Here is a 115,343-nt window from a genome sequence, read left to right on the forward strand (position 1 = left end):
GCAGTTGGTCCGCACCGCGGTGACTAAAGCCGACGGCACGTTCCGGTTTGAAAAGCTGCCCTCAGGACAATACCTTCTCTCGATGATCAGTGTCGGTTTTAAGACGAAAACACTTCCTGTTGATTTTACAGATAATAATAAATCCTCTATAAATCTGGGGAGCATTGACCTGGGCACACAAACTACACAGCTTAAAACGGTGGCTATTACGGCCGACCGGCCTATCATTAAACAGGAGGTTGATAAACTCATCTACGACTTAAAGGCTGACCCTGACAGCAAAAGCAGCAATGTACTGGAGATGATGCGCAAAGTGCCTTTGTTAACAGTAGACGGTGACGATAACATCCTTTTGAAGGGAAATAGCGGCTACCGGATATTTGTTAACGGTAAACCATCAAGTATGATGGAGCGCGATCCGAAGAATATCCTCAAAAGCATGCCTGCATCAACCATTCAAAGCATCGAAGTAATTACCAACCCTTCGTCGAAGTATGATGCCGAGGGAATGGCGGGGATTATTAATATAGTGACCAATAAAAAAATAAGTAACGGGTACAATGGCACGCTAAACCTTAGCCATGTATTCCCGGTAGGCGGCCCACGATTGGGCGGGTCATTTTCGTCTAAACAAGGCAAGCTGGAACTATCAGGCTATTTTGGCGGGAATATCTCCAATTCGCCCGAAGTGCTCAGTTCCATTTCGAGGCTTACTACCGGGAGCAACCCTACGAGCCTTAACCAGAATAACACGGCAAAATGGGATGGAAAAAATGGCTATGCGGAAGTTGGGATCAGTTACGAAATTGATAGTCTTAACCTTATTTCGGGGCAATTCAATATTAACGGAAATAACCAGGACGGCATCAACACGCAAAGTTCTGTTTTGAACGAAGCTGGTAACATGGTTGAAGGGTACGACCTGTACAATAACAATACGGCAGGCGGCAGGGGCCTGAATGTGGGTTTAAATTACCAGCTGGGTTTTAAAAGCAATAAGCAAAGGCTACTCACCTTTTCGTATCAGTACTATACATTCAACAACAGGCAAGATGCGGCGCTGACGGCATCTAACCGCGTGAACTATACTACGCCCGATTACCTGCAACACAATGAAGGTGAATCTTCCGAACAGACTGTCCAGGTAGATTACGTTCAGCCTGTAAAGAAGTTGAATATTGAAATGGGGGTGAAAGCAATTATTCGTGATAACAAAAGTGACTTTCAATACCTCGGATTTAATGCGTCAACCGGTAATTTCGAGGCCGACCCATCGCGAAGCAATAAATTCGATAATAACCAAAATGTACTGGGTGCATACAACAGCTATACCTATACCCTGCAAAACTGGAGCTTTAAGGCAGGCGCCAGGGTAGAGGAGACGCTGATTGATGCTGATTTTATTTCTACCTCATCGCAGCTGAACAAAAATTTCTTTAATATAGTGCCTTCTGTAAGTATTAATAAGCGGTTTAAAAACTCCAGTACGCTGAACTTCGGGTTTTCGCAAAGGATACAGCGCCCGGGCATATACCAGCTAAATCCCTTTGTTGACCGCTCAAACCCAAACTTCGAATCGTCGGGAAACCCCAACCTCAGGCCAGCGGTTTCCAATAGCATTCAATTGGGTTATAGCAGAACGAAAAAGGCATCCTTAAACCTGATGCTTGGCTATAATTATTTTAACGACCTGATCATGCCCGTTGTAATTTTCGACCCGGCCACGAATATTACCCGCAGCACTTTTGATAACACCGGCAAAGCCCGCCTGTTCACCTTTAACGCTAATATCAATTACCCCATCACCAAAAAATGGAGCACATCGTTCAACGGTAGGATTGCGCATGGCCGTGTGCAGGGCATAGTGAATGGCCAGCTGGTGAAAAATCAGGGCTTTATGTATGGCGCATCACTAAACAGCGGTTATAATTTAGAGAAGGGCTGGCGGGTTAGCACCAACGTGTTTCTGAATGGGCCTAACCTTTCTATCCAGGGTACATCGAACCCTTATGCCAGTGTATCCTTTACAGTTAATAAGGATGTAGTGAAGGATAAACTTTCGTTCTCGGCCACGGTGAATAACCCTTTCAGCAAATACAGGAATAACATCAGGAGTTCATTCGGACCCGATTTTACCCAAACAAATATTAACCGCTCCTATTTCCGGGGTTTTACCGCCAGCCTTAATTACCGGTTCGGCAAGCTGAAAGAAGCAGTTAAGAAAAACAAACGGGGTATCAGTAATGACGATGTTCAGGGAGCGCCTTCGGGGAACTAAGAGCATTTAACAAATAACAAACAGGCGGAGGGGACCGCCTGTTTGTTATTAACCTTTTTCGATATTCCAGGCGCGGTTTAGTTATCTAATAACCTGCGCAGATCGCCCGCACTGATCTCCTGTACCGGCCGGAATGTATCCCCGGCCGCATAATGTAACAAGCTGTATCGGAGCTGTCTTGCCGCTGCCCGTTCCGTTAATTGGCTATGAAGATCCATTGTACAAAGAATTAGGCGCCCGGAACCCACCTTGAATTCAACAAGCGTTGCCAGGTTACGGTTCCTGAAAAAGTTATCGATCACCCGGACTATCGGTGTTGCAGGAGCCCCCAATTTATCGAGTAGGAGCGACCGGGAACGGGTCACCAGGTCCCACCATTGCCAATCCGTATAAAAGTCAGTAGGGAAATCAGCCAGCGCGTTATTTTTCTTGTCGATGAGCAGGCCCATACTGCCAGGTTGGTCCGGGAAATGGACCGGGCTCCAGAAAACAGGAGCGAAACGGCCGTCGATACCTTTAACGTTGGCAGTATCCGGATTAAGCAGCACTTTTCGTCCCGCTTGCAGATAACTAAGGGCACTGTCGATGGATGTGGTAAAGATCACGTTACTAAAAGATTCCGGCTTTTTATCTGGGTAAACCCAAATTTTCCAGTGATTAGTATAACCGGTATTGGCTATGCTTACAGTGATCAGTAATTCACAAGCCCGGTCGATTTTGCTGAGATCTATCGAGAAACTTCCCGCAGAAGCATTGCCAATAGCGATAGATTGCCGGCCAAGCGAACCACGGATATTAAAGTGCTTATCTGCTGAAGTTGCCGACCAGAGAACTTCGCCATTTATTCGCCGGTCGCTATAGTTGGCAATTTCGGCAGCGGCATTAAAATGCTCATTATTGCTGTAAGCCGCCTTTTCAAAACGGATCAATGGCACCACCGGGCCGCAGAATTTGCTGAAATCCGTTGGCGAAATCAGTCCTTTACTATCCCAGAAAGCGTTTAAAATCCCAACGAGTGCTGTTCCCTGTCCCGGAAAATCATGAAGGTCAAGCAATTGAAACCCGCCAACACCCTTGGTTTTCAACGCGCGCTCAATTTCTTCTTTGTAAAGCTGAACGGCCAGTGTTCCGCTGGCTTTAAGGTAATCGGGGGCTAATCCAAGCATCCCTTTTTTGCGAAGGTTGTTCCGTACCGCCTCAAAGTTAGATGGCCGCAGAACCCCGGTATACTTTTTTATTTCTTCAAGATCCGGATAAACAGAATACTGGCCCACTTCGTGAATAATAAGGGGCACTCTTGTCCCTTCCAGCGCTTTACTGTAATCTGTCTTAAAATCGGGCGGGTTGGTATTGAAAATGCCCTGTCCCCGTACCCATCCTTTTTCCGTGTATTGGGTAATGAAATAATCATCGGCAGGATCCGGATTTTTGCCATGCCCTTTTTGAAAACTGAAGGTGGTTGTGGTGTATAAATGCCGGTTGTCTTCCTGCTTTAACTTACGCACCAGCTTCTCCAGCCATCCAAAATCGCCCTCCAGCTCATTGCCCATGCTCCAAAAACAAAATGAAGGATGGTTGCCATAATTCCGGATAATATTTTCGGCTTCCTGTTCCAGGTAAATCAATGTTTTTGGGTCTTTGCCCACGGTTAGTGCCCATAGCGGCAGCTCAACATGCAGGTAAAAACCGAGCGAGTCGGCCACCTGAAATGCAGCTTCGGGCGGGCACCATGAATGAAAGCGAAGATGGTTCAGCCCGTAAGCTTTGGCGGTCTTAAACACTTTCAGCCAGCCGGCTGTATTCATTGGCGGATGGCCTTCCAGCGGAAAAATATTGCATTCAAGCGTACCGCGCAGAAAAAGCGGACGACCATTGATCCGAAGCTCGTTCCCGGTCGTGTTAATGTCCCTGAAGCCAAAACTTTGAGTCCTGGCATCCAAAACTCGTCCCTTGCTGTCAATTACTTCCGTGCGAAGGCTGTATAGCCGCGGATGAAATTCGTCCCATGATTGCGCCTCCGGAACCTGGAGGTTAATTTCCTCCTGATTATGTTGAATAACGGTTGGGCTGGTTTGTTTAACGATCTTTTTTCCGGAAAGGAGGGAAGCCCGCAGATAAGTATCGCCCCGATGGGAACCACCCAGAATGATAGCTGCCTTTACGGTGTGATTGGCCAGCGCGGAGTATACCTGTACCTGGTTAATAACTTGTTTGCCTATGTCGATCAGCTGCATCTTTCCGATAACGCCGTTCCAAATGATCTGTGTACCGTCGGTGTAGGCATGAGCAAAGTCATTTACGCTGATATTATGCTGCTTGCGATTGTCTACGCGAATGGTGATCACATGTTTGCCTGCTGCCAGAGGGCCCAATTTGAAAACTTGTGGTGCAATCAGGCTTTCCTGTGTGCCGGCTGGTTTGCCATCTATCCAACAATCGGTTTTCCAGATCACCCTTTCCAGCAACAGTAGGGCATTAGTCATCCGGCTGGTTAAATTAATGCTGCGCTGATACCAAACAGCACCGATATATTTGTGTTTTCTGGACAGGTGCAGCATGATATCCTTGTTCAGCACAGTTGTATCCATCTTTACAGGCGCTCCGATACCGGCGTCATCTAAGGTGCCAGGCAGCCATATGCTGTTAGTAAACTGCTGCCGCTGCCAGTTCTGATCCGAACCTTTGTCGAGCGAATCGAGTCTGTACTGCCATCTGCCGGCAACCGGAATTGGTTTAACCTGCGCCGAAATTGTAGAACTTGCCGCCAATGCCACGAGCAAGAAAAATGTCTTTTTTAAAGAATACTGTATCATTGGTAATAAGCGAAAACCAGGCTGTAAAGTGGTAACAATAACATTAATGTTATTGCAAATTTTGTTCTCATAATTTAGTTATTATGGATGACAAATCTAATGGCAATCGGATAGTTGAGTATAGACGATATGATGTAATACATGGACAATATTCTGATTTGTATTGTGTTTTACTGTCTATTGGGCGATAAAAACCTATGCTTTTTTTGCAATATAAAGCCAAGCGGTGTGTTTTATTCTTTTAGTAAAAAAACGAAAGGCCGAAATTCATGAGTTTGGTTATTATATATGGATAATTTTACTATTTAATTATTGAGTTTGTCAGAGTCTTCCGAATGTGATATTACTCCTGTTATTAAATATTTTTGTGAATACCAATCTTAACAACCAACAATTACTAATTGAAATCAATAAACATCCAATCCTGTCCATATCCTAAAAAAAAATGAATAGGGCGGTATTTAAAAAACAATAATTTAATGGACTTATGAAATTCAGCCGTTCAGAAATTTTACTTTTAATGTCAGTATGCACGAACATGTGTAACCCGAGATAGGATTTAAATAAATCAAATGAACACATATTCAGCAAGTTACAAAAAAGACGGGTTTGAAGGTCAGCGAGCGATCGTGATACCCAAGACTATATTACAGCGGTTTTGTGAGGGAAATGCGGCTATACAAGGAGCATTTATAACGGATATTGGATATTATCCTAAGGCAAAATTCCATCGCAGGGAACGATATACAGGTGCGGGGCAAAATATCCTGATTTATTGCGTTGACGGAAAAGGGATGGTTAAGATAGGCACTCATACTTATGAGATCAAACCCGGAGACTTTTTTGTTATTCCTCATGGCGTTAAGCACTTTTATGAAACAAATGAAAGCAGCCCCTGGACAATTTACTGGTGCCACTTCAAAGGCCCGCAAGCAGATGCTATAACCGGGCAAATTTATGTAAGGGACCAGAGTTTCCGGTACAGCATCGAATTTGACGGTGACCGGATCGCCCTTTTTGACAAGCTTTACCTATTTTTAGAACAGGGTTACAGTACAGAAAATCTCACTTATGTCAATTTACTGCTGCTGCAATATTTAAGTTCTTTTTTGTTTAGGGACAAATATTATAAAACGAATTTAAACACACACTCCCAGCCGCAGGACAGATCTATTTTATTCATGCAGAAGAATCTGGATAAGACCTTAAGTTTAGCTGAGCTCGCGGCCTCGGTAAACCTATCGGTCAGTCATTATTCTGCATTATTTAAGAAAACCACCGGATTTTCGCCTATAGACTATTTTAATCACCTTAAAATACAAAAAGCCTGTCAGTACTTGCAGTTCACGGAATTGAGGATCCGTGAAATAGCTTTTCGCATTGGCATTGACGACCCTCTTTATTTTTCCAGATTGTTTAACAGAACCATGGGATACGGCCCAAAAGAATACCGTAAAAGCCGGTCTCCTTCCATTAAATAAGTGCGTTTCCCCGCTTTGGGCTGTATGTTTAAAAAATTATGCTTTCTTAACAAACTCTGATTTTAATGCCATAGCGCCAAACCCATCGATTTTACAATCAATGTTGTGATCGCTGTCAACCAAACGGATGTTTTTAACCTTGGTCCCTGCTTTAATACTTTGAGAGGAGCCTCGTACCGGCAGGTTTTTTATTGTAACAACAGTATCTCCGTTCTGGAGAATATTTCCGTTGCTATCCTTCACCACAAACAGATCTGAACTTACAGGATTATCTTGCGGATTCCATTCGTGTCCGCATTCCGGACATATGAGCAGGTTATCCATTTCATAAGCATAGGGAGATTTACATATTGGGCAGGAGGCAAGTTCACTCATCTTTTGTAGTATTGATTTTCACCGGCAAAGATAAAATTTAAAAAAGATTTGCATTCGACAATGTTGCATGCATTTTGTCCAGGCAAACAATTGAAGTAAGGAACCGGAAGGCGGACCTGTCATACCATAACCTATCGGAGTAATTTCGGAGAAACCCTGATATGTGAGATGTTATTTACCAGTTTTAGTGTGGCCATAACTGAATAGCTTAACAGGTTTTTCAAGATTTATTATTTAGAATTAGATTAAATAAATACTTTCGTGCAAAATTTAATCTGATGAAATCACATGTACCGTTTCACTTTATTACTACCTGTTTTTTATTGTTATCCTGTTTTGCATCAGCTCAAAATGTAAAAATACAAGGTAGCGTCCGCGACTCCGTATCTGGAGTGGCCTATCCCACAATCAAGTTCAAGACCGGGCAGATAAGTGGTGATGCCAAAGGGCGCTTCACAGCTTTTGTACCGGCAGGACAGCAACTGACAATAGAAATTTCTGCCGTAGGCTATCAGCCCTTATTGGTATCACTCCCCGCTTTAACGCGTGACACGACCATTAACTGGCGCTTACAGCAAGCCAGCCGGGCGCTTGGTGAGGTGGTAATTTCCGCAACCAGAAGACCGGAAAGCCCCAGGAATATTGTATCAACTGTAAGCATCGTTTCAAAAAAGAAACTCGATAATGGGATTGCTGTTAACACGGACCTGACCAGCATCCTGGCAAACGAGGTACCCGGCTTTGCCCCGACAGCACAATCGGGCAGTAATGTTGGTCAAAATTTAAGGGGGCGTCCCATGCTGGTTATGATTGATGGTGTGAGCCAGTCGTCACCACTCAGAAATGCTGAGATGGACCTGCGGTCTATTGACCCGTCTGTATTGCAGCAAATTGAAGTCGTAAAAGGGGCAACGGCCATTTACGGTAATGGTGCCGCCGGCGGTCTGGTTAACTATGTAACATTGGTGCCTGATACTTCGACAAAGTTTGCCGGTAAAACCGACATTTATTTAAACGGCTCGCTGGTGAAAGTACGTAATTCGGTAGGCGGTCGCATCAGTCAGATGTTTTATGGCAAAACAGGGAAATTTGATTATGTAGCAAGCGGCATGGCAGAAGAAACCGGAGAATACAAAGATGCCAGGGGCGATGTGGTTGGGCCCAACTACAGCCTTGGTGAAACAAACACCTATAATGCCTTTGCTAAACTGGGTTATCAGCCAACGCGTAACCAGCGCTTGCAATTGGTATATAACTATTATAGCAGCTTACAAAACAGCAACTTTACGCTGGTGAACGGCAACCTGGCAACAGGTCAGAAAGCTACCGGTGTACTTGGTAAACCGGCGGGAATTCCTACCGGGGCGGCTTACAATCACAACCTGCATTTATCTTACAAGGTTGACAATCTTTTCGCTCATACGAGCCTAAACGCGGACGCTTATTATGAAAAACGCCAGGATGTTTTTTATGTGTCGTTAGGCCGCTTTGATGGCGGAGACGGTCAGTCATTAGCACATAATGATAAAAAAGGCATACGATTATTCCTCCAAACTCCACTGGTCAGCCGTCCGTTGCTGAACGCTAACCTGTCTTATGGTATAGATTTGCTGAAAGACAAAACCTCACAACCGCTGGTAGACGGCCGTGTTTGGGTACCGACCATGGACATGACCAACCTGGCGCCATTTGCGCAAGCTGACCTAATGATCATTCGGGACCTGGTGTTCAAAACAGGGTTCCGGTATGAGCGTGTAAATATTGATGTTGACAATTATCGTACATTACGCATCACCAATGCAAGCGGTGCTACGGTAACTCCATCATTTGATGTAACAGGCGGCGTGTTGAAATATAATACCGCTTTGTTTAATGCCGGTTTAAAGTATAATCGTTTTGAGCTGTTCAGCCCTTATGTAAGTTTCTCCCAGGGTTTTTCTGTAATGGACATCGGTTTGGCTTTACGCGATGCCAGGGTGAACAGTATTAATAAGATCAATACCGATGCTGTTAAAGTGAATAATTATGAGGCGGGCTTTGAAAGCCGTTATCAAAATCTGGTATTTTCAGCTTCAGCCTATCAAAGCACCTCTAAGTTAGGAATTGAGGTATTATATGATCCGGCCACCGGCTTATTTAATACCGCGCGCAGCCCTGAAAAAATTTACGGTTTTGAATTAGCTGCCAGCTACATATTTAGCCGCCGGTTAACTGTAGGCGGTAGTTACAGTTATACAGATGGAAAAAGGGACGTTAATCAAAACGGGAAATACGATGACCCGCAAGATGCCTACCTGAATGGCAGGCGCATTTCTGCTCCTAAGATTACCGGTAATGTTACTTATTCACCAATCCGGGTGGTGGACATAACCCTGAATTATACAGGAATTGGCAACCGCAACCGTTTCGCAAAAAATGCTGCCGGTATCTACAATGGCAATGAAGGAGCTGTAAAAGCCTATAACCTGTTCAACCTGGCCGCCGGGTATAAAGTGAATAAGAATACCCGGTTGAGCCTGGGCATTGAAAACCTGTTTAATGAAGACTATTTTCCGGCACGTGCGCAATGGTTCATGCAACCGGGATTCTATTCAAAAGGCAGAGGCACAGCGTTTAACTTTGGTATATCAGTAGGATATTAAAGACAGGCCGATCAGCACATCCATGGTACAGGCGGTGAGTGCAGCGTAGCCTTGGCAGAAACAAATAGGAGGAGGCACAAGGCATTTTTTCAATACAGGATGTGGAGATTAAACCTAATTCATTTTTAATGCTCCATAAAAGCTTCTGAATTGAAAAGGTATATCCTGAAACAGAAACAACCACATAAACAGAGCAATGCTTTTTATGTGGTTGTTAAATCGGTTGAACTAATGGGGATGTAAATAGATCGTGTTCATAAAAATTAGAAATACCGTAGAGGCAAAGCACAGTTTTTAATTACGGACCACTGCCGATTCTTTAAAAACTTGATATATATGCCTTCAGGAATTGAGCTTCGCCAACTTACGAGGCTTGAAAAAATGATTAAGAGGCCCGGATCCCTCGCCGGTTTTTACATTCTGCCCTTCTTTGATGGCTATGTTAACGTAAACCCCGGCCGAAGCAATGGCTTCGGTTATGGATTGCCCTCGTGCTATATAAGCTGCGATAGCTGAAGCCAGTGTACAACCTGTTCCGTGTGTGTTTAAGGAGTTTATAAAAGGGTAATCGAAAGTTTTTCTTACACCTTGCCGATCAGCATATACGTTGTAGAGTTCAAGCCCATCTAAGTGGCCGCCTTTTACAAGAACGGCCTGGCTACCTAAATCTAACAATGCTTCTGCCGCGTTTATCATATCATCAACATTGCCGGCATGTTTGCCCGTTAGTTGAGTTGTTTCATTCAGGTTTGGCGTGAGCAGGGTTACCATTGGAAAAAGTAGCTCCTTCATGGCAAGCAATGCTTCGTTATTTGCCAGTTGTTTTCCGCTGCTTGAGCTGATAACTGGGTCGAGGATGATGGGTAGCGGTTCGTATTTTTTTAAAGCATCGGCTACCGCCTGCACAGTTTCCGCATTTGGCAGCATCCCGATCTTCACTGCCAAAGGCCGGATATCGCTCATTACTGCGCTGATCTGATTTTGCACCATTGCCGGTGGAATAACGTGAATATCAGTTACTCCCAGGGTGTTTTGCGCGGTAATGGCAGTAATGGCTGAGGTGCCGTAACAACCCAGGGCGGCAAAGGTCTTCAAGTCGGCCTGAATGCCCGCACCGCCGCCGCTATCGGAGCCGGCGATGGTTAATACCGAACAATATTGATAATACTGCAGCATTTCGTTTTAAAAATTAAAGGCGTTAATGCCCCCTTTTAAACTGAAGGCAGCTATCCCCGACAAAGACCTGGTTTGCTGAGCCGCTATTTTACTGCGTTGCCCGGTTTGACAGATAAATATCAGCTTTTTACCGCTTGGAAAAATATTAGCGTGTTCTTCCAATTCATAAAGCGGGATATTTATTCCTCCTATATTTTCATCGTCAAATTCATAGGTTTCACGCACATCAACCAGGTAAATTTCGTGAGGTGTTTCCGCGTGCCATTTTTTAAAGGTGTCGGCGTCGATTTCATTTATAACTTTATCACTTTCAACCGGCTGAGAAATGTTAACCGGGAGTGAAGGCGTTGCGGCAGAAATTTTGAAAACACTGATGCTATTGTCAAGCGCATTCAGGGTTAATAGTTTACCAGATAGTAGCTCCCCAATACCGCAAATCAACTTAATGGCTTCGTTGGCCATATAAGTACCTATCATACCGGGTAACACGCCAATAACACCAATTTCGGCACAGTTGGGCACTTCATTTTCGGGTGGCGCTTCTGGAAATAGGTCACGATAGCCGGTGCCGCCCTGATGATTAAACACCGATACCTGTCCCTCAAATTTAAATATCGATCCGAATACCAGCGGTTTGCCAAGGGTGGCGCAAGTATCATTCACCAGGTAGCGGGTGGTAAAATTATCAGAACCATCTATCACCACATCAAAATTGCTTATCAGTTGTTGCGCATTGGCAGCAATAATCCTTTCGGTATAAGCTATCAGCTCTACAAAAGGATTAAGCTGGTTTAGTTTTTGCTTGGCTATCAAAGCCTTTGGCTGGCCAATATCAGCGGCAGCATATAATATTTGCCGGTGCAGGTTGCTGACATCAACCATGTCATCATCCACAATACCAATGGTGCCTACTCCGGCTGCTACCAGGTACTGCAAAATGGGGCAACCTAATCCGCCGGCACCTATCATCAACACCCGGGCTGCTTTTAGTTTTTCTTGTCCCTGCAGGCCCAGCTCGGGCAATATCATTTGCCGGTTATACCGTTTCAGTTCTTCGCGTTCCAGCATATCCTTAGGTTAAACAGTTGTCCCAATCTTTCCAAACCGCCTCGTAACCCTGTTGGGCAATGATCTCTGCAATTTCCGCAGGACTGCGCTCGTCGGAAATTTCGAACTGCTCCAGCGACTCAGGTTCAACAGCGTATCCGCCCGGGTTGGTTTTTGAGCCCGCGCTTATTGAAGTTATGCCCAGTTTAATGATATTATTACGAAAGTTAGCCGATTCGCGGGTGGATATCGAAAGTTCAACCTCTTCGTTAAACAAACGATAAGCGCAGATCAGTTGTACCAGTTCGCGGTCATTCATTTCCACCTTTGGCTCGAGGCCGCCGCTAAAAGGTCTCAACCTCGGGAACGAAAGGCTGTATTTAGTTTGCCAGTATTTTTTTTCGAGGTAATTAAGGTGCATCGCGGTGAAAAAACAATCAGTGCGCCAGTCTTCCAAACCAATTAAAACGCCCAGTCCCATTTTATGGATCCCGGCCTGGCCCAACCTGTCGGGCGTTTCCACCCGGTATTTAAAGTTTGATTTTTTGCCTTTGGGGTGGTGTTTTTTGTAATCCTCTTTATGATAAGTTTCCTGGTATACCAGCACGGTATTGAGGCCATAAGGCGTTAGCTGCTGATAATCTTCCAGATCCATCGGTTGCACCTCCATCGAGATATGGGCAAAATGAGGCCTGATCAATTCGAGCGCTTTTTTAAAATAATCAACGTGCACATTCACGTTGTCCTCGCCGGTTACCAGTAATACATGCTCATAGCCCATCTCTTTAATAACGGCCACTTCCTGCATAATTTCCATTGGCGAAAGCGTTTTGCGTTTTACCTTGTTGTCGTAACTAAAGCCGCAATAAGTACAGATGTTGCTGCATTCGTTGGATAGATAAAGCGGTACATACATCTGCAGCACCTTGCCAAAACGTTTCAGGGTCAGACGCTGACTGATCTGCGCCATTTGCTCAAGGTAGGGCGCTGCAGCAGGTGATACCAGGGCCTTAAAATCTTCCAATGTTCTTTTATCCGCAGCCAGGGCGCGTTCAACATCCGCGCTGGTTTTGGCGTAGATACTGGCCTTGGTATCATCCCAGTTATAAGTTTCAAAAATATCGTTAAAACTACTCATCTAAAAAAGAAGTTAGTGGACTACTTGCCATAGCATGTGATACCGGTTGTGCCAGTTTGGCCTCAAAAGCCATCCGGCCGGCTTCAACGGCCAGTTTAAATGCTTCGGCCATTTGTACAGGGTTGCTTGATACCGCTATGGCTGTATTTACCAGTACGGCGTCGGCGCCTATTTCAAGCGCTTTGGCGGCATCAGACGGAGCTCCTATACCCGCATCAATAATAACGGGTACACTGCTTTGGCTGATGATGATCTCTAAAAAATCGATGGTTTTAAGTCCCTTATTGCTACCTATGGGCGAGCCTAAAGGCATCACAGCCGCAGTACCGGCTTCTTCAAGCCTTTTGCATAATACGGGGTCGGCATGGATATAGGGCAATACTGTAAAACCCAGTTTCGCCAGTTCTTCGGTAGCTTTTAGGGTTTCTATAGGGTCGGGCATCAGGTATTTGGGATCTGGATGTATCTCCAGCTTTATCCAGTTGGTTTCCAGCGCCTCGCGGGCAAGTTGGGCGGCAAACACAGCCTCCTTAGCATTCCGCACACCTGAGGTATTAGGCAAAAGGTTAATATGCGGATATTTTAAATGCAGCAACAGATCGTCGTTGTCGTTGTTTTTTACATCAACGCGCTTCAGGGCTACAGTTACCAGTTCAGAGCCTGAGGCCAGCAAAGCCTCCTCCATCATGGCAGGCGAGTTAAATTTGCCGGTGCCTGTAAATAAGCGCGACTGAAAAGTTTTATCAGCGATGGTTAACATAGTGTTGATTTTAAGCTTCGTTAAACGAAGGTTGATTTAAATGATGGTATATTTCCGAAACCACTTGCCTGGCGTTAGTGGCGTGGGTGATGGCGCCGGACAGCGCAACACCATATATGCCGCTTTGTATGATCAGCGGTATATCGGCCGGCACAATGCCGCCGATAGCGATTACCGGGATCCTCATATTTGCAAGACGCATCTGATCCATAATATCCTGATAACCGTCCAGTCCCAAAACAGGGCTCAGCTTTTGTTTGGTAGTTGTAAACCGGTAGGGCCCGAGACCGATATAGTCGGCGCCCTCGGCAACGCGCTGTTTTACATGCGCAAATGTATTGGCCGTACCACCGATGATCATATCATGGCCAACAATCTGACGGGCCTGTTGTATGGGCATATCCTGTAAACCCAGGTGCAGCCCATGGGCACCCACCTTTTTTGCAATTTCAGGATGGTCGTTCACTATTAATCTGGCACCGTACCCGTCACAAAGTTTAACGACCTCGATGGCATATTGCAGAATGAGATCTTCCGGTTGATCTTTAACCCTTAGCTGTACCCATTTACAACCGGCATCCAAAGCGGCTTTGATAGCGCCGGCATGTGTGCCGTTTTGCGGCTGTTGAGAGATATAATGCAGTTTATCAATCATGGATTTAATTGTTCGGTTTGTTTTTTAATGCTTATAAAATTGGAAACAGCCTGCTTGGGATCTTGCCAGATAGCACCCAAAACTGCTGCCCCGTCAAAATTCATCTTTTTTAGCAGGTTTAAATTGGATATATCCACGCCGCCAAGCGCTATTATTTTTGGTCCGGACTTATTACGGTCTAAACAAAAACTGGCAGGCAGCATGCTTTGATAACCTGGCTTGGATATGCTATTGAACACCGGGCTTAAAAATGTGTACTCAAAATGTTTTAGTGAGGATGTGGCGCTAACATCATGTATCGAAGTACTCAATCGGTAGCCTTCATTAAGCTGAATGTTTAATTTCAAGTGGTCGCTTTTGATACGATCCTTTTCGGTATAATGTAAACAGCGCATCTCAAAAACTTTGGCCAGCCTATGATGCTGATGACAAACTATAGCATGATGATAAGCCTGGTCAATCTGAGTAATCAGATTGGTACATTGATCGAGATCCCAACCTGGTTTGCGCAGGTGGAAACGCTGCAAACCGGCCCCGAACAAGCGGTTGATTGTTTGTGCTTCATCTATCACAGTATCCGGGGCCGATATCACGATCAGTTCCATTACAGGTATATTTCGCTGCCTTTTTCGGCAAACTCTTTCGATTTTTGTTCCATGCCCCTGGTTAGCGCATCGGCTTCGTTAACACCGTTCTCTTTAGCAAAGTCGCGTACATCCTGGGTTATTTTCATCGAGCAGAAGTTCGGTCCGCACATCGAGCAAAAATGCGCGATCTTGGCTCCCTCGGCAGGCAGGGTTTCATCATGAAATTCCTTAGCCGTATCCGGATCTAACGACAGGTTAAACTGATCTTCCCACCTGAACTCGAACCGTGCTTTGCTCAATGCATTGTCGCGATATTGCGCACCGGGATGACCTTTGGCTAAATCGGCAGCGTGGGCAGCAATTTTGTACGTGATCACGCCGTCTTTAACATCCTTTTTGTTGGGCAAACCCAGGTGTTCTTTAGGGGTCACATAGCACAACATAGCGGTACCGAACCAACCGATCATAGCAGCACCAATAGCCGAAGTGATATGATCATATCCCGGAGCAATATCGGTAGTTAATGGCCCTAAAGTGTAAAAAGGCGCTTCAGAACAATGCTTCAGTTGTTTCTCCATGTTCTCTTTGATGAGGTGCATGGGTACGTGGCCGGGGCCTTCAATAATGGTTTGCACATCGTGCTTCCAGGCTATTTTGGTCAGCTCGCCCAGGGTTTCCAGCTCGCCAAACTGCGCGGCGTCGTTGGCATCGGCAATACAGCCGGGGCGCAAGCCATCGCCTAACGAGAAGGCGACATCATACGCTTTCATGATCTCGCAGATCTCCTCAAAATGCGTGTACAAAAAGTTCTCTTTATGATGGGCCAGGCACCATTTGGCCATGATAGAACCACCGCGCGATACAATGCCGGTAATACGTTTGGCTGTTAAAGGCACATAGCGCAGTAAAACACCCGCATGGATAGTGAAATAATCAACACCCTGCTCGGCCTGTTCTATCAGCGTATCCCGAAACAGTTCCCAGGTAAGGTCCTCGGCTTTGCCGTTCACTTTTTCGAGCGCCTGGTAAATAGGCACGGTACCTATGGGTACTGGTGTGTTGCGGATGATCCATTCGCGGGTTTCGTGAATGTTTTTACCTGTCGACAGGTCCATAATGGTATCGGCGCCCCAGCGGCATGCCCAAACGGCTTTTTCTACTTCTTCTTCAATACTCGAGGTAACTGCCGAGTTGCCGATGTTGGCATTGATCTTAACCAAAAAATTACGGCCAATGATCATCGGTTCACTTTCGGGGTGATTGATATTTGATGGGATAACAGCCCGACCGGCGGCTACCTCTTGTCTTACAAATTCGGGGGTAATGTAACCTTTAGGTGTATTGGCGCCAAAGCTATGGCCCTGATGCTGTTGGCTCATTACATCATATTGCCCGTTCAACTGTTCTTTAAGCAGATCGATGCGTTGGTTTTCGCGTATGGCGATGTACTCCATTTCGGGTGTAACGATGCCCTTTTTTGCGTAGTGCAGTTGCGATACATTCATGCCTGCTTTGGCGCGGAAAGGTTTACTGTGATAGCCAAAACGTAAATGATCAAGCTCTTTACTGTTTAAGCGTTCGCGGCCATATGCTGATGATATGCTATCCAGCAACTCAACATCACCACGCGAAGTGATCCATTTTTCGCGCAGGCGGGGCAAACCTTTTTTAACATCGATGGCTATGTTTGGATCGGTATAAGGGCCGCTGGTATCGTAAACAGTTACCGGGGCGTTGGGCTCGGTTTCGCCAAAACGGCCATGTAGTTGGGTGTCGTTCAGGCTTATTTCGCGCATGGCCACGTCAATATCGTGCAATTGTCCTTTAACGTAAATCTTACGCGACGCCGGAAACGGTGTTTGCGTGATGGCTTGTGCTGTAGGTGTTTTTTCTGTTTTCATAAAAGGCTATTGGGTGTTTATCCTCCCTGGGTGGCTTTAATAATGATGACCTTATCGCCCTGATTGAGCTTGTGGTTTTCCCATTGGGTTTTGGGAACAATGGCTTCGTTGATGGCAATGGCCAGCCCCCGGTCAGGGTGCTGCAAGACATCAGCGAGCAAAGCCTGCACATTGCAGTTATCAGGCACAATAAAATTTTGTTGATTAACGGTTACTTCCATTACGTTGCATTAAAATTTCAACTGTAGGAATGTCCCCGTATTAGGAAAGAAAAAACAACACCAATAGTGTTATCGTCACTTTTCCCTTCGCCAGCATTACCCGGATCAGGTTCAAAGGGTATTATCTCAGTCCGTCAGGACACCCCTAAAGTTGCAGTAAAGCTAAAGGAATAAAATTGATTAATCCAAATCAATTTTATGTTAAGACTATCTGGTTACTACTGATGGTAATTTGTTTTAACGTGTAAGTGTGTTGAATATCAAACGATTGAATGGTGTTAATACTGGCGAAAATAATTTGAAAGCATCAGGCAAATTATCGTCAGCTTAACCCAAAATCTATAAAATAATAGACCACTCTCAACCTGATGTCAAATAATTGTTAATCGGAAAAATCGGCCCGTTCAATAAAAATAAGTGTCTTATCTTAGCTGCAACTGAAGTATGAACACATTAGTTGATTTAGTACAAACCTATGGGCTCTGGCTGGTATTTTTGATCACTCTTTTACAGAGTGTTGGATTGCCGCTGCCTGCATTTGCAGTATTGATTGTTACTACCGCTGTAACACCTGCAACCGAAGCTAATATCATCATACTCATTTTAACCGGATCACTGGGCACCTTAGCAGGCGACCTCATATTATATTTTGCCGGGAAGAGATACGGAACGGGGATCCTTGGGAAATTATGTAAAATTTCCATGTCACCGGATACCTGTGTTCGCAGCACCGGCGATATTTTTGAACGCTACGGCGCCCCGGCGCTAACCATTGTGAAATTTATTCCGGGGCTGTCAACACTCGCACCCGTTGTTGCCGGGGTTTATGCAATGCAGATGGCATTATTTGTATTGTTTTCATCCATCGCAGCACTTGTTTATCTTGGTGCGGCGGTGACACTGGGCGCAATTTTTCGGCATCAGGTTGGCGGTTTGATTTCTGCATTAAGTGATTATGGTAAGATGGGAGGTCTGTTTGTCGTCGTTTTATTTGGCTTATACCTTTTGTTTAAATGGCTTCGTCGCTATCGCCTTATCAGGCAGTTTGAAACGGATAGGGTAACTGTGAATGATTTGATAGAGCTGATTGATAGAGAATCGAACCCTGTGATACTTGATGCACGTCCGATAGATCAGCGCACAAGAAATGGATTTATACCGGGCTCAGTCCCCATAGACGAAAACAGTTTTAATGATATTGCTGACCGATATGCCGGGCATGAGGAAATTGTTATTTACTGTTCGTGCCCGAATGAAATAACCGCTGCAAGATATGCCGAGAAATTGCGCAAAGTTGGCCTGAAGCGAATCCGGCCTTTAGTAGGAGGGATTGATGCATGGGCCCAATCAGGCCAGCAGGTTACATTTCTTTAGACTCCCAACGTCATTGCGAGGTACGAAGCAATCTCCTGCTTTGCAGGGTGGATTTGCACGGCGTCTCTGCCTGTTGGGGATTGCTTCGTAACTCGCAATGACGTCTTTTTTATTTTAAAACAGCTTCTTATTCTCCTTCATTACCCATTCCCTACACGCTGCATTTCATCGGTGGCACCATTGTCGCGCTTGGCCGTTTTGAAGGTTTTGCCGAAACGATAGGTGAAGGCGAGCACCACCACGCGGCTATCGCGCTTAATCTTAAAATACTCGGTGGCGTTGGGGAACTGCGTTAAGCCCTCCATGGCGTTGGTATAGAATATATCGCGCATGCTCAACTTCAGGGTGCCCTTCTTTTTAAGTACTGACATGCCCAGCCCTGCCGAGAGCTGCCCGGTAGGGTATAGCCGTTCCTGCACATCGTTGCGGGCACGGGTAGTGTAAAAGCCCGATACCTCGCCCGTAAAACGCTTGCCCATGGTGAACTGGTTGCTGGCGTTGAGGTTGAGCTGGTTAATATCTGAGGTGTAATGATTGCCGTTAAAACCGCTCAGTTTTTTGTAATTGTACAGCGCCTGTGCTGTAAGCGTCCACCAGTTGGTGGGGGAGGCCGTAATGGCTTCGGATACGCCGATGATATACGTGCGCCCCACGTTGCCCTGTGTATACAGCAAAATGCCCGCAAGGGTAGGGTCGCTCAAAAAGATCTGCGAAAAGTAGTTGTTGATATTACTGTAAGATAGGGTGGTGGTGAGCAGGTTTTTGTATTGATGGCTCAGCTCCAGGTTCCAGCTGTATTGCGGCAAAATATAAGGGTTGCCGGTTTGATAGGTGTACTTGTTAATGATAAAATAGAAGGGGTTAAGCGTTTGGTAAACCGGGCGATCAATGCGGCGGCTTACAGTTAAAGTAAAGCTATTGGCGGTATCGGCCTGGTAACTGAAATAGCCGCTGGGAAAAAAGCTGCCATAGTTGCGTGAAAAGGCCGAATCTTTTTGCAGCACATTACCCAGTTGATGGGCGTGATAATCGGTATGCTCATAACGCAAACCTAACTGGTAGGAAATAGCCTTATGCTTGCGCTCCCATTGCGTGTAAACCGCGTGGATGTTCTCACTGTAAAGGAAATGGTTACTGCGGGTCAGGTCATCAGTCCATTGGCCCGCATTGAGGTTTTGATAACCGGCGGAATTATCAGTACTGCTGTGGGCCGATTTCCAGCCCGCCTGAAATTGGCCATCGCTGTCGGTTTTAAGCGTATAGTCGGCTTTGCCAGTGAATATGTTGATGCCGGTGGGAATGTTGGCGCGGGTTGATTCGTTATAACCGCCGGTGGTTTGCAGGCGGTTATTAAAATTCTGGTCGGTGGTAATGTTGTAGTGCAGCCAGTCGGCATCGGCGCTGATGTCCTGGGTTTTGCTGATGGCATGGCGGAGGCTCAGGCTCACCTGGCCGTTTTTAAACCGGCTGTTGTTGGCGTTATCGGTTGCAATGACAGAATCTGCCGCGCCACTGGAGTTGAGCCAGCGCGCCGAAGCCGTATTGTTGCCCTCGCGGCGGATCATGGTTCCGCCGAGCACAATGCCAACCGTTGTTTTAGGCGAAACTTCATAGTCCAGCCCCGCTTTGGCCGTATTGTTCAGCAGCGTGCCGGTGAAGTGCGATGGCTGGTCCAACGTCGCGGTGGTTGCCCCGTCGGCGCCGGTGTATTTACGCAGCGCGTACAGGTTGGTAAGATACTTCTGCCGGCTGATATTGTAATTAAAGAAAGTGCTGACCCGCCCGGTGCGGTAATTGAGCGTGAGCGTGTTATTGGTTTTGAAGTAAACACCCTGCGCCACCGTGGCCGTAACCGACCCGTTGAAACCCTTTTGCCGGTTCTTTTTGGTTTTAATGTTGATGATCCCCGCATTCCCGCTGGCATCATACCTGGCCGTAGGGTTGGCAATCAGCTCAATTTGCGCTACCTGGGTGGAGCTCATGCTGCTGAGCAGGTTGTTGAGGTCGGCGCCGGAGAGGTAGGTAGGTTTGCCATCTATCATCACCAGCACCCCGGGCTTGCCCTGTAAAGAAATGCCGCCATTACGGTCGACCATTACCCCCGGCGATTTCTCCAATACCTCCAAAACCGTAGCCCCCACATTGGTTACCGAGGCATCAACGTTTACGATCACCTTTCCCTGCTTCACTTCTACCGGCGGCGTTTTGGCGGTGATATTCACCTCCTTCAGTACGGTACTCAAAGGTTGTATGCGGATGGTGTCCTGCTTTATATTCTCCGCAATGGTATAGCTGCGGGTGGTTAGGGGCTGATATCCCGTATAAGTTACCGAGAAGCTGAATGTTCCCTGCGCAATGTTCTGAAACCTGGCCTGGCCGCGGGCGTTAGTTACGATCATACTGGCCTGTTTGTTTGCCTGTATCAGTTTAACGGTGGCACCATCGGCGGGCTGGGCGTTTTCTTTAACAACTATCAGCGTAAACTGCTGTGCAAAGCCGCCCAGGGGTAACAGGGCCAGTAGAAAGAGTAAAAGTGTACGGGTCATTCAGTCAATCCTAATAATCCCGTAAGATAATCAGGTTGAGGCTGATGTTCGCAATTTAAGGTGCGAAAAATGTGGGTGAAAATCACTTTTTTACCTAGTTGTTTCAGCGGATGAATATTTGAAAGTCACGAGTACGCCACATCTAAACCCAACCCTGCATACCCGCGCCAGGTTGGGAAACTATCAACATTAACGCCTTACGCGGTTTAAATTAAAGGCAACCAGGTATTCGTACACCGGCTCGGGGGCGAAACGATCTGACGATTTCACTGTTTGTGCCTTCATCACCTGGTTCAATTGCGTTTTTACCAGGGCAAAAGTCGCTTTTAACAGTTCGGGCAGTACGCTTGTCGCTACTGTGGGATAGTACTGTTTCTCAAAAGCTTTTTTCTCAGCGGCGGTAGCCATTTGTACCTCCCAATGCTCATCGGGTTTAAAACCATTCTCCAAAGCGGTATTACCCAGGTCATAAATATATTCGCTGGCTTTGTAGTGTGCTGTTTGTTTATCGGTCATTCTGATATTTATTGTATGAGGATTTATCTTGTTTATTGTTGCAATGGTTAATTAAGCCTTAGCTCGCTTTAGCGACTTTGACAGCGGTAGGCCCTTTTTGCCCCTGTTCTATTTCAAAGGTAACTTTGTCATTTTCTTTGATGGCAAAAGAAGCCGCGTTGACATGAACAAAAATGCTTTCCTGGGTTTGCAGGTCTTTGATGAAACCGAACCCTTTAGATTCATTAAAGAATGTTACTGTGCCTTTTCTTACAATTTCTACTTCAACTTCCTCCTGTTTTGGCGTACCAATGAGGATGTCCTGCGCCAATACCTTTTTCCGGTTACCGGGGTCCTGGGGCACGGAGGTAATGTTGCCGTTTGCGTCAACATAAGCCAGCATATCTTCAAAGCCCTGTCCTTTAACAGCGTTGGCTTTACGATCTTCGGCCTTTTCTTTTTTGTCCTGTTGTTTTTTGAGCTTTTTCTTTTCGCGCTCTTTCTTGTTAAATGTTTCGGTGGATCTACCCATGTTTTTGATTAAGTGTAACAAAAAAGCATCCCCCCGGGTGGGAGGATGCTTTTAAAATGATGATATAGTGATTAAGCTATTTTTACATTTACTGCATTCGGACCTTTACGGCCTTCTTCAACGTCATAACTAACGGCGCTGTTCTCACGAACATTGTCAATCAGACCTGTTGAATGAACGAAGATTTCGCTGCCACCATTATTAGGTGTGATAAATCCGAAACCTTTGGCTTCATTAAAAAATTTTACTGTTCCTTGTTGCATTATATTGTTATTAATAAGTGTGCAATATAACTATAATTATTGATGTATTTTACTTTTCGTAAAATTATTTAACATTTATTTAATTGATCGATGCGAAAAAGTGCCCGGAGCGCCGTTTAAAGGATATTTTCGGGGCATCTTCGATTTTAAAAAAAAACTTGTTGTGCATTTTGATAAAATAGGGTGCACTACCAGCTTTATGACTGTTTTGTTTCGAGTCCGGTGTTGGTTATCTCTGCAATCTTGAACATTGGTGTACATATATCCTTGTCTCCTTTCACCCGAACGCGGGCACTAGCGAGGGCGCTTGAGGCAGCCGGGGGGGCTTTTAGTTGGGGGGACGTAACTAAATATTTGCATGATATTTAATTGTTACTATAGCTGCCTATATGAATCTATTTATTCCACGTTCTTGTACAAATTTGCTTTGTAGGTTAATCCAATTGGTAAATCAATATCAGCAATTCTTACAAAGTTACCTTCAATATATTGAATAAGATGCTTATTAATAATAATAGAGCGGTGGATGCGGATAAATTCATAGTTTGGAAGTAGTGCTTCGAGTTTGCCCAGAGCCATGTATGAAACATAAGTATGGTTGGGTGTATGCACTTTAACGTAGTCACCTAAACCCTCAATATAAATGATAGATGAAAGGTTGATTTTTACTAACTTTTTATCAATCTTCAAAAAGATATTTGTTATTTCAGCCGTTGGTTGATTGATCCGTTGAGATTCATTTTTATTCAGACCGACCTTTTGAACTGCCTTCAGGAAACGCTCAAACATGACCGGCTTAACCAGATAATCCGTAGCCTCTATTTCAAAAGCTTCAACGGCATATTCGGTGTATGCCGTGATGAAAATAACTTTCGGATGGGCTTTCAAGGATTTTATAAAATTAAGCCCATTGATTCCAGGCATTTCTATGTCAATAAAGATCACATCTACTTGGTGCTGATGCAAGGCAGTAAATGCTTCAACGGCTGTCGGGTAACTTCCTAAACAATCCAAACCAGGCAACTGTTCGATATAGGAAACTATCAGCTGCCTTGCCAGTGGCTCGTCATCAACTACTATGCAATTAATCATTTAAAGGGTTTAATTGAATGGTCAAGCTTACCGTGAAAATTTCTTCTTCCTCAAAAATAATCAGCTCATGCCGGCCAGCGTAAAGCAAGTCGAGTCGTTTTCGCACATTTAGCAGACCGATACCGCCTTGCGATTTGTCATAGTTATCATTAGCAGGAAGCTTGGCATTGGATGTTTGAAAAATCAGTTCGTTTTCATCGACCGCCAAAATCAATTTTACCCAATTGTCCATGATATCCCGATGTAGGGCATGCTTGAAAGTATTCTCGATTAGTGGCATAAACAGCAATGGCTCAATTTTTATATTGTCGATATCACCCTGGACAGCAAAATCAATTATATCAGGCTTGGTATGGCGTAAATTTTCGAGGCTGATATAGCTTTTAATAAAATCTATCTCCTGTTGTAATGATACTCTTTCATGACGAGTGTCATAAAGCACGTAACGCATAATTTCTGAGAGATCTTTAATCATCAATGGCGTTTTAGGAGAATGATGAACACTCAACGAATACATATTATTAAGAGTGTTAAAGAAAAAATGTGGCCGAATCTGTGATTTTAAATGGTTGAGTTCAAGCTTTAATTTTTCGGTCTCCAGCGTACTGACTTTATATTGCTGCTTGAATAGCAGCTTAATAATATATAAAGAAGTAGCTGCTAATATAACGAGAATAGTAATGCCAATATCCGTATTAAAATACCCCTGAGTAAAATCTAAAGGCCGGGCACCACTGATATTGTTCCGGTAAACTTCCGGTATAAAAGGCATGTACATAACCGCTAATATTCCGAATCGCTCATTTAAACCATATAAAACAAAATATATCGGTAATAAAATAATAAACATCCAATAGCGCTTTTTCCCGATTGTAACGGGTAAATACCAGCGATAAAGTAGAATGATAACAGGTAATTGCAAAATATTGATTACAACATAACCAAATGAGTTTGCCAATGTATGTTGAGACCAGGTTGCCAAGCCTACTGCAAATGGGCTCAAAATACTAATCACAAATAAGTAAGATGTTTCGGCAACTAAGCCCTTCTGTTTATAATTAAGCGTAGCAAATGGCATGGCTCAATTTACACTTATTAAATAATAAGCAATAGAATTTTCGATGAACACCTTGTTCTGCATGTTGAACCATTAAAAGACAGGATTCAACAGGCGGGTAAACAAGTTCGTCTAATTTATTTAGCTTACCGCGTTCAAGGAGTCATTTTTGTTTTATATAAACCAATTCCATATAACTTATACTTAATTGTCATTATTATGAAACACTTCCTTTGCGCAAAGCTATCCTGTGTATTATTATTTCTGCTGACAAGCACCGCAGGTTTTGGTCAAACACGGTATGAAAAGATCGCAATTTACGATAAGATATGGGGTTTTTTAAAATATCATCATCCATCAGTAGCTCGCGGGATAGTTGACTGGGATTCTGTTTATGTGCATGATATTGATAAAATGCAAAACGCATCTGTAAGCGAGCTTAACAAGATGCTAATTACTACCATAGACAACCTCGGACCCATCCCCCAAAATAAGCCTCTACCAACTGCCGATACGTTATTTACGCTAAATCATAATTTGGGTTGGATAGCAAATTCGAAATACATCAGTCATCAGCTTCAAAATAAACTAAAAGAAATATACGTCTATCGTAATCAAGGTGCTAATAAATACATAAAACAAAATTATGAAGCGGCTGACTACAGCGGCGAAAAAAAATACCAAAACATGATTCTTCCAAATGAACAGTACCGTTTGTTATTTTTAGCCCGTTTCTGGAATGCCATCAATTACTTTGCACCATATAAATACCTTATTGGCGAGGATTGGAACAATGTCCTTACTCGGTTTATCCCAAAATTGATCAATACAAAAGATATTCTCTCTTATTATAGAGCCATGCTTCAACTTACCGTTGCCCTCAACGATGGTCATGCACAGTTTAGTTTCGAGGATGGGGATAATACATCGATAAATAATCTTGTTTTTGGTAAATACACCGCACCAGTTTATGCAAAAATTGTAGATAACACGGTGATAATAACCAAATTGGTCAACGACACTTTAACACACAAAGCCGGTTTACAGAAGGGAGATATTGTATTAAGTATTGACAATATGCCTGTTGGTGTAAGAATGAAACAATTTAGGGCTTATGTTTCGGGATCGAACAATGCATCACGTAACCATTATTTGTCGTGGGTATTATTCAATACCCCAAAAGCTTACCAAAAACTGAAAATTAAAAGGGGAGTCCGGATAATGGACGTTAAAGTAAAATGTATTTTACCATCACAGCGGGATTGGCGGGACTTAACCGAATATCAATCTAATGCGACCGGATACAAAACAGTTGGAAATTCTATCGCTTATGTATACGCTGCACAAATTTGGAGCGGGAATTTGGATACCATAAAAAATCTGATCAGAAGCAAGAAAGCAGTAATATTTGACGTACGTAATTATCCACAAAATGATGCTTTTTACAATATATTCGGCATGTTTCTGCCAAATCCTAAATCAATAGATTACTCTTTGCTAATGATTCCCGATAACCCAGGTTATTTTACCTGGAAACAGTCCGCTAAAATGGGTGAAATCAATAAAGCACCCTACAGGGGACAAGTGATTGTGTTGGCTGACGAAAGAAACCAAAGCCAGGGGGAGTATTCAGTAATGTGTTTTCAGACCATTCCGGGTGCTGTGACCATTGGCAGCCAAACAGCCGGGGCCGATGGCGTTAAAATTGGCATACCCGTTGGTGGGAAAATGGTTATATCTTATTCCAGCTATGGAGTTTACTACACTAATAAAACGCCAACACAAAGGCGTGGGGTTAAAATTGACATATATGTCAAAAAGACTGTGGAAAGTGTTATGAGGAGTGATGATTTGATTTTGGCTCGAGCCTTGTCATACTTAAAAAGTAAAGGGATCGATTGATAGTGTCCCGATCCTAAAACAGGTTTACAGATTAAAATCCACAAGTACGCCATGCTCTTTGCCGACGCCGCATACTTGAGCCGGTTATAGGCCAATAGCGAGCAAATTAATTATGGTTCAAGCCAGGTGAGCAAGCCATTCGCCCGAACCCTTAAATTAAATGCAAAAAGTCGGGCAACTCCCGACTTTTCGCATTTGATAATATATTTGAATTGAACTTCAGCTCAATGGCCTATTTACGCTTCGACAGCCTGATGACGTTGACAGAGTAAGGCTGAAAGGTGTGTTTGAATGACCGGCCAAGTCCCGTTATGGTCGACGTAACCGGGACGATTTTTGTTGGCTCATCAATGGTATTGGTATCTTCCGGCTTATCGCCCTTTAGTACTACCAGGGTACCATTTGCAGCCACATCTGCGCCTTTTAGGTTGATGGTTATTTCCTGGGCCATATCATCAGTATTCACCACCTTCAGATATATGTTTTTAGCATCCTGGGTACAAACAAAAAATAACGCCGGACGCTCGGCTTTAGGGCGCCGCGCGTTTGCCGGCCAATGGCTTATGCCGGCGGTGTCTTTAACTGCCGGTTTGCGTAAGGGGGCATTTTCGGCTGTTATTGGCACCACCTTAGTGCCAAGGTAGCTGCCGAACATTTTTTGTACATAATAGGATGGGGATCCATAACTTTTAAGGGCAGTATAACCAATCAGATCAGAGTCCCATTGCCAGGCTTTAGGTTGGCCGTTGCCTGCCTGGTTTACATTCACAAATAAGGGTGCATAGCATGACCGCTCCACCAGGTCGCTGTTGCGTTCCATCCCGGTCATCCAGGCGGCATCTCCGAGGGCCGCATTCAGGTTAGTGGTAGGCGCGCCTTCGCGGGTGGCCCATTCGCCTACAAATATTTTAGGGCTGGTTGCACGGTCATAGCTATCGTACTTCGCCGCGTCTTCTTCCATCTGCCAGGCCGATTGGTAATAATGTTCGTCAACCATTTCGGGTTTAACACTGGTTACCTTATCGGGCTTATAACTTTCAATGGTTGAGATGCAGCGTAACTGGGGGTATTTGGCTTTTATAGCAGCCTGAAATTGCTTAAAGCGCCCATCGTAGCTATGCGACCTGTCGAACCAGTCCTCATTGCCTATCTCTATATCTGTGAGTTTAAAAGGGGCGGGATGACCGTCGGCAGCCCGTTTTGCACCCCAGTAAGTTTTGGTATCGCCAATACAATATTCAATTTCATCCAGCGCGTCTTTAACATATGGCTCCAATAAAGGCCCCGCATCTATGTGGTCACCACGTAACGAGTAACCGGCAAAAACTGCTAAAAGCGGTTCCATTTTTAAATCTTCACACCACTCTAAAAATTCCAGCAGGCCCATACCGTCGCTTGCCCGGTACCCCCAGCTGCCTGTATGGCCGGGGCGCTGTTCCAGCGGGCCTAAGGTTGTTTTCCATGGGAAGGCATCACCCAGGTACGGCCCCTCTAAAAAGTTGCCGCCTGGAAAGCGTAGAAAGGTAGGTTTCATATCGGCCATCATCTGCATTAAATCAATGCGATTGCCATTTGGCCTGTTTTTATACGTTGGGGGAAATAAGGAAACGAGGTTAAAATAGTAAGTGCCTGTCCGGGTAGATGAAATCACAAAACGCGCGTCGGCAGTAGGTTTGATATTTGCAGCGGTTGTGATGGTTAACTCATGCTTTTTCCAGTACATGCTTTTTTCGAGGTTGATTGTGCCCCTTGCGTAAGTTGTTTTGCCATCGGTGCTTTCCAAACTAATGTTGATAATACCGGGACCATCTTCAGTAACCGCTGTTGCTGGCGGAGCAGCGTCGGGCCGGTTACCCCGCGGAAAATTGACAGTGCCGGTTTTGATATAAAATGAGCAGCGATAAGTAGTTGACGGTGTAACCGGAATACCCCAAAAGCCACTGTTGGCAATGCCCGCGCGGTTACCGTTTGTCTGGCTAACCGTAAGCTTAAGGCAGGTGGTAAGTGCCGCGTTAATAGCATTGCGCCCCTGATCAAAAGGGACATTGGCCGGATCGGCACCAATTAGCTGTATCGATGCCTTGCTATCGCCATCCTGAACAACACTCCAGCCTTCGGGCTGGTTTGGGTTATCCTTGAAAACCCGGTTACGGATCAGTTCGGCATATAAACCTCCGTCATATGAATGATTGATCTCCTCGGTCATAAGCCCGTAAAGCTTCGGACTTACGTTCACACCTTGGGTAAGATCCAGGTTGAGGCGGGTTTGCGCCTGTAAGCCGCTGAATGCACTTAAACATAAAGCAGATAAGAATAGTAGCTTTTTTGTCATTGTTGGTGTTCCTTAGTTATTCTGAAATGGTGACCAGGTTGCTGCTTCATTGTTTTATTGTGCATTGCTGATGTGGAAAAAATCAAAATCAACATAACCGCCAGATTGCCTGGTTGCATAGTTAAACAGGCCAAAGCGGTATCCCATAAAATGGGGGAGCGTATAAACCATTTGCAGCGGTATGCCAATAGGTTCCCATTTGCGCCCGTCTAGACTATAAAAAAAGTAGGCTTTATCTGCCCGGTTAGTAAAATCGCAGCTTGCTTTAAGGTAAATGGTTGTTTGCTTTAGAGGTATACTGGCCGCTTCAATAGCCGATCCGGATTGCGCGCTGATCATAACTATTTGTTTAGAGCCATGATCTGATTTTACACCAACGAAGCCGTACTTTTTTTGCAGTAAAACCAGCCCTGCAAAGTCTCCATCTTTCATATTGGCGACATCAATTAAAGTTATTCCTGAACATTGGGGGCCAATAGTGCGCTGCGTTAAGGTGTTACGTGCCGATAGTACTGTGCTGTCGAGCCGCCCGGTGGTCAATCTCAGGTAGCCGGCCCGCTTTTTTAACGACCATAACTGATCGTCCGGATTATGGTTCCATTGCCATACCAAAGGCAGCATTGGCTCCCCGTTTTTACGGCTAAATTCATCCGGGGATACAATGCCGGGCATCAGGCTTTTATTCGCGGGTAAATCCAGCGTATCTGGTGCTTTGTGATCAACACCCAAAACAGGCCATCCATCTGTCCAGGTAACCGGTACCAGGTACGGCACCCTGCCAACGGCACCAAAATCACGGAATAAATAGGCATACCAATCGCCTTTCGGGGTATTGATAAGCCCGCCCTGGGCTACACCTTTATCCTGAAGCCCTACCTGGCCTTCGTAAGGGCCGGTCAACTTGTCGGCCCGGTGGATTAAAACGGTACGCATTCCGCCCTTGGGCCAGCTGATATTGAAAAGGTAATATTTCCCCTTAATTTTGAACAGTTGTGAGCCTTCGGCAGGCAAACCAATATTGGGACCGGCAGCAGCGCTTGCATTCTCGATCAGGATTTGCGGTTTTTTATCAGGATTGACGCCAGACAGATCATCATTCAGTTCGGCCAGCATGATCTTGCCGCTTCCGTAAATCATATAAGCTTTGCCGTCCTCATCAAAAAAAAGCGAGTGGTCATGTAATGCCGGTTTAAAGGACATTTCTTTCCATGGGCCTTTTTCAATGTTTTTTGTGCTGTAGATATAGGTTTTATTGGTAGTGCCCGAAAATGTGGAAACGTAAAACGTACCGTTATGATAACGCAAGCTGCTTGCCCATGAGCCCCTGCCATATGCGTTTGCTCCATTTGCCAGGTTAAGGGCATCCCCACCATCAAGCGTATTATACGCGTAACTCACGATATGCCAGTTCACCAAATCTTTTGATTTCATAATTGGCAGCCCCGGATTAAGATGCATTGTGGTGCTGCTCGCATAATAAGTATCGCCAACCCTGATCATCGATACATCCGGAACGTCTGCATATATGATAGGATTTTGTGCTGTTTGCGCGTTTAAAGGCATAATTGCCAGTCGCCATAAAAGGCAGGTAACTGCCAGTTTAAGAAATGCGATATTTTTTGTTTTCATTCATTTTACGTTAAAAGTTAACCACTTCCCAATATGCCTTTTTTCGCTGAAGTTTTTCATCAAACAATAACGGGTAGGCTTTGATAACTTTGCGAGTTGTGCCCTCGGTCGCAGCCGCGCCGCCGGCAATACCGCCACCGCGGAAATCAAGCCAGCTGTACCGGTCTGATACGTTCCAAAAAGTAACCCCGGTTATTACCTTTTTGTATTTCCTGAATATTTCAAAAATGGCCTTATACCTTTCGGTTTGCTGAGCGGCCATAGTTTCCGTATAAGCGGAATCCGTTAGCGTTTGATCGCCTGCTTTACGCGGGCCAGTACGTACCGTAACATCCAGCTCCGTGATCTGCAGCTTTAATCCAAGTGCTGCATACTTATCCATAGCTTCAGTTATTTGTTGCAAACTGGGGTCATTTAATTTCCAGTGGCCCTGCAGGCCTACTCCGGTTACCGGTACACCGGCGTCTTTAAGGTTCCTGAGCAATTTACAAATCTTATCCCGTTTGGATGGAACCTCACTGTTGTAATCGTTGTAAAAAAGCTGGGCCTCCGGGTCGGCTTCATGGGCATATTCAAACGCTTTGGCAATAAAATCCTCGCCGCAGATCTGGTACCATAATGAGTTACGCAGGTAGTTATCGGGTTTATCATCAATGGCTTCGTTAACTACGTCCCACGCGTATATTTTACCCTTAAAATGATTGACTACCGTGGTAATATGATCCTTAAGCCGCTTCAGCAACACATCTTTACTTACCTGTTTGCCCGTGCTGTCTTTAAACATCCATGCAGGAGCCTGCGCATGCCAAAGCAAATTATGGCCCCTGATTTTCATGTGGTGCTCTTGCGCGAATGCTACGATAGCGTCGGCGTTTTTCCAGTTATATTCATTTTCGCGCGGATGAATGGGGCCCATTTTCATGTCGTTTTCCGGTGTTACGCTGTTAAACTCCTTTGCAATCAGTTCTGCTTCAGGTCCGCTAAGTGCAGCCGCGTTTACTGCAACACCGATAGGAAAATACTTTCGGTAATAATCTTTCAATCCCTTATCAGCCTTATGTGATGAGGTTGCAGCCCGGCCATAATCTGCGTTATGGTGTAGGGCCTGTCGGTTCGTAAAGGATGCCAGAGCGACAAATCCAGTTAGTAACAGCGGGAATTTTAATGTTGTAATCGTTTTAAATTTCATGTTGGATCAGTTGCAGGTGTAATTTTAATTTATTTGAAACTTATCCAGTCGATATTAACGCCGGTGCCGCTTTTTAATACTATTACCAGGTTGGCGGTTTTAGATGGGAGAGAAGCGAGGCGGGTTTGTATAACTTGCCAGTCGTTCCCTTCGGCAATGTTTGCCGAAGCCAATATACGTCCGTTAGGATCGCCCAGCCGAACTTCTATAGTCGCTTTGCTTGCTGCATTTGCCAGAATCTGCAATTCTTTAAACTTTTTGCCTTCGAAGTCAACACGATTGTAACGGATCCAACTGCCTGCATTGTTGAACGTAGTCTTCCAGCCGTCAAATCTTTTTGCGGTATCAAGAAAGGAGATTTTAACGGTACTGTCCTTATCGCTGTACCTGTCTATCTGTATTTTTTCTGAGGCTTTGGTGATCCCCACGCCACGCAGGGTCGGAATAACTTTTTTGATCGTTCCGTCGGCGTTAAAAAACAGGCTGTCGCACCTTATCGATCTGTTTTTGTCGAAATTCGGCGATAGGTCGTCGTCGTGATAAAACAAGTACCACTGATTTTTAAACTGGATGATTGATTGGTGATTGGTCCAGCAGCCGGAAGCCGACTCATCCATAATCACGCCTGCAAATTTAAAAGGCCCCATCGGGTTGTTGCCGATAGCATATTCCAATCGCTCAATCTTATTGGCCACATGCGGATAGGTGAGGTAATAAATGCCATTGCGTTCAAACAGGTAAGGGCCTTCTTTCAGCCCTTTATCAGGCAGTTCGGCTAAAATTATTGGTTCTGATGCAAGTTCCAGCATATTTTCTTTAAGTTTTGCAGCATACAGGTTACCCTGTGCCCAATACAAGTAGGCGTGTCCGTCTTTATCAATAAACACATTAGGATCGATGCCATGCACACCTTTTATAGGTTCTGGCTGAGGGGTAAACGGTCCATAAGGTTTATCGGCCACGGCAACACCAATTGTAAAGCCGCGACCGTTTTCGCTGCCTTTCATGGTAGTAGGGAAGTACATATAATATTTGCCGTTGCGGAAAATGCAGTCGGGAGCCCACATGCTGTACGAAGCAGGGTCGGCCCAGGGCACTGTTGTTTGACTGATGATCATGCCGTGATCAGTCCAGTCGGTGAGGTTTGCTGATGAAAAAACGTGGTAATCTTCCATGCAAAACCAACCAGGGCGGCCATGACCGGGTGTTGCCTTAATATCATGCGATGGATAAACGTACACCCTGTCGCCAAAAACGCGGGCCGAGGGATCGGCCGTAAACTGGTCCCTGATTAATGGATTTTGCGCTATGGATCGCCCGGCGAAGCCCAGTACTGATCCGAATAGCAATAGCCAGAACTTAATATTTTTCATGAACGGTATGTCTTTGATCTGATTTTCTTGATCATTAATTATTTAAACAGGATGGGGGCAAATTTGTAAAGATCATTTCGCCAAACAGGCCAGGTATGGCCTCCCGGGTACTCGTAATAAGTATGTTTTATCTTCATCTCGTCCAGCTTGCCCAGCATAACCTGGCAGTTTTTATACGCGATATCCTCCTTGCCGCCCATCGCAATCCAGAATGCTTTTAGGTTGGTGTTGATTTTGGTAGTATTTTTCTTCATAAAATCATACTGTGCATCAGCGATGCTGTTTTGTGCAGGTAAAATCCATCCCGAGCTGAATACGCCAAGGTAACTGAATGTATCAGTATTGTAGATACCTGTATATAGGGTGTTGAGTCCGCCCATGGAAAGCCCGGCAAGGGCACGGCCCTGCGGGGTGCGGTTAACCCGGTAATTCTTTTCTATAAAGGGAATTATACATTGTTTTATTTCATTTGCAAAGGTTTTGAGGCCGGCTTCACCAAAACCTCCGCCGAAATTGGCATCGGGCATTACCACTAACATGGGTTTCGCTTGCCCGGCCGCAATCAGGTTGTCCATAATGATATCGGTTTTGCCTTGGGTTGCCCAGCCGGTTTCGTCCTCGCCGCCGCCATGTAATATATATAGCGCAGGGTATTTAACCTGGCTTGCATCATAACCAGGCGGGGCATAAATAAACAGCCTTCGCCATGATTTGGTGACAGTTGAAAAATAGGTTTTGATGCGGATATCGCCATGCGGAACATTTTTTAGCGCATAATAATCGCCGCCGTCAAATGGTATTTCTATGCCGCTGGCCATGCGCCCCATGCCGTAAAAGGTTTGACTGGAAGGATCGGTTGTAGCAACGCCATCTATAATCAACGAATAATAATGGAAGCCTTCGCCAATTGAATCTGTTGTAGCTGTCCAATAACCGGCTGTGTCTTTTACCATGTCATATTTCTTGCCCAGGTCAACCTGAACTTTTTGAGCATCCGGCGCCTTGACACGGAAAAGCACCCGGTGGTCGGGCTGGATAAAAGGATATTTTGAGCCTCTGATATTGGTAGATGCAGGGCCGCCCGAGATCATCATGTTATATTTATCGATATCCACAGGTTTGAACAGGAACTGCGAGAACAGGTAAAGATCATTTTTCCAAACTTTAAAGTCGTGAATTCCCGGCTCGACATTGAAGATATGCGGCACATTTTTTTGTTCGAGGTAATCGTGGGTACGTTTACTGAACGACATTAACCCGTCGTGATCGCCGCAGGAGATCCAAAGCAGCTTAAGTTTGCTTTTGGCTGCATCGGGATCAGGTAACAGCTCTTCAGGTTTTTTGGTATTGGGCGCTGATGAAAAGCCTCCAACCCAGGCAAATTTATCCAGGTTGCCCAGCCCAAAATTAAGTGACTGACCACCGCCCATTGATAATCCGGCCAGTGCCCGGTGTTCGCGATCGGTATAAACTGGATATTTTTTTTGAATAAATGGGATCAGGTCATCCAGCAAGTCGTGCTCAAAAGTTGCAAACGCGGCAACTTTATCCGGAGCCATTATATTGCCGGTGGCACGGTCGTCTTTCATGGCACGGCCGTTGGGCAACACCACAATCATTGGTTCCAGTTTTTTATCGGCATACAAATTATCCAATATCACCTGGGGCGTGCCTTGGTTAAGCCATTCAAATTCATCGCCGCCAATACCATGCAGCAGGTACAAAACAGGATATGTTTTTTTAGCGGTATAGCCGGGTGGCAGGTAAACTACTGCGCGCCGTTTGGAATCAACTGTTTTTGAGTTGTAGGTAACGGTGTCTAATTTTCCGTGTGCTATACCAGCGCGGTAAGTGTCGAAACCGGCCGGTGAATGTTTAAGAGCTGGCTGTGAAAGGGCCAGCAAGGCAGGCAAAATGCCGATGACGGTGAGGTAGGCTATCTTCTTCATAATTTTGTTGTCAGTTAATCCGCTAAACTGATTGCCTTTCGGATTAAAGACACTAAAGCGGGTTAAATTTTGTTAGTTTTTGCTCGTTTGAGGAATACCCGAAAGTAGGGCAAGCACTTTGCCGCGGTTAACACAAATCATGATAATGATAGCACGAATGTTTAAGACCTGAAAAATGAACCGTCAACCCGGTTTGCGTAAATGAACAGGAAGCCGGAAAATACGCCCGCTATTTTTTTTTTGAATGGTTAATTGTATTGATAGCCAGTTTGTTTTGGATATCTGGAATGCTTGCGGCAGCGGTTGGTTGCGGCTGATTGTAACAATCATATAGCATTTTTTGGAACGAAGCCATGCAGATACATTCGTGGTATCAAAATATTGGATTGTGGTAGCAAACCACTTTCTGTACGGATACTTTCGTACGGTCCGTAATCGGTATTCCGATTAATAAACTTCTTTAATAAATCTTATAAACCATGCAATTGAAAATTTACTTACCGAAGCCGGTCATGATGGTGACGGCATTAATTTTTTGCCTGTCATCCCTCCGGGGCACGGCTCAAAAACTAAAACTAAACAAGTTGGGTTATTTCGAAACACCCGGCGTCAACGTCCTCGTATTCAGTAACCAGTATAATGGGATCTTTCAGGACGAAAAGACAGCAGGTGTTGAGTTGATACACCACGGCGTGCGTACAATTACAGGCGGCGCGGTACGGCTGCAAAACACACCCGAGCAATGGGACCTGGTGCCCACACTGGTTAACCGTAAGGTTGATAGCATCAACCATCAAATTGATGTTACCATGCGTTACGCCGATTATGATTTTGATTCCAGGATCACCGTTACGCCGAAAGGCAATGGCGTTGAATTGAATTTATACCTCGATAAGCCGGTACCGGAAAAGTTAGCAGGCAGGGCAGGTTTCAACCTGGAAATTATACCATCTGCTTACTTTGAGAAAACATTTTTGATTGATGGAAAACCGGGCGAGTTTCCGCTGTACCCGGCAGGTTTAACAAAAATGCTACCTTCAAGCCAAAAAATCCCGCAGTTTGCCGACCACAGCACATTTGACGATCGTGGCCGCAACGAATTTATCGAGCCCGCACCATTGGCTACCGGTAAAACATTGGTGATGGCGCCCGAAGATCCTGAGCGTACCATTAAAATTCAATCGTTTGATGCCGACCTTAAGTTGTTTGACGGCCGAAGCCTTGCGCAAAACGGATGGTTTATTGTGCGCAGTTTATTACCGGCAGGAAAAACGGGCAAAGTATTAACCTGGTATATTGAGCCAAATGCCGTACCTGGTTGGAAGCGTGCGCCCGTAATTGAGTTTTCGCAGGTTGGTTACCGCCCGGAGCAGCAAAAGACCGCCGTAATAGAACTGGATAAAAATGACACGCCATTACAAACCGCCACACTTTTTGAGATAACTCCCGATGGGAAATACGTTGAGCGGCTTAAAGCAGCTGTACAGCACTGGGGACAATTTACCCGTTACAAATATTTGAAGTTCGACTTCAGCAGTGTGAAAAAAGCAGGTTTATATGTGATAGCCTACGGCGACCAAAAAACCAATGCATTCCCCATCAATGCAAATGTTTATGAAAATATAGGGCATCCCACAATGGATGTTTGGTTTCCGGTTCAGATGGATCACATGATGGTTAATGAGGCCTACCGCGTATGGCATGGCGCGCCTTTTCTTGATGATGCCTTGCAGGCACCTCCAAACCACCAGCATTTTGATACGTACCAGATGGGGCCAACTACTGACACAAAATATAAACCGCTTGAGCGCATCCCCGGGCTTAATGTTGGCGGCTGGTTTGATGCCGGCGACTTTGATGTTGAAACGCCATCGCACTGCAGCGTTGTGCTGAATTTTGTTGAAGCCTGGGAGAATTTTAAGATCGATCGCGACGAAACCTATGTGGATTACCCAACCCGGTACGTAGATATACACCGCCCTGACGGTAAGCCTGATCTTTTACAGCAAATTGAACATGGTACGCTTAACCTGGTAGCGCAGGTAGTGAACATTGGCCACCCGGCGCGCGGAATCATAGTGCCTAATTTGCACCAGTACCATCACCTCGGAGACGCCGTTAACGAAACAGATAACCTGCCTTATAACGCCTCGCTGAAGCCCTACCAAACCGACGGTAAATCAAGTGGCACTATGGATGACAGATGGGCGTTCACTACAAGGAATATAGCACTGGATTACCAGGCTACCGCCGCGCTTGCCGCTGCCAGCAGGGCGTTAAAAGGGTACAATGATACGCTCTCTGCTAAAAGTTTGCAAAGTGCATTGAAACTCTGGCACGAAGACGACAGCCTGAAAATGCACATGGACTCGGCCGCCCGGGCACGTAACAGGTTCCTTGCCGGTAACGAAATGCTTGCCGCGCTCCAATTGTATATCACAACCAAAGATCAGCAGTATGCAGATCATTTCAAAAAGCTGATTATGCCGATGCTTGATCGCTTTCCCGGCTTTGTTATGATAAGCGCGCTGCACGCTTACCCTTACATGGATAAAGATTACCAGGATAAAATCGCAGCCTATATGCAAAAGTACAAGGCTTCATGTGATGAGTACGATAAACAGAACCCCTACGGTGTGCCGGTTACTCCGGGAGGCTGGGGCGGTAGTGGGCAGGTTATTAACTACGCCATTACCAACTATTACGCAAATAAGTATTTCCCTAATATAATCGGTCCGGAATATGTTTACAAAGGGCTGAATTATATTTTCGGGTGTCATCCTTATTCCAACCTTTCGTTTGTATCGGCGGTCGGTGTACGTTCAAAAAAAGTAACCTACGGTAATAACCGGGCCGACTTCAGGTTTATTGCCGGTGGCGTAGTGCCCGGTATCCTGCTGCTTAAACCCGATTTTCCGGAGAATAAGGAAGACTGGCCGTTTTTCTGGGGGGAGAATGAAGTTACAATAGCCGGCTGTGCGCAGTACATTGTTTTGTCAGGAGCTGCTAATCAGTTAGGTCAGCATAATTAACAAGTTAAAGGAGCATTACTTCAAATTAAACAATCACTTCCCCGATTTCGAATAGAAGGGATCGGGGAGGTGGATTTAGGTCAACCCGTTTATACAAAGAAGTCCTGCCGGCATTTTGCCGGCAGGACTTCTTTGTATATAACCATGTGAATGTAATTGGTATTTACTCTTTAAATAGCAAAGGCGCAAGTTCGTAAAGACTACGGCGCCAGGTCAGGAACTCATGTGCGGTGTTTTCAGAAATGTAAGATACCGCGTCATATCCCGCACCTTTTAAAGCAACCACGGCATTTTTAACGCCATCGGGCCGTTCCTTGCTGCCGCAGCTTATGAATATCAGTTTAGGTTTGGTTTTGTCTTTAAGCTCATCCGGCGAATAAGTTCCGCCGCTAAGCAGGGCATAATAGGCAAAAAGCTCCGGCTTGTTTAGTGTTATCATATGCGTTTCCATACCGCCCATTGATAATCCCCCCATCGCACGGTGAGCCCTGTCTGCACGTGTGCGGAAGCTTGCATCAACGTAGGGGATAAGCTCGTCAGTTAAAACTGTTTGAAAGTAATCAATCTTAAAACTTTTAAATGCGCCAGGGCCGGGCTTCACGTCGTTGGTCATGCCGTAAGTCATTACAATAATGAATGGCTGTATTTTACCGGTTGCAATTAAGTTATCCATAATCAGGTTGGCATGGCCCTGGTTGCTCCATGCTGTTTCATCTTCGCCCCAACCATGCTGTAGATATAGTACCGGATATTTTTTTGATTTATCCTTTTCGTACCCTGGTGGCGTGTAAACAAAAGCCCTGCGCTGGGTATTGGTGCTTTTTGAAGGAAAAAGGATCTGCTGCACATTGCCATGCGGAACATCTTTAAGCGCATAAAAATCCTGGTCGTGCGCGGGGATCTCAATGCCGCTTTCCCAACGTGTTGATCCATAAAAATTTAATGTGCCCGGATCGTTAAATACCCCGCCATCAATCGTTAAATGGTAGTAGTGAAATCCTTCATCCATCGGTCCTTCTGTAGTGCCGGTCCAGAACCCATCAGCTCCTTTTGTGAGTTTGGTGCCCCCGCGCCCGCCAAGACCAAGGCTAACTTTTATACTGTCGGACTGTGGAGCCTTAATACGAAAGCGCGCGTAGCCTTGCGAGTTTACCTGAGGGTACTCTTGTCCCGGCTGGTTAAAAGTTGATGGTTTGAAATCTTCGGCAATTGAAGCTGTTTGTGCCATGCAGAGACTGGAGGCACATGTAACGGCCAACAAGGCAAGTAAACATTTTGGTTTCATAATAGAATATTGAGGTTTATAAATTGTGGCTAATAGTAAAGTGCCGGGCTGTTTTGATCCGGTGAAATACACGGAATACGATAAATGATTAAATTGTGATTAATTGTTATTGTTACACATATTAAGTAGTTGTTTTGTTTTGACTTTAACCGGAGCCAGTTTTCATTATTTATGAAAAGTTGATCCGGGATGAAATATTTAAAAATAATTTATAATGGCTATCCTGTTGTTTTGAGCGGCTTTTTCTTATTATAAAAGTATTTTTATATTAAAAACAAGGCACGCAGTTTTTAGCATAATTTTACAACATTTGTCGATACCATGTGGAGCGATATCATTGCCGCAAATTCGTCGATATGTACTTTTGTACAATAATTACCGGTTCAATTGAACAAGTGTGTTATTTCTTTGAACAAATGTTTGCCTGTTTCATCATCATAAAATGTAGATTTGGATAATGATGTTTGTTCGAAGACGTCAATCAAACCAATTTTAAAACCATAGTTCATCAACAATTTTTTCCTGCGGATTACCCGCTCCGGAAAAAAGTAACCTGTTTGTTATGATGCATTCTGTACCCGATTTGTGTATTTGCAAAAAGATCAATACAGTGCTGGCAGGCACTGTGCGCGTTATACTCACCTTAGTCGTTTTGGCCAACCTCAGTTTCCTGGCAAATGCTCAAAAGCCTAACCTGAAATTTACCGCATTAACCACCAGGCAGGGGTTAATGGGTAACGCCGTAAATGCCATCGTAAAAGATAATAACGGGATGATGTGGGTTGGCACCTCAGAAAGCTTGAACAGGTATGACGGAAGGAAGTTTAAAGTTTATACATTGGGTGCCAAAAGGCAGGTAGAGCCAGGTTCCTACGAAATAAGCAGTATCAGCATGGACCGTGCCGGTACGCTATGGGTAGGCACTATCGGTTTTGGTTTGTATTATTACGATAAGGCCGCGGATGATTTCAAAAGCTTTAGTTCGCCCTTAAAAGGACAGCGTTTAAGCCAGGGTGTTATTACCGCCGTTTGTGCAAACGATAAAAATGAGATTTGGGTGGGAACGGTAAACGGCCTTGATGTGATCAGTCCCGATCGTATGCATATCAGCCATTTTGAAACCGGGACAGGCAAACCAGGGCTGATACCGGTTAAAAGCATGGGCTATATTTTTGAGGATAGTTACAGCAGGATGTGGGTTTGCACCAATTTAGGTTTGTATTTATATGATGATACGCATAAAGGTTTTAAAGCCTTCCGTCATCAAAAAAACGATACCCGTAGTTTACCCTCGGATGTTGTAATGACAGTTTCGGAGGATAAAGTGGGCAATTTGTGGGTAGGTACAGCTAATGGCTTAAGCCGCCTGGATAAGAATGGTGAACACTTTGTTAATTACTGTTATAATGATAAGGATGAGACGTCGCTATGTGGTGACATTGTTTACAGCATTGCCGCTGATGATAAAGACCACATTTGGGTTGGTACCGAAGGCGGTTTGAATGTTATGGATATCCACACCGGTAAATCCATCCGTTACCGTCATGATCCGCGCGATCCGTATAGTCTGAACAGTAAATCCATCCGCAGCATTTATATCGATTCTAAAGGTATTTATTGGGTGGGTACCTATATGGGTGGTATTAATAAATACGACAAAAACCTAACTTTGTTTAATTATGTGCAACCCACTGAGTTAGACCCTTACGGTTTACGCGCACCAATCGTATCATCTTTCGCGCAAAAAAATGACAATGAACTATACGTGGGAACGGACGGCGGCGGCCTTAGCATTTTCAACAACAAAACCAACCGTTTTACTCATATCGCAATCCAGCCTAAGGAAAAAATAAATTCGGCAGGCCTGCCTGTTCTGGCTATGTTATTAGATCATAAAAAACAACTTTGGATAGGAACATTTGGTCACGGGCTTTTTAAACTCAATACCGTAAACAATGGCTATACGCAATTCACGAGCGGTACCGGAAAGTTAAATATTAGTCAAAATAATATTTTCTGCTTCAAGGAAGACCGCCTTGGTAATGTATGGATAGGAACTAACGGTGCAGGTATCGATATTTTTGACGCGAAGGCTGATAGCTTCCGGCGGTTTAAACCCGCTTTAGTGTCCGTAAAAGGCTATAAAATGCCATCAAATGGTTATATCAGGGCTTTTGAAGAGGATAATGACGGTAATATGTGGATAGGGTCGTACGGTACGGGCATCGCTATTTATAACCCGGCTACCAAAGTGTTCGATACACTTAATCCAATCAACACAGGTTTGCCTATAGCAGAGGTGTTGTCTTTAAAACGCGATACTAACGGCAATATGTGGATAGGTACCAATGGCGATGGCCTTTTCTTTTATGACCATCGGCTTAAAAAAATAACCCCGTTTAAATACAATAGCCAGTTGCTGAACGGTGTAATTTGTAAAATTTTGCAGGATAAAACCAATAATATATGGTTCAGTACAAACCAGGGTATCGGAAGAATTGATCCGGCTGATCAGAAACTTTATGTTTATTGTAACGATAACGGGCTTCAAAACAATGTTTTTTTAAACGGATCGGGTATTATTGCCGCAGATGGCACGCTTTACTTTGGAGGGGTAGACGGGTTCAATTATTTTAAGGGATCAGATGTAAGGCTTAATAAAAACCTGCCGCCGGTTGTATTAACTACCCTGAGTATAGATAATAAACGTATTTCGCCCAACCGGGATAACCCCTTGCCTGTTAACATCAGTGAGGCAAGAGAAATAACCATAAAGTATAAACAAGACATCTCCATAAACTTTGTGGCGCTTAATTATACCCTTCCACAGCAAAATCGATATTCGTACATTTTAGAGGGATTTAGCAATACCTGGAAAAATGCAGGAACATCAACAACGGCCAGTTATACCAACCTTGATCCGGGAGAATACACATTCAGGGTACGGGCATCCAATAATGATGGTAAATGGAATGATACTGGTACATCCTTGAAAATTATAGTGAAGCCGCCATTTTGGATGACCATATATGCTTATGTGCTTTATGTTTTGCTGGCCTTTGGCGTGTTGTTGCTCATCCGCAGGCAGGGTGTTAAAAAGCTTAAAAAGAAATTGCACGATGAGCAGGAACGTAAAGCAGCCGAAGCCCGTCATGAACTGGATGAGATGAAAATTAAGTTTTTAACCAACCTGAGCCATGAATTCCGGACACCGATATCTTTGATAATGGCGCCTGTTGACAAGCTTTTGGAGCAGCCTAACAGCGGACCTGTTACCGAACAATTAGGTGTTATTAAAAGAAACTCGCGCAGGTTGCTTAACCTGGTTAACCAACTGCTCGATTTTAGGAAACTTGAAGAGAATGAGCTTAAGTTGAATTTGGTTGAAGGGGAATTTATTTCTTTTGTTCGCGAAGTAGCAGATTCGTTTTATGATCTGGCCAATAGAAAAAAAATTGTTACAGTATTTAAAACTGCCGGTGAAAGGTTATTTGTAAAATTTGATCATGATAAGGTTGAGCGAATATTATTTAACCTGCTATCCAACGCATTTAAATTTACGATGCCTGGCGGGCAAATTACTGTTGAAGTTACCGCCCCTGTCATATCAGAAGATGGCAATTCATACCAATTGGGTGTTTCGGTTGCGGATACAGGTACCGGTATAGCAGCCGAGGAGGTTAGGCACGTTTTTGACAGGTTTTACCAGGCAGATGCCCAGCCTGCCATACTTAACCAGGGAAGCGGGATTGGCCTATCGATAACACGTGAGCTTGTCCAATTGCATGGCGGCGAGATTGGTGTGAAAAGTGAATTAGGCAAAGGCTCAATTTTCTCCTTATCAATTTTGTTGCCTGTAATTAATCTATCAGAGACAGCAATGCATGGGCAAAATACGCCCGAGGCTGCCCCAATCGTTATCGACGATGACAAGAACAGTAAACCGAAGACGGCGATTGCCACTGGTGTTAACCAGCTGCATGTCCTGGTTATTGAAGATAATGATGAAATGAGGCAATACTTGTCAGAAAGCCTGGCTGCAACTTACAAAGTTTCGGAGGCAGCTAATGGCCGTGAAGGGTGGCATAAAGCACTTGCCGTACATCCCGACCTGATAGTTAGTGATATCAGCATGCCTTATATGGATGGGATCCAGCTAAGTTGTAAACTTAGGGCCGATAAAAGGACCAGCCATATCCCAATTATATTATTAACGGCGATGACCAGCCAGAAGGAGCAACTCGCAGGGCTGGAGTTGGGCGTGAACGATTACCTGACCAAACCTTTCAACTTCGATATCCTGAATATCAAAATTAAAAACCTGCTTCATCTAAATAAGTCGCTTAAAGAAACCTATCAGAAAAAAATAAAAGTTATCCCGGCAGACATGGATATCGAATCCTCGTCAGAAAGGTTCATTAAAGATGTGGTGATGTATATTGAGAAAAACATCAACAACCCTAAATTTTCCGTCGAGGAGATCAGCCATCATTTTAGTATGAGCAGGGGATCATTCTATAGCAAGATCACCGAACTAACCGGCGAGCCACCTGTGGAATTTATCCGCTCCATAAAACTGGACAAAGCAGCCATACTGCTCGAAAAAACCGATCTGACCATTGCCGAGATAGCATACTCCATCGGTTTTTCGACGCCTCATTATTTTACCAAATCATTCAAGGCAAAATATAATGTTCTGCCATCCGAGTACCGGGTGAAAAAAGTAGACGTCAAAAGCGTTGCTTAAGCAAGCTTTCATTTTAGCTGATAGAAAAATATCGATATTACCTCCCGGCATTCCCTGTTGTTTGAACAGGTACAGGATTGGTGATGGCCGGTGCCTTGTAACCCAACAGATTGAGCATTTGTAATCCGTATCGTGTGCCTAAAATTCGATAGCCCTCAGCGGTGAAGTGCAGCTTATCTGATGCAGCCGGGCAGCCGCTTGAATTGATCACATATGCGTTGGGGATAACTTCAGCAAGCTTATCAATTATGTGGTTCATAGCAGCGCACTTGCCGCCCTGGTCTTCATTAACAAGCTGGCCAGCCAGCAAGGGAACTTTTCTGGCCTTCAGGTGAAGATCTTTTAATAGCATATCATAAATGCTTTTCACTTTAAGTGTCCAAAGCGTATCATTTGGGTTAGATTCGCCCTGGTGCAGCAAGATGCCTTTAATCACGCCGGATTTTTGCGCCAGTTTAGCCATCTCCACTAAGTGGCCGTAGGGATTGCCTCCATATTCGTTGATCATATTCACCATCCAGGAAGGTGCGGTGGCTGCATAATCCTTATAACTGTCTTTTTGGAACAATTCAATTTTACAACCAGCTACCGATACGTTCACAATACCAACTGTTACATCGCTGGGCAGGGTTGCTATCAGGGTGCGGCCAAAGTAGTCGGCAGGGGTGAGGCCGGTATTGCAGCGTGCCAACGGTGGCACGGCGGTGTACCAGTTGCCCTTGGCCCGTTTAAGGTTAGGGCAGTCCACGGTTTCCAGTACTTGTAAACGCTGATCAACTATGGTATCCTGTGGCTGTATGCGGGCGTTACCTTCCATATTTGATTGACCGAAGCACAAAAAAATATAAAACTTTTTGTTTTGGGCTGATGCATTACCAACAAATAACAAGACGATTGCCAACAGGGTAAGAGAAAAGATCCTTAGATTCATTTGATGTTCTTTTAGGTTTTGCAGCAATCAAAATTGGCTGCCAGTCTGCTGATAAAAATAGGCCAACCTATAATCATACTATTACAACAATTGTTGAAAGTGCTATAACAATTGTTTAGGGCATTTTGCAATAGTCTACAAAGAACAGCAATAAGTTAGGAATGGGGGAGCGATTGTGCGTTTAGTAAACCAATGTGTTAACCTTTTCAACATGTGTGTCATTTAAAGTTTACCATCCTTAATACATTTGATTGCTTGAGGTGTACTAATCCTGGACTACATAACCTTAACAAAGTTTACTGATATGATCAATAATTATTTGTAGCATTTGCGTTAACGCGCAAATACTTTATCACATACTTACAAGATATAATACCTCACCTTTATTACTTTTCTTTTTTTAAAATTGGTTGTAAGGACAGCGCGAGGCTGTCCTTATTTGTTTCCTGTAAGCAGGTATGCTAAAAATATTTATTATTTCTATAGCTATAAATCAATAAGATTTATTGTTTTAACAATACCTAAATACCGTGTTTCGGGCAAGTTTCGCAATCGATTGTTGTTGGCGGTATTTTTGCCTTCAAATTAACAAACCAGTGCCAGTTTCTGGTAAAGAAAATCACCAGTGTTCAACTCGTTTTGATTTTTGTTTTGTATTTAAATAGCTTAAAATCAATTATTTGTAATTTTTATCGGTCTCAAAAATCTACATTGAGGCACGTCATATATCATGCGGGAAAACTGTTTTAACATGGAAAGAAAACCTTGTTGTAGGGAACTTGCTTAAACAAATGTTGTAAGATTAAGATAAATACTGCGCTACCTACTAAACCGCGAAAGATAATTTTACCCCTGTTATTACAATCTGCTTTTAGCCGGCTGTAACAATAAGTACTGTTGGCATTACAACGTACAGATTACCAATTATAAACATGTTGACCAATAATGGAGCATTCGTGGCATTTGTCGTTTGCTGTCCGGTTCGGCGTGGGATACTGTTTGAAATTGAAAACTAATAACACCTACATATCAATTATCAATCAATTAACTAACAAGAAAAATTATGGAAAGACAAAAAAGAGATTTTCAGATCCTGGATAAGTACGGAACAGCTAACGGATAGGTTTCGTCGTTCATTTAAATCCGGTAGTTACCATTAGGTAAGGCCAGGATAATTTTAGGCATTTACAGCTTAAACGATATCGGTAAATGTTGCCCCGAGAGCAAATCACGTCAACGTTTCCTTAATCGAATCGAAAATTTTAAACCTTAATAACATGAAGTATTCTTTACAAAAAATTTATAATAACAAATGGCGTTACGCTACGCTCATCTTAACCGGATGCGCGCTCGCAATGCCATCGGTGTCAATTGCACATAATCGTGGTTCAGCAGGTTCATTGAATGGCATTACCATTAACAAAAATGGCGCTTTGAAAATGAAGCCTGCATTCAACGTTTCGGGCAAAGTTACTGATGACGATAACCAACCCCTGCCCGGCGTAGCGGTTTCCATAAAAGGCACAACACAAGGCGTAACTACTGATGCCGGCGGTAACTTCAAAATAGCAGTGCCCGGAAATTCAGCCGTGCTCGTTTTCAAATTAATTGGTTTTGCACAGCAAGAGATAACGGTTACCAGCGCTGCCGAGCTAAAGGTGCAAATGAAAAAAGATACCAAGAACCTGGAAGAGGTTGTTGTGGTTGGTTACGGATCGCAAAAACGTGCTAAGGTAACGGGAGCGGTTTCATCGGTTAGCGGCAAAACTCTTGCCTCTCTGCCTGTGGGTGGCATTGAAGCTTTGCAAGGCCGTATAGCTGGTCTTACTGTTACCAATAACGGCGGTCCGGGAACCGGGGCTATTATTTCATTGCGTGGTATTAGCTCTGTGAATTTCGGATCTGATCCTTTATACATCGTTGATGGATATCCGGGCAGCCTCACAGGCGTTGATATTAAGGATATTCAAAGTATCGACGTGTTGAAGGATGCGAGTGCTGCGGCGATCTATGGTTCCAGGGGTACAAATGGTGTTATTATTATAACCACTAAAAAGGGGAGCAACAATAGCCGCACAGAGGTAACTATCGACTCATACTATGGCATACAAAATGTAATCAAAAAGTATGACCTGCTTAATACCCAGCAATACTTGCAATATGAGCGCGCTCTTAACGGTTCAGCCACTCCTGTTATAGCCATACCGCCGCGCCTGCTGCCAGAAAACTTTAACAAACCAATTTATGCGGGTAGTTCCCAAACCTTTGCTCAAACAAATACCAACTGGCAGGACGCGTATTTCAGGAGTAATGCTCCGATTCAGCAGCACAATGTGGCATTGAGCGGCGGCAACGCGGTGACCCGCTTTTATACTTCGGCAAATTACTTCGATCAGCAGGGTATCGCCCAGGGCTTAAGCGCTTACCACAAGGCGATTCGGGTTAACGCCGATCATACGATTGGTAAAATCCTGTCGTTTGGCGAAACATTCAATGCCATCATCAATCATCAGCGTTACGGCGTAGATGCGGGTAACCGTTCTGCCATAACAAATGTGGTGAGGATGCAGCCATATCTGCCAATCTACAATCCAAATAATGCCGGCGGGTTTATGGGGCCGCAAAATAGTTTCGATGGCTCAGACCCAACCAACCCGATTGAAGCGGCCAAACTGATTGATAATACCAATCACGGTTATACAATCCACGGTAATGCGTATGCCACGCTGAAGTTTGCTTCATGGCTTAACTTTAAATCAATTTATGGTATTGATTATGGCAGCAACATGAATAATACTTACACACCTATTTATAATGACGGAGGTACTTCTCAATCGCCAACCGCAGTTATTAATTATACCAGGGGCGCCAGCACCACGCAACTGTACTCGCAGCAGCTTACTTTCGATAAAACGTTCGGCAACAAGCACCATGTTAATGCCGTTTTAGTTTACGAGGCCCAAAGCTCACGCGGCGACAACCAGGTTTCTTCGGGTAACCAAAATACCAATACGGTAAGGACACTAAATGGCGCGACTAATCTTTTCACTAATTATACCTATGGCACTAATCTCCTTGTTTCAGAAGTAGCTCGTTTGGGTTATGATTTTGAAGGCAAATATCTGATATCAGGCTCTATACGCCGCGACGGTTTATCTGTATTTGCGCCGGGGCATAAACATGAAAGTTTCCCTGCCGCGTCATTAGGCTGGAAGGTAGACCAGGAAGATTTCATGAAGTCGCTCAAGTCGGTTTCGTCATTAAAACTGAGGGCGGGTTACGGTGTAACAGGTATCAATGGCACCGTATTGGGCAATTATCCTTATTTGCAACCTATATCATCTAACATAGCTACCTATCCGTTCAACGGTTCACTGGCCGATCTTGGAAATGCTTCGTTTTACAGTGGTTTAAGTAACCTCAATTTGTCATGGGAAACAACTAAACAAACCAACATTGGTTTAGATCTGGGCTTGTTCCAGGATGTCTTTACATTATCTGCCGAGGTTTATACCAGGAAAACCGATAACCTTCTATTAACCGTACCTACCTCGCCCAGCCTTGGTTTTAACGGTACCGGGACTTTAGCTAACGTGGGTTCAATGCGTAACCGCGGTTTTGAAGTTAGTTTAGGTTATCATAAAACACACGGCGAATTTAAATATGATATTACCGGAAATTTTTCCCTGAACAGAAACAAGATTTTAACGCTTAGTACCGCCAATGCTTCCATTACCGCCGGCGGCGATGCGGATTATGGCGGTGGTGATCCTATAACCAAAACAGCAGTTGGGCAGCCGGTGCAATCATTCTTTGGCTATATTGCAGATGGGATATTCCAAAACGCTGGTGAAGTTGCCAATTCAGCAAAGCAAACAAATGCCGCTCCCGGCGATATTAAGTTCAGGGATATAAACCACGATGGTGTTATCACTGATGCCGACCGCACTTTTATTGGTAGCTATCTGCCAAAATTCACCTACTCGTTAAACTACAGCGCTTCCTATAAAAATTTCGACGCGATAGTCTTTTTCCAAGGTGTTTATGGCAACAAGATATTTAATGGCGAAAGGATTATCCTCGAAGGCATGCCAAGGCTTTTCAATGCGGGTACCAATGTGTTAAAGGCATGGACACCTACAAATACCAACACAAATATCCCGCGCGCCATTTCAGGCGATCCGAACGGCAACAAAAGGCCTTCAACCAGGTGGATTGAAAGCGGTTCATACCTGCGGGTTAAAAACATGCAGATAGGCTATAATTTCCCAACTTCATGGTTAAAGTCAAAAACAGACAACGCGTTGAACAGGCTCAGGATTTATGTGGCATCAACCAATCTTTTAACATTTACTAAATATAAAGGTCTTGATCCCGAAATCGGCTCTCGTAATGGTACCCTTACCAACGGTATTGATTACGGCCAGTACCCGCAGCCAAGAACAGTTCAGCTGGGTTTACAGGCGACCTTTTAACGATTAATTTAAAAAGATACAGCAATGAAAACGAAGAAAATATACATATGGTCGGCCCTTACAGCTATTATGGTAACGGCAACGGTTAACTCATGCAAAAAAGGGTCCCTTGACACCAGCGATCCTAACAATGTAACAACGAACCAATATTACAAAACCAGCGATCAGTTAACCAAGGGGGTAAACGCTATTTATGTTGCCATTCATAGCCTGGGGCTGGTATCAAGGGAGTGGTTTTTTATTCACGATCTCAGAAGTGATGAGGTTGCAAGCGGCGGCGGGCAGCTCGAAGCCCCAAGGGGACAGATGCTTAACGGCAATGTTGATCCTGCCAACTCAGTGATGAATTCTGTTTGGAATACCTGGTACACAACTATTTTCAGGGCGAATGTAGTTATTGCGAATGGGCCTAATGTAACTGATAACACGGCCCTACGCGACCGGTTGGTTGGCGAGGCTAAGTTTTTGCGCGCCTGGGCTTATTTCGACCTGGTTTCACAATGGGGAGGGGTGCCTGTTTATACATCGCCTGCTCAGGCAGTTAGCGATTTTCAGCCACGCTCATCCGAAACTGAGGTTTATGCTTTAATTGTTAAAGACCTTCAGGATGCGGCAGCCGTTCTCCCTGAGAAAACCGGTACCGATAAAGGCCGGGCAACCGCTTCTGCGGCAAATGCTATGCTGGGCCGTGTGTTGATGCAAACCGGCGATTATGCCGGTGCTAAAGCTGCGCTTTTAAAAATCCCTACAACTGGAGCAAACGGCTATACCCTTACTGCCAGGTACCTTGACAACTTTGAGGAGGAGACCGAATTCAATAGCGAATCCATCTTCGAGATCGTATTTGTTGACAAAGGTGACGGCGGATTTAACTGGGGCGGTGACAGTCCTACTGAAGCGCAGTCTACCGTACGTAACCAGGAATACAACCCGATAGCATGGAGAAACCTTATTCCATCAAACAAATTGATTAACGAATTTGAGAACACTGCTACCGGCGCGGCCAAATCTGATCCCCGTTTTCACTACACCTGTTATCAATCGGGCGACACTTATAATAAAGGCGCGTCGGTACTTACAGACGGCGACCAGAACGGTAATTCTTCGGTGATGAACGGTGTTACCAAAAAGATTAGTTTCCGTAAGTTCATGATCATTTACAAGGAAGGTTTGCCGGCAGCGGGTTTCCACCCGGGCGGCAATAATCAACGCATTATCCGTTATGGCGAGGTTTTATTGATGCTGGCCGAATGTGAAAATGAGCTGGGTAATACTGCAGCAGCAGTTAACTACCTCAATATGATTCGTGCACGTGCGGATGTTGCTATGCCGCCTTATCCAACAGCGCAATTTCCTGTAGCGTCAAAAGCTGATGTGGTAAAAGCTATCATGCACGAAAAAATGGTGGAAATGGGTTGCGAAGAAATAAGAAATATCGACATCCTTCGCTGGAGGAAAAAGCAATACTTCACCACTGACCCATTCCCATATTTCAGAAAAGGAAGAGATGAGCTATTGCCAATTCCTCAGGCCGAGCTGGATAATAACCCTAAGGTAAACGGACATCAAAATCCCGGTTATTAATAATTATATTGCAGATAACCGTTAAAAGTATCTGTTTCAGTACTTGTTAAAAAAGATAGGCTGTGCATAACAGCCTATCTTTTCCGTGTAAACCAATTTATAGATGAAGAAATTTTACCCTGCTTTACTACTGGTTAGCGTTGTTGTTTTTTCGTGTGCAAAAAAGAAAGCGACACTGTTTGAGTTGATACCCTCATCCCACTCCGGTATCACCTTTAATAATTTAATTACCGAGAACGACTCTATCAATCCGATTGATAATGCCAACGTTTACAACGGCGGCGGAGTTGGTATAGGCGATTTCAATAATGATGGCTTTCAGGATATTTACTTTTCGGGTAATATGGTATCAAACAGGCTGTACCTAAACCGTGGCGACTTCAAGTTCGATGATATCACAGATAAAGCCGGAGTTAATGGTTTAGGAAAATGGGGCAGAGGCGTTGCCGTTATTGATATAAATAACGATGGCTTGCAGGATATTTATGTATGCAATTCGCTGCTACAGGATAGCGTTAAAAGGCAAAATTTGCTTTACATAAACCAGGGGGCAGATAAAGAGGGGATACCGCACTTTAAGGAAGAAGGCAAAGAATACGGCCTAAATATACATGCATACTCTACCATGGCAGCCTTTTTTGATTACAATAACGATGGCAAGCTTGACATGTATCTTACTGTTAACCGCCCCGGCGATGGCTATTACGCGAACCAGTTTCGTCCGATAATTGCGGACGGCAGCGGTAAGAGTACAGGGAGGTTATATGAAAGCAAATGGGATGACCAGCTTAAACACCCGGTGTTTAGCGATGTATCCAAAAAAACCGGTATATCCATTGAAGGCTATGGGCACGCGGCTACTATTGTGGATATAAACAAAGACGGGTGGAAGGACATTTATGTTACCAATGATTTTATATCACCCAATATTCTCTACATCAATAACGGTGATGGTACATTCACCAATAGATCTAAAGAATACTTTAAGCATACTTCGATGAACTCGATGGGGCAGGACATCGAAGATTTAAATAACGACGGTTTGGCCGATGTATTTGAACTGGACATGTCACCACCGGATAATTACCGGAAAAAAATGATGTCGATGCCGGAAAGCTACCAGTCGTACGAGTTATTTAATCATTATGCATACCAATATCAATATGCGCGTAACACCTTACAGATAAACCAGGGGCCGGGATTGGGGCAGAATGATTCTATCAAGAACCCCGTATTCAGTGAAACCGGGTTTTTGAGCGGAGTTACTGAGACCGACTGGAGCTGGACTCCTTTGATAACAGATTTCAACAATGATGGTTACCGCGATATCATTGTAACCAATGGATTTCCGAAGGATGTTACTGATCACGATTTTATAGTTTTCAGAAACAATCCTTATGCTACGGCCTCAAAAAAAGCTGTTATTGATCAGATTCCCACGGTCAAGATCCACAATTATGCTTTTCAAAATAATGACGACCTAAACTTTGGTGATGTTTCCAGCCAATGGGGATTGGATTTACCGACCTTTTCAAACGGCGCTGCTTATGCAGATCTGAACAATGACGGGGCAATGGATATGGTGATCAATAACATCAATGACGAAGCGCTTATCTATAAAAACAATAGCCGGGTACTTACCTCCAAACCATCAAATTACTTGCAGGTAAAATTGAATGGCAACAACTTTAACAGGGATGGCATTGGTGCCTGGGTAGATATCTATTATGCAGGCAAGCAACACCAGGTATACGAGAACAATCCTTATCGTGGATATTTATCTTCTATCCAAAACATCGCGCACTTTGGCCTCGGCAAAGTCAATAAGCTCGATTCTGTAGTAGTGAGATGGCCGAATAATTATAAGCAGGTAATAAAAAATGTAAGCGCTAACCAAACGCTGAAAGTGAATATCAATGATGCGCGTCAGCCTTATAGTTGGGTTATACCCCAAAAAAACAGGGGTGCACTGTTTACAGAAGTTACAGGTACGGCAGGTATTAGTTACAGGCACAAGGATGATGATTTTCCGGATTTTACCATCCAGAAATTATTGCCTCATAAATTTTCGGCGTATGCTCCGGCGCTTGCAGCCGAAGATGTTGATGGCAACGGGCTTGATGATATTGCTATCGGTGGTAACAAGAAATTTCCCGCTCAGGTTTTCCTGCAGCAGGCTAACGGTAAATTTAATCAGCGAAATTTAATTGATGTAAAACCGGACAGTGCAAATTATAAGGATGAAAGTTTATTGTTCTTTGATGCCGATGGCGATGGGAAGCCAGATCTGTATATGGCCAGCGGGGGATATGAAAGCGCGCCGGGTTCAAAAAATTATGCAGACCGCATCTACCTCAACGATGGCCGCGGGCGTTTCAGCGAACAAAAAGGTGCCTTACCCGGTAATTTTACAAGTAAGCTATGTGTCAGAGCGTTCGATTATAATAAGGATGGCAAGCTCGACTTGCTGGTAACCGGTCGGGTTGATCCCTGGCATTATCCCAACCCGGTATCCAGTTTTATTTTACGAAACGACAGTAAACCCGGGAAGCTGCAATTTACAGATGTAACGGCATCAGTTGCCCCTTGCTTAAAAAATCTGGGGCTAACCTGTGATGCCCTGGTTACAGATTATGATAATGACGGTTGGCCGGATCTTGTTATAGCGGGTGAATGGATGCCCATTACGTTTATCAAAAACGTTGGGGGCAAATTCGTTAACTCCACAGCAGCGTCTGGTATTGCTGATAAGATCGGCTGGTGGAATTCCATCGCGGCCGGCGATTTCAGGCATTGCGGTAAGATAGACTATATTGTTGGCAACCTGGGAAAGAATAGTTTTTTCAAAGCCAGCGATAAAGAGCCCGTATATATCACGGCAGGCGATTTTGATAAACGTAAAACCACTGATGCCTTTCCATCCCTATTCCTCCCCGACACTGACGGGGTGAAACGTGAATTTCCATCTTTTGTTCGCGACGATGCTATTAAGCAAATGATCAGTCTCCGAAAAAAGTTTGTTAATTACAGATCCTTTGGCCACGCAACGTTGCAGGATTTGTTATCGCCTGAACAACTGAAAAATGCCTTGCGGTTAAAAGCCAATACGCATACTTCATGTTATCTCGAAAATTTAGGAAACGGGAAATTTAAAATGTACCCTCTGCCAAACTATGCGCAGGTTTCTGCCATTAACGGAATGGTAGTGGATGATTTTGACGGTGATGGCAATTTAGACGTAGCTATTAACGGGAATGATTACGGCACAAATGTTTCGGTAGGCCGGTACGATGCCTTAAACGGATTGCTTTTAAAAGGCGATGGCAAAGGAGGGTTTAAGCCATTGACGATTTTGCAAAGCGGGATCTGTTTTCCCGGCGATGGGAAAGCCCTGGTAAAACTTAAGGGGAAAGATAACCGGTATTACCTCGCGGCCAGCGAGCACAATGGCAATTTGAAGTTGTTAAAACTCAACCCACCGGGAAAAACCATAAAGATCGGGCCGCAGGATGCCTATGCGGAAGTATATGCAAAAGATGGTTCGGTTACCCGGCAGGAGTTCTATTACGGCTCATCTTTTTTATCGCAGTCGGCAAGGTTTCTGAAAGTAAACCCGGGTATGCAGAAAGTTAAGATTGTATCTAACGATAGCCGGGGTAGGGAAATTAAGTTTCAATGATCTGCTTGTGGTGTTCATCATTTAAACATAGTGAGTATTGACCGGGATCTTAAGAAAAAATAATGTGTAGCTAATTTTACTGAAGGAATGCCAAAGAATGTAATTGTCAATTTTGCTTTGAATTTGGCCCGTGAAAAGACGTCGTTAAGTATTTATGCAAAATTTTTGCTTTTGATACTGGCCATGTCATTTGTTATATCATGCCATGATTCATCGGAGGGTAAAATGATCCGGATCATTGCCGGTCTGAATCAAAAGGATTACAACAGCCGTAATCCGTTTTGTCCCGAAGCGAAGGTGGCGCAATGCGATAGCTTGCTTAAACTGCCGGGCCGGGAAAATGATTTTTATCTTTTAAATACCAAAGCCAAGCTGTTACTGGAAACGGGTGACGAAAAACAGGCCGTTACCATCTACGAAAAAATGGCGAGGGGAGCCGATAGCTCAAAACGTGATTTATTTGAACCGGATATGGCACTGGCCTACATGCGGTTAGGCGAACGGACTAATTGTATGTTGAACCACAACCGGATGTCATGTACTTATCCTATAAGGGGTGATGCAATTCACGTGAATCAAACAGGTTCGCGACATGCCATTGCAGTTTATGAAAGTATTTTGAAGAAGCATCCGGCCGACCTGGAATCCCGCTGGATGCTCAATATCGCTTACATGACACTGGGGCACTACCCCGATAGTGTGCCCAAGCCCTTTTTAATCCCAGATCTCAATAAAACATCCGCGACAAAAATAAAGTCGTTTACCGATATGGCTGCCGATGTTGGTATTAAACTGAGAAGCAGGGCGGGTGGCGTTATAGCGGATGATTTCAATAACGACGGTTACCTTGACATAGTAACTTCAGGAACGGAACTTGATGATCAAATGCATTATTTTCAAAATAACCAGGACGGAACATTTATTGACAAGTCTGAAACAAGCGGGTTGCGGAAGTTTACCGGTGGGCTGAATATTCAGCAAACTGATTACAACAACGATGGGAAGATGGACATTTTTGTACTGCGGGGTGCATGGAAAAAAAACGGTTTTGGCAACCAGCCTGCCTCCCTGCTGCGTAACAATGGCGATGGCACATTCACGGATGTGACGATACCTGCCGGGTTATTTTTTTATCATCCTACCCAGGCGGCGGTCTGGGCCGATTTTAATAATGACGGATGGCTCGATGTATTTGTAGGAGCGGAGGGTTTTAACAACGGCGACAGCGTCAATATCCACCGGAGCATGCTTTATATAAATAACCGGAACAACACCTTTACTGAGGTTAGCCATAAAGCACATTGCGATGTAATGTCATACGTGAAAGGGGTTACATCGGCAGATTTTAACCATGACGGATGGCCGGATGTTTTTATTTCGACAATGGACGGGCGTAAGTACCTTTTAAAAAATAAAGGTACCAGCTGGAATATCCCCGACTTTGAAGACGTTACCAAACAATCGGGGATATTGGCAAATACCAACAGTACTTTTACTACCTGGTTTTTTGATTACAACAATGATGGCTGGCAGGATATCCTGATTGCAGATTACAAATTCGAGGCCCCGCTGGGATATTATTCGGCTGCTGAAGCGCTCGGAAAGGCCATACCCAATGCGGGAAATATTTACCTGTATAAAAATAACCATAACGGCACTTTCACTGATGTTACCAAACAAACGGGCCTTGATAAAGTAGTGTTCAGCATGGGGGCAAACTTTGGTGATATTGATAACGACGGCTTTCCCGACCTGTATTTTGGCACAGGCAACCCCGATTTTGGCTCCCTTATACCCAATAAGATGTTCAGGAACGTAGACGGGCAGCGGTTTGAGGACGTTACAGGCGTCTCCGGGACGGGGAATCTGCAAAAAGGCCACGGCGTCGCGTTTGCAGATTTCAGGAACCGTGGTTTACAGGATATCTTCATTGAAATGGGCGGGGCTTACGCCGGCGATGCCTATACCAGTGCCTTGTACGTAAACCCTGGTCAGAACGATAATAACTGGATAAGTATAAAGGCAGAAGGGATAAAAAGTAATAAGGTTGCCATTGGCAGTCGGTTAAAAATAACATTTGTTGACAATGGTGTTAAAAGAAGTGTTTACCGCGACCTAAACTCGGGCGGCAGTTTTGGCTCATCACCAATACAGGCGGAAATAGGGATGGGGCATGCCGGGCTTATCGAAGAGCTTGAAATAACATGGGCTGGCAGCCATACCGTTCAACGGTTTCGTAATTTGCAGGTAAACCAGTTTTACCACATTACAGAAGGAAAAGGGAAAGTGGCCCTGATTCAATTAAAAAAACTTAGTATCAATAATATGGCGATGAAAATGTGAGATCTCGCTTAAATCGAGATAGCTATCGGTTAATTCACCAGCACTTACACCAAATAAGCTCGGGACGATATGTGGGAGCATAAAAAAGGCAATCAACGTAAAAGGCTGTTTGATCAAGAGCGTTTCCGGTTGGATTGTTTGTCCATGGAGGTTAAGATATCCGGTATCCGATCGAGAACGCTTTCCTAATGCCGTTTGAAATACCAGTGTAGGGCAGCCATTGGCATAAAGCGGCAAAATAAAATCAGCACCGAGGGTTTTGCTTCAAAGATGAGTATATCAGCGACATATTCGTCAAGGTCGGGAGGCGGAAACAACGTAATTATATTCACCGATTTCTAAATTACTTCTTTCAATTAATAAAATAAAATTATCTTTGTAACTAAGATAATCAAAGTTATAAAGATATTGTGAAAAGCGAAGCTATTACCCGGATAAGAAAACTAAGCCAGCTGTATGCTTATACATCCATTCAAATGCATGAAAATATTGCTCGAAAAGCCGGGCTATCAGGTACCGATCAGAAATACCTGGGCTTTTTCCTGGTGAAAGGGGCCATGACAGCCGGCGAACTTATGGAAGTAACCGGGCTTACCAGCGGCGCTGTTACGGGTTTGATTGACCGGTTTGAGAAAAAAGACCTGGTCAAAAGAGAATTTGCGAAAACGGACAGGCGAAAAGTACTGGTAGTGCCGGATACTGAAAAGATAATGCAGCTCATGGCCCCGCTTTACAAGGATTATCGCAGCCATTCGGAGCAATTGATCGGTTCTTTCGCTGAAAAAGATTTAAAAATCATCGAAAAATTTTTGGAAGGATCGATTGCAATTATGAGTGAAACAGTCAATCGGTTTAAAGACAAGTAAAGCATAATGAAAAACAAAAGTTTATACATTGTTGATTTAAGAGAGGCTGATAAAACGGCTATTAAGCTAATTGGGGGCAAGGGCGCAAATCTGGCAGAATTATACAAGATTAAGGCGCTTAATGTGCCTGACGGTTTTTGTATAACCACTGAAGCTTTTAAAGACACTGTTGGGAACGATCAGCAGTATAATTCATTGCTGGAGCAATTAGCATTGCTAACCGAAAACCAAAGGAACGAGATCAAAGAAATAAGCAAAAAGATCAGAACGCTGATAAAATCGATAGCTCTTTCCCAGGAACTGAAAAGCCAGATCGTTGCACATATAGACCAATATGGAAGTGATTACGCTTACGCCGTTCGTTCAAGTGCGACAGCGGAGGACTTAGCCACCGCATCTTTCGCCGGACAACAGGATACCTACCTGAACGTTACCGGCGAAGCCGCTATTTTAAAACACATCAGCAAATGTTGGGCATCTCTTTTTACGGAACGTGCCATAATCTACCGGCTTCAGAATGGCTTTGATCACCACAAGGTTTACCTGGCTGTTATTGTACAGCAAATGGTAGCTGCAAAGGTAGCCGGTGTACTATTTACGGCCCATCCGGTTAATGGTAACAGGACAGTGAGCTCGATAGATGCAAGCTTTGGTTTGGGGGAAGCACTGGTTTCTGGTTTGGTTAACGCCGATAATTACCAGGTGCGTGAGTCAAGAATTATTGAAAAGAAGATTTCAGAGAAAAGGATTGCTATTGAGATCGTTAAAAATGGTGGTACTGAGCAAAAAGAGGTAAGGCCGGAGCAACAACGCATGCAAGCATTAACTGACGAGCAAATTTTACAACTCGAACAAACGGGCAGGATAATCGAAGCACATTTCAGCGATCCACAGGATATTGAATGGTGTTTAAGTGATGACAAATTCTATATCGTGCAAAGCCGGCCAATCACCACATTATATCCTGTGCCAGCGGCAGACGATCAGGAGAACCGGGTTTATGTATCTGTAGGACATCAACAAATGATGACTGATGCATTTAAACCACTCGGCATATCCGTTTGGATGTTAACCGGAAACCGCGCGATGTTCAAAATGGCTGGCGGAAGGTTATTTGTTGATATCTCGAAGGGCCTGGCTTCGCCGGCAGGCAGGGAAAATCTGTTGAATGTGTTGGGGCATTCAGATCCGCTCATAAAAGACGCACTGACGACTGTAATCGATCGAAACTTTATAAAAGAGGACCTTGAAGCCAATATTCCCGGACAGGTTAAAGGTCATCATGGGATGTCGGCGACGGATATACTTGCGGAAGCGGGAGCCGATGCCGGGATTGTGGCCGATCTCATGAGCAGCAGCGAAAGGTCGGTATCAGCATTGAAAGATAACATCCGGATAAAAACAGGACCGTATGTATTTGATTGCATCCTCGATGATATGGAGCAGCGGAGGCAGTTGTCTTTAGAAAAGAAAAATCTGAACGTGATCATGGCTGCCATCCATGCTTCGGCCTGGATAAATGACAAGATGAAAGAGTGGCTTGGTGAAATCAACGCAGCAGATATTCTATCGCTTTCTGTACCAAATAACATTACTTCAGAAATGGGCCTTGAACTTTTGGACCTGGCGGATGTGATCCGTCCTTATCCGGAGGTCATTGCCTATCTGCAGGGGGCAAAACAGGATAATTTATTGAATGGGTTATGCCAATTGGAGGGCGGATGGCAGGTACGCGACGCCCTCATCGCTTATCTTAACAAGTATGGTATGCGTTGCGCCGGCGAGATCGATATTACCCGTACCCGATGGAGGGAAAATCCGACTGCGTTGGTTCCGATGATCTTGAGTAATATCAAAAACCTTGAACCGGGGGAGGGCACCCGAAGATTTGAGCAGGGGAAGCAGGCAGCCTTAGAAAAAGAACAAGAGTTAATGTTGCGCCTGAAACAATTGCCCGATGGTGAAGAAAAAGCCCGGGAAACGAAGCAGATGATTGACCTGTTACGGAATTTTATCGGCTACCGCGAATATCCGAAATACGATATCGTGAGCAGGTACTTTATCTACAAGCAGGCTTTGCTTCAGGAAGCCGAATGCCTTGTGAAAGCCGGGTTGCTTCATGATGAAAAAGATAGCTATTATCTTTATTTTGAAGAGTTGCAGGAGGTGGCGCGTACCGGAAAATTAGATTACCAGCTTATTGACCAGCGCAAAACGGATTATCAATTTTATGAAAAGCTGACAACGCCACGAGTTATTACCTCTGAAGGTGAGGTGATAACCGGTCATTACAGACGGGAAAATATCCCTGCGAGGGCCCTGGCTGGTCTCGCTGTTTCTTCCGGCATAGTTGAAGGGCGCGCACGAGTGGTGCTAAACGTAGAGGGTGCTGATCTGGAAGATGGCGATATCCTGATTACAACCTTTACCGACCCAAGCTGGACCCCTTTATTTTTAGCCATCAAGGGCGTGGTTACGGAAGTTGGCGGACTGATGACACATGGCGCGGTAATAGCCCGTGAATACGGTTTGCCGGCGGTTGTTGGCGTGGAAAATGCAACCAAGCTGATTAAAGATGGCCAGCGCATTCGTGTGCATGGAACCGCAGGGTACGTGGAGATTCTGAGCGAAGCAGACGCGCAGTGGAGATAATCTTGTCGCGAATTACCCCCGGGATTGTCGCTTTTGCACACTGCGAAACACCGGCGTGCATCCCATCTTTGTATCGTTGATTAAGTTTATGATCAATTAGGATCGTGTTACGAAAACAACAAAGTAAACCGTACAAAATTTTTAAACAAGCAAATAACGATGAGTACAATACAAATTACAAGCTCAAAGCTTTGGAACGCCATTAAGCTTTCTCTAAACGGCGAGCAGCAGGATTATACACAAGGCAGTATTCCGAAAGCCATTTTTTTACTGGCTATCCCAATGATTCTGGAATTAAGCCTGGAAAGCGTTTTTGCGGTGGTAGATATGTTCTTTGTAGGTAAACTTGGGCAAAATGCTATAGCCACGGTAGGTTTAACTGAGTCGGTGATCACCATTGTCTATTCCATCGCTATTGGTTTAAGCACCGCGGCAACGGCAATCGTAGCACGAAGGATTGGTGAAAAGAAACCGGAAGCCGCTGCACATGCAGGAGCCCAGGCGCTGGTAATCTGCCTGATCACAACTATAATAGTAAGTATGGCTGGTGTTTTATATGCACCTGAGATCTTAAAGTTAATGGGAGCAAGCGAAGAAGTGGTGAGGGACGGAGCTATTTTTACCCGGATCATGCTGGGCAGCAGCCTTATTATTATCCTGTTGTTTCTGATCAACGGAATTTTTCGCGGCGCGGGTGACGCCGCCATGGCGATGAAGAGTCTTTGGATTGCAAGCATTATCAACATTATTCTCTGCCCGGTTTTCATTCACTTTTTTGGGTTGAAGGGCGCTGCCATGGCCACTGTAATTGGAAGGAGTTGCGGGGTGAGCTTTCAGGTATACCACCTGTTTAAAGGCAGTGGTATCTTGAAGTTTCGCCGTGCTCACTTTAATTGGGATCCCGCTGTGGTAAAGACCATCATCGCTGTGGCCTGGCCGGCAACTTTTCAATTTATCATCGCAAGCGGTAGTTGGATCGTCTTGACACGGTTGGTTGCTGAAACCGGCGGTACAGCAGCTTCAGCCGGCTATCAGATAGCTTTTCGGAATTTTGTTTTCTTTATTTTACCATGCTGGGGGTTAAGTAATGCTGCAGCAACCCTGGTGGGGCAAAACTTAGGTGCAGGTCATGTTGACCGGGCAGCTCAAAGTGTGCTGCTTACGGCGCGATATAATGCTGTATTGATGAGTTTCGTCATGCTGCTGTTCTTGTTCTTCGCTCGTCCCATCATCAGCATTTTTACAACCGAACCCGTTATTTTGAACTTTGGCAGTACGGCGCTCCGGATTATCGGTTCTGGATTTATTTTTTACGCTATCGCCATGGTCATGAGTCAGGCCTTAAACGGGGCCGGCGACACCAAAACGCCTACATGGATCAATTTTGGGTGCTTCTGGCTTTTCCAGGTCCCTTTAGCTTACTTACTCGCTAAAGGCTTAGGGTTGCATTCGGCAGGCGCCATAGCAGCGGTGCCCGCGGCTGAGGCGCTTTTAGCCCTGGTTTCCTGGTATTACTTCAAAAAAGGGAACTGGAAAAAGGTGAAGGTGTAAGGCCATTCATTGAATTGCTAAAAAACAATTAAATCACATAAAGTAATGAAAAAGAAAATCTTATTTATTGCATGCCTGTTATTCGGGCTGATGTTTATCAATGCAGGGCTGAACAAGTTTTTAAATTACATGCCTGTACCTAAAGACATGCCGCCAAATGCCATGGCCATGTTTGGCGCCATTATGCAGATCAAATGGCTGATGCCGCTTATCGGCATCGCCGAAATTATTGGAGGGATCCTGGTGATTATTCCCCGTTTCAGGGCTTTAGGCGCGGTGATCATTTTTCCAGTTATGGTAGGCATATTGTTAACTGTTATTTCTTTATCTTCGGGAATACCGATGGTGCTTGTGCTTTGGGCGGTGCTCATCTGGGTGCTATTTGAAAACAGGGAGAAATATTTTCACATGATCCGGTAGCGGATGGCATAGTCTGGCTATTCCGCAACTAAATAATAACCGTCCGGTGAATTGGAAATTACAAATGATTATAGGCAAGTCGTGTTACGTATTTGAGAGACTTTATTAAAAATCACATGAAACTTTTTGAAAAGGAAACGGGCAAAACAAACTGTGTCGGGGTAACCGGAGCTTCTGCAACCGGAGCATCAGCAATTGCTGTGTTAGCATTGGGATCTATGGCTATTGGCGCGATTGCTATAGGTGCATTGGTGATTAGCCGAATCGTGGTTAAAAAAGCTGTAATCAGAAACCTCCATGTCGGTAATCTCAGCGTAGATAACCTTGTAATTAAAAATCGCGAAGATTAGCACGTCCCTGGGGATCCGGTTACGTTGAATTGAGGTGGAGTAAAGTGTTATCAGAGTTGTTTCTGAGTCTGCCCTTGTTCCCACGATAATTTCGTCTCGCCGTCGATAGCCAACAACATCGTTCTCGGACACTGGCCGGCTTGCGTCGGAAACTCACCTGCCTTAAAATTCGTCTTTTGTTATGTTTTGAAATAAATTCAGAACGGCCGGCTCAAATTGCGGGAATATGGCAGCCGGGAAGACAGATTACGCATTTATAAAATAAATGTTGTTTTTTAACGTTACATTCATCATTTAGTGCATGAAAAGAGCGTGTTTGGGAATTGTGTTAGCTGCACTGTTATTATTGACGGTCGACGGTTGCGGCGTAGTTAAATCTTTGGGTAAAAATCCGGATGGCGAAGAACTTACCCGGTTGGATTCTTTACCAAATTATAAAAATGGAGCTTTTATAAATTTGGCTGAACTTTCCGATTCGACGGTCAAACGTAAATTTCTTTTTTTGAGCAAACGTCCTGAAACCATCAGGCCATCTCATGCACTTCCGTGGATTAAAACCGATCTGAATTCATTAGCTGCTCCTGCACCTACGATCGTTTGGTTTGGACATTCATCTTTACTTATAAAAAGCGAGCAGTTTAATATGCTCATTGATCCGGTTTTTAGCAATCATGCCGGACCGGTGCCTGGATTGATTACCGCATTCCCGGGTACAAAGCATTATCACGCCGATGATATGCCTCAAATAGATGCGCTGATCATTTCTCATGATCACTACGATCATCTGGATTATCGAACTTTGAAAAAATTAAAAGATCGTATTAAAATGGCTATCGTGCCGATGGGAGTAGGCGCTGATCTGGTATACTGGGGGTTTGACCCTAAAAAGATCATCGAACTTAATTGGAACCAATCGATTACGTTGTCCGGTGGTATTCGGATTACCGCCACCCCAGCCCAACATCGCAGCAATCGTACGTATAAGAATGAGAATAAAACATTATGGGCCTCTTACGTTTTTCAGATTGGCAGTTATAGGCTGTTTTACAGTGGCGATAGCGGGTACGGGCCGCATTTTAAACAAATAGGCCAGCAATTCGGGCCATTTGATCTGGCGTTTTTGGAATGCGGGCAGTATAGCCCCAATTGGCCATGGACGCACCTGTGGTTAGGGCAACCCGCACAGGCTGCTGCTGACCTGCATGCCCGTTTGTTACAGCCTATTCACTGGGCTAAGTTTATTGAAGCTAACCAGCCCTGGAACGAACCGATAAAAAGGCTTGTGCCTGCAGCAAAGGAGTTGGGTGTCGAACTAAACGTTCCGCGTATTGGGGAGCCTTACACTTTAGGCAGCCCCCTCAAACAGGTTGCGTGGTGGAATTTTGAATAACTGCTTTTGTAATATTGAACAGTTAATAAAAAGGACCATATCGGATGGCAGAATGATCATTTGAACAACCGGCAATCAGTATACAAGGCCAGCTTAGCTAATCAATTTTTCAGGTGCCTCCAGATGATATCATGAATGTCGGTCGCTATCAGGTCCTGTTTTTCCAATGGGTTATCGGTAATGATCACCGGCTGATATTCTGACGGTACATCCACCCGGCCATGAGAGCCTTTAATCAGGGCGGCATCCAGGGGAATGACATCCATCACATACCTGAAACCAGCCTTTTTGCGCAGCAACTTGTAGCCGGCGCGGAGCTTTGAACTCATAAACATCTCAACAGGATCATACCCCGGTTTTTTATGGATGTCAACTACGCGCGCGTAATCCGGGGCAAGCGCGTCATCCAGCCAAAAATAATAAGTGAACCAGCTTCTCTTATCAGCGATCAGGACGAGGTCTCCGGCCCGGGGATGGTCGATGTGATACGCGGCCTGCTCTTCCTGGGTAAGTACCCGTTCAACACCAGGTACGGCTTCAAGCAACGCTTTGACTTTTGCCGTTACACTCGCATCGTTGATATAGACATGTGCCAGTTGGTGATCAGCTACCGCAAAAGCTTTGGAAGCGCCAGGGTCAAGTATCTCCAGTCCACGCTCAATCCTGATGCCTAACAAGCCGTTTTGCCTCAATACCCGGTTTAAATGAACCGGGCGGTCCACAGGGGAGATACCATATTCGGAAAGGATAATGATCTCGGCATCTTTTTTCCGGTAAAACGAAACCAGATTTTCGATAATTTTGTCAATATCATTTAGGTCTTTGGCAATAACTGGTAAATCCGGACCGTATTTTTGCAGGCAATAGTCCAGATGAGGCAGGTATATCAGTGTTAACGTCGGGTCATGCAGCGTATCTGTTTCCATTGCAGCGTCAGCTATCCAACGGCTTGATTTGATATTGGCCCCGGGCCCCCAAAACTGAAAAAGCGGAAACTGCCCCAACTTCGCCTGAAGATGGTCACGCAGGTCGGGAGGCTCCGAGTAACAATCCGGTATTTTTCGTCCGTCGGCAAGGTAGTTTGGCCTGGGCGTCACGGAGTAATCCGCAGAGGAGTACATATTGTACCACCAAAACATTATCGAGCTCGTAAAAGATGGATCTTCGCTCTTGGCCTTTTCCCATATTTTCTGTCCCTCCACAAGTTTGTTTGATTGCTTCCAGAATTTTACTTCACAATCCGCGCGGTCATACCACCCATTACCTACAATGCCATTGTCAACAGGAAATTTGCCGGTGACGTAGGCGGACTGCATAGCCGTGGTAACAGCAGGCAATACAGGCGTTATATGCGTCAGATGTCTGTCTTTGATATAAGATTTAAGAAATGGCGTATGCTCGCCGATCAGAGACGTGGATAAACCCACTACATCGATAACTACCGTTTTATTCATATTGGCTTCTTTCTTATGATATTTGCGCTTTAACCCAATCCAATTCCCGGATGATCGATTGCGTTAAGGGTGCTTTCAGCTCATCCGGTAATACACTCCAGGTATATGTTTCCACTTCCAGGTGTTGTGTAAAAGCAGCGTTCCTGAATTTGTTGAGCACCCTGACAATATCGTTTTGTGTTGATTGCACCACACCCATATCCTCAACAAAAACAGGCACATGAAAGTGCGCACGCCATTCATTGACTGCCGGGGTCTGGTTATCTGCCAGGGCTTCCGGTAAATCCGGATAACGGATCAATTCTCCATTTGCGGTTTTCGCGATCACCTGGTGCAGATAGGTTGGCTCGTTGAATCTGGCAAGCTCGTCGGTCACCTCGTCCCTCATCGCCAATTCCGCCGGAAGATGGGCCTTCAAGGCAGCACTGATTTGTATCTTGCCTACCTGGATACCTTTCGCGGCCAGTTCATCAATGACGCACTCATGTTCCTCATAGCCGATAGCAAAATGGCAAACGTCATAGCATAGGTTAATGTGTTGTTTGATAGCTTCTTCTGCATCAGCCGGAGACAGGCCAAACTGTTCTCCCAACAATAAAATACCACGCGGCAACAGGTCGTTTTCAAACCAATCTATAAACTCCCGGCCTGATTCCAGGAAGCCATCCGGCTCGGGTTCGATATCCAGGTGCATCAGGACTCCGGCCGAACTGTATATTTTAAAAAGTGCAGCCATCACTGTTAAAATATTCTCCGTGGCGATCGCCCTTGCAGTGTTCCTGGCCTCACCGGCCGCATGCCATGGTTTATAGCTTAAGGGTGAGGTTGAAATCCCTCCCTGCAAACCTTCAGGAAGTAATTCGCCCAATATATGAAACAGGCGTAAGGTATAATCCACGCGCTCAACTGTTGTCCAATCCGGCGCATGCACTTCGTCCTTAACTACGGTGTTATGGAAACCGCCATAGGGGAAACCGTTCATCGTGAAAACATAAGCATCATGATCAGACAGCCATTGTTTAAATTCCGCTAAATTATCTTCCTCTGCCAGCAAACCCAGGCTGGCCATATTAGAAAGGCGCAGGCCAATACCCATTTGTTCCTTCCCCGCAAGGGCAGCCCTGATTGCCGGGAAATGGTTTTTCAGGGCCCCGAAAGTTTCCGGCCAGTTCTCCGCGGGATGGATATTCGTACAATAGGTCAGGTGCGCTGCATTTATTTTCATGAGGGCAGATGTTTGTATTGTTTAAATTTGCGTTTGCTGAAGTTCGAATTGCCGGTTGTATAGTTCAATACTCGCTTGTTTCAAAAGCTGGGTATCAATTTCATGCACCTCGGCACCTTCGCCAATAGCATTGAGTAACGTAATGGTGAGCTCCCCGCCTAAATGCTCGCGAAACTCCTCCAGGCCCTGCAATAATGGGCTGTCATCTCCGTTGATCTTTAAGAGCCCATGGCTGATTTCAAAACCTAAGTTTTGGATCAGGCTTACCACGCGCTCACTGTCCGCAACGGTTAAACGGCCGCAAAGGCAGGAATAAACCGTATCCAGGGCTATCCCCATGGCTACTGCTTCACCATGTCGAACGTCGAAACCGCTAAGATATTCCAGTTTGTGCGCGCTCCAATGCCCGAAATCCAAAGGGCGTGATGAGCCGCTTTCAAAGGGGTCGGCGCCGGCAATGTGCTGCATGTGCAGCTGCGCGCAGCGCCAAATCAGGTAATTCATTGCCGTCGCGTCGCGGCTCACGAGGGCGGGTGTATTCTGTTCTATCCAGTTGAAAAAAACAGGGTCTTTGATCAAGGCAACTTTGATAGCTTCGGATATTCCGGAACGCCAGTCTCGGTCGGTCAGCGTGGTCAAAAACTGGTCATCATTAAAAACAGCGGCAGGCGGTGCGAATGTGCCCAGAAAATTCTTTTTCCCGAAATAATTGATGCTGTTTTTCACGCCGATCCCTGAATCGTTCTGAGACAGCACAGTTGTTGGTATGCGGATAAGTTTTACTCCCCGATGGGCCACAGCGGCAGCGTAACCTGCCATATCTAATACGGCCCCGCCACCAATTGCTGCGATGTATGAATGCCGGTCTATACCGTAATTATTTACCGCTTCGAGGATCATATCAAAATAGCGTTCATCATTCTTTACGTACTCGCCGCCGGGTATCAGCAAGATCTCGGGCACCAGATGAACAGCAGTATGCGCCTGAAAATAAGAACTGATATCAGAGCATAAATGCTCGTGGGCGTCGGCAACCCCCTGATCGACCACAAACAGGATCTTCCTTAACGCGCCTGAAGTAGCAGCGTTTGTCAGAAAACCGTTCAGAAGGGGATTATCCTTTGCGAATAAAGCCGAAGTAAAAAAGACGTTATAACTATATTTTACGCTGAAGTTCTGTTGCAAATGTTCCATCGGAGGAAGATCTATTGTTATTGAAATTAATTAGGTGACTGCAAAGGTTTTCGACAGCCACATGGAGAGTGGTAAGAGGCAGGCGATCATCAGGGCGAATGTAAGTGAACTGAATGTGGCAGACCAGGAAGCGTCCATCAATATCAGGGAGATCACCCCGGCCTTTACGGCATTACCAATATTTTTGCCGATAGGCTCTCTTATAGCTCTGAGCAACGGTTTGAATATCATCCAGGTAAAGGGTAAGATGAAAAGCAGTGACCATAGCAGCCGGTTATTAACGTACGAAAAGTAGCTGATAAAGGCGATGACCGCGGCGTACAAAAATGCCGCTATATACAAGTTGTTCCTTTTGCCCCCATGAACTTCGCCACGACTGGTCAGGGTGATCGAGAATATGTAAATCATAGGCACCAATGCTAACATTGACCAATGGTTGAGCGCATCCGGTATGATGCTGACTCCGAGCAACAGGTTTAATCCCCGGCACAACCCCATATTAAGCGGCCCGAAAAAGGGATGATGCTTGCCAAACTTGTCGTAGAGCAGCGCGCAGAGCGCGATAGCTGCCGCGAGTATACCAGATGCCGCCGAAACGAGAAATGCCAATAAAATGCCTGCGCTTAACAACAATGTGCCGAGCACTGAAGCTTCCGGTAAACTAACCTTGCCTGAGGGGATAGCCCTTTCAGGCCGTTCAATCTTATCAGTCTCCACATCGAAAATATCGTTAAAAACAATACCGCCGCCGTAAAGACAAGCTGTGGAAAGGCAAAGGAGGAGGGCCGTTGGCCAGGCTCTTTCCGTTAAAGTACCCGGAGCACTGGCAATAGCGATCCCCGCCAGAATATCTGCGACCGAAGTAACAATATTGGCGGGCCGCATGAGCTGAAGATAAATGTACAGTTTCCTCAAGATCACGATTAGCTAATGATGATGGATGATTTATCGATTCTCGGTTGCTGGCCGCCGCGCAATATACTGTTACCTTCAAATTTTACGCTTTGATCAACGTTCCTCACCGCGGCGAAATCAGTTTCATCGAGCTGTCCGCTTTGGGCAAAAGCGGTAATTGCGTTACCGTAGGTGATCAATTGGATATCTTTGTCGCTGATGCCGCGTATTTTCATTAGTGCAGCGGTTTTCGGCACAGCCAGGGGATCACTGATGCCCCAATCAGCAGCCGAATTGACCATGATCCGCTCCGGGCCATATTGCCTAGCGATTTCAACCATGCGCTCATTACCCATTTTGGTGAAGGGGTAAATCGTGAATGCAGCCCAAAAACCCCGGTCAAGGACCTCTTTAACGGTCTCCTCGTTGTTATGATCAATGATGACCTTATAAGGATCGATGCCATGTTCTATCGCGATGTCCATACTACGGCGTGTGCCGTTTTTCTTGTCGCGGTGCGGCGTGTGGACCTGTACAGGCAGGCCGGCTTCCCTGGCCAGTTCCAGTTGCAAGCGGTAATATTTTTCTTCAGCCGCGGTTTGATCGTCGAAACCTATTTCACCGATACCCACAACTCCCTCTTTATAAGCAAACAGCGGAAGTATTTCCATCACCTGTTCTGCAAGGCTTTCATTGTTTGCCTCGCGGGAGTTAAGCCCTATGGTGCAATAATGTTTAATGCCAAACTGCGATGAGCGAAATCTTTCCCAGCCAACCAGGCTGCTGTAATAATCGCGAAAGCTGTCAATGCCCGTCCGGGGCTGTCCCAGCCAGAAAGCCGGTTCTATCAGCCCAACCACGCCCGCATCAGCCATAGCCTGGTAGTCATCAGTAGTACGGGATGTCATATGTACATGCGGGTCAAAAAAACGCATACCTTTTACGGCGGTTATGTCAAATGACTCTGGTTTTTCGCCAGGTATTTGCTCTCTGTTTTCAAAATTGCTGCAACACATATCCCAAAATTAATTTTTTGTATCGTTAATAAATTCGTTCCAACTCGTTTTTCTGCCCGCCGCCATCTTTATAGGATCAACTTTCAACAATTCTTTTGCTGGCTGAAAGCCACTTTCGGCAATAGCTAATGCCACCGCTTCCCTTTCAAGTTCGCTTAAACTCGGTAATCCTTCCTTGATGTCCTGCAGTATCGCTTCATCCATAAAGTAACTTACTAATCGCCATAGCATAGGATCTGTACTCCGGCCGGCTGACCAGCGCTCTCGCGCGTAATCGGTCAATGTATGTGCAAGGCTGGCGTTGGCACGCTGATCCAATCCCGTGATCAGTTCCAGCTTTTTTTCGGTGAAAAGTGCCTTTAGCACCATTTGGTTCCATGCCGGCTCGGGCAGGTTTTCCGTAGGGTAGGGGTTGCGATACATGATCGCTTCGAGCACAACGCCCAGATTACTGCGGTTACCTTCCGTACAGCGTTGTACCCATATAGGAGCATAAGCAAGCAGAGGCAAGGCCGAATATAAAGCCACCAATTCGTTCATTTCAGCAGCTAAAAATAGGTTTTCGATATTGCTTTTATAACGCTCCTTATCGGTGGTATCAAGCGTTAACAACAGCCATACCCTGGCAAGCCTGTCAACCGACCATCCTGCGATCGAAAAATCTTTACGGATAGCCGATAAACCAGCTTCGTTTTCAGTACCGGCATTGACCGGCGCTTTTCCTGTCTTACGCGGCAAAGCGGCAAAGGCAGCATTAAATGCTGCAGCAGATGCAGCAGGGGCTCCCTGGGCCAGCAGCCAGTCTTTTGCATCCGGGCTTACATGCGTTACAATGAGATCTGTAAGCAGGGGTTTAAATTTTTCTATATCATAAGTGAACATATCTTCAAATCATCAGGGTTGACCGATCTGTGCTGCTCAGGCCGCGATATAATTGATGAGCAATGCGCCGGCAATGATCAGCAAGCCAAAGAACTCCCTCGTTTTTTCTATATAAGGCTTGTCTGCCTGCATCGTTTCTACCAAACTTGGCCTGTTATATTTTGTTACCCAGTCGCGGACACCATCTTTAGAAAAATAAATGATACCTGCGTGAACAAGGTATATCGCGATCAGGCATAGATACAACTTCGGATAAACCTGGTGAAAAACTACCAGCCCGCAACACACCGCCGCACTAAGGTAGATTGGTACCCAAAGCCATGGATCGACATCGTTCAGGTTAAGGTAAGCGAAAACCAGGAAAGAAAGACAGAAAATGATATTTATAATAGCAATCATATTGAACAGATCGGAGCCAGGCAAATTAATAAATGTAATGTAATCTAAGGCTCATATATCAATATATATTTTCTTACGCTTGACAACTTCATTTTCTATTGGAGATGGACAACGGTTTTGCATTGTAACCAGGTAAAAACGCTTACATATCGGAAGTGATGAGTTTTTGCTAAGCCGGAAGGGACACCGGCCGGAGGTCGTTTTTGTATAAAATAAAGTCTGGTTTAGGAAATTCAGCACCGCCGACTTTAATTAATTTAGCGTGGCGTACACCTTAATTATTAAACCGTCCTGAAAAACGTTGGGTTTATTATTATACAAAAGGTTTAAACCATTGCTATTTGGCTGAATTGTTACTGTACGAATACCCTAATTATGTTTAACAAAAAAAAAACGATCAATGCGGCTTGCTTGCTGCTAACATTATTGAGCCATTCTTTTGTGGTGAAGAGCCAGCAAATGAGCGACGCAGAAAGAAAGTCAATGGAAAAAGGTAAGGTATACCCCGCATTAAAGGGTGCAGGGCAGGGTGTATCGGGCCCGGGTTCTAATCTTCCGCCCGAAAAGATACAATGGTGGGAGGATCAGAAATTTGGGATGTTCATACATTGGGGCCTATACGCTATTCCGGCCACGGGTGAATGGACCATGTTTAACCAAAAGATACCGGCTGAGGAATATGCCAGGTTAGCCGACCAGTTTAACCCAAAACATTTTAGCGCCACAGAGTGGGCTAAGGTAGCCAAAGAGGCAGGCATGAAGTATATGGTAATGGTTAGCCGCCATCACGATGGCTTTGCCCTTTGGAACAGCCCCTCAAGTTACCGGCATTTTGATAGTTGGGAAACTGCCGCTCACCGTGATTTTGTAAAGGAGTATACTGATGCGTGCCGTAAAGCTGGCCTCTATGTAGGCATTTATTATTCCCCTCTGGATTGGCGTTTTCCTGGTTATTTCGACCCCAGGAGGCTTCCTGACAATGCTGCCTTGCTCAAGAAACAAACATATGGGCAGGTAGAGGAGCTAATGAAGAATTACGGCAAAATAGATATTTTGTGGTATGATGGCGGCTGGCTGGCGCATAAAGGTACCGATGCCGACGCTGCCTGGTTTTGGGAACCATTAAAACTTAATGCTATGGTACGTAGCTACAACCCGGATGTGGTCATTAATCCAAGATCAGGCATGGTGGGAGATTTCCAGACCGACGAAGGTGGCGCGGATGTTAAAGGGCCTATTATTCCCTTCCCTTGGGAAAAATGCTTGAACCTTAACGAAACCAGTTGGGGATACAATAAAGCTCAGCGATTGATGCCGCTGAAAAAGATTATAAACATGCTTGTTAATACCGTTGACCGCGGCGGAAATATGTTATTAAATGTTGGGCCGGATCCGGACGGTGTTATTCCTCCTGCTCATGTGGATCGCCTGAGAGAAGTGGGGCAGTGGTTAGCAAAAAATGGCGAGAGCATATATCAAACGCGTCCGGGGCCTTTTCAACCTGTTGATGATTTTTACGGAGCCACAAGCAGGGGGGATAAAATATATATCCACGTGCTGAAAATGCCGGCGGGAGATACTGTCATTAAATTACCGCCTGTTAAACAAACTATTACATATTGCAGAGTACTGCATGGTAAAAAAGTTAAATTTCATCAGGATTCAACGGGTATTAATCTTGACTTAGCCACAGTAAAACTCGATTCACCGGTAACCACTTTGGAGTTAAAAACAAAAGGTAACTAACTGTTTCAAATATCCTAAAGTTGAGCTAAAACTGGGGCTGTAAAATAAACTGTGTCAATCCCAGCCCGGCCCCGGCCACCTTGTTAATTTATTGACTATACCGTTGTTGCAAATCAGAAATAGCGTCAAATTCATCAGCAACTTTTGTTATTAGACTTTCAAATACTTTAAAATATTGGGCATACACCTTGTGGTTTTCCGCGTTGGGCAAATAGGTTTGATGCATGGTTACCGTTTTGGAGGCTTCTTCTAAAGAAGGATAAATACCCATCTCGGTCGCGCTTAGCAGGAACGCACCTTTGCCTATGCTATCCGCATGGTTAAGTGTGCTTACGGGTTTATTAAACAGGTCGGCTATAATTTGAGTGCAAAAGGGTATAGACGCGAAACTGCCGTTGATAGACAGGCTTTCGATATGACGGTGCTTTTCCAGCGTACGGCCAATACTGTACATCTCATATAAGATACCCTCAATGGTGGCCCGTATAAAGTGTTTGCGCTCGTGCCTGATGTTAACGCCAAAATAACACCCCCTCGAATTGGGGTTCCAAATAGGGGCCCGTTCGCCGTGCAAAAAGGGAAGAAAGATCAAACCGCCCGAGCCGACTTCGACACCCGCAGCTTCCTCTATCAGCATTTCCATTGATTGATCGATATCAAAAGCCTCCGGAAAATCACCAAATTGTTTCGCAAACCAATTGAATATCACACCACCGTTACTTGTAGGCCCTCCGGTGATGATATGCTTATCGGTAAGCAGATAGTTGAAAATCTGCTGTTTGGGGTCTTCTATTATTTTATCGCCGATGATCCGGAACGCGCCGCTATCTTCAATGGTAATAGTGGCCATACTGTTTTCCCAAACGCCCGCGCCCAGTGTAGCCAGGCAACCATCACTTGATCCAATCAGGATTTTAACCGTTGGCGACAGTTTTAAAACCCTTTGATATTCTTTTTTCAGCGTTACCCCCGAATAGAAAACCGGGTGCAGATCCGGAAGATCCTGTGGTGTTATGCCGGCAAACTCCAATGCAGCCTCATCCCAGGTTAATTCATGAATATTCATCAGGCCTGTTGCAGATGCTATACTGTAATCTATCACACAGTCTCCTGTTAGTTGCTGAATGATATAGCTTTTTATAGGCATAAACTTTTGGGCCTGTTTGAATTTTTCGGGTTCGTGGTTTTTCATCCAGGCAATTTTAATTAACGACGACATCGGGTGGATGGGAGTGCCGGTAGCCCTGTAAATCTCCTCGCCCAGGCTGCTTTGTTTAAGTTCTGCGGCCTCTTTTTTGCCCCGGTTATCCGCCCAGGTAATGGCGTTGCCTAACGGTATGCCATCCTTATCCACTGCCAGTAAACTGTGCATAGATGAGCCAAAGCAGATACAGGTTACGTTATATTTTTTGGGGTAGATCTTTTCATTAAGCAGATTTTTCAAAATGTAGAGCATGGTAATAAACATCTGCTCAGGGTCCTGTTCGCTATGGTCAGGTTGTTCATGAAAGGTGGGATAATGCCCCTTTGACGAACTGATCAAGTTACCGGAAAGATCAAAGGCGAAGACCCTTACAGCGTCTGTGCCCATTTCTATGATGATAATACAATTCATGATGTATATTGATGATCTGGTGTTTTATTTTTTTCTGAACTCGCTTGGGGTGTACCCGGTAAGTTTTTTAAAGGTTGTGGAAAAATGCTGAGACGAATAAAATCCTGTGCTCAGCGCTATGTCGGTAACATTTATCTCGTTTTTTTTAAGCAGTTTGGTAGCTTCGGTTATCCTTATGTTGATTAAATAGTTTAGAGGTGAAAAGCCTGAATAGTTTTTTACTTTTTCCGTGAAGGCAGTAGTCCCCATGCCTGTCAGTGCGGCCATTTCTTCCACCGTCCATTGGTGGGCAAGGTTTTGCCGCAAGGTTTGCTCCAGCTTCAGGAATGTTTGAGGGAAGTCTCTCCTGGAATTGTTTTGCCTTATCAACTGCCTGCTTATCAATACAAAAAGCTCATCAAGTAGCTGGTTTACACGTGTGTAAAAGCCCACTTCCTCATTTTGCAGTTCAAGTTGTAAATTATGCATTAAAACCTGCGCTTCTTTCAGTTTCAAAACAAGCTGTTGCTTATTTACAAGTAAGATTTGGTTGATGGATAGTTTTTCCTTTTTAGTAAGCCCGCTCCATTTACCCAGCAAAATCTTTCCACAATCTTCGGTTGAGATCTTTAATCCAAATAGCGCGCCGATATTTAATATTCCGCTTTCGCCGCCAATGCGTTGCCCGGGCAATACTACGGCAAAATCGCCCGGATATAAGGTATGTTGTTGTAAGTCAATCATCCATGTGAATTTTCCCTCTAAAATATAATACAGGCAAATGCAGTCCATAACATTGCTGTTAAAGGAATTGAGTTGGATAGTATTGTTCTTTTTGTGGGTAAACTCCAGAATATGCGGAAAATGCATAAGTTCTTTAGATATGCCCTGCTGAAGTATCAATTGATTCATTCAGTATAATAATTGGTATACGTTGCTGCCGCCTCTGTACTGCAACGGTTATCGGGCATCCAACAGGGGGCGCCCATTGAAAGCAAGTTTACACATTACAAAACTAAAATTTGTATAAAAACCAACGCTGTTTTTTAATGGTATTTTCCGGGTTAAATATTATGATACTTTGTAAGTATTATAACCAGTTACAACCAATACCAAAGCCGCTATTCCCCTTAATAGTGCGCATTTTAAATTTATTACGATGAGAAAATACCTTCTTATTTACCGTATTGCGGGTATTGCATTGCTGCAATGCTGTTTGTTTTTTCATAACGCCTTCGCGCAACAAATATCCAGGGACGAGTTGCTTTTCCTTACTCCGGAGTGGAAAGGTGAGCGCTTTGCCGATGGTCGCCCCCGGGTGCCGGATGCAATCCTGGCCCGGATGAAGCAGGTGAGTATTGAAGAAGCCTGGGCCGTTCTTAAAAATGCAGGCTATGGCTATCAGCTAACCGAAAACTGGCTGGTGATAAATCCCGACAGCGTTTTGGTTGGCCGCGCAGTAACTGCTGTTTTCATGCCTGCACGTCCCGATGTATGGAAAGCTATTGACGACAGGGGCAAAACCCAGGGAAAAAAAGGGCAAAACACCTGGCCGGTAGACCTGCTGGTAAAAGGCGATGTGTACGTGGCCGATCAGTTTGGGGCTCATAAAAACGGACCTACCATCGGCGATAACGTCGGTAACGCTATCTACGCGAAAACCGGCAACGGCATAGTTTATAATGGTGCGGTGAGGGATTTGCGGGGATTAAAAGAGATAGGCGGCTTTACATCCTTTGTAGAAAGCTATGATCCATCGTACCATAACCCGCCCGGCGACCTGAACACCATGATTGTTGGGATCAATCAGCCCACCAGGATCAAACAGGCCACGGTAATGCCCGGAGATGTGGTTTTGGGCGAAAACGGCGTGGTCATCTTTATCCCGCCGCACCTGGCTGAAAAGGTAGTGACCACCTCCGAAGTGGTGAGGTTAAGGGACATGTTTGGCCACCTGCGGTTAAAAGAAGGTAAATACACAGCCGGGCAAATAGACGCCCGATGGAGCGCGGATATAGAAAAAGATTTTTCAGCATGGCTTAACGAGCATATTAACGAATTGCCGGTACCTAAGGAGCAGATCCAAAATATCCTGAAAAACCGGACCTGGTAAATAAATCTATCCTAAATATAAAATATGTCAAACTATAAAAACAGGCGCAGCTTTCTTTCGAAAACTGTATTAGCCGGTGCCGCCGTATTAGCGGCACCATTAAATAAAACATTTGGGCAAGGGTTAATAGATGCCCAAGAGCGCACCCCGCAGGCATCATCCCCATCCGACCTTAAAATTACAGAAGTTAAGTGCGCCTACGCGGGCGGGGGGCTTTTTGTAAAAATATACACCAACCAGGGCATCTGGGGTTCGGGCGAAGGTGTTGATGCCATAGCGGGAACTTATTACCTGGTTAAACGGTTGGAATGGATGCTGAAAGGCCGGAGTCCACTAAACCCAAACCGGATAGCCGAGGAGATCAGGAAAGCTAACTTTTTTTCCGGTGCGCAATCCGGCATGTTTGTGGCCGTGCTCACTGCGGTTGAGGCGGCTCTTTGGGACCTTACAGGCAAAGCTTTGGGCTTACCGGTTTACCAGTTATTAGGCGGCAAATACCGCGATAAATGCCGTGTTTATTGTGATACGGAATTATACACAGCCACAAACCCGGTGCCCGAAGATTATGCCAAGGCCGCGCGCGGTGCGGTTAATCGCGGATACACTGCCGTGAAATTTGATATTGACGATGCCCGTGATCCCAATAAATTTGACCGCTATAACTGGACTGCCAGTAACGCCGAACTCGACAGGATGTATAATGCCATAGCAGCAGTGAGGAAAGAGGTTGGGCCAAACATTGATATATGTGTAGATATGCACGGCCGTTACGATGCTACAACCGGCCGCAGGGTTGCAAAAATGATGGAACCTCTAAATTTAATGTGGCTGGAAGAACCGGTACCTGCAGATAATATTGATGTGTACAAAACTATAACCCAGGAAACCAGCACACCTATTTGTGCCGGGGAAAATTTTTACCTGGCTTATGGTTATACCAGGCTGCTTTCGGAAGCCGGAATTGATATTGTGATGCCCGATCTTCAAAAATGCGGCGGGCTGGGCGAGGGGCAGCGGATAGCCAACCTTGCCAACTTATATTACGTGCCGTTTTCGCCGCACATGGTAGGATCTTTCCTGGGGGCTATGGCAACCGCGCATGTTTGTGCCTCGGTACCCAATTTCCATATCCTGGAATGGCAAACGTTGAGCGATACCGAGCCAAAGTGGAAGGAAATAGTACAATACGATAAACCCTTTATTGAGAAAGGTTTCCTGGTGCTATCTGACAAGCCCGGAGTGGGTGTTGAGATCAACGAGGAAGGGTTGAAGAAATATGCGATGCCCGGAGTCCCTTTCTTTGCTTGATCAATGCCGGGTATGAATACTTTTTTCAAAGTCACTATCACGTTAACCATCGCTGCGTTTGCCGCTGTACTTATTGTGATACCTAAAGGCCTTGGATACACAGGGCCTTATGTACTTGCATTTTTTATACTGCTTGCAGTAAGCCTCTGTGCTTCGCCAAAAACCAAAAGCTTTTCTTATACGGTATTGATTTTTGGCGGGGCGGCCATGGCGCTTTATTATCCTGGTTTTTTTATCAGTTATGGCAATTTTAAATATGCCACACTTATTATCCCGCTAATACAGCTCATCATGTTTGGCATGGGCACTTCCATGCATTATCAGGATTTTGTTGGCGTGTTAAAGTCGCCCGGAGGAATCATTATAGGGGTGGTGAGCCATTTTATTATAATGCCCTTACTTGGCTTCAGCATCGCGACATTGAGCGTAAAATTAGCCGGAATGCCTGCCGAGATAGCGGCCGGCATTATACTGATCGGTTGTTGCCCTAACGGCATGGCATCCAATGTGGTATCCTATCTGGCGAGGGCAAACCTGGCGCTCTCGGTTACTATAACCAGCATTTCCACCATGCTATCGCCGGTATTGACACCATTTTTAATGAATTTACTTGCCGGTCCGCTTATTAAAATAGACCCCTGGTTAATGGTGGCGGATATTTTTAAGATGGTCATGATACCTATTGCTTTGGGTGTGCTGTTTTCTTCAATAGCCAAAACACGCAGTACATGGCTAAAAAGGATAATGCCCATGATATCCATGGGAGGGATTATCTGTATCATTATTATTATAACAGCCGCGGGGAGAGAAAGCCTGCTTAAAGTTGGCCTATTGCTGGCGGTATTGGTACTGCTGCATAATATTGGGGGCTATTTGCTTGGCTTTTGGTCGGCAAAGGCATTTGGAATGGAAGAACGTGATTGTCGTACCATCGCTATAGAAGTAGGGATGCAAAACGGGGGTATGGCCGCCGGGCTTGCCAAAGGGATGGGAAAAATCGCTACGCTCGGCCTTGCCCCGGTCATCTTTTCAACTTTCATGAATATTACAGGTTCTTTACTGGCGTCTTACTGGCACAAAAGAAAGCCCGGTCCGGCGCACAATCCTGCTGAGAAATGAAAGGGCACTGGGTTTTTAAGCTAAGTTTTTTGTGCAAAAATCAACGCTGTGTTTTTTTGGAAGCTTAAGCGATTTGCTTTAGCATTCTTTGTACATAACCAAGTAACCGATTTGTTACATTTTTTTGATAACGAAATAACTGCCGCATAAACGCCGGACAGCAATAAATAGCTATGCATATATTTAAAACCAACGATAAAGTTATTGTAAAATACGCCGGTCTGTTATACAGTTCGCCGGATTGGAACTGGGACAGTTTTATAAACCGTGAAACGCTGCACAGCGAAGTTTTAAAAGATCTCCAAAACATTTCAGCCAACCCGTTGCTGGCCCATGATCTGGAACAATTATGTACTCCCATTGCCGGTCAGGAGATCTGGGCGTCGGGCGTCACTTATCTGCGCAGTAAAGATGCCCGGATGGAAGAATCTAAAGATGCAGGTGGAGGTGATTTCTATGCAAGGGTTTACAATGCCGAACGTCCCGAGATCTTTTTTAAATCGTCGGCATCCCGCGCGGTTGGCCCCGGTGGAACGGTTCGCATCCGGAAAGATTCGGAATGGAACGTTCCGGAGCCCGAGTTGGTATTGTTCATTTGCAGCGCGGGGGCTATTGAGGGTTATATGATTGGCAATGACATGTCCTCAAGAGATATCGAAGGAGAAAATCCCTTATATCTTCCTCAGGCTAAATCATACGACGGAGCCGCCGCGGTTGGCCCGTGTCTTTATGTGCCGGGAACAGCTATCCCGCCTGACACCGAAATTCAAATTGAAATAATGAGAGATAATGTTCAGGTATTTGCCGACACCATATTGATCAGCAGGATGAAGCGTACGCACCAGGAGCTTGCCGGTTACCTGTTTATGGAGATGTCATTTCCCGCAGGTGCATACCTGATGACAGGTACCGGTATAGTGCCGCCGGATTCTTTCACACTTAACTACGGCGATGTGATTAGTATTACAATAAGCAATATAGGAACACTTACAAACCTGGTGGGCAAATAATTGCACCAGGGCAACGATATCAATTAAATAAAATTATAAAAGAAAATAAAATGTCACAGTTCAGAAGTGCCGATTGGTTTGGAAAAACAGGTAAAATGGGGTTCTTATACAGGAGTTGGATGAAAAACCAGGGTATGCCTGCCGACCTTTTCGACGGAAGACCGGTCATCGGGATCTGCAACACCTGGTCGGAGCTAACCCCTTGCAATGCACACCTACGGGACCTTGCCGAAGCTGTTAAACGCGGGGTTTACGAAGCAGGCGGTTTCCCGGTAGAGTTTCCCATCATGTCCTTAGGCGAAACTTTGCTTAAACCAACCGCTATGCTTTTCAGGAACCTGGCCAGTATGGATGCGGAAGAGTCAATACGGGGCAACCCGATAGATGGAGTGGTGCTGCTGACCGGCTGCGACAAAACTACGCCATCTACCATGATGGGAGCGGCCAGCGTAGGCTTACCTACCATCGTAGTGCCGGGCGGGCCAATGCTCAACGGTAAATATCGCGGCGCTGATATCGGATCGGGCACAGCGGTATGGAAGCTGACCGACGACCTCAAAACCGGTAAAATAACCAGCGATGAATACCTTGCTGCTGAAAGCTGCATGTCAAGAAGTGCAGGCCATTGTATGACGATGGGTACCGCGTCTACTATGGCCTGTATGGTTGAGTCGCTTGGCATGTGCCTTTCGCAGGCCGCGGCTACCCCGGCGGTCGACTCCAGGAAAAAAGTACTGGCACAGCTATCCGGCAGGCGTATCGTTGAAATGGTAAAGGAAGGTTTAACGATATCAAAAGTTCTTACACGTGCCGCTTTCGAAAACGCTATTAAAGTAAACGCGGCAATAGGAGGGTCAACCAATTTCATTATACATCTTACGGCAATTGCCGGGCGTATCGGGGTAGACCTGTGCCTGGACGATTTTGACAGGCTGGGCAGCAGAATACCTTTGTTACTCAACCTCATGCCTTCCGGAAAATACCTGATGGAAGATTTCTACTATGCAGGCGGGTTACCGGTGATCTTGAAAGAACTGAGCAATGAGCTGGATATGGGTGCAATAACCGTAACGGGTAAATCGCACGCGGAAAACATCAAAGGCGAGGGTATCTGCTATAATAATGAGGTTATTGCAGCATATAATACCCCAATTATCCCTGAGGCCGGTATAGCCGTTTTAAAAGGGAACCTCGCCGTAAATGGTGCTGTCATCAAGCCTTCGGCAGCAACGCCAGCACTGATGCAGCATACTGGTCGGGCAGTGGTTTTCGAAACTATTGAAGACTATCACGCAAGGGTTGACGACCCGCAACTTGATATTGACGAAACCTGTGTGATGGTGCTTAAAAATGTCGGGCCGGTAGGTTATCCCGGCATGCCCGAAGTTGGCAATATGGTGCTGCCAAAAAAACTGCTGGATAAAGGTATTACAGATATGGTAAGGATCTCTGACGGAAGGATGAGCGGTACCGCATACGGTACGGTTGTGCTCCATGTTTCACCGGAGTCCGCCATCGGCGGTAACCTGGCGCTGGTTGAAAACGGGGACCTGATATGCCTCGATGTACCAGCCAAAAAAATAGAGCTGCTTGTAGATGAAGTTGAACTGCAAAGACGGCGGTTGTTATGGCAAAAACCTGCTTATCATACCGATAGGGGGTACGTATCTATGTATCAGCGCCATGTGCAGCAAGCCGATAAAGGAGCCGATCTGGATTTCCTGGTTGGAAATTCAGGATCTGTTGTAACCCGCGATTCGCATTAAATTAACCTGATTGTAAATGACAATATTAATACTGATTCTTTGTATTTTATTGCTTATAGCGCTGATAACATGGGCAAAAGTGAATGCTTTTCTTGCCTTTATTATCGTAGCACTGTTGGCGGGCTGCTTTTTCGGTATGCCATTTACAGCGGTTATCGTATCCATAAATAAAGGACTGGGCGATACCTTAGGTTCGGTAGCGATCATTATTGTATTAGGTGCCATGCTGGGTAAATTGGTTGCTGAAAGCGGTGCCGCGCAGCGGATAGCCCATTTCATGCATGATTTGTTTGGTGCCAGATATGTAAGCTATGCCATGGCCCTTACAGGCTTTATTGTAGGGATCCCATTGTATTACAATGTCGGGTTCATACTGCTGGTCCCTATCATTTTTTCGGTTGCCTCCAGCTACCGTTTACCGCTGTTGTATGTGGGAATGCCTATGCTTACGGCGCTATCTGTAATGCACGGCTTTTTACCACCTCATCCTTCGCCAATGACACTCATCAGCGTTTTTCATGCCGATGTAGTAAAAACATTTGGCTATGGGCTGATCATCGCTATTCCTGCTATAATAATCGCAGGACCGATGTTCTCGGCCACCCTTAAAAAAATTGGGCCTAACGGTTTGCAATTTACCCATAGTTCGGCCGCCTTGCCTGTTCATGAACTACCGGGTATTGTTAACAGCATACTATCATCTCTTTTACCTGTAGTATTGATTTGCCTGGCCCATTCGCTGCCTGTGCTTTTTAGGGATAATTCTTTGATAAAGAGTTTATCTGAATGGCTCGCCGAACCAATTATAGCCATACTGGTCACCGTAATTATAAGTACGTATACGCTTGGTTTGCGTAAAGGCAGGTCATTGGCAAAAATAATGGATGGGTATGTGTGTGCAGTAAAAGATATAGCCATGGTATTGCTCATCATTGGCAGCGCGGGTGCGCTGAAGCAAGTATTTGTAGATAGCCATTTAAGCAATACCCTTGCCGGTATGCTGGTCAGCAGCACCATGCATCCCTTGTTGTTGGCGTGGCTGGCGACGGCTTGTCTACGAATTTGCCTCGGCTCGGCTACGGTGGCTGGCGTAACCGCCGCGGGCGTGTTGTTCCCGATAGCCCATCATGCGGGCGTAAATACCAATTTACTGGTGCTGGCTATCGGAGCGGGTAGCTTGTTTGGCTCGCACGTAAACGATACAGCTTTTTGGCTATGCAAAGAATATTTCGGGTTATCAGTAAAGGAAACACTTCGCTCATGGACGGTAATGGAAAGCATGGTAGCTGTAATAGGGCTTGTCGGCGTCTTGTCGTTAGACTGTTTACTATAAATAGATTATACCAGTACATGTATATAAACCAATTTTAAACCCAAACCCTGCATAACATGAAGAAAAAGCGATACTAAAATGAAAAGCGGCTTTTAAAGTTACCGCCCCGAGAAGTTCTTTCACAACTACCAATTTTGAGAAAGAAGTTAAAGTAAGATTTGCCAATTTGAATTAACCCTAAAATTATGGAAAAAGAAATCAAAGTATCAGGAATGATGCTGTCCATTGCAATAAGTGTTCTTTTTACACTTATGATTGCAGGGCATGTGCAGGCGGAAAGCGCCGTCGCAGCCCGAACCAACCCCGAAGTGGGGGTACAAATAGTTACCGGTAAAGTGACCGACGAAAAAGGCGGCCCGCTTATCGGCGTTAGCGTAAGCGAAAAAGGAACAAAAAATGGTGTTTTAACCGACGCGAACGGTAATTACAAACTCCAGGTATCTGCCGATAACGCTGTTTTACTATTCAGCTACGTAGGCTACAACCCAAAAACCGAGCCCCTTAACGGGCGCACTACGCTGAATGTAACGCTTGAGCCAAAATCAACTGCTATCAGCGAGATTGTAGTAACAGCGCTAGGTATAAAGCGCGAGTCTAAAAAATTGGGATATGCGGCAGAAAACATACGCGTTGGTGAAATAACAACCAACCGTTCAACAAACTTTGTTAATTCACTTGAAGGAAAAGTCGCCGGTTTAGACATTTCTCCACCGGCAAGTGGTCCCGGCGGCAGCACCAAGATCAGGCTGCGGGGGCAATCAGCGTTCCAGGGTGATAATGCGCCGCTGATCGTATTAAACGGCCTGCCTTTATCGCAAAGCCCGTCAAGTACCAACGGTTACACCCAGTCGGTGGATCTCGGCGATAATATGCAGCAGATCAACCCGGACGATATCGAGTCGATGACTGTATTAAAAGGAGCTACAGCCGCGGCGCTTTACGGTTCAAGGGCAAGTAATGGCGCGTTGATCATTACTACCAAAAGCGGTAATAAAAATGGCGGGATAGGTATTGAGTTTACCTCTAACTTTACCCAAAACAAGGCCCTGGATTTTACAGACTTTCAGTATGAATACGGACAAGGCGAAAATAACGTGCGCCCAAAAACACAGGGACAGGCGCAAAGTTCGGGCGCATGGAGCTTTGGGGAAAAATTTGATAATGCGCCTACCTACCAGTTTGATGGCGTTCAACGCCCTTACGCGCCCGAAAGAAACCGGATCAGCAAGTTTTTCAGGCTCGCCAACGCCTGGACCAATACCATCGCGTTTTCAGGCGGTAATGAAAAAGGCAGCTTTAGGTTTTCTTATTCAAACCAGGATGCGCAAGGCATCATACCTAACAATGACTATCATAAAAAGATCTTCAATCTGGGGCTCAACTATAATTTCACCCCCAAATTGTCTGCGCAGATCTATGTGAACTATGACCATGAGAACAACAAAAACCCTCCGGTTATTGGCATCCAGGGATCTTCGGTTACCAATTATATCTACCGTTACAGTAACTCGGTTAGTTTGGATGTGTTAAAAGCGGCCGCGGTTGATGCAAACGGCAATGAAACGCCCACATCACGTTTCACTACGCTTACCAACCCGTACTGGATCATGAACAAGCAATTTACCAGGCAAACTAAAGATCATCTTTTAGGTACCGCTACCCTGCGATACCAGTTTTTTGACTGGCTTTATTTACAGGGCCGTGTAAATATGGAATATAGTCCATCTTATTACGAGCAAAATTCGCCCACTGGTACTTTAGCAAACGCGGCTGCACCGGTTGGCCTTTATAACGGCAGCTATAACTCAAATGATAATACTTACCGCGCGCTGAATGCCGACTTCTTATTAGGCGGCGGCCACAAATGGGGCCCATTTTCTTTTGATGCCACGGTAGGTGGAAATACATTCCCCTCTTCGTCACAGGGATATACCGTTACCGCCACAAACTTTTACGTAAGGGATTTTTATACCCTCGGAAATGGCGTAACCAATACCTCGGCCTTTGCGGTTTCCAAATCAACTGTGAACTCGCTTTATGGCACCGCCGAGTTTGGCTATAAATCATATTTGTTTTTAAATGTAACCGGCCGTAACGACTGGTTCTCGGTGCTAAGCCCTGAACATAACCATTATTTTTATCCATCCGTAAGCGGCAGCTTTGTTTTTTCGGAGTTTTTAAAGAACCCGCCTTCATGGCTCACCTTTGGAAAGATCAGGGCGACTTATGCTAACGTGGGTAGCGCTAACGGTATTAACCCGTACAGTAATTCGCTCACGTTCACGCTTTCACAAAACGCGTTTAATGGTGTTCCGCTGGGAAGTATCAGCAACGTTACTACGCCAAATCAGGCAATTAAACCATATAGCGTAAAAGAAAAGGAAATAGGGCTTGAACTGCGTATGTTCAATAGCCGGGTAAACCTGGATATAGCCGCGTATGATAAGCATACTACCAACCAGATCTTAAGTGTGGCTATTTCCAACGCGTCTGGTTATACCGGTACCATTGTAAACCTTGGCGAGTTACAAAATCGTGGTATGGAGTTTTTGCTGGAGTTAGTGCCCGTCAGAAAACCAAACTTCACCTGGCGTTCGGCATTTAATACGGCCATAAATTCATCTAAAGTTTTAGCACTGGCTAACGGTCAAAATCAACTCACGCTGGGCGCAGGAGAATTCTTCGGCTCCATTGTCGACCAGGTAGGTCTTCCGCTGAATCAGATCCAGGGTTCAACCTACCGCAGGGATGCTAATGGTAAAATCATCGTATCTGGCGGTAAGCCCGTAGCAAGTGCTGCTCCCGTGCTTTTTGGCAGCGCATTGCCTAAAGCTACAGGTGGTTGGGTAAATACATTTACTTATAAAAGGTTTACCCTGATGGCGCATATCGATTATAAAACCGGCGGTAAAATATTGTCGAGCTCCAACCTTAACTTCCTGAGGGAAGGTTTATCAAAAGAGTCGCTGGTAGGCAGGGAGGGAGGCGTAAAGTTTGACGCGGTGAATGCAGACGGTACTCCTAATACAACCGCAGTGAACGCCGAGGATTTTTATGCTAATTATCGTTCGCAGGGCATCCTGGATCCTTTCGTTTATAAATCGGACTTTATCAAGTTGAGGAATCTTTCGGTTAGCTATGATTTTTCGAAAATGATGAAAACCAAATTTATTAAAGGGCTTGTGCTTTCTGCAGTGTGCCACAACGTGCTGATCATCAAAAAATACACACCTAATATCGATCCGGAGGCTATCTCATCAAGCGGTGATATTTTAACCGGTTACGAGCAAAGTTCGCTGCCTACCACGCGGACTTATGGCTTTAACCTAAACGTCAAATTTTAAAAGAGTACGATCATGAAAAAATATATAAAGATCATATTGTCCGCGGCCTGCCTGTTTTCTGCAGCAGGTTGCGATAAAGGGTTCAGAGAGTTGAACGTTAATCCAAATAACACTACCAGTCTCGATCCGGTGTTTTTGTTTTCCAACGCGGAAGTTTTAACATATGCGGCATTAATGGAAACTGAACCAACGGTTGTTCAGCAGTTTATTGATCCTTTTGGTGGGGTTACCTCAGCATTTAACTTCAATGTATTAAATCAAACCTACACGGTGATGCGGTGGAATAACGCTTATCCAAACACCATAAAATTTCTTGAGCATATCCTGCCGGATATCAAAGGCAACGCTTCCCGGTCTAATTTATATAACGAAACCAGGATATGGCGGGCTTATAATTACATGATGCTGGTTGACACTTACGGCGATGTGCCATATAGCCAGGCTGGCCAGGCTTACCTCAATTCTGCTTTTTTGCCTAAATACGATAAACAACAGGATATTTATGCCGACTTGGTAAACGAATTGACGACGGCCACCGCCGCGTTAGACCCTGCGAAAGATCTTGTTAAAGGAGACGTGTTTTATGGAGGAGATATTACGCAATGGAAACGCCTGGGCTACTCACTTTTGCTGCGTATCGGAATGCGTTATTCTAAATCAGACCCGGGCAAGGCAAAAACAATTGTTCAGGCAGCTGTTACCGGAGGAGTAATGCAATCAAATGCCGATAATTGTTACCTGAAATACAATAACACATACCCCAACCTGGTTACCCAGCAAATTCAACAGTTAACTAATACTTATTATCTTGCCGAGCCGTTTGTAACACAATTAAAAAACACTGGTGATCCAAGGCTGAAGTATATTTCAGCGATGTATGCTGACCCCGGAAAAGCATTGTCCCTTGCGCCTGATACCGTATCAGCTGATCAATTTGGTTTGCCGATAGGCTATGATAGCGGTACGTTGCCATCAGCGCCCGGATTTCGCGGTGTGAGCGGATCAGGGTTCAAATATTCGCAGGTAAATTACAGCGTATTTGGTAAAATAACCGCTCCGCAGTTCTTTGTAACCTATGCCCAAACGCAGTTGTTACTGGCCGAGGCGGCTTTTAGGGGATATATAGCAGGTACGGCAAGTACTTATTATAATAATGGCGTAAAGGCCGCTATGGATCAGTTTGCCAGCTATGATGCCACTGCAGTAATAGGCGATGATGCCAAAAACGCTTATTTGAATAACCCGGTAAATGCATATTCTGAAACCAACGCTTTGAAACTGATAAATACCCAGTATTGGATCACTTCATTCGGGAACGGCGCGGAAACATGGGCTAATTTCAGAAGGAGTGGGTACCCTGCATTAGCGCCAAATACCTACCCGGGCAGGCAAATTAAAGGCAACTTTGTACGCAGGTACACCTACCCGCAAACAGAAGCGGCCATTAATGCCGATAACTACAGGGCGGCGGTGGCCAGCATAGGCGCGGATGACCTGGATACACCTGTGTTTTGGGATAAATAAATTATCCCTGATTAATTACACTTCACTACCCCGGTGGCATTTGGCGCCGGGGTATCATTAAACGGGCCACCAAACGTTGTGGGTCGCTGAAGTAACTGTTTACTATCGAGTGTTCAACTTTTAAAAGTGTGAACAGTTGATATTTTTTCAAAATCAATTGCCATTGATAATCAATGACTTAAGGTTGGATTAAAATCTAATAAATCTTAAATTGAACAAATTGTTATTGATAGTCAATTAGTTGTGAAATTGTATTTTCATCGATTGAACACCCGTTTTTTAAAAATTGAACACTGACAAGATATTGTCACTAATTCCTCGCTGATGCAATTGCGCCTGCGTAACTACGGGTTCCCAAATCCGTAGTTCGATTTTTTAACTAATCGTTTAATGTCTTTGATCCATATCTTCCGGCCGTCAGTTTCCAGTACGCCTTCCTCTTTAAATTCTTTTAATAGGCGGATCACATTTTCCTGCGCTATCCCTGCCATGCCGGCCAGGTCCATTCTTGAGATATTGAGAATAACATCTTTTTCACCTGAGCCGTCCTCTTTAAATTTTTCTCTCAAAATGATCAGCGAAATAGCGAGGCGTTCAGATGCTGTTCTCTGAGAGATCACGGAAATACTGTTGGCCAATACACTAAATTCATGGCTCAATGATTTCAATAAGCGCCGCATGAAAAGCGGCGATCTGTCCAGAATGGTTAAAAAGTCCTCTTTAGGGATAAAACTGATCAGGCAGTCTTCCAATGCAGCCGCAGAATCAGGGCAACGTTCTTCCGCCAAAATCGCGTGATATCCTATTAATTCGCCTTTATTAGCTACATATATGATCTGCTCCCGGCCATTCCGGTCAACTTTATATTTTTTTATTTTTCCCTGGTGAATAAAATAGATACCGGAAGGTACAATGCCTTCCTTGAAGATGATTTCTCCTTTTTGATATTTCTGCGCGCCTTGCCGGGAGATTAAAAAGTTATAATCTTCTTCGGAAAGTGTATTAAGAACAGATTGTGTTGTGAATTCCCACTTATCAATTGGAAAAATTCCGGATAAACTCATATTACAAATATATAAATTTAATGAAGCCGATGTTATTGGCTGGTATGACCTGTATGACCGGAAAAACCCTTACAGCATGTACAGGCGCGGGCTTGCCGTCTAAAACTGATAAATATCAGTTTGTTTGCTGATGTCATACCATATCAGGCCTTTATTATAAGCATAGCTTTGTATTAATGGTAAGAACATCAAAATCGTGGGCAATGCTCCATGCAAAATGCCCGCGTTGCCGCAGGGGCAATATGTTCGAAGGAGCAACATACCGTTTGGGCTCCAACAAGATCAACCTGAATTGCCCGCATTGTCAGATGATCTTCGAGATCGAGCCCGGCTATTTTTATGCGGCGATGTATATCAGCTACGCCATGAACGTAGCAGAGGGAGGCATCTTGTGGGCCGCCACTTTCCTGATAACCCAAAATAACGATTCGCCATGGTTATATCTCACCACCATTCTCGGTGGCTTGTTCTTGCTTGCACCTTTGAATTTCAGGTATTCCCGTGTAATATTACTTTACTGGTTATCTCCCAAGGTCCATTATCACCCCGAACTTGATATTGAAATACCGGTGGATGGGAATAAATTTAAATGGTTTCAATAATGAACAAGATGATGAATTTGTTCAGGCCCAAGCTGATTGACACCCTTAAAGGTTACACCCCCGCGCAATTTTATAAAGATGTTGTTGCCGGAGTAATTGTAGGTGTTGTTGCTTTGCCCCTGGCCATAGCTTTTGCCATTGCTTCAGGCGTATCCCCCGAAAAAGGAATTTTTACGGCTATCATTGCGGGGGCAATTATATCCGCATTGGGAGGCAGCAAGGTACAGATAGGAGGGCCTACAGGCGCGTTTATCGTTGTTGTTTACGGGATCGTTCAGCAGTTCGGTGTGAGCGGATTGGTTATTGCCACATTTATTGCCGGGATCATTTTGATTATTATGGGGGTAGCTAAATTGGGTAATACTATCAAATACATTCCCTATCCGCTGGTCATTGGTTTTACCACCGGGATCGCGGTCATCATTTTTTCTTCAGAAGTTAAAGACTTTTTGGGGTTGAAAATGGGAAATGTCCCTGCTGATTTTATCAGTAAATGGATCGGCTATAGCCGGCACCTGTCTTCACTGAACCTTTATGCCTTGTTTATCGGGGTTTTTACCTTACTGGTTGTTTTGCTGTGGCCCAGGGTAACCCGGAAAGTTCCCGGTTCGCTGATCGCAATTGTCATAAGCACACTGCTTGTCCGGTATTTTCATCTTCCCGTAGAAACTATTGGCAGCCGTTTTGGAGTGATCACTGCTGCTTTACCGCACCCGGTTATGCCAGATGTAAGCCTGGAAACCATCAGGCAATTGATCAGGCCTGCCTTTACCATCGCTTTGTTGTGCAGCATTGAGTCTTTATTATCAGCCGTTGTGGCAGATGGCATGACCGGCGGAAATCACCGGTCTAATACAGAGCTCATTGCACAGGGAGTGGCCAATATCTGTTCATCTGTTTTAGGGGGAATTCCGGCCACCGGCGCAATAGCAAGAACGGCTACCAATATAAAAAATGGCGGAAGTACACCCGTAGCTGGGATCATACATGCCATTACCTTACTTCTTATTATGCTTTTTATAGGCCAATGGGCAGCGTTGATCCCCATGGCAACACTTGCAGGTATATTGATGGTGGTAGCCTGGAATATGAGTGAACTGGGGAATTTTATAGACGTATTTAAAGGCTCAAAAAGTGATGCTTCCGTTTTGTTGATCACTTTCGGCCTCACCGTATTGGTAGACCTGACCGTAGCTATTGAAATTGGGATAATTGTTGCCGCTTTTCTTTTTATGCGTAAAATGATGCAGTCCAGTTCGGTACAGCAAACTATTTTGTCTCCAGATCAATTATCTGATGATGAATTTAACCAGTCAGCTATCCCCAAAGGGGTTGACGTTTTTGAGATCAATGGCCCTTTGTTCTTTGGTGCGGCCTATAAATTTAAAGACACAATGAAAGTGCTGGAAAAACCCGCCCGGGTATTGATTATCCGGATGGGGAATGTACCCGTCATTGATGCAACCGGTATCAGGGTATTAAGGGATGTTCATCAGGAAATAAAAAAGAAAGGAACTAAACTTATCCTGTCGGAGGCAAACAGCGAACAGGTAACAGGAGCGTTAAAAAAGACGCGTTTATTATTTCAAATCGGGAAAGGCAATGTCCGGGACACATTTGAAAAAGCATTAAAACGGGCAGATGAAGTTTTATCGGATACCGATCCCTCAAAAAAATCCTATGCAGGTTAATAAAGGCTTTGATCTGTTATAATGCTGGTATTAAATAGGGTAACGCAAGGTCACCGCTCTGCTTATGGCCAGCACCAATCCCTGATCAAGAGGGCGATCTTTATCCGGATCTTTTTCGATCCATAGTTTATTTAAACTCAGAATAAAGGTGTAGCTTTTAGCATCTAAAAGAATCTCGAGGGTATGGTTCTTTTTACTCGGGGCAGCAATGATATAATAAATAAAATCATGCTGCTGATAAGTAACACGTAAAGGAAATCCGATCATATATCAAAAAGAATGATTTGTCAGGCTGTTATTGATAAAATAAACCAAGTCAAAGGTTGACCAGGTTTATTTTCCCAAAACAGTTCTTAAACTATTGTTGATTGCTTTTCTTTTCTGTTATTTCTTTACGGATATCTGTTGCCATAACTTTTAATTGCTGCATAGCATTTCTAACCCTGGTTCCTGCAGCTTTGTTGCCTTTTTCGTAAAAGCTGAACATGTCTTTCTCTATGGCATCTATCAAATCTTTTGCCGCTTTAAATTTTTCCATTGTGTTTTGTGTTAAATAAATAATGTGTTTGATTTTGTTTTTTAGCCAGTAAGGTTAAATATTTGGCTTAATACCGTCAAAATGGTATCAACGCAGAGGATTAGTTACCTCCGATCTGTGCCAGGTATTGTTCTGCCGTCAACAGCGACTCGCGGTCGTCTGCTAAGCTTACCAGCACTTTGATCATCCAGCATCCATAAGGGTCCTGGTTCACCAGTTCGGGTTTAGTTTCAAGCAAAGGATTAACCGCTATTACTTTACCATTTACCGGCATAAAAAGGTCTGATACTGTTTTTACCGCTTCAACTGTGCCAAATATGGCCTCTTTAGCAATGATCTTGTTCAGGCATGGGATATCAACATAAACGATATCACCTAATTCCTTTTGTGCAAAATCGGTGATGCCGATCAATGCATGGTCCTGCTCGAAGCTGATCCATTCATGGTCTTTGGTATAAAATAAATGTTCGGGGTAATTCATGATTTTTATTTTTTATCGTTCAATTATTATTTAATAAAGATTGCCGCGTTTATCAGGCCTGATTTGAATGTTTTCTATAGCAAGGCTGAACCGGCTCTTTTACTTCTTGATCCACATTTTCAGCACCCGGCTATAGGAATTGTTCATTAATTGATAACTGACCGGAATCTGTTTTTCCGGTGCATGGAAAGTAACCAACCGGGTGCCGGCCGGTCTTTTGTTCAGCATTTCGTAAATGAACAAAGTATAGTAGTTGTACAGATCAAACGAGGTATTGACGCTATAATCGATCCTGATGCTTGGTTCTATGTTTTCATAAAAAGGATTGAAAAAGTAAAAATGATCAAACAGGTCGTAGTCCAGGTTAGTGAGGTTACCATGCATAAACTGCACATTGGGTACACCTATCTCCGCTTTGGCTGATTCTGCATAATTGAACAACTCTTCCCGTTGCTCAATGCCATAAAAGGTAGCCTCCGGATGATAAACGCCCGACGCGATACAAAATTTACCGACACCGCTGCCAATATCCAGGATTCTGGCCCCCGGAGCTGCGAGGAAATTGCTGGCTTCGAGCGAAATGTCCAGGCCAGTCCAGTGCATTTGTGATAGCTCCCGGATGTGTATCGGATACAAAGTATCGAAAGCCGCGTCTTTGCGGAAATAAGAAATGCTTATTGTATCACTATACATAAAAAAGGAAACTGCATGTTATTCACGTGTTTAAGTTAAATCGTAATTAATCTTTGACCCACAACTGAAGTAAGGAATCATAAGCGAGATCTTTCATGCTGTAATCTATCGGAATAATTTCTCCGAAACTCTGATAGGTTACTACTCTGGTACCCGACGGTTTATCATTCAGCATCGATTTTAAATACCGTGAATAATAAGCGTAGAGGCCGTAGGAAGTCTCTATATGATCATCAATAGCGTTTTCCTGGTCTAAATTTTCAAAGAAAGAATTATAGAAATAGAAATGGTCAAATTGATGAAAGTTAACCTGGGTGATATTGGCATGTATGAAACTGACATTGTTAATATCCAGGTATCTTTGTGTGGTTTGGGCGTAATGCACCAGTTCATGCCGCTGTTCAACCCCGAAATAAAAAGAATCAGGATAAAAATGCGCCGCGGTTAAGCAGAATTTTCCTATGCCGCTACCAACATCCAGTACTTTGGCGCCTTTTACTGCTAAATATTCGGCGGCTTTTCTGGCGATGGCAATAGGCGTCCATTGTTTTTGTGATAACGACTGCAAATGCTCCGGGTAGAGCCAGTCAAATTCCGCATCATTGCGGAAAAAACAATCATTGGGATTTTTTTTCTTAAAAAGTGTCGTCGCGCGCTGCTGTTCTTCGGGCCGGTCGGGAAATGCTGAAAATGGATATTGTGTTGGCACATGCAAATATATCCGCCATTACAGGCCGCTTTACCTGCAAGAAATCAATGATAAAGATGATATTTATCAGTTTTAGGTAGCAGGGTTTGTATAATTGAGGCAGGAATGATCCGACCGTAAACAAGTGCCTTCGCGACATTGTTGGCGAAGGCACTTGTTCAGTTAAACCATATGGCCCGCCACCGGCAGCGGGAGAGCTATCACATCTGCAGGTATGCCGAAAGCCGCCGCCATGATCTCATGGGCATACACTTCGAAGCGCGAATCATAGGCGCCTACCGTCAGGATGGCTGCATTCCGCATGCGCTTATCAAGTGTTTTAACGCCAACCCAGCCCGGGAGCCACATGCTCCAGGATTGAAGACAGCACATGCACATTGTAATCAACACCTAAGGTGTTAGGTATCGTCAAAAGCACCGTATCTGCTTCCTGGATGGCTTCATCTTTTGATAGTTCGGCGATCAGCCGGTCTGGTTCAGCGGCATAACTTCTGCCGAAGACCGCCCGCTTATCCGCTTCGATATAACCGAAACTGTCTGCTCCTTTCCCTTGCTGGCCAAAATAAAGCCTGTCCTGGTCGTTTACCAATGCAAAAATAGAACGGCTTACTGACACCCTTGGCTCGCGATCATGACCGGCCTTCTTCCACGCCTCTTTATACACCCTGATTTGCTCGGCCTGCTGCACATGGAAAGGCTTGCCGCTTTCATCAAACTTTAATGTGGAACTTTGCAGATGCATTCCCTGTTCGGCTGCCCAAACAGCCGTGGCGTTCGAAGCGGCGCCCCACCAAATGCGTTCCCGCAGTCCTTCTGAGTGGGGCTCTAAACGCAACAAGCCCGGCGGATTTGGAAACATAGGGTATGGGTTTGGCTCGGCGAAACCAACACCTTTTAACTTATCCAAAAACACCAGCGCTTTTTTACGCCCCATATCCGCATCGTTTTCGCCCTCGACAGGCTCATATCCAAAATAACGCCAGCCCTCGATCACCTGTTCCGGAGAACCGCGGCTGATGCCCAGTTGTAACCGCCCGCCCGAGATCAGATCGGCCGCACCGGCGTCTTCAACCATATACAGCGGGTTCTCATACCGCATATCGATAACGCCTGTGCCGATCTCAATCCGACTTGTTTTTGCACCGATAGCCGATAGCAAAGGAAAAGGAGATGCCAGTTGAGATGCGAAATGATGGACACGGAAATAAGCGCCGTCAAGGCCGATTTCTTCGGCAGCAACCGCCAGATCAATAGACTGCAGCAAGGTATCAGCCGCGGTACGCGTTTTATATGCAGGGTGGTCGGACCAGTGTCCGAATGATAAAAAGCCAATTTTCTTCATACTAACAACAAATCTAAGGAATGAATCGCTGGTTAGGTATCAGGGAAAAGTCAAGGTTTTAGCCCATGAACCGCGGTTTTTTGTCCGCACCCATTTTGGATTGAGCGTATTTTGCGGTTTATTTGTTCCAAAAAACAGCATGGAAATCATAAAAGTACCGGAAGTTACACGTCACCATTCCCACATTTCGGCTGGTGAGATCACTTTCGTGGATTATCATGATAAAGGCAGCGCTTTCCGTACGCGCGTTTTTTTTAGCCGGTGCGCGGTCAGCTTTGTACAAAATGGTCAAAAACAGATCTATCGCGCCGCTGAAAACACTATTCTTACTCCGGGCTACGGCATGCTGATACCTGAGGGCAATTCAATTATTGCCGAGCACAGCAATAATGCCGAGCCCTATGGTAGTGTAATTGTCTTTTTTCCGCGCAGCATCGGGCAGGAATTCACGGTAAGCCGCCCCGGTAAAGGGGGAGCCAGCGCCGGCGATGCGCCGTATATTTATTTCAAGACCAACACTTATATCAACGAGTATGTGCGCAACATCAAATCCCTGATCGCTGGCAGGCAAAACCTTTCTTACGAAATGGCCTTACTCAAGCTTACCGAATTGCTCACCGCTTTGCACGAGTTGGCGCCCGAACTTTTGACCGGCATGTTCGGCACCCCTGCAGATATATCCCTTAAAACTGTTGTTGAAAATAACCTGTTGGGCAGTCTTACACTCGATGAACTTGCCTTTCTGAGTAACCGGAGCGTGTCGTCATTTAAGCGTGACTTCGAAAGAGATTACGGGGTAGCTCCTCAAAAATACATCCGGGAGCGGAAACTGGAAATGGCATGTACCGAACTGCTAAAAGGCAAGTCGGCCAGCGAGCTATACCTGGACTACGGTTATCAGCACGTGTCCAATTTCAACACGGCTTTCAAAAGGAAATATGGCGTAACTCCGGCGAATTACCGTAAAACGCCATAATTTGAGCTTTTCTCATTATATTCTGAACTTTCCGCAACATTACCTTATGCAATACGCAGGCATATTTGAGGCATGAAAAAATTCATCCTCTTTTGCGTTTTTGCAATCAGTTACTACTGCTCTTCAGCACAGACATTCACCCTTAAAAGCGCAGACCTTGGCGGTCAGTTTACCAATGAATTTGTGGCCGGCAACTTTGGCTGCAACGGACAGAACCATTCGCCGCAGCTCGGCTGGTCAAATGCACCTGCAGGTACAAAAAGCTTCGCGATTACCATGTATGACGCTGATGCCCCCACAGGGAGCGGGTTCTGGCATTGGGTGATTGTCAATATCCCCCCGGTTGTTACGGAACTGAAACGTGGAGCAGGTGACCCAAAAGTCAGCGCGGCGCCGGCCGGTAGTTTGCAAAGCATTAATGACACGGGCGCCGCCGGGTACCAGGGGCCCTGCCCTGGTGAAGGAGAAGCACCGCATCGTTACATCATCACGGTTTACGCGTTGAATACAGATAAATTGGGTATTGCAACTGGCACGCCGGCTGCTTTATCAGGATACCTGCTTAACAAAGCGGCCCTGGCTAAAGCTTCCCTCGTGGTTTATTGCAAGCGATAACCTGGAAACAAAGCAGATATGAAAACGATTTATATTGTCGGAGCGGGCGTCATTGGCCGCACGCTCGCGGTTATATTAAAGCATGCCGGTAAGAATGTGCTGTTGATCCGTGGAACTGTTGATGGCTTGCCGGGCACATCTGAAAGGATCAGGATTAACTTGCCAGACGGATCAGAAGTAAGTGAAAACATTGATGTAAAAACTTTCAGTCAAATAAAAACGATTGATGGTATAGTTGTCATCACCGCCAAATCATTTGCCAATAGCGCTTTAGCGGCGAAGTTAGCTTTGAAGGGAGTCCATTATCCTGTCGTCCTTTTGCAGAATGGTCTGAATGTGGAGCAGCCATTTATCATGCTTGGTTTTACGCAGTTATATCGTTGCGTGTTGTTTGTGACGGGCCAGTTTACCTCCGAAAACGTGGTACGGTTCAAACCGGTAGCAACCTGCCCGGTAGGGGCGATCAATAGCAATGAGGAAAGTCTTGCAGCGGTCGTATCAGAAATGAATAGCCCTGCATTTTCCTTTAAACCAGAATCAGACATCCAGGCAGTGATCTGGAAAAAAGTGATCGTCAACTGTGTGTTCAACTCTGTGTGCCCTTTGCTGAACATTGATAACGGTATTTTTCACCGTAATAATGAAGCGCTGGCAATCGGAAAACGAATAATTAAAGAGTGTATCCAGGTGGCTAACGTTTGTGGCGTCTCCCTTCCGGAGGAAGAGGTAACCGAGACATTGCTTGCCATCAGCCGCTCATCCGAGGGACAATTGATATCTACCCTGCAGGACATCAATGAACATCGTCTTACGGAAATCGCCACCCTCAACCTGGAGATCGCACGGATAGCCAAAGAGCTGGGCATGGAAGATATGGTAAAAGAAACGCGCCTTTTAGGGGAACTGACAGCGATCAAATCAAGCTTAAGCCTGATTCAATAATTAACCGGCCTTATGCCTATCTATCATGCTGCAAACCGGAAGCAACTGATCCGGATAGTGTATTATTTTGCGCGGTTCAAGTGAGGGGCAAAATCTGCGGAGTTTTTGATAGTTGTCGTTTTTCATTTTCCTGCGGTATGTAAAGCAGGCAGCACGGTTGATCGACCGGGTTTGCTCCAAAAGTGTTCGGAAGAAATAAAAAAAGCGAGGATTGTGCGATTCCCTCCCCTGGAAGGGTGTAGAGAGGGGTTTCATTCACAGACTTATTCGCCTGAAATGACGTATATACCCCTCCCTGCCACCACGAAATCCAGCCGCCCCCCTCCCAGGGAAGGAATTAAAAATCTTCCGAACACTTCTGGGGTTTGCTTCGGCAGACAGTTGGGGACGGTTACGGATACGCATTGTATATCTTAGCAGGCTGTTTGAAAAAATCGAATTATGATAACTTAGCGGTTACAATCGTTATAAACCAGTCAAACGGAATACTTATTCATCCGCGCGCAAAGCTACCGATACCTGTTCCCGGAAAATAAAATAGAAGCACTATCGTCTATGAGATTTAAAACTCTTTTGATCTTCACTTCAGCGGCAATGGCGGCGGTCGTTACCACACCTTTGTTCGCTCAAAAAACAAAGCCAGGCAATACGCCTAAAATCGTTAACATTGTCAATTTTATCCGCGACATCGAACCACGTGATGCGGGTATCACCAAAGATGTCCTGTACCAGACCGTGGTAAACCAGATTGCGCTGATGAAGCAATATCACCTGGGCGGAACTTTTTTGTTACAGTACGATGCCCTGATTGACAAGCGCTACCAGGATTTGCTGAAAACACTTCCGAAAGATGAGTTTGAGATTGGGGGATGGTGGGAACTGCCGCAACCGCTGATTGAAAAAGCTGGGATCAAATGGCGGGGAAAATATGCCTGGGACTGGCATTCAGACATCGGTTTTTCTGTGGGTTACACGCCTGCCGAACGCGAAAAGATCATCGACGTTTATTTTGCTGATTTTAAAAGCATATTCGGGTATTATCCCAAATCCATCGCTTCATGGGTCATCGATGCGCATTCGCTGAATTACATGTACGATAAATATAAGATTGTTGCCTCTGCCAACTGTAAAGACCAGGTAGGTACCGATGGTTTCACCCTGTGGGGCGGTTACTGGAACCAGGCGTATTACCCGAGCCGTTTAAACGCTTATATGCCTGCCCAGCATGCAGATAGGCAGTTGCCCGTGCCCGTATTCAGGATGCTGGGTAGCGACCCTATACGGCAATACGCCGATGGCAGCTCGGTAACCACGCTTGAGCCTGTTTACCCCCACGCGGGCGGAAATGAGCAGTGGATCAACTGGTTTTTGCAAACTTTTGCCAATGATTCCTCGCTCGGCTACAATTATACGCAGGCTGGGCAGGAAAATTCATTCACCTGGGATGCCATGAAAAAAGGGCTGGAATGGCAGATGCCGGTTATTGCCCGTCTCCGCAAACAGGGCAAGGTTCGGGTAGAAACCATGGCGCAGTCGGGCGAATGGTTTAAACGTACCTATAAGGTAACCCCAGCTACAACCTTTACGGTAAGCAGGGACCTGGCAAACAGCGATAAAAAAACCGTTTGGTATAACAGCAGGTTTTACAGGACCAACCTGCTTTGGGAAAATGGTACGTTGCGGATAACCGATATCCACCTGTTTAACGAAACCGTGCCGGATAAATACCTGAATAACGTTACTACCGTTAATCAAAGTTTCTTTTACACGCTCCCGCTGGCAGATGGTTTTCAATGGGGAAAGCGCGGCAAACCTGAGGGCTTTCGCCTGATGATGAACGACGGGGGCGGGGAGGTGCCGGTTCAGGGAGGAGATCCTGTTTTCACAAATCTGAATACGACGACGGCCCATGCTTCATGGCCTGTTGGTAAAGGTTATTTCGAAATCAATATGAGCGAGAAATCCCTGACCATCACAGCGAAGAACCATCCGGCCGGCGACTGGTCCCTGGACTTGTGCATTGCTGAAGGCGCTAAAACCCCGTTTAAACAATTGACAGGCAACAGCGCCCTGTATGAATTTGATGGCCATACCTACCGGCTTGCTATGCAGCAGGGCACCCTGGAAAAAGCCACTAATGGCTGTTTATACCGCATCAGGCCACAAGACCAGCGTGTTGTGTTATTACTGGCCGATCAATAAAAGATCTGCCGGTATACCAGCGACACCTGGGAAATTAATAAGCTGATACAAGATATTCGCCGAAATTATTGAAGAGCCCCTGAAGTGTTTTCAGGGTTTCCGGTTCGGCGGCTTATAAAAGCGCAAAAAACTATGCGAAACCTGGCCGGGATTTGTGTAGGTTTATTAAATACAAAATTGAGTACCAAACCCGGGAACCTTTATTTAAAACATGAAAAAGTATCTTGTAGTATTATTTAGCGTTCTTATCTTATGTTCATTTAAAGAAAAAGAATTGACATGGGTTGCCATAGGCGACTCGATCACTTACCTGAACGATCATCCTGACGAAACCGGAAACAGGGTAAAAAAAGGGTACCTGACGCGCGTGACGGAGTTGTTACCCAACCTGCGGTATATTAACCAGGGCCATAACGGCTGGACATCCGGTGGCATTGCCGGGAATATTGACCGCCTCGGTTTGGTTAAGGCCGACATTTATTCCGTTTTCCTGGGTACCAACGACTGGTGGCAGGGAAGGCCTGTCGGAAAGATTGACGATTATGTGCAAGGCACCGGAAATACAACCGCATATGGTTCATTCCGGATCATTATCGACAAAATCCGTCAGTTGAACCCGGAGGCAAAGATCGTACTGATCACGCCTATGCAGCGTAATGATTTTGTTTATATCTCCGATGCTAATAATAATGCGTTTGGTTCCTATCAGGAAAAGAACGGACAATCGCTGGAGGATTTCGCAAATGCCGTAATTGCTATCGGACGGTATGAGCAGGTTCCTGTAGTAGACCTTTATCACCATCCCTTGCTTAAAATGGAGGACCTGGTAAGATTTAAACGATTAAAGGACCCCAAAAACGGCATGTACAGGAATTATATTTATCCCCAGTCGGTCGGAATACCTTTTGATCCTAAAAACGACGAATATCCTTATCCGCCGGCCGCAGTCAATCTTACTTATGATGGGTTGCACCCTTCAGATAAAGGCAACGTTATCATTGCGGATGCTGTTACGCAGGTGTTTAAACAATTAGGTCTTTCACCCAAATGAGATAAGTACATCAGTCATCAGGGCCAACAATCAAAATGTATTTTGACTACTTTAAGCACACCCCCCTGTCGCTGTTTTTATCATCCCGTTGTTGTTTAATGCTATTTATAATACAGCATATGCCAGACTGGGGCTATTAAGCTCAAATACGAATCGCTATAACCGAACAACCATATGTTCGGTTGTGTTACACTAAATATATAAACAAGTCGGTAAGTTTTTGTGTATCAATATGTTGTAAATTTGGAACAGGGATTGCGCCATTTGAAGTAATTGAATACCTATATATTCCATATCAACGCCTACGACCTGGCCTTTTTGGGAGCTATTTTCATCGGGATGGGCTTTGCTTTGCTTTTATGGTTCACTAAAAGGATAAACAACGCCGCTAACCGGTTTTTCGCCCTGGCTTTGATCGTTGTTGTTTTGCACATGGCCCGCATATTAGCCATTGACATTCAACTGGCAACTTATATCCCTTATTGGAGCCGGTTACCGCTGCAATTTTCGCTTGGGTTTGGCCCCCTGATTTTCTTTTATGTACTTAAAATAACCCGGCCGAAGTATAAATTCAGATTTAGAGATTTACAGCATTTTATTCCGTTGTTGCTCGAACTGTGCACTCAGCTATTGGAAATTAACGATAGTATTAAAACAGGCAAAGCCGCTTATGATACACTGACCTTTCACCGGCTGAACCCCGCATTTCAACTGCTTGCGTTTATTTCCGTCATTATTTATCTGTATGCCTCCCACAAGCTGATGGCAAACTTTTACCGGAGTATTAAATTTACTGGGGGAGATCGGTACCGGCACGAAATGAGATGGCTGCAACGTTCGCTAACCGGTTTCGGCATCTTGTGGCTGTGCTGGATGCTCCTTGCGGTCACAAACCACTTTTATTACCATAATCAATTAGGAATGCAGGCTTACTACCCCCTGTATCTCATTTTAGCGATATTGACCATCCGGATGGCGGCTGTCGCTTTTTTAAGGCCGGAGGTTGGCTTACACTTGGTTGCTCCGCGGGTTTTTAAAGCGGCGTTACCGGGAGAGTCAAAGCAAAAGGGTACCTGGCTGAAGAAAGTCATGAAAGCCAACCTGTATTACCAGGATCCGGAACTTAATTTACGTTCGCTGGCCGAAAAACTCGACCTGCATCCCAATGAATTGTCCCGGATCATTAATACAGTGCTCAAAAAAAGCTTTAATGATTTCATTAATGAGTATCGGGTTGCCGGAGTGGTCCGGAAAATGCAGGATCCGGCTTATGATCATTTGACCCTACTCGGCATAGCCTTCGAATCAGGATTTAACTCAAAAACCACCTTTAACCGCACTTTTAAACAAATGACAGGTAAAAGTCCGGTCGAATATAAACTTGAACTGAAAAAAGAGCGACCATATTATAACTTGGAACGCCAAGCCCATTTTACGCCGGTAATTTTAAACCAGGAAACAGCACCCGGCTGGACCGTTAAGAAACCAAATCGAAACGTTATGTTTAAAAATTACTTCAAAATTGCCTGGCGTAACCTGATACGCAATAAAAGTTATGCTACTATTAATATTACCGGTTTGGCAATAGGGATAGCAGCCTGCCTGCTCATATTCCTAATTGTTCAATATGAAACCAGTTTCGACAGTTTTCATGCCAATAAAGACCGGATCTATCGTATTGTTACGGTGAGCAGCGGCCCTGACGGAACGCATGCCGGCCAAGGGACGCCACTGCCGCTAATTGAAGGATTGAAGCTTGATTTTCCGCAAATAAAGCAGCTGGCTAACATTATGAAGAATGATGGCTCGCATTATACTATAGGTGATGGGCGTAATGGGATTCCATTGAAAAAATTTAAAGAAGATCTGGCTTATTATGCTGATCCTGGTTTTTTCCAGATGTTTGATTTCAAATGGCTGGCGGGAGATAAAAACTCAGCTTTAGCCGAACCTAAAACCATTGCACTATCCCGTGATGAAGCAAATAAGTTTTTCGGCGACTGGCGTAAGGCGATGGGGAAAACAATAAGGTACGAAAACAAACGCGATCTTAAAGTGACCGGGATCTTTGAGAACACCCCGGTCAATACTGATTTCCCAATGAAGCTTGCCGTTTCCTGGCTAACGCTCATTGAAAAAGGAGGCGACCTCAGCGGCAATGCACAGGATTGGGTAAGTACCTTCGGCGATAGGAATTGCTATATTATTTTGCCCCCCGGTATGATCGAAAAACAGTTTAATGCCGAGCTGGCGGTGTTCGCAAAAAAGCATGTGCCGGCACCTTATAATAAAAACGAGATATTTCAACTACAGGCATTAAAACACATGCATTATAATACCGAGGTAGGTGTGTACAGCGGCCACCCGTTCAGTAAGCAACTGATCAGTGTTATCAGTTTGATCGGTTTATTTTTGCTCATTATTGCCTGTGTTAACTTTATCAACCTGGCTACTGCCCAGGCTGTAAACCGCTCAAAAGAGGTGGGTATACGTAAGGTTTTGGGTAGTAACCGCTATCAATTAGTCATTCAATTCATCAGCGAGACCCTGATCATTACTTTATTCGCGGTTATACTGGCCGCGATAATCTCGCTTGTGGTATTACCGATGTTGAACAACCTGCTCGAGATCCGGCTGAGCGGGAGTTTCCTGGGAGATCCAATGGTGATCTTGTTTTTAGCAGGTGTGGTTATCGGGGTTACTTTTTTAGCCGGGTTCTATCCGGCACTGGTTTTATCAGGATTTAACCCAATAGGGGCATTAAGAAATAAGATCAACGCCGGCCGCGCAAGCGGAATTTCGTTACGCCGGGTGTTAGTGGTGGCGCAATTCTGCATAGCACAGTTCCTGGTGATCGGTACCCTGGTGCTCATCTACCAGATGAATTATTTTAGGAACAAATCGCTTGGGTTTAATAAAGATGCTGTAATTACTGTTCCCTTCCCCGGCGATAGCGTCAGTCGGGCAAGAGTAGGTGCGCTAAAAGACCAGCTTTTACAGCAATCGGGTATAAAAGATGTAAGTGTAAGCCTATACGGCCCGTCTGATAATAGTGGTTGGTTTAGCGATTTTAAATTCAATAATTCACCTAAACAGGTGGACTTTGCCGCCTGCCTGAAATGGGCCGACGCTGATTATTTTAGGTTATATGATATTCAATTTTTGGCCGGTAGTCCATACAAAAAAACAGATACCATATCAGGCTATGTTGTTAATGAAACTTTGATACATAAACTGGGTATTACTGATCCAAAACAAGCCATAGGCAAATATATTATGCTCTGGGATGATAAAAAATTAAATGCGCAGATTACTGGCGTGGTCAAAGATTATAATGTGGCTTCGCTGCGTAATGCTATCCCGCCTGTATTGATGGGCCCGTGGAAGAGGCAATATTCCAAGTTGAATATCAAAATCCAACCTCAAAACGTAAGGCAAACTCTTAGCGGTATTGAAAGCCTATGGAACAAAACTTTCCCGGAAGGCGTATATGAATATCAATTCCTCGACAAAACAATCGCTGACTTTTATAGAAATGAGGATGAATTAGCCACGCTTTATAAAATATTTGCAGGTATAGCCATATTCATCTCGTGCCTTGGCTTGTATGGCCTGGTATCGTTTATGGCTTTACAACGCACTAAAGAAATGGGTATACGTAAAACGTTAGGGGCCACTGTAGGCCATATCGTGTACCTGTTCTCCAAAGAATTTACAGTACTTATTGTCATCGCGTTTGCTATATCAGCTCCGATAGGTTACTATTTTATGCATAAATGGCTGCAGGATTACACTTATAGAATTACTATCGGCCCGGACATATTTATTGGAGCGATAGCAGCATCGGTGGCGATTGCTTGGACAGCTGTAGGCTACAAAGCTGTACAAGCGGCACTGGCTAATCCTGTGAAAAGCTTGAGGAGCGAGTAGCGGCGAGCGTCAACTTAGTATATGGTTGTTGTTCTCCGAATATGAATAACCGAAGAGATTTTATCCAGCCGATGATTTGTATATGTGCATTATGCGCATAATGGATAAACCACAACATATCGACTACTGCCCACCAATTGAGCTTTGACCACCTTTATTATTATCATCAAATAGTTAGGAATGCAAACAACATTGGCTAATAGGATCAACCAGGAGGGTTTTTTACCAGTTAATCAACAATTTAATAAAAAATAAAAATTGCATAAAAGCCTTAATAAAATGCCTGATTCGTACATAAGAAAGTCGGATTATGTTAATGAAAAATTAAAATACTATTTTAGATTTGAATTCTGGTGCGCTTTTTCGCCCTGTAACCAATTTTAAATTTAGTTTCAGCATGAACAATTGGAAAACATTAACCGATGAAGAGTTGGTTGAGCGGTTAAATTTTTCTGACCATGCGGCTTTTACGGAAATTTTTTATCGGTATCATGGGGCTTTATATTCATTTGCACTAAAAAGGTGCCGCGAAGCAGAAATAGCAGAAGAATTGGTACAGGACCTGTTTGTGAACTTATGGATCAAGCGCGGGCAATTGTATATAAAGTCGACACTGAGCGGATATCTGTACATTGCCTTACGAAATTTGGTTTTGAATCATATCCATAAGCAACTGCTTCGCGAAAGGGCCACCGAAGTTTTGCGTTTGGTGGCACCTGTTCCGCAAACCGCCCCTGAGGAAATTTTGATCGTTAAAGAAATTGGGCAGGAAGTTGACCGCAATCTTCATTTACTCCCCGAAAAATGCAGGACCGTTTACGAACTCAGCCGGAAACAATACAAATCTAATAAGCAGATTGCGGCTGAATTGGGTATTACCGAAAAAACAGTTGAAAATCATATGAACCGGGCGCTTCGGTTTCTGCGATTGTCTCTTCATCAATTGTTTACATTTGCTATTATATACTCCTTACTCTGCCTGAGAACTTTTTTTAAATAAAATATCAAATTCTTTTGGGTGTTACACAAGTCTTAACTGTCTTAGTTATTAAAAGGACAATATTAACACCATGCACCCTATTTCACCGGAACTGATTGAAAAATACCTTGCAGGGAAATGTAATGCTGACGAAGAGGCGGCGGTACTTAACTGGTTTAATGCGACGGAAAATGAACCGGATGCTTATGACCAGCTTTCACCGGAGGCTAAGCAGGCATTAGAAGACCGGTTGATATTGGGAATACGCGAAAAAATACGGTTGTCCGAACCCCGCGTAAAAAAGTTTAATTATTACCGGGCGGCCGCAATAGCAGCCAGTATTTTGATTTTTATTACAGTTGGCCTTTTATGGCACAACCAATCGGCAGTAAATAAATCAACTGTTAATAGTGATGTTATCAGGATTGTAAATACAGGGCAAAAGATAAAAAAAGTAACGTTGCCCGATGGTAGTACGGCCTGGCTCAACCCGGGGACAGTAGTTACGTACGATCACTCATTTAATCGTCAGTTCCGGACTGTTTCGCTCACCGGCGAGTCGTTTTTTGACGTGAAAAAAGATCACGCACATCCGTTTATTGTCCGGACAGCACACATGTCCACCAAAGTTTGGGGAACCAGTTTTAGTGTAAAGGATAATGAACATGCACTTCGTGCCGAAGTAGCAGTAGTTACCGGAAAAGTATCTGTCGCGATAGCTGATAGAAATAAAGGCAATGCAGATGTTATGCTACATCCTCAGCAAAAAGCGGTTTGGCAGGTAACAGCAAAAAAGGCTGATAAACTTGAAGTTAGCCTTGTAGAGAAGCACTCGGCGTTAAAAATTTGGGGAAAAACCAGCCTTTCATTTAATGATGTTTCGCTTAGAGAAGCAGTTCGTGTGCTTCAACAACAATTTGATGTGATCATTATGCTGCCTGCAGGGGACCATGATCTTGCGGAAGCAAAGTTACAGGCTGATTTTAGTAATCAAAGTTTGCCTGAAATAATGGAAGTACTTGAAAAACTGCTCAATGTTAGCTATGTAACCGATGGGAAGAAGTTTGTGTTACAGAGAGCCATAACAACCAATTAACCAATTATTATTAACCCTAAAGTTAAATTATGAAGAAAGATTAACCTCAGCAAACACCACTTATGTAAAATGAAGAAAGCGTGTCGTTACCACGCTTTCTTCGGGCCCCGGCCGTGTAGCATTACACACCTTTCGTAGAGGTGCGGGGGCGTTTTTGTCTCATTTTTTTACCAAATAAAACACACTAATGTATGAATATTAATTTACTAATATCGATCAACTGGTATAAAATTATGAAGTTATCCTGTTGCCAGATTTTGTTGGCCATCATATTTGCAGGTGTATCGGTAGCCGGCACCACGCGCGCGCAGGGAGTCCTGGACCGCAAGGTTGATATCGCCGCTGTTGATATGGATATGAAGTCTTTTCTTAATATGCTTTCAAAAAAAGCGGGCGTTAAGTTTGTATACTTCAAAGAAACCTTAAATAATCAAAGAAAAGTGACCACTGCCGGAGGGCAGAAAGATTTAAAAACGATATTGGAGCAGGTTTTTCTTGCTAATGGTATTGGATTTGAAATAGTTAATAATCAAATTATCCTCAAAAAACTGCGAACCTCTGCCGACACCGGTTCCGAAAATAGTGAAAATAAAACCGACGAACCGGATGTAGTGGACGTGAAGATTACCGGAAAGGTTACTGATGCCCTGGGGGCAGGGTTACCGGGGGTTACCATTAAGGTAAAGGGAACAACTGCGGCAGTAGCAACCGATAGCCAGGGTAATTATACGATAAATGCACCCGATTATAACGCAACGCTGGTTGTCACTTATTTGGGTTATGTAACCCGCGAAGTGGCGATAAATGGGCAAAAAGTTGTCAATATTCAATTGCAGGAAGAAAACAAGGCCTTGAACGAGGTTGTTGTTGTGGGTTACAGCACACAAAGCAGGCATAAATTAACCAGTGCCGTAGTTACAGTTTCCGGCGATGAGCTTAATAAAAGAGTAGCTACTTCGCCCACGGCGTTGCTGCAAGGAAAGTTACCTGGTTTACAGGTGGTTCAAGGTTCAGGAGAACCTGGAAACGAAAATGTTCAATTAACAATCAGGGGCGTTGGTACTTTCAGTGGGGCCGGATCTAATCCTTTGATCATTGTTGATGGGATTCCGGGAAGTCTTGATGTATTGAATGCTAACGACATTGAATCAATATCTGTATTAAAAGATGCTTCTTCGGCCGCCATCTACGGTTCAAGGGGTGCCAACGGCGTAATTGTGGTAAAAACCAAAAGAGGTAAGGCCGGTAGTCTGGCTATCCAGTATACATATAATCTGGGTGTTTCCAAAGCAACTAAGCTCCCTGACATAATCACTAACTCGGCAACGTATATGCAGTTGTCAAATGAGGCGCGTACAAACTCTTCACTTGCACCCTTATATACGCAGGATCAAATAAATCTGTATCAAAACGCAACCGATAGGGTAAAGTACCCCAATCATAACTGGTTGAACGATATTTTTCGTACAGCCTATACGCAAAACCATTACCTGAACATGAGCGGAGGTAAGGATAGTACAACATATAGCGTTGGCGTAGGGATCACGAACCAGCCTGGTGTGATGCGGGGATTTGATTATTCAAAATATACGTTTTCACTGGGTTTAAACTCAAAGCTAAATAAACGGATCACTTTTGGATCGGATATACAGATGCGGTACGGCAGAAAACTGACTCCTGAAAATGGCGCAAGCGACCAATTTCTTTCTGCACTGGCCCAATCACCGTTGTATCCTGCCCAAAGTTCAGATGGCAGATGGATAAAAAAAGCATACTCCAATGAGCAGGGTAATAAAAATCCTGCAGCTATTGTAGGCGAGGACATCAGAACGCGTGGTAACGATTATTATTTGCAAGGCAACTTATCCCTGGATATCGACCTTTTTAAAGGTTTACGTTGGGAAAACAAAGGTGGATTTAATTATGGATACTATAAATTCAATGACTTCAGGCCGGTAATTCCTACATATTATTATAGTGATATGTCTCCTGCGGGTAATCTTGATGACGGGTCGCCGGGTTTAAATGTGGGCAATTCAGATAATATTTATACGGTATATTATAGTCAGCTGACTTATAAAAAGAGCCTTGGACTTCATAATTTTTCTGCATTTGCCGGTTATCAGCGGGAAAAAAACAATGCCAGTAACATCAATGCATCCCGTACTCAATATGTAACAAATTATCTGCGGGAACTGAATGCAGGACCTTCCGATGGGCAAACCAACAACGGCACGTCATCGGCATGGGCAATCAGCTCGTTTTACGGCAGTGCCAATTATGATTATGCGGACAAATATTTGCTGGGCGCTAACATCAGATATGATGGAACATCCCGTTTGCCTTCAAACACAAGGTACGGAACGTTCTACTCATTTTCCGGCGGCTGGCGTGTTTCCAGGGAGAATTTCCTGAAGGATGTTTCCTGGTTAAATGACCTTAAAATCCGTGGTTCATGGGGGCAGTTAGGCAATCAGAATATCGGAACCTATCCATATCAGTCAACTTTGTCGGGGGCTAATTATGCCTTTGGCGGCTCTGTTTCTTCAGGGTTCATCGCAAATACCCTGGTTGATCCAAGCCTGACCTGGGAAACTACCCGGGTGGGCGACATTGGTCTCGATATGTCCATTTTAAATAACAAACTTGTTTTGTCGGCCGACTATTTCAATAAATATACTTTTGATATTTTGAGAAGCTCGCAGGTGCCATTCTACATTGGTTTAAACGCACCAACCATTAATGACGGAGCGCTTCGTAATAAAGGCTTCGAGTTTGCTCTTCAATACAACGACAGGATTGGCAGGGATTTTTCCTATTCGATAGGGGTAAATCTTCAAACCTATAAAAACAAGCTTGAAAGGTATGGATCGAAAGATATCAGCGACCACACCATCAGGCAAGAGGGACATGAACTGGATGCTTACTACATGTACGTGTGGGACGGAATATTCCAAAGTCAGCAGGAGATTGACAATTCGCCTAAACAACCGGTTACACCTACTCCCGGCGACCTGAAGATAAAAGATGTTAACGGCGACGGTAAAATAGATGCCAATGACAGAACTTATGTGAGCGGCAGATTCCCTTCATATCAATATTCGGCTAATATCGGCGCTGCTTATAAGGGGTTTGATTTTAGCGCTCAGCTATATGGCTCCCAGGGGCAAAAGGCTTATGTTAATGGCTGGGGTATTGAACCTTTCAGGCAAGGTTCTGTGCCAACTACAGATTGGCTAAATCGCTGGACTCCAACCAACCATACCAACACAATGCCTAAGATTTATGTGGCAGATGGTTATGCTGCCGTTCAAAATTATCCTTCTACTTATTTCTTAAAGGACGCCTCGTTCGTTCGTCTCAAAAGCTTGCAGCTGGGTTATAATTTTGCTTTAGTTGCGCTGAAAAAGGTGTCGATAAAATCATTGAGGGTTTTTGTAGCTGCTGATAACGTATTTACTATAAGTAAATATCCGGGACTTGATCCGGAACGGGTAGGAGATGGAACCTACGTTACTTATCCGCAAAACAGAACTATAACCTTTGGAGCTTCCATTAAACTTTAAAATTATTAAAGAAAACGATTATGAAACTTTATAATAAGTATATATACATACTGATGACAGTCGTAGTCATACTGGTATCCTGTAAGAAAAGTTCCCTTGACCTTAACCCACCGGATAAACTTTCAACTCAAAATTTTTGGAAGTCAGAAAGTGATGCCGACCTGGCGTTAACAGGCTGTTACAATTTCTTATATGCACAGGGAGGGAGCTATTCCACATCTCAATATGAGGTAGTTGCATGGGATAATTTTAGCGATAATTCTTACGGGCAATATAATTATGGTGGCGGCACCAGTGCGCTGTCATCTGGTTTATCCCCCGGCGTTTTTGATACTTATAATCTTTATCAGTCTTCTTATTACGTAAATAATTATACTGCTATAGCCTCTGTTAACTATTTTTTGGCAAACGTAGATAAAGTACTTACCGGCGATAAACTTAAACAATACAAGGCAGAAGCCTATTTTCTGCGTGCGTTTAATTATTACTGGCTTGCAATCTTGTACGGAAATGTGATCATCACTACTGCCGATCCGTTTACACTGGATTATAAGAAACACATGGCCAAATCTACCAGGGCAGATGTTTTGAAACAAGTAGAGGCAGACCTCGACCAGGCTATAGCCGGTTTACCGGATGTTGCTTATGGCAACGGACATGCTGCTAAAGCTACAGCTCAGGGTTATAAGGTGAGGGCATTGCTATTTGAAAAAAAATACGCTGAGGCCGCCGCTTTGGCCAGCGCCATTATTGCAGGCGGAAAATTTTCGTTAAACCCATCTTATCCTTCAAATTTTTATAAACCTGCGCAGAACAGCAGCCCGGAAATCATGTTTTCGGTTAAATACCAGCTGCCAAATCTGTCGCATCAGGATAATGGCATCAGCGTTCCTTTACAACGCTGGAAAGGAGAATTGGCAACCCAGGATTTGGTTAACGAGTATGAAGCTGCCGATGGTAAGGACACAAGCTCATCTGCAGTTTATGTAAAGGGGAAACCGTTCGATAATCGTGACCCCCGGATGCGGATGACCCTGTTTTTTCCAGGTGATACCAAAGCGCAGGGATGGCCATTTACAGGATCATATGCCGTTGCCCAGCCTGGAAAAGATTCATGGATAGTGGGCTACTATGCGGTAAAAAAATGGCTTGATCCAACACTTGTAGATCCTGACTACGGAGCGAAAGGCGATAATGACTTTGTTTTATTACGTTATGCAGATATATTGCTGATGTATGCTGAAGCACAGAATGAAGCAGCAGGCCCCGATGCAAGTGCCTACAGCGCAATTAACCTGGTTAGGAAAAGGGTTAACATGCCCGACCTTGCTGCCGGCTTGTCTCAAGCCCAGTTCAGAGAAAAGGTGCGTCATGAAAGAAGAGTTGAATTCGCTTTGGAAGGAATCCGTTATTTCGATTTGAGAAGATGGGGGATCGCAACACAGAAGCTGAACGGCTTTGTGCAAAATCCTTTATTCCCGAATGTAAAAACCAAATATGCTGATAACTATGACTTTTGGCCGATTCCACAACCCGAAATTGACAGGAATTCGCCCGAACTGGTGCAGAATCCCGGTTATTAAATAATAATTGTTAAACAGCGAGGCCGCATCAATTTATTTTGATCCGGCCTCTTAATATAAACCTGGTTTTGCCAACAGATCACTATGATTATAATAGCCGTATGAGCTATTTGATTGCTTCCACAGACGATCTTGATAACGCTATAAGACACACCTCTGAAAAATTGGACATCTGAAAAACGGTTCTTAAAGATAATTGAGCTGGTGTTTAAGCAAAGTGTCGAATATCAATATAAGCTTGCTGCCATTAGAAATTCTGAATCTTTTCGAAAAAACCACGCAGGCGCTCGCAAGCTTAATCTTTTTAAACAACTCGCGGTAATACTGGTAAGCCAAATAGACGCCCCGGCGGGAAGATTTTGGTAGCTTTCGGATGTCCTTCAACGCTTCATTGAAGTCTTGTTCAATCTCTTGTTCTATCTTCTTTTTATCTGTTTCGGAAAAATGCTTAAGGTCAATCCCCGGAAAGTAGCTTCTGTTGAGCTGAAGATAGTCCGCGCCGATATCTCTCAGGAAATTTACCTTTTGAAAGGCCGCGCCTAAGCGCATGGCTCCCGGCTTAAGAGCTTCGTAACTGTCCTTATTGCCGTTTGTGAACACGTATAAGCACATCAGGCCAACCACTTCAGCAGATCCAAGGATATATTCCTCAAATTTTTGTTGATCATAAAGCTGGTCGTCCAGGTCCATTTCCATGCTATGCAGAAATTGGTTAATCAATTGGTGATCTATACGATATTTATTAACTGTTTCCTGGAAAGCGTTAAGAATGGGATTCAGGCTGATACCCAGTTCTATCGCTTCAAAGCAATCCTTTCTAAATTTATTTAGTAATTCACGCTTGTCATAATTATGAAAACTGTCTACGATTTCGTCAGTAAGTCTTACAAAGCCATAGATGGCATAAATAGGCTTATGCAATTCTTTATCAAGAAAATTGATGCCCAGAAAAAAGCTGGTACTGTACCTGCGTGTTGCCAGTTTACTACATTCGGCAGAAAGGCGGTCAAATTTTTCTTTCATCGATTAGATTTTCAGATAGTTTAATAATTGATGTATTGAAACATTGCCATAAACGCTGGTCGACGGAGCACCTTGTTCTGGTACGCTCGGGTGTCCTGCAAAAAGAGGTAGGCCGCGGCGCTTAATCCCGCGATATCAGTGCCTGGTATCTTGTAGCCTTTTCGTTTCTTTTTGCTCATACAGCCAGCGCTATTATTTGTTCAAAATCCGGAAGCGTTTCCAACCAATACACGTTTTTCGGGAAGTGAACGCTATTTATAACTTGTTTGTTGCCAGATAGGTATATTTTAACAGACTGAAAAGTAAACGCGAGCTGGTCAATATATGCCTGTGCATTAGCAATTGGCCTTACACGTGTTATGAAAAAAAGCAGGTTCTGAGGTTGCGTACTTTCAACCGCATGACTTAAAGCCGACAGGGGCACCTGCGGACCTAAATAAATCACCCGATGGCCGGCAGTTCGCAACATATAGCTTGCAAGGAGGAGACCAATATCATGATCTTCGTCTTCCGGTAAAAATAGCAGCCATAACGGTTTGCTATTTTGCTGTTGCTCTAAACAATCATTGATTGCTGAAAATAGCTTTTGCCTGATAATGGACGAAAGAAAATGCTCCTGTGATGGACAAAGCGAATTGTTTAGCCACATTAAACCGGCACGTACTAACATGGGGTATATCACGAATTTATAGGTTCCTAAAACTCCATTCTGCTCGAATGATTTGGTTATAAGTTCATTTATCGCATACTCGTGAAAAATTAGTGCATTGCTGATGATCTGAGAAATGAAATACTCATGCTGATGCCGTGCGGGCCGGGTTTTATCTATCTCAGTCTGGAGTAGTTTGTTCATTTGCTCCCGGCTTAACGAGCAGGCTTTAGAAATTTTGTAGCCCGCGTGGTAAAGTCCGGCTATGTTCAATAATTTCTTTAGCTGGTCATCATTATAAAAGCGCGTATTCCCGGCTGTCCTTGAAGGCGTAAATGCTTGGTACCTCCTTTCCCAAATACGGATATTATGGGCGGAAACACCTGACAATTGCTCAAGATCAGAAATGGAATAACTCATTTTGTCTAAATTTTTCTATTTCAAATTTAGACAAAAAAATGAATTTCCAAATGTTGTTTATGAAGTATGCCAAATTCCTTAGGCGCAAGTATTGCAGGGAATAGACAGGTTATTAAGCAAGGAAAAACGAAGGTGGTGGCAAGCGGCACAATGAAGCTGTAAATTCTCTGAGAAATATTTAACCCGATGCTACTATAACAGGTAAGATGAAAAAGAAGATCATGTCTTGATCAATTGATAAGAAGTGTCATCAGGTTTAATTCTTCATCTAAAGCGCCTGTTTCAAAATTTTAATGTACGATCTGCGTACTTTCTATCACGAGGTTTTTACATCTGAGCCCTTACGTAACCATGCTTTATAAAGCTCGAACCAAATGACGGAGGTAAACCCTATAATTATACTGATCACCAGGTCACTCATTTTTAGCGAGTTGAAACCAAAGAAAACTGCTAAAGGGCGGATGTATATCAGTGAAGATGATATAAAGATTGTAAGCCCGATAACCAGGAGTACAAGGTTATTTTTATATTTGATAGTTGTAAACAGCGAGTAGTAAAACGAACGATTGACTAAAGTGAGCAAAACATTAGCCGATATCAGGCTGGTAAATACCATGGTACGGGTCAGTTGTTCATCTGCTGCTTTGCTTACGGCATATTGGTAGACCGTGAGTGTTCCGATTGTGATGGCTGCCCCCTGTATTATGCTGGTCGCCAACTCTTTCCAATTAAAAAAAGTAGTACTGAACGGACGTGGCTTTTGCAACATGGCATTCTTTTCTATGGGCTCGTTTTCATAAATGATCGAACAAGTCGGCCCCATAATTAGTTCCAGGAAAATAATATGCACCGGTGAAAAAATATTCGGATAAATCCAGCCTAAAGCCAGTGGTATAAATACCGTTAATACGATAGGGATGTGAATGGAGATAATATACTGTATGGCTTTTTTTAGGTTGGTGTAGATACGCCGGCCCATGGCTACAGCATCAACCATTTTTGAAAGGTCATCCTCCAATAAAATTAATGAGGCAGCCTGCTTCGCTATCTCTGTGCCCTTTTTTCCCATAGCAATGCCTATATGCGCCGCTTTCAGCGCGGGGCCGTCGTTAACTCCGTCCCCAGTCATAGCTACTATCTCATTTTGAGCTTTTAAAG

At 44.6% G+C, this 115,343-nt stretch carries 82 protein-coding genes and 1 riboswitch (2 of these 83 only partly in view); of the genes, 38 read left to right on the plus strand and 44 right to left on the minus strand.

From position 1 onward, the window contains the following. Nucleotides 1-2,278, plus strand: partial view of a TonB-dependent receptor domain-containing protein gene (locus ACP26M_RS06445; protein WP_426587207.1) — the 3' portion only. It extends 161 nt beyond the left edge of the window; the window shows 2,278 of its 2,439 coding nt (coding positions 162-2,439); its start codon lies off the left edge, out of view; the stop codon is at nt 2,276-2,278. A gap of 77 nt (nt 2,279-2,355) precedes the next feature. On the opposite strand, the gene ACP26M_RS06450 is transcribed toward ACP26M_RS06445, so the two are convergent. Further along, a complete protein-coding gene (locus ACP26M_RS06450; protein WP_426587209.1) occupies nt 2,356-5,091 on the minus strand; it encodes a sugar-binding domain-containing protein in 2,736 nt (911 codons plus the stop codon). A gap of 572 nt (nt 5,092-5,663) precedes the next feature. Between ACP26M_RS06450 and ACP26M_RS06455 the strand changes: the two genes are divergently transcribed. After that, on the plus strand, nt 5,664-6,572 hold the full coding sequence (locus tag ACP26M_RS06455) for an AraC family transcriptional regulator (protein ID WP_426587211.1): 909 nt from the start codon (nt 5,664-5,666) through the stop codon (nt 6,570-6,572). Nucleotides 6,573-6,608: 36 nt separating this feature from the next. On the opposite strand, the gene ACP26M_RS06460 is transcribed toward ACP26M_RS06455, so the two are convergent. Then, nucleotides 6,609-6,947: a zinc ribbon domain-containing protein YjdM gene (locus ACP26M_RS06460; protein WP_426587213.1), complete on the minus strand. Its 339-nt coding sequence runs from the start codon at nt 6,945-6,947 to the stop codon at nt 6,609-6,611. A 278-nt stretch (nt 6,948-7,225) separates the two neighbouring features. On the opposite strand from ACP26M_RS06460, the gene ACP26M_RS06465 reads away from it, so the two are divergent. After that, a complete protein-coding gene (locus tag ACP26M_RS06465) occupies nt 7,226-9,589 on the plus strand; it encodes a TonB-dependent receptor (protein ID WP_426587215.1) in 2,364 nt (787 codons plus the stop codon). 342 nt (nt 9,590-9,931) lie between these two features. On the opposite strand, the gene thiD is transcribed toward ACP26M_RS06465, so the two are convergent. The 8 genes from thiD to thiS are packed head-to-tail and all read right to left on the minus strand — an operon-like array spanning nt 9,932 to nt 17,074. Continuing rightward, complete coding sequence (thiD, locus tag ACP26M_RS06470; protein ID WP_426587217.1) at nt 9,932-10,765, minus strand: bifunctional hydroxymethylpyrimidine kinase/phosphomethylpyrimidine kinase; 834 nt, start codon at nt 10,763-10,765, stop codon at nt 9,932-9,934. A 6-nt stretch (nt 10,766-10,771) separates the two neighbouring features. Further along, nucleotides 10,772-11,833: a molybdopterin-synthase adenylyltransferase MoeB gene (gene moeB, locus ACP26M_RS06475; protein ID WP_426587219.1), complete on the minus strand. Its 1,062-nt coding sequence runs from the start codon at nt 11,831-11,833 to the stop codon at nt 10,772-10,774. Nucleotides 11,834-11,837: 4 nt separating this feature from the next. Next, on the minus strand, nt 11,838-12,950 hold the full coding sequence (thiH, locus tag ACP26M_RS06480) for a 2-iminoacetate synthase ThiH (protein WP_091164005.1): 1,113 nt from the start codon (nt 12,948-12,950) through the stop codon (nt 11,838-11,840). Beyond that, nucleotides 12,943-13,710 carry a thiazole synthase gene (locus tag ACP26M_RS06485; RefSeq protein WP_426587222.1) on the minus strand — a complete coding sequence of 256 codons (768 nt, stop codon included), beginning with the start codon at nt 13,708-13,710 and terminating at the stop codon, nt 12,943-12,945. Before ACP26M_RS06485 ends, thiH begins: the two co-directional genes overlap by 8 nt. Nucleotides 13,711-13,720: 10 nt before the next feature. After that, entirely contained in the window at nt 13,721-14,365 is a 645-nt protein-coding gene (locus ACP26M_RS06490) for a thiamine phosphate synthase (RefSeq protein ID WP_426587224.1), read from the minus strand. Continuing rightward, complete coding sequence (locus ACP26M_RS06495) at nt 14,362-14,970, minus strand: thiamine phosphate synthase (RefSeq protein WP_426587226.1); 609 nt, start codon at nt 14,968-14,970, stop codon at nt 14,362-14,364. The genes ACP26M_RS06490 and ACP26M_RS06495 overlap by 4 nt, the downstream gene beginning before the upstream one ends. Further along, on the minus strand, nt 14,970-16,853 hold the full coding sequence (gene thiC, locus ACP26M_RS06500) for a phosphomethylpyrimidine synthase ThiC (RefSeq protein ID WP_426587228.1): 1,884 nt from the start codon (nt 16,851-16,853) through the stop codon (nt 14,970-14,972). Before thiC ends, ACP26M_RS06495 begins: the two co-directional genes overlap by 1 nt. 17 nt (nt 16,854-16,870) lie before the next feature. Beyond that, the gene (gene thiS, locus ACP26M_RS06505) at nt 16,871-17,074 is read right to left on the minus strand and encodes a sulfur carrier protein ThiS (protein WP_274988274.1); all 204 of its coding nucleotides are present in this window, start codon (nt 17,072-17,074) and stop codon (nt 16,871-16,873) included. Between the two features lie 65 nt (nt 17,075-17,139). Continuing rightward, nucleotides 17,140-17,231, minus strand: a riboswitch (TPP riboswitch). A 287-nt stretch (nt 17,232-17,518) separates the two neighbouring features. On the opposite strand from thiS, the gene ACP26M_RS06510 reads away from it, so the two are divergent. Continuing rightward, nucleotides 17,519-18,448, plus strand: a complete 930-nt coding sequence (locus ACP26M_RS06510) for a rhodanese-like domain-containing protein (RefSeq protein ID WP_426587230.1) — start codon at nt 17,519-17,521, stop codon at nt 18,446-18,448. 140 nt (nt 18,449-18,588) lie between these two features. Here the strand turns inward: ACP26M_RS06510 and ACP26M_RS06515 are convergent, their stop codons facing one another. The 6 genes from ACP26M_RS06515 to ACP26M_RS06540 all read right to left on the minus strand — a co-directional run bounded on the left by ACP26M_RS06515 (nt 18,589) and on the right by ACP26M_RS06540 (nt 24,454). Then, nucleotides 18,589-20,994 carry an outer membrane beta-barrel protein gene (locus tag ACP26M_RS06515; RefSeq protein WP_426587232.1) on the minus strand — a complete coding sequence of 802 codons (2,406 nt, stop codon included), beginning with the start codon at nt 20,992-20,994 and terminating at the stop codon, nt 18,589-18,591. A 189-nt stretch (nt 20,995-21,183) separates the two neighbouring features. Further along, entirely contained in the window at nt 21,184-21,510 is a 327-nt protein-coding gene (locus tag ACP26M_RS06520; RefSeq protein WP_426587234.1) for a hypothetical protein, read from the minus strand. A gap of 58 nt (nt 21,511-21,568) precedes the next feature. Next, on the minus strand, nt 21,569-22,021 hold the full coding sequence (locus tag ACP26M_RS06525; protein WP_090527541.1) for a cold-shock protein: 453 nt from the start codon (nt 22,019-22,021) through the stop codon (nt 21,569-21,571). A gap of 71 nt (nt 22,022-22,092) precedes the next feature. Next, nucleotides 22,093-22,284, minus strand: a complete 192-nt coding sequence (locus tag ACP26M_RS06530; protein ID WP_090527544.1) for a cold-shock protein — start codon at nt 22,282-22,284, stop codon at nt 22,093-22,095. A 399-nt stretch (nt 22,285-22,683) separates the two neighbouring features. Next, nucleotides 22,684-23,376: a LytR/AlgR family response regulator transcription factor gene (locus ACP26M_RS06535; RefSeq protein ID WP_426587237.1), complete on the minus strand. Its 693-nt coding sequence runs from the start codon at nt 23,374-23,376 to the stop codon at nt 22,684-22,686. Further along, nucleotides 23,369-24,454, minus strand: a complete 1,086-nt coding sequence (locus tag ACP26M_RS06540) for a sensor histidine kinase (protein WP_426587239.1) — start codon at nt 24,452-24,454, stop codon at nt 23,369-23,371. The genes ACP26M_RS06535 and ACP26M_RS06540 overlap by 8 nt, the downstream gene beginning before the upstream one ends. A 198-nt stretch (nt 24,455-24,652) precedes the next feature. Between ACP26M_RS06540 and ACP26M_RS06545 the strand changes: the two genes are divergently transcribed. After that, on the plus strand, nt 24,653-26,335 hold the full coding sequence (locus ACP26M_RS06545; RefSeq protein ID WP_426587241.1) for a S41 family peptidase: 1,683 nt from the start codon (nt 24,653-24,655) through the stop codon (nt 26,333-26,335). Between the two features lie 232 nt (nt 26,336-26,567). Here the strand turns inward: ACP26M_RS06545 and ACP26M_RS06550 are convergent, their stop codons facing one another. Genes ACP26M_RS06550 through ACP26M_RS06570 form a run of 5 tightly spaced genes read right to left on the minus strand, consistent with a single transcriptional unit; the run spans nt 26,568 to nt 34,807 of the window. Continuing rightward, complete coding sequence (locus ACP26M_RS06550; protein WP_426587243.1) at nt 26,568-28,667, minus strand: alpha-L-arabinofuranosidase C-terminal domain-containing protein; 2,100 nt, start codon at nt 28,665-28,667, stop codon at nt 26,568-26,570. A 54-nt stretch (nt 28,668-28,721) separates the two neighbouring features. Continuing rightward, a complete protein-coding gene (locus ACP26M_RS06555; protein ID WP_426587245.1) occupies nt 28,722-30,296 on the minus strand; it encodes a glycoside hydrolase family 43 protein in 1,575 nt (524 codons plus the stop codon). A 10-nt stretch (nt 30,297-30,306) separates the two neighbouring features. Next, a complete protein-coding gene (locus ACP26M_RS06560) occupies nt 30,307-31,485 on the minus strand; it encodes an endo-1,4-beta-xylanase (RefSeq protein WP_426587247.1) in 1,179 nt (392 codons plus the stop codon). Nucleotides 31,486-31,514: 29 nt separating this feature from the next. Continuing rightward, entirely contained in the window at nt 31,515-32,858 is a 1,344-nt protein-coding gene (locus tag ACP26M_RS06565; protein ID WP_426587249.1) for a family 43 glycosylhydrolase, read from the minus strand. 38 nt (nt 32,859-32,896) lie between these two features. Continuing rightward, nucleotides 32,897-34,807, minus strand: a complete 1,911-nt coding sequence (locus tag ACP26M_RS06570; RefSeq protein WP_426587251.1) for an alpha/beta hydrolase-fold protein — start codon at nt 34,805-34,807, stop codon at nt 32,897-32,899. 479 nt (nt 34,808-35,286) lie between these two features. On the opposite strand from ACP26M_RS06570, the gene ACP26M_RS06575 reads away from it, so the two are divergent. Further along, on the plus strand, nt 35,287-37,839 hold the full coding sequence (locus ACP26M_RS06575; protein ID WP_426587253.1) for a glycoside hydrolase family 9 protein: 2,553 nt from the start codon (nt 35,287-35,289) through the stop codon (nt 37,837-37,839). Between the two features lie 163 nt (nt 37,840-38,002). On the opposite strand, the gene ACP26M_RS06580 is transcribed toward ACP26M_RS06575, so the two are convergent. Beyond that, nucleotides 38,003-39,124, minus strand: coding sequence for an alpha/beta hydrolase-fold protein (locus ACP26M_RS06580; RefSeq protein ID WP_426587255.1), 1,122 nt, complete (start codon nt 39,122-39,124; stop codon nt 38,003-38,005). Nucleotides 39,125-39,686: 562 nt separating this feature from the next. On the opposite strand from ACP26M_RS06580, the gene ACP26M_RS06585 reads away from it, so the two are divergent. Beyond that, complete coding sequence (locus ACP26M_RS06585) at nt 39,687-43,871, plus strand: hybrid sensor histidine kinase/response regulator transcription factor (RefSeq protein WP_426587257.1); 4,185 nt, start codon at nt 39,687-39,689, stop codon at nt 43,869-43,871. Nucleotides 43,872-43,908: 37 nt separating this feature from the next. Here ACP26M_RS06585 and ACP26M_RS06590 read toward each other — a convergent pair whose 3' ends face one another. Next, the gene (locus ACP26M_RS06590; protein WP_426587259.1) at nt 43,909-44,802 is read right to left on the minus strand and encodes a sialate O-acetylesterase; all 894 of its coding nucleotides are present in this window, start codon (nt 44,800-44,802) and stop codon (nt 43,909-43,911) included. Nucleotides 44,803-46,079: 1,277 nt separating this feature from the next. Between ACP26M_RS06590 and ACP26M_RS06595 the strand changes: the two genes are divergently transcribed. From ACP26M_RS06595 to ACP26M_RS06610, 4 genes are all read left to right on the plus strand, one after another. Then, nucleotides 46,080-49,277 (plus strand): SusC/RagA family TonB-linked outer membrane protein, encoded by a 3,198-nt coding sequence (locus ACP26M_RS06595; RefSeq protein ID WP_426587261.1) that lies wholly within the window; start codon nt 46,080-46,082, stop codon nt 49,275-49,277. A gap of 24 nt (nt 49,278-49,301) precedes the next feature. Continuing rightward, on the plus strand, nt 49,302-50,861 hold the full coding sequence (locus ACP26M_RS06600; RefSeq protein WP_426587263.1) for a RagB/SusD family nutrient uptake outer membrane protein: 1,560 nt from the start codon (nt 49,302-49,304) through the stop codon (nt 50,859-50,861). Nucleotides 50,862-50,964: 103 nt separating this feature from the next. Further along, entirely contained in the window at nt 50,965-54,540 is a 3,576-nt protein-coding gene (locus ACP26M_RS06605) for a VCBS repeat-containing protein (protein ID WP_426587265.1), read from the plus strand. 87 nt (nt 54,541-54,627) lie between these two features. Further along, a complete protein-coding gene (locus ACP26M_RS06610) occupies nt 54,628-56,883 on the plus strand; it encodes an FG-GAP-like repeat-containing protein (protein ID WP_426587267.1) in 2,256 nt (751 codons plus the stop codon). On the opposite strand, the gene ACP26M_RS06615 is transcribed toward ACP26M_RS06610, so the two are convergent. Then, nucleotides 56,842-57,120: a DUF6597 domain-containing transcriptional factor gene (locus ACP26M_RS06615; protein ID WP_426587269.1), complete on the minus strand. Its 279-nt coding sequence runs from the start codon at nt 57,118-57,120 to the stop codon at nt 56,842-56,844. The genes ACP26M_RS06610 and ACP26M_RS06615 overlap by 42 nt on opposite strands. A 173-nt stretch (nt 57,121-57,293) precedes the next feature. Between ACP26M_RS06615 and ACP26M_RS06620 the strand changes: the two genes are divergently transcribed. The 6 genes from ACP26M_RS06620 (at nt 57,294) to ACP26M_RS06645 (ending at nt 64,112) form a co-directional block, all read left to right on the plus strand. Then, nucleotides 57,294-57,749, plus strand: coding sequence for a MarR family winged helix-turn-helix transcriptional regulator (locus ACP26M_RS06620; protein ID WP_426587271.1), 456 nt, complete (start codon nt 57,294-57,296; stop codon nt 57,747-57,749). A 6-nt stretch (nt 57,750-57,755) separates the two neighbouring features. Further along, on the plus strand, nt 57,756-60,401 hold the full coding sequence (ppsA, locus tag ACP26M_RS06625; RefSeq protein ID WP_426587273.1) for a phosphoenolpyruvate synthase: 2,646 nt from the start codon (nt 57,756-57,758) through the stop codon (nt 60,399-60,401). A gap of 159 nt (nt 60,402-60,560) precedes the next feature. Next, nucleotides 60,561-61,952, plus strand: a complete 1,392-nt coding sequence (locus ACP26M_RS06630; RefSeq protein ID WP_426587275.1) for an MATE family efflux transporter — start codon at nt 60,561-60,563, stop codon at nt 61,950-61,952. 45 nt (nt 61,953-61,997) lie between these two features. Next, nucleotides 61,998-62,372, plus strand: coding sequence for a DoxX family membrane protein (locus ACP26M_RS06635; RefSeq protein ID WP_112653748.1), 375 nt, complete (start codon nt 61,998-62,000; stop codon nt 62,370-62,372). Nucleotides 62,373-62,488: 116 nt separating this feature from the next. Further along, nucleotides 62,489-62,722: a hypothetical protein gene (locus ACP26M_RS06640; protein WP_426587278.1), complete on the plus strand. Its 234-nt coding sequence runs from the start codon at nt 62,489-62,491 to the stop codon at nt 62,720-62,722. 301 nt (nt 62,723-63,023) lie between these two features. Continuing rightward, complete coding sequence (locus ACP26M_RS06645; protein ID WP_426587280.1) at nt 63,024-64,112, plus strand: MBL fold metallo-hydrolase; 1,089 nt, start codon at nt 63,024-63,026, stop codon at nt 64,110-64,112. A 101-nt stretch (nt 64,113-64,213) separates the two neighbouring features. Here ACP26M_RS06645 and ACP26M_RS06650 read toward each other — a convergent pair whose 3' ends face one another. The 7 genes from ACP26M_RS06650 to ACP26M_RS06680 form a co-directional block, all read right to left on the minus strand. Continuing rightward, entirely contained in the window at nt 64,214-65,566 is a 1,353-nt protein-coding gene (locus ACP26M_RS06650; protein WP_426587282.1) for an alkaline phosphatase family protein, read from the minus strand. A 13-nt stretch (nt 65,567-65,579) separates the two neighbouring features. Beyond that, entirely contained in the window at nt 65,580-66,791 is a 1,212-nt protein-coding gene (gene eboE / locus ACP26M_RS06655; RefSeq protein WP_426587284.1) for a metabolite traffic protein EboE, read from the minus strand. A gap of 21 nt (nt 66,792-66,812) precedes the next feature. Then, entirely contained in the window at nt 66,813-67,985 is a 1,173-nt protein-coding gene (locus ACP26M_RS06660) for a 3-dehydroquinate synthase (protein WP_426587286.1), read from the minus strand. Nucleotides 67,986-68,015: 30 nt separating this feature from the next. Next, the gene (gene eboC / locus ACP26M_RS06665) at nt 68,016-68,900 is read right to left on the minus strand and encodes a UbiA-like protein EboC (protein WP_426587288.1); all 885 of its coding nucleotides are present in this window, start codon (nt 68,898-68,900) and stop codon (nt 68,016-68,018) included. Nucleotides 68,901-68,908: 8 nt separating this feature from the next. Then, nucleotides 68,909-69,814 (minus strand): TatD family hydrolase, encoded by a 906-nt coding sequence (locus ACP26M_RS06670; RefSeq protein WP_254780078.1) that lies wholly within the window; start codon nt 69,812-69,814, stop codon nt 68,909-68,911. A 90-nt stretch (nt 69,815-69,904) separates the two neighbouring features. After that, nucleotides 69,905-70,777 carry an EboA domain-containing protein gene (locus ACP26M_RS06675; RefSeq protein ID WP_426587290.1) on the minus strand — a complete coding sequence of 291 codons (873 nt, stop codon included), beginning with the start codon at nt 70,775-70,777 and terminating at the stop codon, nt 69,905-69,907. A gap of 36 nt (nt 70,778-70,813) precedes the next feature. Beyond that, nucleotides 70,814-71,176 carry a transmembrane 220 family protein gene (locus tag ACP26M_RS06680; RefSeq protein ID WP_188832456.1) on the minus strand — a complete coding sequence of 121 codons (363 nt, stop codon included), beginning with the start codon at nt 71,174-71,176 and terminating at the stop codon, nt 70,814-70,816. Nucleotides 71,177-71,551: 375 nt separating this feature from the next. Between ACP26M_RS06680 and ACP26M_RS06685 the strand changes: the two genes are divergently transcribed. Beyond that, nucleotides 71,552-72,922 carry an alpha-L-fucosidase gene (locus ACP26M_RS06685; RefSeq protein ID WP_426587293.1) on the plus strand — a complete coding sequence of 457 codons (1,371 nt, stop codon included), beginning with the start codon at nt 71,552-71,554 and terminating at the stop codon, nt 72,920-72,922. An 88-nt stretch (nt 72,923-73,010) separates the two neighbouring features. Here the strand turns inward: ACP26M_RS06685 and ACP26M_RS06690 are convergent, their stop codons facing one another. Then, a complete protein-coding gene (locus ACP26M_RS06690; protein WP_426587295.1) occupies nt 73,011-74,537 on the minus strand; it encodes a gluconokinase in 1,527 nt (508 codons plus the stop codon). A gap of 24 nt (nt 74,538-74,561) precedes the next feature. Beyond that, nucleotides 74,562-75,428, minus strand: coding sequence for an AraC family transcriptional regulator (locus ACP26M_RS06695; RefSeq protein ID WP_426587297.1), 867 nt, complete (start codon nt 75,426-75,428; stop codon nt 74,562-74,564). 247 nt (nt 75,429-75,675) lie between these two features. Between ACP26M_RS06695 and ACP26M_RS06700 the strand changes: the two genes are divergently transcribed. The 8 genes from ACP26M_RS06700 (at nt 75,676) to ACP26M_RS06735 (ending at nt 88,033) form a co-directional block, all read left to right on the plus strand. Next, nucleotides 75,676-76,629: an RraA family protein gene (locus ACP26M_RS06700; RefSeq protein WP_426587299.1), complete on the plus strand. Its 954-nt coding sequence runs from the start codon at nt 75,676-75,678 to the stop codon at nt 76,627-76,629. Between the two features lie 24 nt (nt 76,630-76,653). Then, complete coding sequence (locus ACP26M_RS06705) at nt 76,654-77,937, plus strand: mandelate racemase/muconate lactonizing enzyme family protein (RefSeq protein ID WP_426587301.1); 1,284 nt, start codon at nt 76,654-76,656, stop codon at nt 77,935-77,937. Between the two features lie 12 nt (nt 77,938-77,949). After that, complete coding sequence (locus tag ACP26M_RS06710; RefSeq protein ID WP_426587303.1) at nt 77,950-79,056, plus strand: bile acid:sodium symporter family protein; 1,107 nt, start codon at nt 77,950-77,952, stop codon at nt 79,054-79,056. Between the two features lie 173 nt (nt 79,057-79,229). Next, entirely contained in the window at nt 79,230-80,066 is an 837-nt protein-coding gene (locus ACP26M_RS06715) for a fumarylacetoacetate hydrolase family protein (RefSeq protein WP_426587305.1), read from the plus strand. Nucleotides 80,067-80,116: 50 nt separating this feature from the next. Beyond that, the gene (locus tag ACP26M_RS06720) at nt 80,117-81,832 is read left to right on the plus strand and encodes an IlvD/Edd family dehydratase (protein WP_426587307.1); all 1,716 of its coding nucleotides are present in this window, start codon (nt 80,117-80,119) and stop codon (nt 81,830-81,832) included. A gap of 16 nt (nt 81,833-81,848) precedes the next feature. Further along, nucleotides 81,849-83,165: a gluconate:H+ symporter gene (locus tag ACP26M_RS06725; RefSeq protein ID WP_426587309.1), complete on the plus strand. Its 1,317-nt coding sequence runs from the start codon at nt 81,849-81,851 to the stop codon at nt 83,163-83,165. A gap of 185 nt (nt 83,166-83,350) precedes the next feature. Then, entirely contained in the window at nt 83,351-86,509 is a 3,159-nt protein-coding gene (locus ACP26M_RS06730; RefSeq protein ID WP_426587311.1) for a SusC/RagA family TonB-linked outer membrane protein, read from the plus strand. A gap of 12 nt (nt 86,510-86,521) precedes the next feature. Then, entirely contained in the window at nt 86,522-88,033 is a 1,512-nt protein-coding gene (locus ACP26M_RS06735; protein ID WP_426587313.1) for a SusD/RagB family nutrient-binding outer membrane lipoprotein, read from the plus strand. A gap of 344 nt (nt 88,034-88,377) precedes the next feature. Here the strand turns inward: ACP26M_RS06735 and ACP26M_RS06740 are convergent, their stop codons facing one another. Continuing rightward, nucleotides 88,378-89,097, minus strand: coding sequence for a Crp/Fnr family transcriptional regulator (locus ACP26M_RS06740; RefSeq protein WP_426587315.1), 720 nt, complete (start codon nt 89,095-89,097; stop codon nt 88,378-88,380). 203 nt (nt 89,098-89,300) lie between these two features. On the opposite strand from ACP26M_RS06740, the gene ACP26M_RS06745 reads away from it, so the two are divergent. After that, nucleotides 89,301-89,699 carry a DUF983 domain-containing protein gene (locus ACP26M_RS06745; RefSeq protein ID WP_426587317.1) on the plus strand — a complete coding sequence of 133 codons (399 nt, stop codon included), beginning with the start codon at nt 89,301-89,303 and terminating at the stop codon, nt 89,697-89,699. Beyond that, nucleotides 89,699-91,390, plus strand: coding sequence for a SulP family inorganic anion transporter (locus ACP26M_RS06750; RefSeq protein WP_426587319.1), 1,692 nt, complete (start codon nt 89,699-89,701; stop codon nt 91,388-91,390). Before ACP26M_RS06745 ends, ACP26M_RS06750 begins: the two co-directional genes overlap by 1 nt. A gap of 30 nt (nt 91,391-91,420) precedes the next feature. Here ACP26M_RS06750 and ACP26M_RS06755 read toward each other — a convergent pair whose 3' ends face one another. From ACP26M_RS06755 to ACP26M_RS06785, 7 genes are all read right to left on the minus strand, one after another. Continuing rightward, a complete protein-coding gene (locus tag ACP26M_RS06755) occupies nt 91,421-91,657 on the minus strand; it encodes a hypothetical protein (RefSeq protein ID WP_426587321.1) in 237 nt (78 codons plus the stop codon). Nucleotides 91,658-91,748: 91 nt separating this feature from the next. Further along, nucleotides 91,749-91,928: a histone H1 gene (locus ACP26M_RS06760; protein WP_426587323.1), complete on the minus strand. Its 180-nt coding sequence runs from the start codon at nt 91,926-91,928 to the stop codon at nt 91,749-91,751. A gap of 100 nt (nt 91,929-92,028) precedes the next feature. Then, nucleotides 92,029-92,409: a glycine cleavage system protein GcvH gene (gene gcvH / locus ACP26M_RS06765; RefSeq protein WP_426587325.1), complete on the minus strand. Its 381-nt coding sequence runs from the start codon at nt 92,407-92,409 to the stop codon at nt 92,029-92,031. A 99-nt stretch (nt 92,410-92,508) separates the two neighbouring features. After that, nucleotides 92,509-93,102 (minus strand): class I SAM-dependent methyltransferase, encoded by a 594-nt coding sequence (locus ACP26M_RS06770; RefSeq protein ID WP_426587327.1) that lies wholly within the window; start codon nt 93,100-93,102, stop codon nt 92,509-92,511. A gap of 46 nt (nt 93,103-93,148) precedes the next feature. Continuing rightward, nucleotides 93,149-93,811: a class I SAM-dependent methyltransferase gene (locus ACP26M_RS06775; protein WP_426587329.1), complete on the minus strand. Its 663-nt coding sequence runs from the start codon at nt 93,809-93,811 to the stop codon at nt 93,149-93,151. 162 nt (nt 93,812-93,973) lie between these two features. Continuing rightward, a complete protein-coding gene (locus ACP26M_RS06780; RefSeq protein ID WP_426587331.1) occupies nt 93,974-94,159 on the minus strand; it encodes a hypothetical protein in 186 nt (61 codons plus the stop codon). Next, complete coding sequence (locus ACP26M_RS06785; RefSeq protein ID WP_426587333.1) at nt 94,131-95,153, minus strand: LLM class flavin-dependent oxidoreductase; 1,023 nt, start codon at nt 95,151-95,153, stop codon at nt 94,131-94,133. Before ACP26M_RS06785 ends, ACP26M_RS06780 begins: the two co-directional genes overlap by 29 nt. A 139-nt stretch (nt 95,154-95,292) precedes the next feature. On the opposite strand from ACP26M_RS06785, the gene ACP26M_RS06790 reads away from it, so the two are divergent. The 10 genes from ACP26M_RS06790 to ACP26M_RS06835 all read left to right on the plus strand — a co-directional run bounded on the left by ACP26M_RS06790 (nt 95,293) and on the right by ACP26M_RS06835 (nt 112,093). Further along, nucleotides 95,293-96,129, plus strand: coding sequence for a helix-turn-helix domain-containing protein (locus ACP26M_RS06790; protein WP_426587335.1), 837 nt, complete (start codon nt 95,293-95,295; stop codon nt 96,127-96,129). A gap of 72 nt (nt 96,130-96,201) precedes the next feature. Beyond that, nucleotides 96,202-96,744: a YbhB/YbcL family Raf kinase inhibitor-like protein gene (locus ACP26M_RS06795; RefSeq protein WP_426587337.1), complete on the plus strand. Its 543-nt coding sequence runs from the start codon at nt 96,202-96,204 to the stop codon at nt 96,742-96,744. Between the two features lie 18 nt (nt 96,745-96,762). Further along, complete coding sequence (locus ACP26M_RS06800) at nt 96,763-97,686, plus strand: ketopantoate reductase family protein (protein WP_426587339.1); 924 nt, start codon at nt 96,763-96,765, stop codon at nt 97,684-97,686. Between the two features lie 555 nt (nt 97,687-98,241). Further along, complete coding sequence (locus ACP26M_RS06805; RefSeq protein WP_426587341.1) at nt 98,242-99,888, plus strand: hypothetical protein; 1,647 nt, start codon at nt 98,242-98,244, stop codon at nt 99,886-99,888. 211 nt (nt 99,889-100,099) lie between these two features. Continuing rightward, complete coding sequence (locus ACP26M_RS06810; RefSeq protein ID WP_426587343.1) at nt 100,100-100,939, plus strand: SGNH/GDSL hydrolase family protein; 840 nt, start codon at nt 100,100-100,102, stop codon at nt 100,937-100,939. A gap of 273 nt (nt 100,940-101,212) precedes the next feature. Further along, complete coding sequence (locus ACP26M_RS06815) at nt 101,213-104,869, plus strand: ABC transporter permease (RefSeq protein WP_426587345.1); 3,657 nt, start codon at nt 101,213-101,215, stop codon at nt 104,867-104,869. A 397-nt stretch (nt 104,870-105,266) separates the two neighbouring features. After that, nucleotides 105,267-105,869, plus strand: a complete 603-nt coding sequence (locus tag ACP26M_RS06820; RefSeq protein ID WP_426587347.1) for an RNA polymerase sigma-70 factor — start codon at nt 105,267-105,269, stop codon at nt 105,867-105,869. 70 nt (nt 105,870-105,939) lie between these two features. Further along, entirely contained in the window at nt 105,940-106,944 is a 1,005-nt protein-coding gene (locus ACP26M_RS06825; RefSeq protein ID WP_426587349.1) for a FecR family protein, read from the plus strand. 233 nt (nt 106,945-107,177) lie between these two features. After that, on the plus strand, nt 107,178-110,510 hold the full coding sequence (locus ACP26M_RS06830; RefSeq protein WP_426587351.1) for a TonB-dependent receptor: 3,333 nt from the start codon (nt 107,178-107,180) through the stop codon (nt 110,508-110,510). A 53-nt stretch (nt 110,511-110,563) separates the two neighbouring features. Further along, entirely contained in the window at nt 110,564-112,093 is a 1,530-nt protein-coding gene (locus tag ACP26M_RS06835; RefSeq protein WP_426587353.1) for a RagB/SusD family nutrient uptake outer membrane protein, read from the plus strand. A 186-nt stretch (nt 112,094-112,279) separates the two neighbouring features. Here the strand turns inward: ACP26M_RS06835 and ACP26M_RS06840 are convergent, their stop codons facing one another. The 3 genes from ACP26M_RS06840 to ACP26M_RS06850 all read right to left on the minus strand — a co-directional run. Beyond that, nucleotides 112,280-113,116 carry a phytoene/squalene synthase family protein gene (locus tag ACP26M_RS06840; protein WP_426587355.1) on the minus strand — a complete coding sequence of 279 codons (837 nt, stop codon included), beginning with the start codon at nt 113,114-113,116 and terminating at the stop codon, nt 112,280-112,282. Between the two features lie 175 nt (nt 113,117-113,291). Next, complete coding sequence (locus tag ACP26M_RS06845; RefSeq protein ID WP_426587357.1) at nt 113,292-114,185, minus strand: MerR family transcriptional regulator; 894 nt, start codon at nt 114,183-114,185, stop codon at nt 113,292-113,294. A 316-nt stretch (nt 114,186-114,501) separates the two neighbouring features. Continuing rightward, nucleotides 114,502-115,343: the 3' portion of a cation-translocating P-type ATPase gene (locus tag ACP26M_RS06850; protein ID WP_426587359.1), read on the minus strand. 1,675 nt of this gene lie beyond the right edge of the window; only the last 842 of its 2,517 coding nucleotides appear in the window; the start codon falls outside the window, past its right edge; the stop codon is at nt 114,502-114,504.

It is taken from the genome of Mucilaginibacter sp. R-33, assembly GCF_049949235.1.
GTDB lineage: Bacteria > Bacteroidota > Bacteroidia > Sphingobacteriales > Sphingobacteriaceae > Mucilaginibacter.

Excerpts from the sequence above, each read along its gene's own strand:
- ACP26M_RS06555 (WP_426587245.1), bottom strand. The coding sequence starts at position 30,296 with ATGAAAACAAAAAATATCGCATTTCTTAAACTGGCAGTTACCTGCCTT.
- thiD (WP_426587217.1), bottom strand. The coding sequence starts at position 10,765 with ATGCTGCAGTATTATCAATATTGTTCGGTATTAACCATCGCCGGCTCC.
- gcvH (WP_426587325.1), bottom strand. The coding sequence starts at position 92,409 with ATGAATTACCCCGAACATTTATTTTATACCAAAGACCATGAATGGATC.
- ACP26M_RS06575 (WP_426587253.1), top strand. The coding sequence starts at position 35,287 with ATGCAATTGAAAATTTACTTACCGAAGCCGGTCATGATGGTGACGGCA.
- ACP26M_RS06755 (WP_426587321.1), bottom strand. The coding sequence starts at position 91,657 with ATGATCGGATTTCCTTTACGTGTTACTTATCAGCAGCATGATTTTATT.
- ACP26M_RS06535 (WP_426587237.1), bottom strand. The coding sequence starts at position 23,376 with ATGATTAATTGCATAGTAGTTGATGACGAGCCACTGGCAAGGCAGCTG.
- ACP26M_RS06675 (WP_426587290.1), bottom strand. The coding sequence starts at position 70,777 with ATGTTCACTTATGATATAGAAAAATTTAAACCCCTGCTTACAGATCTC.
- ACP26M_RS06640 (WP_426587278.1), top strand. The coding sequence starts at position 62,489 with ATGAAACTTTTTGAAAAGGAAACGGGCAAAACAAACTGTGTCGGGGTA.
- ACP26M_RS06695 (WP_426587297.1), bottom strand. The coding sequence starts at position 75,428 with ATGAATCAATTGATACTTCAGCAGGGCATATCTAAAGAACTTATGCAT.
- ACP26M_RS06545 (WP_426587241.1), top strand. The coding sequence starts at position 24,653 with ATGAAACACTTCCTTTGCGCAAAGCTATCCTGTGTATTATTATTTCTG.
- ACP26M_RS06845 (WP_426587357.1), bottom strand. The coding sequence starts at position 114,185 with ATGAGTTATTCCATTTCTGATCTTGAGCAATTGTCAGGTGTTTCCGCC.
- ACP26M_RS06510 (WP_426587230.1), top strand. The coding sequence starts at position 17,519 with ATGAACACATTAGTTGATTTAGTACAAACCTATGGGCTCTGGCTGGTA.
- ACP26M_RS06690 (WP_426587295.1), bottom strand. The coding sequence starts at position 74,537 with ATGAATTGTATTATCATCATAGAAATGGGCACAGACGCTGTAAGGGTC.
- ACP26M_RS06465 (WP_426587215.1), top strand. The coding sequence starts at position 7,226 with ATGAAATCACATGTACCGTTTCACTTTATTACTACCTGTTTTTTATTG.
- ACP26M_RS06595 (WP_426587261.1), top strand. The coding sequence starts at position 46,080 with ATGAAGTATTCTTTACAAAAAATTTATAATAACAAATGGCGTTACGCT.
- ACP26M_RS06630 (WP_426587275.1), top strand. The coding sequence starts at position 60,561 with ATGAGTACAATACAAATTACAAGCTCAAAGCTTTGGAACGCCATTAAG.
- ACP26M_RS06785 (WP_426587333.1), bottom strand. The coding sequence starts at position 95,153 with ATGAAGAAAATTGGCTTTTTATCATTCGGACACTGGTCCGACCACCCT.
- ACP26M_RS06650 (WP_426587282.1), bottom strand. The coding sequence starts at position 65,566 with ATGAATAAAACGGTAGTTATCGATGTAGTGGGTTTATCCACGTCTCTG.
- ACP26M_RS06585 (WP_426587257.1), top strand. The coding sequence starts at position 39,687 with ATGATGCATTCTGTACCCGATTTGTGTATTTGCAAAAAGATCAATACA.
- ACP26M_RS06840 (WP_426587355.1), bottom strand. The coding sequence starts at position 113,116 with ATGAAAGAAAAATTTGACCGCCTTTCTGCCGAATGTAGTAAACTGGCA.
- ACP26M_RS06725 (WP_426587309.1), top strand. The coding sequence starts at position 81,849 with ATGACAATATTAATACTGATTCTTTGTATTTTATTGCTTATAGCGCTG.
- ACP26M_RS06745 (WP_426587317.1), top strand. The coding sequence starts at position 89,301 with ATGCTCCATGCAAAATGCCCGCGTTGCCGCAGGGGCAATATGTTCGAA.
- ACP26M_RS06565 (WP_426587249.1), bottom strand. The coding sequence starts at position 32,858 with ATGAAAAATATTAAGTTCTGGCTATTGCTATTCGGATCAGTACTGGGC.
- ACP26M_RS06705 (WP_426587301.1), top strand. The coding sequence starts at position 76,654 with ATGTCAAACTATAAAAACAGGCGCAGCTTTCTTTCGAAAACTGTATTA.
- thiS (WP_274988274.1), bottom strand. The coding sequence starts at position 17,074 with ATGGAAGTAACCGTTAATCAACAAAATTTTATTGTGCCTGATAACTGC.
- ACP26M_RS06590 (WP_426587259.1), bottom strand. The coding sequence starts at position 44,802 with ATGAATCTAAGGATCTTTTCTCTTACCCTGTTGGCAATCGTCTTGTTA.
- ACP26M_RS06720 (WP_426587307.1), top strand. The coding sequence starts at position 80,117 with ATGTCACAGTTCAGAAGTGCCGATTGGTTTGGAAAAACAGGTAAAATG.
- ACP26M_RS06830 (WP_426587351.1), top strand. The coding sequence starts at position 107,178 with ATGAAGTTATCCTGTTGCCAGATTTTGTTGGCCATCATATTTGCAGGT.
- eboE (WP_426587284.1), bottom strand. The coding sequence starts at position 66,791 with ATGAAAATAAATGCAGCGCACCTGACCTATTGTACGAATATCCATCCC.
- ACP26M_RS06680 (WP_188832456.1), bottom strand. The coding sequence starts at position 71,176 with ATGATTGCTATTATAAATATCATTTTCTGTCTTTCTTTCCTGGTTTTC.
- ACP26M_RS06530 (WP_090527544.1), bottom strand. The coding sequence starts at position 22,284 with ATGCAACAAGGAACAGTAAAATTTTTTAATGAAGCCAAAGGTTTCGGA.
- ACP26M_RS06600 (WP_426587263.1), top strand. The coding sequence starts at position 49,302 with ATGAAAACGAAGAAAATATACATATGGTCGGCCCTTACAGCTATTATG.
- ACP26M_RS06520 (WP_426587234.1), bottom strand. The coding sequence starts at position 21,510 with ATGACCGATAAACAAACAGCACACTACAAAGCCAGCGAATATATTTAT.
- ACP26M_RS06610 (WP_426587267.1), top strand. The coding sequence starts at position 54,628 with ATGCCAAAGAATGTAATTGTCAATTTTGCTTTGAATTTGGCCCGTGAA.
- ACP26M_RS06835 (WP_426587353.1), top strand. The coding sequence starts at position 110,564 with ATGACAGTCGTAGTCATACTGGTATCCTGTAAGAAAAGTTCCCTTGAC.
- ACP26M_RS06605 (WP_426587265.1), top strand. The coding sequence starts at position 50,965 with ATGAAGAAATTTTACCCTGCTTTACTACTGGTTAGCGTTGTTGTTTTT.
- ACP26M_RS06750 (WP_426587319.1), top strand. The coding sequence starts at position 89,699 with ATGAACAAGATGATGAATTTGTTCAGGCCCAAGCTGATTGACACCCTT.
- ACP26M_RS06795 (WP_426587337.1), top strand. The coding sequence starts at position 96,202 with ATGAAAAAATTCATCCTCTTTTGCGTTTTTGCAATCAGTTACTACTGC.
- ACP26M_RS06560 (WP_426587247.1), bottom strand. The coding sequence starts at position 31,485 with ATGAAATTTAAAACGATTACAACATTAAAATTCCCGCTGTTACTAACT.
- thiC (WP_426587228.1), bottom strand. The coding sequence starts at position 16,853 with ATGAAAACAGAAAAAACACCTACAGCACAAGCCATCACGCAAACACCG.
- ACP26M_RS06670 (WP_254780078.1), bottom strand. The coding sequence starts at position 69,814 with ATGCGTTTTTTTGACCCGCATGTACATATGACATCCCGTACTACTGAT.
- ACP26M_RS06515 (WP_426587232.1), bottom strand. The coding sequence starts at position 20,994 with ATGACCCGTACACTTTTACTCTTTCTACTGGCCCTGTTACCCCTGGGC.
- ACP26M_RS06490 (WP_426587224.1), bottom strand. The coding sequence starts at position 14,365 with ATGATTGATAAACTGCATTATATCTCTCAACAGCCGCAAAACGGCACA.
- ACP26M_RS06570 (WP_426587251.1), bottom strand. The coding sequence starts at position 34,807 with ATGAAGAAGATAGCCTACCTCACCGTCATCGGCATTTTGCCTGCCTTG.
- ACP26M_RS06645 (WP_426587280.1), top strand. The coding sequence starts at position 63,024 with ATGAAAAGAGCGTGTTTGGGAATTGTGTTAGCTGCACTGTTATTATTG.
- ACP26M_RS06485 (WP_426587222.1), bottom strand. The coding sequence starts at position 13,710 with ATGTTAACCATCGCTGATAAAACTTTTCAGTCGCGCTTATTTACAGGC.
- ACP26M_RS06685 (WP_426587293.1), top strand. The coding sequence starts at position 71,552 with ATGTTTAACAAAAAAAAAACGATCAATGCGGCTTGCTTGCTGCTAACA.
- ACP26M_RS06450 (WP_426587209.1), bottom strand. The coding sequence starts at position 5,091 with ATGATACAGTATTCTTTAAAAAAGACATTTTTCTTGCTCGTGGCATTG.
- moeB (WP_426587219.1), bottom strand. The coding sequence starts at position 11,833 with ATGCTGGAACGCGAAGAACTGAAACGGTATAACCGGCAAATGATATTG.
- ACP26M_RS06770 (WP_426587327.1), bottom strand. The coding sequence starts at position 93,102 with ATGTATAGTGATACAATAAGCATTTCTTATTTCCGCAAAGACGCGGCT.
- ppsA (WP_426587273.1), top strand. The coding sequence starts at position 57,756 with ATGAAAAACAAAAGTTTATACATTGTTGATTTAAGAGAGGCTGATAAA.
- ACP26M_RS06495 (WP_426587226.1), bottom strand. The coding sequence starts at position 14,970 with ATGGAACTGATCGTGATATCGGCCCCGGATACTGTGATAGATGAAGCA.
- thiH (WP_091164005.1), bottom strand. The coding sequence starts at position 12,950 with ATGAGTAGTTTTAACGATATTTTTGAAACTTATAACTGGGATGATACC.
- ACP26M_RS06550 (WP_426587243.1), bottom strand. The coding sequence starts at position 28,667 with ATGACAAAAAAGCTACTATTCTTATCTGCTTTATGTTTAAGTGCATTC.
- ACP26M_RS06460 (WP_426587213.1), bottom strand. The coding sequence starts at position 6,947 with ATGAGTGAACTTGCCTCCTGCCCAATATGTAAATCTCCCTATGCTTAT.
- ACP26M_RS06740 (WP_426587315.1), bottom strand. The coding sequence starts at position 89,097 with ATGAGTTTATCCGGAATTTTTCCAATTGATAAGTGGGAATTCACAACA.
- ACP26M_RS06715 (WP_426587305.1), top strand. The coding sequence starts at position 79,230 with ATGCATATATTTAAAACCAACGATAAAGTTATTGTAAAATACGCCGGT.
- ACP26M_RS06660 (WP_426587286.1), bottom strand. The coding sequence starts at position 67,985 with ATGGAACATTTGCAACAGAACTTCAGCGTAAAATATAGTTATAACGTC.
- ACP26M_RS06700 (WP_426587299.1), top strand. The coding sequence starts at position 75,676 with ATGAGAAAATACCTTCTTATTTACCGTATTGCGGGTATTGCATTGCTG.
- ACP26M_RS06810 (WP_426587343.1), top strand. The coding sequence starts at position 100,100 with ATGAAAAAGTATCTTGTAGTATTATTTAGCGTTCTTATCTTATGTTCA.
- ACP26M_RS06735 (WP_426587313.1), top strand. The coding sequence starts at position 86,522 with ATGAAAAAATATATAAAGATCATATTGTCCGCGGCCTGCCTGTTTTCT.
- ACP26M_RS06760 (WP_426587323.1), bottom strand. The coding sequence starts at position 91,928 with ATGGAAAAATTTAAAGCGGCAAAAGATTTGATAGATGCCATAGAGAAA.
- ACP26M_RS06820 (WP_426587347.1), top strand. The coding sequence starts at position 105,267 with ATGAACAATTGGAAAACATTAACCGATGAAGAGTTGGTTGAGCGGTTA.
- ACP26M_RS06805 (WP_426587341.1), top strand. The coding sequence starts at position 98,242 with ATGAGATTTAAAACTCTTTTGATCTTCACTTCAGCGGCAATGGCGGCG.
- ACP26M_RS06540 (WP_426587239.1), bottom strand. The coding sequence starts at position 24,454 with ATGCCATTTGCTACGCTTAATTATAAACAGAAGGGCTTAGTTGCCGAA.
- ACP26M_RS06455 (WP_426587211.1), top strand. The coding sequence starts at position 5,664 with ATGAACACATATTCAGCAAGTTACAAAAAAGACGGGTTTGAAGGTCAG.
- ACP26M_RS06635 (WP_112653748.1), top strand. The coding sequence starts at position 61,998 with ATGAAAAAGAAAATCTTATTTATTGCATGCCTGTTATTCGGGCTGATG.
- ACP26M_RS06730 (WP_426587311.1), top strand. The coding sequence starts at position 83,351 with ATGGAAAAAGAAATCAAAGTATCAGGAATGATGCTGTCCATTGCAATA.
- ACP26M_RS06800 (WP_426587339.1), top strand. The coding sequence starts at position 96,763 with ATGAAAACGATTTATATTGTCGGAGCGGGCGTCATTGGCCGCACGCTC.
- ACP26M_RS06825 (WP_426587349.1), top strand. The coding sequence starts at position 105,940 with ATGCACCCTATTTCACCGGAACTGATTGAAAAATACCTTGCAGGGAAA.
- ACP26M_RS06710 (WP_426587303.1), top strand. The coding sequence starts at position 77,950 with ATGAATACTTTTTTCAAAGTCACTATCACGTTAACCATCGCTGCGTTT.
- ACP26M_RS06580 (WP_426587255.1), bottom strand. The coding sequence starts at position 39,124 with ATGAAACCAAAATGTTTACTTGCCTTGTTGGCCGTTACATGTGCCTCC.
- ACP26M_RS06790 (WP_426587335.1), top strand. The coding sequence starts at position 95,293 with ATGGAAATCATAAAAGTACCGGAAGTTACACGTCACCATTCCCACATT.
- ACP26M_RS06780 (WP_426587331.1), bottom strand. The coding sequence starts at position 94,159 with ATGTGGCTCCCGGGCTGGGTTGGCGTTAAAACACTTGATAAGCGCATG.
- ACP26M_RS06525 (WP_090527541.1), bottom strand. The coding sequence starts at position 22,021 with ATGGGTAGATCCACCGAAACATTTAACAAGAAAGAGCGCGAAAAGAAA.